This window comes from Tropicimonas aquimaris (assembly GCF_042676185.1).
Taxonomy (GTDB): domain Bacteria; phylum Pseudomonadota; class Alphaproteobacteria; order Rhodobacterales; family Rhodobacteraceae; genus Tropicimonas; species Tropicimonas aquimaris.
In genome coordinates this window covers 111,750-223,355 of sequence record NZ_JBHTJT010000038.1, presented here as the reverse complement: position 1 = coordinate 223,355, position 111,606 = coordinate 111,750, and the positions used below count along the sequence as shown (strand labels likewise).

The following is a 111,606-nucleotide window of genomic DNA, read 5'->3' as shown; positions in this document are numbered from 1 at the left end:
GTAGGCGCGTTCGACCCGGTGGCAGACCTCCAGCGGGCCGAGCAGGCCGGCGTTGATGTAGAGTGCGAGGACCGAGTGATAGAGGAAGCGCTCGCCTTCGAGCATGGCGTCCTGGTAGTCGCCGAAACAGGGCAGGGCTTCCTCGGCGAAATGGTCCAGCGCGTCGAGCGCCTGCGCGCGGGTGACGGCGAACCAGAACGGTTTCAGGCGGCCGAAATTATCGCCGAAACGCCGCTCGACGAGGTCGAGCACCGCCTCGGTCGTCTCGTCGGGCCGATGTTCGAGTGGGCGCGGCATGAAGAGGTCGTCCCGGGCGGGCTTGCGGTTCTCGGAGTCGAAATTCCACCGGCCGCCCTCCGGCTTGTCGCCATGCATCAGAAGCCCGGTCTTGCGCCGCATCTCGCGGTAGAAATACTCCATCCGGAGCTGCTTGCGGCCGTCGGCCCAGTCCCGGAATTCGGCATGGCTTGCAATGAAGCGGCTGTCCTCGAGCATACGCATCGGGGTTCCTTCGCGCTCGGCCCATTCCTCCAGCTCGGTCTTGAGCCGGTATTCGCCCGGCTCGGTCAGCAGCAGCGCGCGCCCCGGCAGATCCTCGAGCGCCCGCTCAACCTCCCCGGAGAGCGACTGGCTGTTGCCGGTGTCCTCCAGATCGACATAGCGGACCCGCCAGCCCTCGTTGCGCAGTTCCTTGGCGAAGTGGCGCATGGCCGCGAAGAGAAAGGCGATCTTCTTTGGGTGGTGCGGGACATAGCTCGCCTCCGAGGCGACCTCTGCCATCAGCACCGTGTCGCGATCCGGATCGCCCGCGCAAAGCGAGGGCAGGTCGGGCGAAAGCTGGTCGCCGAGGACGAGGATCAGGTTTGCGTCGGAGGCGGTTTGGGTCTCTTCGGTCATGCGCGTGAGATAGGGCGGTTGCGCGGTCCGGCCATCCCGGAGGCCAGGGGCCAATCTGGGCGCGACGTTGGGACATCTCGGTGCGTCGCCTTGCGATGTGCCAGTGTGGAGGCAAGCTGCCGAATATATGTGACGCGGCCCATTGAAATGTCGGTGCATCGGAGGCCGTCGTGACCGAGTTCCTACGTTCCCGCTCGAACCGCAGGGTCCGAGAGAAGGCTCCACGCTTGATCGGGCTTTCCATCCTGCCTCTGCTTCTCGGCCTCCTGTTCTTCGAAGCGTCGCTAACACCATCGCTGATCCCGCGCTCATGGCAACTCCAGGGCGTGCTGGCCGGTCTCGTGACCGCGCTCGGCTACCTGATCGGGCAACTGCTGCTCTCGGCCTGGCGGGCGCTGGAACTGCCGCTTCTGTCCGGCCGGGCGGCGCGGATCGCGCATTGGGTGCTCGCCGTTCCGGTTCTGGGATTTCTGGTCTGGACGCTTCTGCATGCCGCTGAATGGCAAGACTCCATTCGCCAGCGCTTCGGCATGGAGCCGTTGGAGGATTTCAGCACGCCGGGTATCGTCGTCGTCGCCTGCATCGTCTTTTTCGTGTGCTTTGCCATCGGCTGGGCGGTGCAGAAGATGTTCGACACGATCCGGCACCGGCTCTACCGAATCCTGCCGATGCGGCTGGCCAATGTGATGGGGCTGGCGCTGGCGGTGGCAATCGTCTTTGTCGTCACCCGTGACGGGGTGGTTCAATGGGCCTTCGATGCGGCCGACGCCTCCTATGCCACGGCGCAGAATCTCTTTGCCGACGCGCCGCCGCAGCCTGCGGATCCGCGCCTGCCGGGCAGCGCGGAGTCGCTCGTCGATTGGGGCGCAATGGGCCAGCCGGGGCGGAACTTCGTCCTCAACGGGCCGGGTGCGGCCGCCATCGCGGCTTTCAACGGCGGTTCGGCGATGGAGCCGATCCGGGTTTATGTTGGCCGTGCGCAGGCCGAGGAACCGCAGGCCCGGGCGGAGCTGGCGCTGGAGGAGATGAAGCGTCTCGGGGCTTTCGACCGCAAGGTCCTGATCGTGGCCAGTCCGACCGGCACCGGCTGGCTCGACCCGGGCGGTCACGAGCCGCTGGAGTTCATGCATGGTGGCGACATCGCCACTGTCGCCGTCCAGTATTCCTACCTGCAATCGCCGCTTGCGCTGATCTTCGAGACGCAATCGGGGCTCGAACAGGCCAGTGCAACGATGCGCGTGGTCTATGACCACTGGAAGTCCCTGCCGCCGGAGGGGCGGCCGCGGCTCTACATGCACGGGATCAGCCTCGGCGCCTGGTCGTCTATGTATTCCTTCAACATCTTCCGGATGCTGGACGACCCGATCGACGGCGCGCTCTGGACCGGCCCGCCGTTCCCATCGCAGCACTGGCGGAACGCGGTGGCGGCACGCAATCCCGGCACGCCCTACGTGTTGCCCGAAGTCGGCGAAGGAAGCCTCGTGCGCTTCGCCTCGCAGTTCGGCGGACTGGAACGGACGCCGGGGCCCTGGGGCAGGCTGCGGGTCGTGTTTCTGCAACATGCTTCCGACGCCATCGTCTTTTACGAGCCGGCCTCTGTCTGGCGCGCGCCGCAGTGGATGCGCGAACCGCGCGCGCCGGATGTCTCGCCGGCGATGAGGTTCATTCCAGTTGTCACGCAGTTGCAGCTTGCGCTCGACATGGCGCTTGCGCTGGCCGTGCCCAGCGGCTTCGGCCACAACTATGCGGCCCGCGACTACATCGAGCCCTGGGTCGCCGTGACCGAGCCCGAAGGATGGAGCGCGGAGGACAGCGAGCGGCTCAAGGCCTGGTGCGGCGACGAATACGGCCTCGGCTGCCGCAGGGAGTGATGCAGCGCCCTGGCCTTGCCAGCCGCGGCGGAAGTGCGGATATGCTTTTGCCATGACTGCGCCATCCGATCCCCCACGCCTCCGCCTGCGTATCGTTTTTGGCGAGGACGAGATGATGGGACCGGGCAAGGCGGAACTGCTGGAGCGGATCGACCGCACCGGCTCCATCGCCGCGGCCGGGCGCGAGATGAAAATGAGCTACAAGCGGGCCTGGACGCTGGTCGAGACCATGAACGGCATGTTCCGTGCGTCGGTGGTCGAGAGCGCGCGCGGCGGGCCGGGCGTCGGCGGCGCGGTGCTGACCGACACCGGGCGCGAGGTGCTGCGGCTTTACCGCGAGTTCGAGGCCAAGGCCGCCGCCGCCGGAGGCGCCGAGATCGAGGCGCTGCGGCATCTGACGACGGATATTCCCGGTGGGAAATAACAATTGACCCGCGCGGCGGGCTCTTCGATAGTCGCGAACGGATGCACCTGACCGGAGCCCGCATGATCCTGACACGCCGACGTTTCGGTGCCGCGAGCCTTGCCTTCGGCGCCATCCTGTTCGCAAGCCGCGTCCGGGCGCAGGAGCCGGCGCCGGTGATCGCGGCAGCCTCCGACCTGCGGTTCGCATTGGAGGAGGTTGCCGCCGGGTTCGAGGCCGCTACTGGGCAGGGGCTGCGGCTCTCCTTCGGGGCAACCGGCAACCTGGCGCGACAGATCCGCGAGGGCGCGCCGTTCCAGATGTTCATGGCCGCCGACGAGCAGTTCGTTCTGGATCTGGCCCGCGACGGGCTGACCCGGGACGAGGGGCTGCTCTATGCCGAGGGGCGCGTGGTGATCGCGGTTCCCAAGGGCTCGACGCTGACGGCGGATGGCACGCTGGAGAAATTGCGGGAAGTGCTGACCGAGAACCGTCTGCGCCGTTTCGCCATCGCCAACCCCGACCACGCGCCCTACGGGATGCGCGCGAAGGAGGTGTTGCAGCACGCCGGTCTCTGGGAGCCGCTGCAGTCTTATCTGGTGCTGGGCGAGAACGTCAGCCAGGCGGCGCAATTCGCGCTCTCCGGCAACGCCGAGGGCGGCATCATCGCGCATTCGCTGGCACTTTCTCCGCAACTGGCCGAACAGGGCGATTTCGCGCTGATCTCCGCCGAATGGCACCAGCCGCTGCGTCAGCGCATGGCGCTGCTGCCGGAGGCGGGGCCGGTCGCGGAGGCCTTCTACGCCCATGTCCAGTCGCCGCCCGCGCGCGAGATCCTTGCGCGCTACGGGTTCGAGCTGCCGGAGTAGCGGCGGTGGACTGGACCGCCCTCTGGCTCTCGCTGCGGTTGGCGCTCTGGACCGTGGCACTGCTGCTGCCGGTCTCGATCGCGATGGGGCGGCTGCTGGCCTACCGGCGGTTCGCGGGCCGGGGCGCGGTGGAGGCGCTGGTGATGCTGCCGCTGGTGCTGCCGCCGACGGTGTTCGGATTCTACCTGCTGGTCGCCCTCGGGCGCGGCTCGCCGGTCGGGGCGCTCTGGCAGCAGCTATTCGGAGAGCAACTGGTGTTCAGTTTCACCGGGCTGGTGGTCGCCTCGGCGGTCTTCAACCTTCCCTTCGCGATCCAGCCGGCCCAGCGGGGGTTCGAGGCCATTCCGGTCGAGTTGCGGGAGGCCGCGGCCTGCTCCGGCCTGTCGCCCTGGCAGTCGCTCTGGCGGGTGGAGCTGCCGCTGGCCTGGCCAGGGCTGATGACGGCGATGATGCTGACCTTCGCTCACACGCTTGGTGAATTCGGCATCGTGCTCATGGTCGGCGGCTCGATCCCGGGCGAGACTCGGACCATCGCGATCTCCATCTACGACCGGGTGCAGGCCTTCGACATGGGTGCGGCCGCGACGATGTCGGCGGTCCTCGTGGCGATCTCGCTGGCCACCATCGCGGCGACTTTCGCGCTTTCGGCCCGCGTCGGACGGAGGCTTGGCGGATGATGCTGCGGGTGGAGGTCCGGGCCGAAGCGCCGATCCCGCTCGACCTGGCTTTCGAGGTTGGGCAGGGGGAGCTTCTGGCGCTGGTAGGTCCGTCCGGATCGGGCAAGACGACGACTTTGAGGGCCATTGCCGGGCTCTGGCAACCGGCGGCGGGCCGGGTCACGGTCGGCGGTGCCGTCTGGCTCGATACCGTGCGCGGCCTGAGCCTGCCGCCCCATCGCCGCCGCGCCGGCGTGGTGTTCCAGAGCTACGCGCTCTTCCCGCACATGAGCGCCGCGGGCAACGTCGCCGCGGCCATCGACGACCTGCCGCGAGACGCACGGCGGGCCGAAGCCGAGCGGCTTCTGGGGCTGGTGCATCTCGACGGGCTGGGAGACCGCTTGCCGGCCGAGCTCTCCGGCGGCCAGCAGCAGCGCGTGGCGCTGGCGCGGGCGCTGGCGCGCAAGCCGGAGGTCCTGTTGCTCGACGAGCCCTTCTCTGCGGTGGACCGGGCCACGCGGGAGCGGCTGCACGAGGAGCTTGTCGCGCTGCGCCGGCACCTCGCAATGCCGGTGGTCCTGGTGACCCACGACATCGGGGAGGCGCAACTGCTCGCCGACCGGATGCTGGTGCTCGACCGGGGGCGCAGCATCGCGAACGGATCGACGGCCGAGGTCATGTCTGACCCCGCGGCGCTGCGTCAACTCGGGCTGCGCGAGGTCGCGGCCATGCTCTCGGCGCGTTTCGTCGCGCAGGAGGAGGATGGCACCAGCCGGCTCGACAGCGCCGGCGGGCCGATCTGGCTGCCGCGGATCGAGGCGGAGCCGGGACAGCGGCTGCGGATGCGCATTCTCGCTCACGAGGTGATCCTGTCGCGCAGCCACCCCGAGGGGCTCTCGGCGCAGAACATCCTTGAGGGCAGGGTGGCCGCGGTGACCCCGGGCGATGGGCCCGGTGTCATGGTGCGCGTGGCGATCGGCGAGGACGAACTGCTCGCCCGCGTCACCCGCCGGGCCATCGCCTCGCTGGCGCTCGCGCCCGGCGACACTGTCTTCGCGATCCTGAAGTCGATGTCGGTCGCGCGCGACCACGTCATGGCCGACCGGGTGATGACCGGGCGGGCAGATGGCTGACCCCGTCAAGCAGCCCCGCGTCTGGCGCAGGCTGCCGGCCGGGATCTGGGCGCTCGGGCTGGTGTCGTTGCTGATGGATGTCTCCTCCGAGATGATCCACGCTCTGCTGCCGGTCTACCTCGTGGTTGGGCTCGGCGCGACGGCCCTGACCGTGGGCGTGATCGAGGGCATCGCCGAGGCGACGGCGGCGATCACCAAGGTCTTCTCCGGCGCGTTCTCCGACCGGATCGGCCGGCGCCAGGAACTGGCCGCGCTCGGCTACGGGCTGGCCGCTGTTACCAAGCCGGTGTTTCCGCTGGCCCCCTCCGTCGGCTGGCTTGTCGCCGCGCGCTTCGTCGACCGGGTGGGCAAGGGCATCCGCGGCGCTCCGCGGGACGCGCTGGTGGCGGATCTCGCGCCGCCCGAGCTGCGCGGCGCGGCCTATGGGCTGCGGCAGTCGCTCGACACGGCCGGCGCCTTCATCGGCCCATTGCTGGCGATCGGGCTGATGTGGCTCTTCGCGAACGACTTCACGCGCGTTTTCTGGGTGGCCGTGGTGCCGGCCTTCGCGGCGGTGGCGTTGCTGTTGCTCGTGGTGCGCGAGCCGGCGCGGCCGGAGGGTCTGCGCAAGGTTCGTAACCCGCTGGCGCGGGCGGAGCTTGCCAGCCTCGGGCGGACGTACTGGTGGGTGGTCGCCGTCGCGGCCGTGTTCACGCTGGCGCGGTTCAGCGAAGCCTTCCTGATCCTGCGCGCGCAATCCGGCGGGCTCTCGCTGATGTTCGTGCCGCTGGTGCTGGTGGTGCTGAACGTCGCCTATGCGCTCTCGGCCTATCCCGTGGGGGCGCTGTCGGACGGACGAGACCGGGTGACGCTCCTGATCCTCGGGCTCCAGTTGCTGGTGGCGGCAGACCTGGTGCTCGCCCTCGCGCCGGGGCTCGCGGGGGTGATGGGCGGGGTGGTGCTCTGGGGGCTGCACATGGGTTTCACGCAAGGACTGCTCTCGGCGCTGGTGGCCGACAGCGCCCCGGCGGAATTGCGCGGCACGGCCTTCGGGATGTTCAACCTGGTGACCGGCATGGCACTGCTCGCCGCGAGCGTGATCGCGGGCGGGCTCTGGGATGCCTTTGGCGCCGAGTGGACCTTCCTGGCCGGAGCGGGGCTTGCGCTGCTGGCGCTGGTCGCGTCGCTTCGGCTTCGGGGCAGGGTCGTACCGGCGGCACCGTCGCGCGAGGGCTGAGGCGTCTACGGGCGCGCGGCAGACAGCGCGCCCGAGTCTCGCGTCAGCTCACGACCGGCAAGGTCTTGACCGCGTAGCTCAGCCCCAACGTCCCCAGCTCGGAATCCGCCAGTTCCATCTCGTAGCGCGCCGCCGGCCGGACACCTCCGATCGCCGCCAGGGTGCCACAGACCATCGCCTCGCCATCGGCGAGCGGGGCTTTCTCGAGCAGCGTCGCGAGCGGCAGGATATTGGCGAGCGTACCGTCCTGATAGGCTTTGCGCGCCCCGTCTTCCTCGATCCAGCAGCGGAGCTGCAGCGAGTCCAGCCGGTCGGCCACGTGGTCGAAACGCCAGAGCTTGCCGCAGACCGGCTTGGCGCAGATCTGTTTCGAGTGGGCGACCGAATGCGCCTCCAGTCCCCGGTCGGTATGGTCCGAGGCCAGGCCGATCCAGAGCACGCCGCCGCTGCGGACAAGGAGCGGCTCGACCTCGCCCGAGGTCTCCGCGCCGAGAACCGCGATCTCGGGCGCCTGAGTCGCGAGCGCCGGCGAGACCCGGTAGAACAGTGGCGTGGTCGAAGGGCGCGGCACGCCGATCGCGGCCAGTTCTTCGACATGGTGCTGCACCGCGGCCTGATCGCGCCCGGTCCAGCCCGCGACGGTGAGTTTCGTAAGCTCGACGCCGAGTGTCCCGTCCTCGGTCTCGAATTGCAGCATGGCGCGTTCCTTCCTGGTTGCTTCGTGGCCGCCCTCGGCGTGGCGGAGGCGCGCCCAAAGTGATGCGGGCGCGCCGGATGTGCAATGGCACGCGTGCGGGCCGGTCGAACTTCGCCACAGGTTTCCGGTCGGCAAGGGGCGCGCGGCTTGGCATTCTGCACCCATGGCGAGAATCAACCTGCAGCACCTCGAAACCTTTCTCTCGGTCGTCCGGCTCGGCGGCGTACGCCGCGCGGCGGACGGGCTGAACCTGACCCAGCCTGCGGTCACCGCCCGGATCAAGGCGCTGGAGGAGAGCCTCGGCGCGGAGCTTTTCGAGCGCACGTCGGGCGGCATGCGGCTGACCAAGCGGGGCGAGCTTCTGCAATCCTACGCGGTGCAGTTCGAGCACCTGACCGACATGGTCGAGCGCGACGTGATCCCGCCGGACGGGCTGGACGGTCGGCTGCGGATCGGCGTGGCGGAGACCATCGTGCAATGCTGGCTGCCGGATTTCATCGCCCGGCTCCACGAACGCTATCCGCGGCTCGAGATCGAGGTGAACGTCGACGTCTCGACCAACCTGCGGGCGGCGCTGCTGGACGGGCTGATCGACCTCGCGGTGCTGCTCGGGCCGGTCTCGGAATACACCGTGGACAATATCGCGCTGCCCGGGTTCGATCTGCGCTGGTACGTCTCGGCCGATGCGCCGCACCATGCCGACGTGGCGGACTACCTGCGCGCGCCGGTCCTGACCTATCCGCGCAACAGCCGGCCCTACCGAGAGCTGCGCAAGATGTTGCTGGAGCGGGTGGGGCCGGGGGTCTCGATCTTCCCGTCCTCTTCGCTCTCCGCCTGCTTCCGGCTGGTCGAAGCGAGTCTCGGAGTCGCGGCGTTGCCCAAGGCGCTGGGCGACCCGCATGTGCGGGCCGGAACAGTGCGGGAGTTCGATCCGGGCTGGGTTCCGCCGCCGCTGGTCTTCTCTGCCTCCTATATCGGGGCTCCGAACAGCCACCTGCACGAAACCGCGGCGCAGATTGCACAGGAGGTCGCTGAAGGCTTTGCGGGTGATAACAATACGTGATCGCTGCTTAGAAAATTTTCCGATTTGATTTTATAGAGCCCACTGTTCACGCTAACCTGATAACTGGGGGCCGAGATGACCGACGCATATCAACGGTTGAGGAAGAGCGATCTTGCCACGCTGCGCGGGGAGATCCGTTCGGGCAGCTATGGCTCGCACACTGCCGGGCTCGGGGCCGGGTATCTGCAGACCAACATCGCGATCCTCCCGGAAAGCCACGCGCTCGATTTCATGCGTTTCTGCCAGCGCAACCCCAAGCCATGTCCGCTGGTGGGCGTGTCCGACACCGGCAATCCGATGATGACGACGCTGGGCGCGGACATCGACATCCGCACCGACGTGCCCGCCTACAACATCTATCGCGACGGCAAGCTCGCAGGCAGCGCCACCGACATCTCCGACCTTTGGACGGAGGACATGGTGGCCTTTGCCCTGGGCTGTTCCTTCACCTTCGAGGACGCGCTGATGCAGGCCGGCGTTCCGCTCTGGCACATCGAGAACGACACCACTGTTCCCATGTTCCGCTCCAGCATCGACACCGTCCCCGCCGGACCGTTCTCCGGCAAGATGGTAGTGAGCCTGCGCTTTGTCGAGCCCGGCATGGTGGAGACCGCCGCCGCGATCTCGCGCCGCTTCCCGCTGGCCCATGGCGCGCCGGTTCATGCCGGTGATCCGGCCGCGATCGGCATCGCCGATGTGACGAAGCCCGACTGGGGCGACCCGGTGCCGGTGCCCGAAGGCCAGGTGCCGGTGTTCTGGGCCTGCGGAGTGACCCCGCAGGTGGCGATCGAGGCGGCCCGGGTGCCGCTCTGCATCACCCACAAGCCGGGGCATATGCTCGTCACCGACATACCCGAAGACGCGGAGGTGCCCGTCTGCGCCTCCGCCAACAACAACGACACAAAGAGCCAACAAGGAGAACCCGCATGACACGTATCCTCACCATCCTCGGAATGACGATGGCGCTGGCCGCGCCCGCCGCGGCCGAGACCCTTTCGGTCGTCGGAAGCTGGTCCGGCCTTCCGCTGCACAAGCAATACGAGGCGCCCTTCTGGAGCGAGACGCTGCCCGCTGCCTCCGGCGGCAACCTCGAGGTCGCGCTGACCACCCATGACCAGATGAACCTCGGCGTCGGCGACGTGTTCCGCCTGCTGGGCGACGGCGTCTACGACGTGGCGATGACCGTGGCCGATTATGCAGTCGCCGACGCCCCGGAACTGGAAGGGCTCGACGTGCCGCTGCTCGCGCTGACCGCCGACGAGGCACGCGCCATGGTCGACGCCGCCCGCCCGATGGTCGAGGACATCTACAACACCCGCTTCAACAGCCACGTGCTGGCCATCGCGCCCTATCCGCCGCAGGTCGTGTTCTGCAACGCCGAGGTCTCCAGCCTCGACGACTTGCAGGGGCTCAAGGTTCGCGCCTCCGGCCGGATGACGGCCAAGTTCCTCGAGGCGCTCGGCGCCGAAGGCGTGAACGTCGCCTTCTCCGAAGTGCCCGGCGCGCTGCAAAAGGGCGTGGTGGATTGCGCTGTGACTGGCGCCGGCTCGGGCTACAGCGCCGGCTGGTGGGAGGTCTCCACCCATCTGCTGCCGATCCCGCTCGGCGGCTGGGACAGCGTGGTGACCGCGGTCAACCTCGACAAGTGGAACGGGCTCGACGCCGACACGCAGGCGCTGATCGCCGACACGATCAAGGCCGAGTTCGAGGATCCGGCCTGGGCCAGCGCCCAGAACGCGCTCGTGAGCGACATCGCCTGCCTGACCGGTAACGGCGAATGTGCATCGGGCGATGCCCGCTCCATGACGCTGGTCGAGGTCTCCGAGGCCGATTTCGAGAAGGCCCGCGCCGTGCTGGTGGACGAGGTGCTTCCCGACTGGGCGAGCCGCGCCGGCGACGACTGGGCCGCGCGCTGGAACGACTCCGTGGGCGCGACGGTCGGCGTGACCGTCATGGCCAAGTGATCTGACAGACAGGGGACCCCGATGGCCGAGGCAATACTGGTGCGGCTTCGCACGGCGAACCGCTGGGTGGCACTGCTTGTCGGGGTCCTTCTGCTGGCCTGCGTGGCCTTCGTGCTGACCGACATCGTTCTGCGCCAGCTGGGCTCATCGCTCGGCGGCACCGACGAGATCAGCGGCTACGTCATGGCGATCGCGACCTCATGGGGCATGGGCTACGCCCTGATGGAACTGGGTCATGTCCGCATCGACATCCTGCGCAGCCGCGTCCGGGCACGCGGCCGCGCTCTCTTCGACCTGCTGGCGATGGCCTCCATGGCCGGGGTGATCTCGCTCATCGCGGTCCGTTCCTGGCCGGTGCTGGAGAGGTCCCTGGCAAACAGTTCGCGTGCCAACACGCCGCTGGAAACACCCCTGGCGCTTGTGCAGGCGCCGTGGTTCGCCGGCTGGGTCTGGTTCGCGCTGAGCACCTGGCTCACCTTCCTGGCGGCGGCCTGGCTGGTCTCCCGCGGCGAGTTCGAACGCTCCGAACACGCCATCGGCACCTTTGGCGAAGTGGATGCGCTCAAATGATCGGCTACCTGACCTTCGGCCTCCTGGCGCTCCTGAGCCTGTCGATCCCGGTGGGGATCGTGCTGTTCCTGCTCGGGTTCGGAATCGACACCTTCTTCAGCCCGTTCCCGCTGATGAAGGGCCTGGGAAACCTCGTCTGGTCCACCTCCAACAACGCCACCCTGATCGCCATTCCGTTCTTCGTTCTGCTGGGTGAGATCCTGGTGCGAAGCGGGATCGCCACGCGGACCTATGCCGCGCTCGACCGTTGGGTGAGCTGGCTGCCCGGCGGGCTGGTCCATGCCAATATCGCCACGGCGACGATGTTCTCGGCCACTTCCGGCTCCTCTGTTGCCACCGCTGCGACCGTTGCCACCGTGGCCATGCCGCAGGCCGAAAAGCTGGGCTACGACCCCAAGCTCTTTTCCGGCGCCATCGCCGCCGGCGGTACGCTCGGCATCATGATCCCGCCGTCGATCAACCTGATCGTCTACGGATTCCTGACCCAGACCTCGATCCCGCGGCTCTTCCTCGCAGGCCTCGTGCCTGGGATCGCGCTGGCGTTGTCCTTTGTGGTAATCACCATGATCATCTGCGCGATCCGACCGAGCCTCGGCGGCGAACGCCGGTTCTTCCCGTTTTCAGAAATGCTGCGAGCACTGGCCGAGCTGATCCCGATCATCCTGCTCTTCACGGTCATCATCGGCTCCATCTACAACGGCTGGGCCACACCGACCGAGGCCGCCGCCGTGGGCGTGGCAGGCGCCATCGTCATTGCCGCGATCTTCGGCGGCGTGAGCCTGCAGATGTTCTCCCAGAGCATCCTCGGCACCATCAAGATCACCTCGATGATCATGCTCGTCGTGATCGGCGCCTCCTTCCTGAACTTCACCCTGGCCTCCGCCGGAATCGGCCGCGAGCTTCAGGCCTTCATCGGCGGGCTCGGCCTGTCGCCGCTCATGACCATCCTCGTGATCGTCTGCATCTACATCGTGCTCGGCTTCTTCATCGAGACGCTGTCGCTGATGGTCGTGACGATCCCGATCATCGTGCCGATCGTGGTCGAGATGGGCTACGATCCGATCTGGTTCGGCATCCTGATGATCGTGCTGATCGAGATGGCGCTGATCACCCCGCCGGTGGGGCTGAACCTTTACGTCGTGCAGGGCGCGCGCAAGAGCGGGACGATGAGCGAAGTCATGCTGGGAACGATCCCCTACATCCTCGCCATGCTCGCCATGGCGGCGGCGTTGATCGTGGTGCCGGAGATCGCGCTCTTCCTCCCCAATGCGCTGGAGTGATCCGGCCTTTTGCCTCTCGCGACTGACGGACGGATTATGCAGGACAGGATCGCCAAAGAAGGTGACCCGCGCTTCCCGCGGGTCCGACCCGTCGGGGTCGACGGGTTGCTGGTCAGCTTTGGCGACCGGCTGAGCGAGCCCGCCAACCGCGCGGCGCTTGCCTTTCGCGATGCGCTCGACCGGGAAGGCCCGCCGGGGATCGAGGAAACCTCGACCTCGCTGGTGTCCACCTACCTGCGGTTCGACCTGCTCCACGGCGATCTCGCGCCGTTGCAGCGCGGCGTCGAGGCGCTGCTGGCCTCCGACGACTGGTATGAGCGCCCGTTGCCGCACGGTCGCAGGCTCTGGCGCATCCCGACCGTTTTCGGCACCGCGCTCGCGCCGCAGCTCGATGAGGCCGCCGCGGCGGCCGGGATGACGCCCGAGGCGGCGATCCGGTCGGTCTCCGCAACCCGGGTGCGGGTGCAGACCATCGGCTTCGCGCCCGGCCAGCCCTACCTTGGCGAGCTGGACGAGGCCTGGAATATCCCGCGCCAGACGGCGCTCACCGACAAGGTGCCGATCGGCGCGCTGGCCGTCGCGATCCGGCAGCTCGTTCTGTTCTCGGTGCCGACCCCGACCGGCTGGCGTCACATCGGGCAAACGGCCTTTCGCGCCTTCCGTCCCGAGAGCGACACGCCCTTCGTGCTGCGGCCCGGCGACGAGGTGCTGTTCGACCCGGTCGCGCCCGAGCTGCTGGAGAAGGTCCGCACCGCGGGGCCGGACGGCGGCGCAACGGCGGAGGCATTGCCGTGAGCCGGGCGCTGATCATCCACCGTGGCGGGCCGAACCTGACCGTGCAGGATCTTGGCCGGCCGGGATACCTCGTCTCCGGCGTCTCCCGTGGTGGCGCGGCGGACCGGCTGGCGCTGGCCGAGGGCGCGGTGCTGCTGGGCCAGCCCGAGGGGCTCGCGGCGCTGGAGATGGTGGGGATGGGCGGCGAGTTCGAGGCGACCGAGGACATGCGCATCGCGCTGACCGGCGCGCCGATGCGGGCGCGGCTCGACGGGGTGCGCCTCGCCTGGAACGCGAGCCACCTGCTGCCGCAGGGCGCGAGGCTTGCCATCGGCGGGGCGGAGAGTGGCAGCTATGGCTATCTGCACGTCGGCGGCGGGATCGCGACGCCCGAGCGCCTCGGCTCCCGGTCCGCGCATCTTGCGGCGGGCATCTTTGGCCCGGTGCATTCCGGATGCGAGCTTCCGGTCGGCCCGGATACGCGCGCCCAGGTCGGGTACCGGCTCGACCCGCAGCCTCGGTTCGAAGGCGGGACGGTGCGCCTCGTGCCGAGCCTCCAGACGGAACGCTTCCCCGAGGCGGAACTGAAACGGTTCCAGGCGACGGAATTTCACCGCGACACCCGCGGCAACCGGATGGGCGTGCGGCTGCTCTTCGATGGCCCCGGGTTCCACGACGAGACCGGCCTGAGCGTGCTGTCGGAAGTGATCGTGCCCGGCGACGTGCAGATCACCGGCGACGGCACGCCTTTCGTGCTACTCGCGGAATGCCAGACCACGGGAGGCTATCCCCGGATCGGCACGGTGCTGCCGGCGGACCTGCCGCGCGTGGCGCAGGCCAGCGCCGGCACGTCGCTGCGGTTCGTGTTCGCGACGCGGCAGGAGGCGAGGGCGATCGAGCGGGCCGAGGCCCAACGGAGGGCGGGCCTGCGCGGCGGCCTCAGTCCGTTGATCCGGCAGGTGGAAGACATTCGCGACCTGCTCGCCTTTCAACTCGTAAGCGGCGTGACCGCGGGCGACGACCTGTAAAGGAACGATCCGAGTGCGGACATGGGCGCGGGCTTCGGCTCCTTGCCGATTGGGAACGATACGGCGCTGCTCAACATCGTGACCTCGACCAACATAGCCTGCGGCTTGCACGCCGGCGACTGGGACGTCATGGCCGTTGCGGTGGCAGGCGACGTGGGCGGCGGTGTGCATCCCGTATTCCCCGACCTGCAGGGCTTCTGTCGCCGACGCATGGACATAGCGGGCGAGAATCTCGGCAACCTCGTGCGCCATCAGCTTGGCATGGTCCGGGCGATCGCGCGCGCAGCGGGCGGGCAGGTGCAGCACATCAAGCTGCACGGCGCGCGTTCCGTCAATCCGGAGATCATTGGCATGGTGCTGGCCAGAACAGCGCAGCCATTTTCACGGCGCGCGCCATTCGCTTGATGTGGTGTGTCAGCAGGTGCATGCAAGCCGCTGACACACAATTGGTTTCCTGAGAGCTCAGGCGTGAGTGAACATGTCCTGGTATTGATCCCTCAGCATGTTCTTCTGGACCTTGCCCATTGTGTTTCGCGGCAACTCGTCGATCACGAGCAGCCGGCGGGGATGTTTGAACCGGGCCAGCGCGCCGCGCACGCTCTCCATGATCGTGTCGAGATCCGGCTCCGCCCCTCGTTCCGGAACCACCAGCCCCAAGACCGTTTCGCCGAAATCGGGATGCGGCACGCCGATGACCGCGCTTTCCAGCACGCCCGGCTGCTCGTCCAGCACCAGTTCGATCTCCTTGGGGTAGATGTTGTACCCGCCGGAAATGATCAGGTCCTTGTTGCGTCCGACGATATGGACGTAGCCGTCGGCGTCGACCTTGCCGAGATCGCCGGTGATGAAGAAGCCGTTGGCGCGCAGTTCGGCGGCGGTCTTCTCCGGCATCTGCCAATAGCCCTTGAACACGTTCGGACCCCGCACCTCGATCTGGCCCACCTCGCCGGATGGCAGGGGCTCGCCGCTGGCGGGGTCGGTGATCAGCAGCTCGACCCCGGGCAGCGGGAAGCCGACCGTGCCGGCACGGCGCTCTCCCTCGTAGGGGTTCGAGGTGTTCATGTTGGTCTCGGTCATTCCGTAGCGTTCGAGAATGCGGTGGCCAGTGCGCGCCTCGAACTGGACATGCGTCTCCGCCAGCAGCGGCGCCGAGCCCGAGACGAACAGGCGCATGTGGGCGGCGAGTTCCCGGTTCAGCCGCGGATCGTCCAGCAGCCGGGTGTAGAACGTCGGCACCCCCATCAGCGCGGTCGCCTTCGGCATCATCTCGATGATGCGGTCGCGGTCGAAGCCCGGCAGGAAGATCATGCTGCCCCCGGCCACCAGCGTCACGTTGGTGGCGACAAAGAGCCCATGGGTGTGAAAGATTGGCAGCGCGTGGATCAGCACGTCATCGGAGGTGAAACGCCATTCACGCACGAGGGTGCGGGCGTTCGACAGAAGGTTGTTCTGCGTCAGCATCGCCCCCTTGGAGCGCCCGGTGGTGCCGGAGGTGTAGAGGAAGGCCGCCAGATCCTCGCCGTCGCGCGGCACGGTCTCGAACTCTGCGGGCTGACGGCGCGCGCGGTCCGAAAGGCTGCCATTGCCATCGCCATCGAGCGTCTCCAGCGCTGTCCCGAGCCGTTCCGCAAGGGGGGCAAGCCCCTCGCGGCTCTCCGGATCGCAGACGAGCAGCCGCGCGCCGCTGTCCTCGACGAAATAGGACAGCTCGTCCACCGTGTATGCGGTGTTGAGCGGCAGAAAGACCATCCCGGCCTGGGCGCAGGCGGCATAGAGCGCCAGCGCCTCGGGGGTCTTGCGGACCTGCGCGGCCACCCTGTCACCGGGGGCGAGGCCGATCTCGACCAGCGCGTTGGCGATCCGGGCCGCCATGTCGAGGAAGGCCTGGTAGCTCAGCGTCTCGCCGGCGGGCAGGTGCAGGAAGGGTGCGGATTTGCCGGCATGGGTGCCGAAGAACTCGTCGTAGAGCGGGTTTGCCATTGGGATACCTTTCTCAAGCCCTCGATCGGGACAGCGCGTTGGCGAGGGAGACAACGGCGGGGGCGGCGATGACCTCGTGCGTCGTGGCGTATTTCTCGTGGTTCTGCGCGATCTGCGGCAGTTTGTAGATGTAATTGACCATGGTGCCGCCGGATTGCGTGAGTCCCTTTTCAGAGGTGTCGGCATTGGCGTGAACGTCATGCACGATGGCGCCGTTGCCAAGGTGGAAGCGCGCCACCGGGTCGACGGGCTGGCCGTCTGCCCGTTTGGCGTTGAGCAAGTAATCGGCGGCGATGCTGCGCATCCGGGCCGCATCGGCGCCTTTCCAGTCGCGCCCCTCGCGCTCCAGCCAGGCTGTCAGGCCGGGAATCGGCGAAAGGGTCACGAAGGTCTTGAGCCCGCCCAGTTCGGCGGCAAGGTCGCGCGCGACCTGCTTGATCAGCGAATTGCCGAAGCTGATGCTCGCCAGCCCCGCCTGGCAATTCGAGATCGAGTAGAAAGTCGCCGTGTCGGCGGCCTCGGCGGCCAGCGGCTTGCGATCCTCGGCCAGCAGCGCCTGCACCGAGCCGGGAATGCCCTGGGTGAGGGCCACCTGGACGAAGATCAGCGGATCGTCCGGCATTGCCGGGTGGAAGAAGGCAAAGCAGCGCCGGTCGCTCGGCTCCAGACGGCGGCGCAGGTCGGCCCAGCTGTCGATCGCGTGCACGGCCTCGTAGGCGATGATCTTCTCGAGAATGTTTGCCGGGCTCTTCCAGCTGATCGGGCGCAGCACCAGGAACCCGCGGTTGAACCAGGAGGAGAAGAGATGCCGGAAATCGAGGTCGAGCGCCTCCAGCTCCGGCTCGCCGCGTCCGAGACGCAGCAGGTCTGCGCGCATCCGCACCAGCTCGGCGGTGGCTCCCGGCACCTGGTTCAGCCGCCGGATCAGCTCCTGCCGGCGTGGCTCCGAGGCGGCGATGAAGGCGCGGTAGCTGTCCCGGGAAGGCGCGTGCTCATAGGCGTCGAGCGTGCTGCGAACAGCCTCGGGATCGATATTCATGTCGGTCGCGATGTGACGGAAAAAGCTTCGCTTTTCATCGTCCGACATGGTGCGGAACCGGGCGAGTATCTCGGAGGTGAGCGCGCGGCCGGAGATCTCGCCGGTCGCCCCGACAAGGGCGCGCGCGAGTTGCTCGGGGCTGCGCCCGTCACGTCGGTTCGGCACCAGTTCGCGGTAGCGGCGTTCGAAAACCGTCGAGAGGAGATCGGCGAGAAGTGTCATGTTGAAACTCCCGGAACTGGGGACAAGGAACGTGTGGCCTGGCGTGGCCGGGGTGGGTGCCGGGACATGCGCGTGGCCAGGCTAGCTCAGGGTGACGCGCTGGCCGGACAGCCCGACCGAGAGGGTCAGGTTTCCTTCGTTCACCAGCCAGCGCCGGATGTCGAAGCTGCGGGCCCCTGAGGCGTGCATCGGATCCGCCTCGGCCAGCGCACGCGCCGCCTCCAGCGATTCGGCGCGATAGATGATCAATCCCTCGCCCTGGAGCATATCACCCGTGGGGTCCGAGACCGGTCCGGCCAGCACGAGGTTTCCCGCGGCTTCCTGTCTCGCCTGATAGGCGAGGTGCTCCGGCAGCATCGCGGCGAGCTCTTCGGGCGGCCTCGCGGGGGTCGAGCGGACGATGAACAGTTCAAACGCAAGGGCACCGCGCTCCCGCGCCTGCCGTTTGTAGTCGTTCCATGTAGGCATGATTTCCTCCTTATTTTCCCGTTGATCATAAAATATCGATTTTATTTGACAACGGGAAATATAATCAGCAAAACTTGAGCAAGCAGACAGGAAAGGGAGCGGGGATGCGATTCAGGGTCGGCACGAGCGAGGCAGGCTTCGGCGTTCATCTTGTTGACGGTGACGTGGCGGTTTGTTTGTCGGAGTTGGACGAATCTGTGGGGTCGGATCTGATGGGTCTGATCCGGGGGGATGTGAATGTCGCGTCCCTGTCGGAGGCGATTTCGCGGGCGGACAAGGTTCCTGCGGCGAGCATTGTGCCTGCGATGCCGATCGCGCGGCCCGGCAAGGTGGTGTGCCTTGGCTTGAATTACGTCGATCACATCAAGGAAGGCGGCTACGAGGTGCCGGTCTATCCGGCGCTGTTCCTGCGCTGCCAGACCTCGCTTATGGCGGCAGGCGAACCGATGGTGCGTCCGAGCTGCTCCGAGCGTCTGGATTACGAGGTCGAGCTGATGGTGATCATTGGCAAGGGCGGCAAGCACATCCCGGAAGAAGAGGCGCTGTCGCATGTGTTCGGCTACACGATCTTCAACGACGGTTCGGTGCGGGATTACCAGCGCAAGACGCACCAGTGGACGCCGGGCAAGAACTTCGACTCGACGGGCCCGATCGGGCCGGACGTAGTGACGCCGGACGAGTTGCCCGAGGGGGCGGTGGGCCTGAAGATCGAGAGCCGTGTGGGCGACGAGATCCTGCAGAGCGCGACGACCTCGGACATGCTGTGGTCGGTGGCGCGGACGATCGCGACGGTTTCCGAGTATTCCACGCTGGAGCCGGGCGACATGATCGCAATGGGCACGCCGCCGGGGGTTGGTCATGCCAAGACCCCGCCGCGCTGGCTGCGCCCGGGCGAGACGGTAGAGGCGGAGATCGAGGGCATCGGGATCTGCGCGAGCCCGATCGTGGCCGAGGAGGACATCGCACATACGGAGGCGGCCGAGTGAATGCGCTGACTGGAGAGGCTTTGGCCCGGGCGCGGACCGCGGCGCAGGAGCGGGTGCGTGAGCTGCGCGCCGCCTGCGAGCGGCTGGACGACGCCGCGATAGACCTGATCCTGCGCGACGCCCGTTCGCACTACGCCTGGACCGATCGCCCGGTTCCGCGCGCGCTGCTGGAGGAGGTCTACGAGATCGCCGCCGGCGGGCCGACCAGCATGAATTGCTGCCCGGCGCGGTTCGTCTTCGTGGAGAGCCCCGAGGCCAAGGCGCGGCTGGCGACATCCCTGAAGGCGAAAAACGTGGAGAAGATGATGTCGGCGCCGGTGACGGTGATCATCGCCCATGACCTCGAATTCTGGAAAGAGCTGCCGTTCCTGTTTCCGCACGAGGACCGCCGGCCGCATTTCGAGGGGAAACCGGCGCATTCGGAGACCACGGCGTTCCGCAACGGGACGCTGCAGGCGGCCTATTTCATGATCGCTGCGCGGGCCGTGGGCCTCGACACCGGGGCGATGTCGGGCTTTTCCAACGAGATCGTGGACGAGGCGTTCTTCGCCGGCACCACGCTGAGATCCAACTTTCTGCTCAACCTCGGTTACGCGGACGAGACGGCGCTGTTCCAGAAGCTGCCGCGGTTCCCGTTCGACCGGGTCTGCAGATTCGTCTAAGGGCGCGCGATGGCCATTCGCCAGAAGAGTCAGGTCACGGTGCGGATGCGGGGGACGGCGAGCAGCCATTCCCACGTGGAGGTGGCGGTGCGCGACCTGACGGCCGAGATCGACGAGCCGGTGGAGCGTGGCGGCACCAACCGCGGGTTCTCGCCGACCGAAACGGCCTATGCGGCGCTGATCGGCTGCACCAACACCATCGGCCACAAATGCGCCGAGGCGCTCGGGGTGGATATCGGGCAGCTGGGTTTCGAGATGGAGGTCGACTTCGACCGCCGGGGCGTGTTGCTTCAGCAGGAGGTGGCGGTGCCGTTCACCGCGATCCGGCTGCAGGTGACCGCCGACGGCCCGGCCAGCGCGGAGGAGCTGGACCGGGTGGCTGCGGAGACCGCAAAGTACTGCGCGATCTCCAAACTTTTCGAAGGCGCCGGAACGAAACTGGATATCCGCTGGCGCCGGAACTGACGCTGAACGTGACATCAAGGGAGGACATGATGATCAATATCCGGACCAAGGCCGCAGCCCTCGGGCTTCTTGCGGCAACTGCCCTGACAACCCCGGCGCTGGCCGCCGAGAAGATCACCGCGGTGGTGATCGACGGCTACCCGGCCAAGGCGCTGTGGGTGCAGGAGTTCACCGACTTCTTCATCCCCGAGGTCGACAAGCGCCTGGCGGAGACCGGCAACTACGAAATGGAATGGCAGGAGAGCTACGGCGGCTCCATCGTCAAGCCGGGCGGCGTGCTCGACGGGATCAAGCTGGGCCTGGGCGATATCGGGGTCGTCACCACGATCTTCCACAGCTCCAAGCTGCCCAGCCAGGCGATCTCGGCGGTGACGCCCTTCGTGGCGGCCGATTCCGTGGCGGTGGCTCGGGCGGTGGACGAGATCGCCAAGGAATTCCCGACCATGCAGAAGGAGTTCGAGGCACAGAACCAGGTCTACCTGGCGACCGGCGTGGTGCTGGACTCCTACCAGCTGTTCTCGAAGAACGAGATCGCCTCGCTGAAGGATATCGAGGGCGGCAAGGTCGCAGGGGCGGGCATGAACCTGCGCTACCTCGAAGGTATTCCGGATGCGGCGGGTGTGCGCGGCGGTCTGACCGATTTCTACAACATGGTCCAGACCGGCATGACCGACTTCGCCCTGCTCTGGCCGGAAGCGGCTCAGACCTTCAAGATGGCGGAGGTGGCGCCCTACATGCTGAAGGCCGATCTCGGCGCGGTGAACACCAAGACGATCACCGTCAACAAGGATTACTGGGACGGTCTGCCCGACGAGGCGAAGGGCGTGCTGCAGGAGGTGGCGGTGCTCTATCGCGACCACGTGGCCGGCATCGCGATGGAGCGCGCGGGCGAGAGCATGGACGCCTACGTCGCCGCCGGCGGCACCATCGTCGAGCTGAGCCCCGAGGACCGGGCGGCCTGGGCCGAGGCAATGCCCAACATCGCGGCGGAATGGGCCAAGGAACTCGATGACGCGGGCGAGCCCGGCACCGAGATGCTGAATGCCTATCTCGGCAAGCTCCGCGACGCCGGCTACGCACCGGTCCGTGACTGGACGGCCGGGCCGACCAACTGATACCTGACAGGCCGGAACCACTCACATGACGAACGGGACCTTCAAGACCCTCGCGACCGGCCTGTCCAGACTGGCCAGCGGCATCGCCATCTCGGCGAATGCCGTTGGCACCATTGTGGTGCTGCTGCTGGTGCTGGTGGTCAATTTCGACGTGATCGCGCGCGGCGTCTTCAACAAGCCCTTCCTCGGTGCGGTCGAGGTGGTGCAATTCTCGATGGTGCTGATCGTCTTCCTGCAACTGCCAGACGTCATCCGGGTCAACCGGCTGACCCGCTCCGACGGGTTCCTGACGGTGCTGGGCAGCCGCTATCCGCGCACCCACAACATCATCCGTCAGGCGATCAACGCGGTCTCGGCGGTGTTCATGACGCTGATCGCCATCGCGATCTGGCCGGAATTCACCGAGATGCTGGAGACCCGGGACTATTTCGGCATCCCCGGCGTGTTCACAGCACCCTGGTGGCCGATCAAGCTGGTGATCTTTCTCAGCGCGGTGCTCTGCGCGCTGGTCCTGCTGCTGAAGATCGCGCTCCGCGAGGACAATTTCGAGCTGGTGCACATTCCCGAACATGAAGAAGAGGATCTCTCGTGAGTCCCATGGAGATCGGCCTCGCCTCGGTCGCAGCGATCGTGGTGCTGGTCTATATCGGGGTTTATATCCCCGTCGCGCTCGGCGTGGTGTCGTTCATCTCGATCTGGCTGATGCGGGACAATTTCGACCTGGCGATGAACCTGCTGAAGATCGCCGTGGGCGACAGCGTGATGGAATACACCTTCGCCACGGTGCCGCTGTTCACCTTCATGGGGCTGATCGTCTCGCGAGCCGGGCTGGGGGGCGACATCTACGAGGTGATGAACTCGGGCTTTCGCAAGGTGAAGGGCGGGATCGGCATGGCCACGGTCGGCGCCAACGCGGTCTTCGCAGCCGTCACCGGCTCCTCGATCGCCTCGGCCTCGGTCTTTTCCAAGGTCTCGGTGCCGCAGATGCTCTCGTACGACTACAACCCGCGCTTCGCGGTAGGGGTGGTGGCGGGGTCCTCCGTGCTGGGCATGATCATCCCGCCCTCGGCGATGCTGATCATCTATTCCTTCGTGGCCGAGCAATCGGTGGGCGACATGTTCCAGGCCGGGATCGTGCCGGGGCTGATGCTGGCGGCTGCCTATGTCGGCTGGATCTGGGTGATGGGCCGCTTCGCGCCGGACTATATCGGCGGCCGTCCCTTCGATGAGACCGAGTGGCTGAGCTGGCGCGAGATCGCCGACAAGACGCTGCCGATCACGCTTCTGATCGTGGTCGTGCTGGGCGGGATCTATACCGGCTGGCTGAGTCCGGTGGAGGCCGGCGCCACAGGCTCGGCCCTTGGGCTGATCATCGCCGTGGCCCGGCGCCGGATCACGCTGCACGGCTTCTGGCACGCGTTGCTGGAGACCGGACACATTACCGCGGCGATCCTGTTCCTGATCACCGCCGCCTCGATCTACAGCCGGATGCTGGGGCTGGCCGGTGTGCCCAACGCGCTCGGCGATTACCTGGAGGCGGCACAGTTCAGCTTCTTCTGGGTGATGTTCTTCTATGTCGTGCTGATGATCTTCCTCGGCACGCTGCTGGACACCTCCTCGATCATTCTGATCGTGGTGCCGCTGTTCCTGCCGCTGATCGAACCGATGGGGCTGAGCCTCGTGTGGTTCGGCATCGTCACCGTCGTGGGGGCCGAGATCGGCCTGCTGACACCGCCCCTCGGCATCTCCTGTTTCGTCATCAAGGCCACGCTGAACGACGAACGGATCTCTCTCAAGGACGTTTTCGTCGGGGCATTTCCATTTGCCGTGGTGATGCTGGTCGTCCTGATCCTGCTGATCCGCTTCCCCTCGCTCAGCCTCGCCATCCTGAACTAGAAGGCAGTCCCATGCGCAACGTCACCAAGGACAACATCACCGAGGTCTTCGCCGCCTATTTCGGCGAGGACACCGATCCGCGCACCCGGCAAGTGCTGATCGCGCTGGCGCGCCACATCCACGACTTCGCCCGTGAGGTGAACCTCAGCCACGACGAGTGGCGCAAGGGGCTGGAGTTCCTCGAATGGGCCGGCCGGATCACCACACCGGAGCGCAACGAGTTCGTGCTGCTGTCGGACGTGCTCGGCCTCAGTTCGCTGGTCGACATGATGCACTCGACGCCCGAGGCGACCTCCTCCTCGGTGCTCGGACCGTTCCACGTCTCCAACCCGCCGGCTCTGGAGATCGGCGGCGACATGAAGCGGGACTTCGAGGGCGAGGTGCTGCTGGTCGAGGGAACGGTGCGCGACACCAGCGGCAAGCCGATCCCCCGCGCCATGATCGACATCTGGCAGACCGCGCCCAACGGCATGTATTCGAGCCAGGACCCCGACCAGGACATCCATTCCTTCCACGGGCTCATGACCTGCGACTGGGAGGGCCGCTATGCCTTCACCACCGTGCGGCCAGTCAGCTACACCGTGCCCGACGACGGGCCGGTGGGCGAAATCCTGCGCGCCGCCGGCCGCCACCCCTGGCGGCCCTCGCACCTGCATTACATCGTTTCCGCGCCGGGCCACCGGCAGCTCGTCACCGAGGTCTTCCCCGACGACGATCCCTATCTCGACCAGGACACCGTGTTCGGTGTCCGCGACGACCTTGTCATGACCTATGTCCCGCAGCCCGCCGGCTCCTTCCCCGAGGGCTTCGCGCTCTCCGGCAAGGTCGAGGGCAGCTATTCCCGGGTCGATTTCGACCTGGTCCTTGCCCCTCTGCACGAAGCCTGACAGGGATCGAAGGACACCCGCACGGAAGGACGACACCCATGCGCTCCCGCTCCCTGGCAGGGCTGGCCCTGCCGCTCATACTCGCCGCCGCCTGCGCGTCGGCGCAGCCCGCGGGCGGCGCGGGCGAGCCGCCGATCGGAGAGGCGGTCTCCGACTTACCGATCTTCGACGCCCATGTCCATTACAAGGAGCCGGCCTGGGACGCCTATCCGGTGGAGAGCGTCATAGAGCTGATGGACCGCTCCGGAGTGGCGATGGCGCTGGTCTCCTCGACCCCCGACGAAGGCACGATCATGCTCTGGGAACACGCGCCCAACCGCATCGTGCCGGAGTTGCGCCCCTATCACGGCGACGCCGGCTCCTCCAACTGGACCAAGGCGGAGGGGATGGAGGACTATCTCCGCGCGCGGCTCGAACGCTACCCGCACGAGGGAATCGGCGAGTTTCACATCCACCGGCTCGACACCTCCGACGAAGCGCTCTTCCGCGCGGTGATCGCGATGGCGAAGGCGCGCGACATCCCGCTCCACGTCCATTCCGGCGCCGAGCCCGTGCGCTGGCTCTACAGCCTCGACCCCGAGGTCCGGATTATCTGGGCCCATGCCGGGCTCGGCGAACGGGCCGACGCGGTCTTCGCGCTGATGGCGGATCATCCGACCTTGCTGGCCGACACCTCGCTGCGCGAGCGAGCCATCCTCGGCAGCGGCGACCGGCTGGACCCGCAATGGGAACGCATACTGTTGACCTTCCAGGACAGGCTGATGGTCGGCAGCGACACCTGGGTCAACGGCCAGTGGGACAATTACGAGGCGATCATCGCCTCCAACCGCGCCTGGCTGTCGAAGCTGCCGCGCGAGGTGGCCGAGAAGATCGCCTATCGCAACGCTGAGCGCATCTTCGGCCGCGAGATCTCGATGGAGCAGATCGGCACCCGTTGAGCGCGCGGGCAGGGGGGCTTGCTACCGGGCACAGCCCGTGCAGCGGTCGCGCCGCATCCGCGGCGCGGGCCTGCGGCCCAGGCACAAGAGGTGGAGCTGCGCTCAGTCCCCGGAGGCCTGCTTGCTGAACAGACCGTTCAGGAAGGCCCCGGTCTGACGGTAATGGCTCAGCAGCCGCTCCGCCGCGAGATCGGCGTCCCGGTCTACCGCCGCGTCGAGGATCGCCTGATGCTCGGCCGAGACGTCGCGCTTCTGGTAGTCCAGCGCCTTGCCGGCAAGATACCGGTAGCGGATGTTCAGATCGTAGAGCTGGCTGCAGAATTTCATCAGGATTGGGGAGCGGCAGTTCGACAGCAGCGCCATGTGGAAATCCTTGTGCCGCGCCTCGAAGGCCTCCAGATCGCTCCGCCCCTGGCGGACCATCTTGTGATGCGCGAGCACCAGCGCGTCCTCCCATTGCTCGTCGGCGTGGGCGATGCTCTGGCGCAAGGCCATCTCCTCCAGCTCGCAGCGAAGGGTCAGGATCTCCACGAAGTTCTCGTGGCTCGTTTCCGCCGCCCGAAAACCGCGCTGGTCCAGGCGCTCCACCAGGAGATCCGATGTCAAAAGGCTCAACGCCTCCCGAACCGGAGAGGCGCCCGTGTCCAGAACCGAGCGCAAGCGGTCGATCTTCAGCTTTTGCCCGGGCTGCAACTCGCCGACGACGATCATGCGGCGCAACGCCAGATAGGCGCGATGCGTCGCCGAGGATTCCTGTGATGCCGCCTCGGCGGGCGTTCTTGATGCTCCATTCTCCATGGATAGGATAATATCGTTTTTTTGTGCCGGGGCAAATGCTCGATACGGAAGGATTAAGGGCAGAATGATGGAGCGTTAGATGAAATATCGGCCGGTTCCAGAGAAACCGGCCGACCCGCATCTGTCACAAATTCGACAACTTACCAAATTTTACTATTTTGTCGATGTCGTGGTTCCGCGGATGCGAAGCCGTGACGCCTGTCAGGCGGCTTCCCTTACCTGGTCGAGGATCTCGAGGACCATTGCGGCTGTCCAGGTGAAATGCGCCCCGCCGCAGGGTTCCGCGGTGATCGGGTCGTAATACTCGGCGAAGCCGCTGCGCTCGATCAGGCGCAGGCTGTCCTCCATGATCCGGTCGACGATCTCCGGCTGGCCGGCGCGGGTGAGACCGTCGGCGATCATGTAGTTGACGATCAGCCAGGCCGGCCCGCGCCAGTAGCGGCGCCCGTCGTAATCCGGGGCCGTGGGGTCGTGGCTTGGGATCAGGTATTCGCAGGATTTCCCCAGTTCCTCGATGCGCCGGGCGATGCCGGCGGCGCGGTGCTCGGGGATGGCGGCGAAGGCCGGGATCAGGCCGCCGACGGACGGGCTCAGGATCGGCGCGCCGATCTTGCGGTCGTAGCAGAGATACTGGCCGAGGTCGTCGCTCCAGAGGCTCTCCAGCGCCGCGACGCCGCGCTGCGCCATCGCGCGGGAGGCGGCGGCGATCTCGGGATGATCCAGCCGTTCGGCGAGGTCGGCCAGATCCTCGCAGGAGCGGATCAGGATCGCGTTGAACCCGGGGTCCACCACCTGGAACGGCGAGCCGTCGTGCAGCTTGCTGGTGTCCCAGTCGAGTTCCCGGAAGGTCTGGACCAGCTTGATGTAGCGCTCGTATTGCGCGTGGGTCGGTCGGTGATCGGGGTTGGCATGGGTGATGTCGCGGCGCTGGAACGGCTGCACGCCCTCGGTCGAGACCCGGTCGAGCGCGGCGTCCCAGTCGATGGAATTGTCGCGCCCGGATTCCCAAGGGTGGATGATGGCGACGAGCCCGGTGCCCTGCGGATCGCGGGTGCGATAGAACCATTCATGCCAGGCATGCGCCTTCGGCAGCAGGTCGCGGGCGCGAGACAGGGCGAGGTCCACGTCGCGGGCCTCGTCGACCATGCGGCGGATGGCGAAGCCTGCCACGGGCGGTTGCGTGATGCCGGAGGTCGGCACCGGCCGGCCCGTGCCCCAGACGTCGGGGCCGGGGAAATAGCCCTCGTCGCGCTCGTGGAAGATGATGTGCGGCACCATCCCGTCGTCCCACTGGTGGGCGAAGAGCGTGTCGACCTCGGTCCAGGCGCGGGCCTCGTCGAAATGCTTGAAGCCGAGGGCGCTCAGGGCGCTGTCCCAGTTCCACTGGAACGGGTAGAGGCCGTGGGTTGGAACCGTGTAGCTGCCACGGTCATTGCGGCGGAGCACCTGCTCCGCCTGGTCGATCAGTTTCTGTCTCATGGTGCTTTCTCAGGCGACGGCGAGCGTGGTTTCAGGGTCGAACCAGCGGATCCGATCCGCTTGGGGGGCAAGGGTCAGGCGATCGCCGGGTTTCACGGTCAGGTCGCTGTCGAGCACGGCGCGGAAGGAATGCCCGTCGACCTCGCAGGTGACGAGCAGATGCGCGCCGAGCGGCTCGACGACCTTGGCGGTGGCGGGCAGGCCGGTCTCTGCCGGACCGAGGTCCTCGGGGCGGATCGCGAACTGGAGCTGACTGGCGCCCAGCCTCGGCCCGTCGATCACCTGTCCCGCGACGGTCCACTTGCCATCGCCCGCCGGTGTCGCGGTCAGGAAGTTCATCGGCGGGTTTCCGATGAAGCCCGCGACGAACTCGGCGGCCGGGTTGCGGTAGACCTCGATGGGCGAGGCGGCCTGAATGATCTTGCCCTGGTGCATGACGCTGATGCGGTCTGCGAGGCTCATCGCTTCCACCTGGTCGTGGGTGACGTAGATCGCGGTGGTCTTGCTCTCGGCCAGCACGCCCTTGAGCTCGGCCCGCATCTCGAGCCGCAGCAGCGCGTCGAGGTTTGACAGCGGCTCGTCCATCAGGATCACGTCGGGCTCCATCGCGAGGGCGCGGGCCACGGCGACCCGCTGGCGCTGGCCGCCCGAGAGCTCGCCCGAGTAGCGTTTGAGAAGCTGCTCGATGTGCATGAGCGTGGCTGTGCGTTCGACCCGCTCCTTGACCACATCGTTGGGCAGCTTCTGCATCCGCAGACCGAAACCGATGTTCTCGAAGACAGTCAGGTGCGGAAACACGGCGTAGTTCTGGAACACCATCGCGATGCCGCGATCCTTGGGCGCGAGATGGTCCACCCGCTTGCCGCCGATCCACACCTCTCCGGTGGTGGCGGTCTCGAGGCCCGCGATGATCCGCAGAAGCGTGGTCTTGCCGCAGCCCGAGGCCCCGAGCAGCACCATGAACTCCTGGTCGTGGATCGTGAGGTTGATGTCGGAAAGCGCCTGGTAGGCGCCGAACTTCTTGGCGACGTTCTTGATCTGGATTTCAGCCATATCTCAGGTTCCTTGTCCGGTCGCGTCCCGCTCAGCGGTTCGCGATGCCCCACATGGCGAAGAGGTATTTGCGCACGGCGAAGATGAAGATCAGCGCCGGCACGACGAGGATGAAGCCACCCGCAAACTTCAGGTGCAGCGGCGCCTCGCCGAGCGTCTGCAGCAAGAAGGCGGTGAGCGTGCGGTTCTCGATGGTGAGCACTGCCGCGGCGAAGACCTCGTTCCACGAGATCACGAAGGCGAAGATCGCCGAGGCGGTGATACCAGGCAGGATCAGCGGCAGCACGACCTTGGTGAAGGCCGTGAAGCGCGTGCAGCCGAGCGTCCAGGCGGCTTCTTCCAGCTCCACCGGGATGCCGGAGAACAGCGAGAAGGTGATCAGCACCGCGAAGGGGATCGCCAGCGTGGTATGCACCAGCGCCAGCCCGAAGGCCGTATCGTCGAGCCCGGTGCGGATGAACAGCACCGCCAGCGGCAGCGCCAGAAGCGGCAGCGGAAACGCCCGGGTGAGCAGGATCAGCAGCCGGAACAGCTCCTTGCCCCGGAAGTCGAACCGCGACAGCGCATAGCCCGCCGGCGCGCCGATCGTGATCGAGAGCACCATCGTCATCGCGGCGACGACGACGGAGTTCTTGAGCGCGACCAGCATCCCATCGAACCCGGCAAAGAACTGCAGGCTGCCGAGGTCGAACTCGGGGATGAAGGACTTCGGGAAGCTGTTGACCGTCTCCGGCGAGGAGAGCGTGTTGATCAGCAGCAGGTAGAGCGGGACGATCACCCAGGCGCAGAGCAGCGCGACAGAAGCGGCGTAGACGAACCGGCCGGCCTTGCGCGGCGCGGCAGCCGCTTCGGGAAGCGTATCGGTTGCGGTCATATCGTGGCTCCTTTCGGCACGCGCAGGACACGCAGGATGACGAGGGTGAAGGCGATCGAGATGCCCAGCACGATCAGCGCAAGTGCGGCGGCGGCGCGGCCGTTCTGCAGGTCGAACTGGTAGGCATAGATCTCACCCATGAGGACCGGGAACAGCGTTCCGCCGAGGGCGGCCACCACGGCGAAGACCTCGAAGGCGAGCACCACACGCAGGATCAGCGCAGTCTGCAGCGAGGGCCGCAGCAGCGGCAGGGTGATGCGCAGGAAGCGCTGCCAGGGCGAGGCTCCAAAGACCTCGGCAGCCTCGTAATATTCCTTGGGGATCAGGCCGATGCCGGCCACGATGATGACCAGCATGATGGCCGTTGCCCGCCAGATCTCGGCCAGGGCGATGGCGAGGAAGACCATGCCGGGGTTCTGGTAGGAGAGCAGGTTCACCGGCTGGTCGACGATCCCGAGCCCGGTCATCATCGAGTTCAGGAAGCCCGACTGCTCGAAGATCGCGAGCCAGATGATGCCGGCGGCGAGGTCGGAGATCCCAAGCGGGATGGTCCAGACATAGAGCACTAGGTCGCGGCCCCGCTCCATCCGGCTGACCATGGTCGCCATGAGCAGCGCCAGGGCGAGCTGTACGGGCACCACGGCCGCGGCCAGCAGAAGGGTGTTCTGCAACGAAATCGGGAACTTCCAGTAGCCCACAACGTCGCGGAAATTGTCGAGGGTGAAGCCGACCCCGTTCGTGAAAGCCTGCTGGGCGACGAGCACGAACGGGTAGAGGAAGAACAGGCAGAGAAAGAGAGTGACTGGCAATATCAGCAGATAGGGCAGAATCCGAGGCGACATCGAACTGCTCCTTTTCTGACGCCGCGAGGCGCCGGATGGATTTTTCGGTGGGATCCGGACGGCGCGGGGCCGTCCGGAGAGGAGAAGGGCCGGTGGTTACTCGACCGGGCAGGCGCCGTCGGAGGGCGCATCCGGGGCCCAGCAGGGCGCGCCGGTTTCTTCCATGATCGCCATCAGCTGCTTCTTCTGGTCCTCGAGGACCTGTTCGATCGGCTGGCCGGCCAGCACGATGCGCTCGAAGGTGTCGACGTAGATCCGGCTGAAGTCGCCGCTCTTTTCGCCGAGGCCGGAGGGCAGCATGCCCGGGTTGGCATCGGGCGAGGCGCTCATCTTGGCGACGGCGGCGCCGGCGGCCTTGACCGAGGGCGGCATGTCGTCGGGCAGGTCTGCCTCGACCACCGGGAAGAAGTTGGTGGCCCGCAGCGTCGCGATCTGGGTCTCGGGCTGCATCAGGTATTTGACCAGCTCCTTGGCGGCGTCCATGTCCGGCGCGGTGGACGGAATGGCGATGCCAGCCAGCACCGGCATGAAGCCGCGGCCGGTCGGGCCGGCGGGGGCCGGGAATGCCACGAAATCGTCGGGCCGGTCATTGAAGGCCTGGGCAAGGCGCGAGGTGTGGTCGAACACGATCCAGGCGTCTCCCGACAGCAACTGCTCCTGCATGAAGGAAAAGTTGGTCGAGGCCGGGTTGGTGTGCTCCCAGAGTTCCAGGAACTTCTGCCAGGCCGTCACCGCCTCGGGCGAGGCGAAGGTGCGGACCACGCCGTCGGTGAAGGACGGATAGAGATAGCCCTGGAAGAACCGGTGCTTCAGCCCCTTGGGGCCGGCCGGGAAACCGAATTTGGGCTGGCCGACGCCCTCGTGCACGTTGGCGGCCCATTCGATCAGCTGGTCATAGGTCAGCGCGTCGATATCGGCGCCCTCGGGCAGATACTGCAACGCTTCCTTGTTGGCGGCCATGATGTAGCTGGCCTGCATCCAGGGCAGGAACTGCATGCTGTCGGTGCCGAGCATGGCCAGCGAGTTGTAGGTGTAGCTGGTCGACTTCACGCCGAGATCGTCGAGGTCGACAAGGGTCTCGGGATCGATCGCCGCGAAATTGCCTTCGAGCGCGCCCAGAACGCCGATCGAACCGGAACCGGCCTGGATCTCGGCCTGAAGGCGGGTCAGCCAGGGGCCTTCCTCGTTGGGCTGGTAATCCACGCCGTCGGCGAAACCGGCGAGCACGTTCTCGCGCATTGCCTGCGCTTCCTCGACCGGACGCGCCTGGGTCGACCAGAACAGCACCTCGGCCTGGGCCGCGACGCCGGTGCAGAGAATGGCCAGTCCGGAGACGGCGCCTGCAAGATTGAGTCTCAGGGTCATGTATTCCTCCCGAATTCCATTGTGCGACCGCCGGACCTCCTTCCGGCTGCCGATCTCCTGACGGGGATCTCTTTTCGGCCAGCGCCGTGGCGTCGCCCCGCGAGGTGGGGTGATGCACATGGGCGGGGTCGACTCTCCCCTCGGATGCGCCGACAATGCTACAACGTTATATCTTCGGTCAACGATTTTATTCGTCGCTGCGCCGCAGAATGAATGCTGAAATGAGGCAGGCGATGAGCAGACTTGCCAGAAAGTGGCCTGAGAAGTAAATTTTCCGATGAAACGATATATCTGGGCTGCTGCATCATGGCGAACAAGCCGACCCTCGAAACCGTGGCCAGGGAGGCGGGGGTCTCGATCCCGACCGTGAGCCAGGTGATGCGCGGCACCGGGCGGATCTCGGACAAGACCCGCAAGAAGGTTCTCGAAGCCGCTAAGAAGCTCCACTACGTGCCAGATGCCCGCGCCGCGGCCATGCGCTCCGGCCAGAGCCGGGAGATCGGCTTCGTCATCAACCAGTTCGCCAACCCTTTCAACGCGGAGGTCGTCAGCGGGGCCGTCGATCTGCTGGAAGAGGAGGGGTATCTCGTGTCCATCCTCGACACCCGCGACGATGCCGAGCGTCAGGGCCGGCAACTGGAAGCCTTCATCCGGAACCGCCGTGGCGGGTTGCTCTGGGTGCCGGCGCTGGCGACGCCGGAGCGGACGCTCGATCTGCTCACCGCCCATGCCGTCCCGACCGTGACGTTCCTGCGCCCGGCGAGCCGGGAACTCGACCATGTCGGCATCCGCAACGCCGAGGCCACGGCCATCGCAACGGGCTACCTCGCCGATCTCGGGCACCGTCATATCGCCTACCTAGGGGGCACCGATATGACCTATGTCCGCCAGGAGCGGATCGCAGGCTACAAGCGGACGATGGAAGAACGTGGGCTCGGGCCGGTGATCGTCTGGCCCTCGGCAGACACGAAAAAGGCCGCGCGGGAGGCCATTTCGGAGCTGCTGCGCGCGCATCCCGCAATCACCGCGGTCGTTTGCAACGGCGACATGGTGGCGCTCGGCGCCTGTCTAGGACTGGCGCGCGAAGGGCTGCGGCCCGGGCACGAGGTATCGGTGATCGGTTTCGACGATATCGAGGATGCGGCCGTCGCCACGCCGGCGCTGACGACGATGGCGGTCTCGCCGAAGAAGCTCGGCCGTGTGCTGGCGCGAGTTCTGTTGCAGCGAATCAAGGATCCGACCACGCCACCGACCGTCTCGGAGATCTCGGCTGAACTGATCGTCCGGGACACCGTCGGCGCGCCGGTGGCGAAGCAGCCCGGCGGCTGAAACGGGCTCAGGCCCGGAAAGGATGCGCAGTCGCCCGCGCATCCCGAAGAGTGGGCGTCAGACCTCGGTGAGGATGTCTTCATAGGTCAGGCGGGACTTGGGCAGGGTGCCGTTGTAGTCGCCTTCCGGGTCGGAATAGCCGATGGGCACCACAAAGAGGCTCTGGTAACCCATTCCCTTCAAACCGAATTCCGCGTCGAGCACGTCGGTGTCGACACCCTCCATCGGGGTCGCGTCGATGCCGAGCGCCGCGACGCCGAGCAGAAACTGGCCGAGGTTGATGTAGACCTGACGCGCCATCCATTCGGCACCGTCGTCGAGTTGCTTCTGGTGGATGTCGACGAACATCGAGCGGCCCTTGTGCATCGCGGGCTTGAACTCATCGGGGTTGCCGGAAAACCGGCCGTCGGCCTCTTCCTGGGCCAGGACGCGCAGAAGGTAGTCCTCGTCGGCCTCGATACGGCTCGCGAAAACAACGACATGCGAGGCGTTGCGGATCGCGGGCAGGTTGAACGGGTATTTCTCCGCTGCCGACCGCGCGACCCGCTCCTTGCCCTCGGGCGTGGAGGCGATGACGAAGTGCCATGGCTGCAGGTTCGTAGAGGAGGGGGAGAAGCGCAGCAGTTCGCGCACCTGTTTCATGTCATCGTCGGAGATCCGGCGGTCCGGCGCATAGGCCTTGGCGGTATAGCGCTTGCGGGCGAAATCGGTGATGTGGATGGTCATCTGTCCTGTCTTCCTTGTGTCTTGCATTCCCGTCGGGGTCAGCCGATCCGGGTCACGCCGCTGAAGGTGAATTCGGAGATCGCGCCCTCCGTTGCTGCCATGCTGGCGGCGAGAGACGGCGCAGGTCCTCGGTGTCTTGATGCAGATCGTAGGTGACACAACGTGCCTCGGCGCGGGCGACGGGGATCAGCTTGAACAGGTCCGACTTCACGAACTCGATCTGGTCGGAACTGGCGTGGATCTGTGCGACGATGGTCAGGGTGGGCATCTGCGGCTCCTGATTGGTAGTGGAGCCGACATAACTTCCCTTCCGGCCGGGAAAAACGGGCGCGATCGGTAAAGACAATCCGGAAAACCGGTATAATGCTGCAGGAGCGGCATTTACGCCTATGGCCGAGAAGGGTAACCCGCGCCGCCGCCGTGCGGGCCAATCCCAATCCCGTGAGGTCGTCCCTGCAGACCGCCTGCGGCATTGCCAGGTGGCCGCTGCATCCGTAGGCTTTTATGAATGCTACGAGCCTCAACCATCCGCCCGGCTTACAGCCGCGCCGAACGCATCAGCGACGGTGTTGTCCATGTCGTTGGCATCGGTTTCGCGGTGATCGTGGTGCCGATCCTGATCGGTGCGACGGTCCTGCTGGAACTCGGCCGCTCGGCGATCGTCGGAGTCAGCATTTACGGCGCGGCGCTGATCGTCATGCTGACCTGCTCGGCTCTCTACAACATGATCGACAGCGCGCGCTGGACGGGGCTGCTTAGGCGGCTCGACCATACGGGAATTTACGTCAAGATCGCAGGCACCTACACACCGTTTCTCATGTTGTCCGGGAGCCAGCCGGTGGGGCTTATGGCCGGCCTCTGGGGCACGGCGACCTTCGGCTCTGCGCTCAAGTTTCTCGCGCCGGGGCGGTTTCGCTGGCTCTCGCTGGTGCTCTATCTCGGCATGGGCTGGGCGGCGGTTTTTGCAGGGCGTCCGATGCTGGAGGCGCTCCCGGGCCCGGTCGTGGCCCTGATGGCCGCGGGGGGCATCACTTATACGCTTGGCGTGGTCTTCCACCTGCGCGACCGGATGTTGTTCCACAACACGATCTGGCACGTCTTCGTTCTCACCGGCAGCATCCTTTTCTTCGCTGCGGTCGCCACACAGGTTTTCGCAAAGGCGGCGCTGGCTGCCTCCTGAGTGCGAATGCGGCGCCCGCGGATCCCGCAGGCGCCGGTTGTCGCGTCAGAGTCCGTGCGCCTCGAGGCTGCGCACTTCCTGCGCCTTGAACTGGCCGAAGCGGGGCAGGAACTTGTCCCATTCGACTGTATGCGCGTCGAATTCAGGCCCGTCGATACAGGCATGGCGACGGATTTGCTTGCCGTCCTCGATCACCGGCACCATGCAGGCGCCGCACATGCCGGTCGCATCGACCATGATCGAGTTGAGGCTGACCACCGTCGGCACGCTATAGGGCTGCGTCAGGTCGCTCACCGCGCGCATCATCATCGGTGGGCCGACCGAGATCACCTCGGCGATCTTGCGCCCGTTCGTGATTGAGCCGGCCTTGAGCATCTCCTCCAGAGGCGTGGTGACGAAGCCCTTGATCCCGAAGGTGCCGTCGTTGGACGTGTAGATCACGTCCAGCTTGTCACCGAACCGGGCCTTGAGCTGTCCCATCCGCTCTTCCTCGCCAGTCCAGAACAGGTGCCCGGCGGAGCGGAAACCGATGATCATGGTCACGTTGTTGCCGGCCAGCAGATGCGCCTTGGCGATCGGGTAGATCGCGGGCAGGCCAACGCCGCCGGCGGCAAAGACGACCGTCTCGTCGGGCCCGTAGCGGTGCACGGCGCTCGGCCGCCCCAGCGGGCCGGCGATCCCGGCAAAGGCATCGCCAACCGCCATGCGGTTCATCAGCCGGGTCGAGGTGCCCATCCCCTGGATCACCAGGTCGATGGTGCCCGCCTCGACGTCCCAGTCGGCCAACGTCAGCGGGATCAGCTCGCCGTCCTGGCTCGCCAGCACGCGGACGAACTGCCCGGCCTTCGCTGCCTTGGCGACGACCGGCGCACGCACCGTCATCTCGACGATCCCGTCTGCCAGATCCTCGTGCCGGACGATCCGCTGATCCTCCTGCCCGAGATCGGTGTAATGGGCGGCCTTGCCGACCATCTCCTTGATCTCGTCGGCCGAGAAGGGGATGTCGCCCACGATCTCGCGCGCGGCCGCCTGGCCGTCGCCGGCCGCGAGGATCGCGGTGGAACCGCCGCGCGCCGCGTCGCCGCCGGTGTAGACATCCTTGATCGAGGTCTCCTGGCTGCCGCCTTCGACCTCGATGGTGCCCCACTTGCTGAGTTTCAGGCCGGGCTCGGAGTCGGGGATGATCGGGTTGGACTTGTTTCCGAGCGCCATGATCACGAGGTCGGCGGGCATCTCGATGGTCTCGCCGGTTGGCACCGGGCGGCGACGGCCGGAGGCGTCGGGCTCGCCTAGCTCGTTGACGTCCACCAGGGCGTGGGTCACGAAATGGGTGTGGCTGTCGCCCACGAATTCGCGCGGGCCCCGCAACTCGGCGACCTCGATCCCTTCTTCCAAAGCGTGGTGAAGCTCCTCCACCCGCGCCGGCATCTCGGCCTTGGTGCGCCGATAGACGATGGTGACCTTGCCGCCGAGGCGCTTCGCGGTGCGCGCGGCGTCCATCGCTGTGTTGCCACCGCCGACGATTAGCACGTTCTTGCCCTCGACGTCCGGCAGCGGCGTCTCGAAGGACGGATCGCGCCCGCGCATCAGGTTGACGCGGGTCAGGAACTCGTTGGCCGACATCACGCCGAGCAGGTGTTCGCCCGGCACGTTCATGAAGGTCGGAAGGCCGGCGCCGGAGCCCACGAAGATCTTCCAGAACCCGGCGGCCTTGAGGTCGTCGAGCGTGGCCGACTTGCCGACCACAAAGTTCCTCACGAAGCGCCCACCTAGCGCGTCGATCTTGGCCACCACGTCGTCGATCAGCGAGTTGGGCAGACGGAATTCGGGGATGCCGTAGCGCAGCACGCCGCCCAACTCGTGGAACGCCTCGAAAACGGTGACCGGGAATCCCTCGGCTGCCAGCAGGTAGGCGTTGATCAGGCCCGAAGGACCAGAGCCCACGACGGCGATCGGCGGCTTTGCGGCGACGGCCCAGGGGCTGACGTGGCCCGCGAGCCGCTTCAGCCGGTCCGGGTCCGCCAGTTTTTCATGCTCGGGCAGATACCACTCGATCTGGCCGATCTCGATGGGCCGCTTGGTGTGCTTGCAGACGCCTTGGCATTGATGTTCCTGCGGGCAGACGCGGCCGGTGACGTTGGGCAGCGGGTTGCAGCTCTCGATCAGTTCCAGCGCCTGCCGGATCTTGCCGTTGCCGATCAGGTCCAGCATCTCGGGGATGTGAATCTTGACCGGGCAGCCGCCGAGCGTTTTCGCCTCTTTCTCGCGGATCTTCTCCTTGAGCACGCCCAGTTCGCAGGGCCGGTCCTCGCATTGCTTGTCGCGCAGAGCTTCCAGCCAGACGATCAGGTCCACCTCGCGCAGGCTGTAGCCGAGGCTGCGATATCCGAGGTAGCCTTGGTTGACGAGGTCGAAATCGTGGCTGCGCTCTTCGGGTGCACGCACGTAGGGCGGGATGTAGCTCTCCGCCGGCCAGCCCTCCGAGAGCCCCTTGAACATCGGGTAGCGCCCGGAAAGGTGGGTATCGAGCGCCTTGATGAACCGCCGCTTGTACTTGAGCGGCAGGTCCCAGATGAACCGCTGCAGCAGCGTGCTCATCTGGTCGCCGCGCAGCAGCAGGTTCCAAAGGACGCCGATGAACTTCTCGCCGATTTCCTCCTGGCGGAACTCCCAGGCGATGGCCTGGGTGCCGTCGGCGATGAAGACGTTGCGCAGCGAGCGCGGGTCGGCGGCGAGGTGCTTCTTGAGGACTTCGAGCTGCTGCTGGAACAGCTCGTCGCCCGGTTCGATGATGGGCGCGTTCATCGGATGATCTCCGAGTCGCAATTGGCCGCGACCTTGGCGATCCGTGCCCGAAGCTGGTCGGTCATCTCGACCTTCTCGAGCGCGCCGGGGATGGTGTGCGCCACCTCCTTTGCCTGCCCGTCGACAACGATCTTGATCTTCGCGAAGAGCTCGGGGATCTCCTGGTAGCAGGTCTTGCAGTCCGAGCAGAGCGGCACGTCCTCTTCGTGGATATGCGGGATCTCCGATCCACCAGACGCCGCCGGTGGGGCGGCCGCCGGGGCGGCAGCGCCCGCGACAGGCGCCAGCGCGCCGCCTGCACCAATCGCGGCGGGCGCGCCGGAAGCGGCGGCAAGCTCGCTCATGCCGCGCGCGATGCTGTCCATCGTCTCTTCCTGCGCCGCAACGGCTTGCTCGTAGCGCTGTTGCAGAACGGCGATCTCGGAATGGTGGTCGGCGTCGAGCCGTTCCACGTCGAGCCCGGCAAGGTGCTGCAGGGTCCGCCAGTTGCGGCGCCGCTCCTCGACGAGGTGCACGACCGTCGTGCCCACTTCCAGCCGCACCAGCCGCTTCCGGGCGTCGGTGGCGTAGACGAAGGGCAGCTTGCCCTCGCGCCTGGCGGGTGCGAGGTCGATGAACTCCTCGACCGGCACCGCATCGGCACCTTCCGGCAGCGGGCGGAACTGCTTCTTGAAACGGGTTTCCTCGAAGGCGAAGTTGGCCGGGGTGAGCGGCACGTCCATCAGCTTGAGCGCACCGTCCTCCACGTATTCCAGCGTCGTCATCGCCCAGTCGCGATCCATCGCCGGGTTGCCGTCGAGCGAGAACCGTTCCTCGAGCGAGGCGCCGGCATCGGGGTCGTGGACGAAGACCGGGCTGACCCGGGCCTCGACCGCGAGGCGCGCCCGCTGGCTGGCCGCGGAGTCGGCGATGCCGTGTTCGGCCTGGCAGGGGGCGTAGATGTCGAGCACCGCCGGCGAGGAGCTGTGCTCCAGGTAGGCGATCAGGTTCTTCAGGAAGTGGCCGGGCATCGAGGTCGTGCTCTGCACCACGAAGACGCCGGGGTGGAAGGCGGCGATCAGGCCGAGTTCCTTGCGGTCCTCCTGCTTGCCGGCCAGCGCCGGGCCGAAGCGGCTCAGGTCGCTGTCCTGCCCGGAGAGGCTGGCGGTGGAGGTCTGGCCACCGGTGTTGGAATAGACGCCCGAGTTGAGCACCATCACCTTGACCGGCGTGTTCGATGCCAGCAGCCGCGACAGCGCGCCGAAGCCGATGTCATAGGCCGCGCCATCGCCCGAGATGTTGAGCACCGTGGGCAGGATCGCCCGTTCCTCCGGGCTGAAGTCGCTCCAGCCGAAGTTGCGGAAATAGGCGTCGTCGGTCGCCGGGTCGTAGGCGTCGGCCAGTTCCAGCTTGGCGATGCGCAGCGCCTTGAAATCGACCGCCGCGGTCGCCGTCAGCCCCTCGAAAATCCCCTTGCTGAGCGCGGGCCCGTCCTGGAACAGGCTGTTCACCCAGGGATCGTTGTAGGGGTTGTAGGGGAAGGTCGAGGCATAGACCGAGCTGCAGCCGGTGGCGTTGGCCACCACCATCGCGGCCGGCCCGTTGCCGGTCGGCCCGCCCTCCATCAGGAACAGCCGCTTTTCGAGCACGTCGATCACGGAGCCGATGCGGGCGCTGCGGGCGGCATCCTCTGCCACCTCGTCCAGCTTGGCGCGCAGCGCGTCGATCAGCTGTTCGAGTTCACGTGTATGACCCTTGCGGCGGCGGTCATGCAGCGCGTGACCGGCCGAGACGACCTGCCGGATCGCGGTCACCTCGCCACAACCGCGGCAGGCGCCGTGGCCGCCGGTGGTCGAATAGTAGGTGTCGCGGTCGAGCATGATGCGCTTGATGTCGCCTTCGGGCTCGAAGGCGGAGTCGAAGAAGCGCGACGGCGTGTTCGGCGTCTTGGACAGGAACTCGAACTCGGACTGCAGCTTTTCGAGAAGCGGCTGGTCTTGTTCGGCCTTGGTCAGCGCGCCGGGGCCGCAGACCTCGATGCATTCGAGGCAGCCGGAGCATTTCCACGGGTCCACGACCACGGTGAAAAGCCCGCCGGAGCCGGCGCGTTCCTTCTCCATCGCGTCGAAGAAAGGCCGGGTGCGGGAGACGGGCAGGGCGGAAGCCGCCTGTGCCAGTTTCTCCAGGTTGTTGCGGACGACAGGGCTCTCCACGTCGAACGATTGCACGGCCTCGGCCACCAGAATCCCGAAGGCCTTGGTCTCCTTGCTCTCGGCATAGGCCGCGCGGACGGCGGCGCCGATGCCGGGCAGCAGGCCACGCAGGATCTCGCGCTGGCCGGAGGGTACGTCGATCTCCTTGAGCGCGGTGCCCAGCATGTCGCCGATGTCGATCACCGTGGCCGGGATCGCGGCGTCCGGGCAGACCATGGAGCATTCGAGACAGCCGGTGCAGAGGCTGGCGTCGAACACTGGCACCTCGCGGCGGAACATGCCCTTGTCGCGCGCGGCGGCGGTGCCGGACGGCATGAACATGCCGGTCCCCGGCAGCACCGGCGCCTCGCCGATGGTGCCTTCGCGGAAGGGCCGCGCGACCGTTTCCTCGAAATACGCGTGGTCGAAGAGGCCGGTCGGCGAGGCGTCCTGCTGGATGCGGCACATCGAGGCCGAGATCGCCGGCGCGAAGGCCGGCTCGGCGTCTGCCGACTCGGTCACCGCGGCGAATTCGGGCGCGGTGTAGTCGAGCGCCACCGTCGCCTCCAGCCCGTCTCGTATCACCGCCATGTTGCCATCGACGATGGCCTGGCCCTTGGCGCCGAACTTCTTGGCGATCTGGCTGCGGATCTTGTCCAGCACGGCCTCGCGGTCGGCGCCCTGAGTGATGCGTTCCACGTTGCCGCAGACCGCACCGATGAAAGCGATGCCCATCATGCGCGTCTCGAGCTCGGCCGAGGGGGCGTGCTTGCGGGCGATGGCAAAACCGTCCAGCACGAAGAAACGGATCTTGCGGCGGACAATGTAGGCGCGCATCGCGGCCGGAAGGTCCTTCCAGACCTCAAGCGGCGAGAGGCTCGACTGCAGAATGAAGGTGCCGCCCTCGATCAGCCCGCGCAGCGGGTTGGAGTGCTGGAACACCCGGTGGTCGGGCGAAACCACGACCTCGACATCCTCGAGATCGGCATTGGTGATCTTCACCGGCTCGGGGCTGAGGGTGATGTAGTAGTTGGTCGGTGCGCCGGACTTCTCGGAGCCGTACTTGGGCGCCGCCTTGGAATGCAGCCTGAGCGCATTGGCCAGGATGTCGGTCAGCAGCTTGCCGGTGGCGATGGTGCCGTAGCCGCCGACGGAGTGGAAGCGGATGCGCAGCGCGCCCTCGGGCAGGAGCTGCGGGTTGGGCTTGGTCTCCAGCGCCATCAGCTCGGTTTCGGGATAGGCCGCGCGCAGCCTGTCCTGCAGCTCGGCGAGCTGCGGGCTCGGGTCCTTGGCGAAGAACTGGCTGCCTAGATAGACGAAGGGCGCGTTGGCCTCGTCCATGTTGTCGAAGGCCGCGATCAGGTGGCGCGGCTGCAGGTCGTGCGCGCCGAGCCCGAAGATTGCCGTGGTCAGCCGCGGCAGCTTGCTGAGTGCCGGGATGCCCGGGTAGCGCTCGCCATCGGCATTCTCGACCGCCTTGATCAGCGCCTGGTTTGCGAGGCTCGTCAGCGCGGTGACGTCGGAGCGTTCCAGCACCGTGACCGCCTTCTTGCCGGCAAGGGCCGCCACCAGCTCGGCCTCGGGGAAAGGCTGGAGCATCTTGATAGAGATAACGCCGACCTTGCGGCCCTGGCGGCGCAGGTGGGCGGCGACCGCCTCGGCGTCGTCGGTGACGGAGCCGAGGCCGACGAGGACGGTCTCCGCGTCGTCGCACTCATAGGTCATGACGGGGGCGTAGTCGCGCCCGGTCAGGGCCGAGTATTCCTCCATCGCCTCGCGGACGAAACGCGGCACCTCGCGCACGAAGTGGGTGCGGTGGTCGACCGCGCCGGCCTGGAAGTCCGGCTGGTTCTGCACGCCGCCGGTAAGGCCGGGGTTGTGCACGTCCACCTGGGCCGGGACCCGCTGCCGGGTGCCCTTGGCATGAGCGTTGACCCATTGCCGCCGCCACTGGGCGTGCAGTTCCTGCGGCAGTCGGTCGAGCGTCTGGGCGACCATCTCGCCGGAGCCATCGCCCTCCACGGCGTCGGCATTGGCGTCGAGAAAGTCGATAAGCGCTGCGTAGTCGGCCTGCTCCATGTCGCTGCTGTGGCGGCCGAGGTAACGCTTGAGGTGGAAGACGCGGCCCTTGGCGCCATAGAGCATTTCCTGTGCCACGGTCGGGCAGGGGATACGGTCGGTCGGATCGCCGAGGAACCGCTCCAGCAGCGCGTCCTCGGGCATCATCACCTCGCTCATCATGTGGCTGGTGACAAAACCGTCCATCGCGTTGGCGACAGGGATCATCGACATCGCGCTGACCTTGTAGGAGATCGCGGCGAGGTCGGCGGCCTCCTGCGGGTTGGAGCCGAACAGGATCGTGTAGCCGGAGGGCAGCAGCGCATAAACGTCGTCATGGCCGGCCATCACGTTGAGCGAATGGCGCGAGACCGAGCGCGCGGCGACCTGGAGCACGAACCCGCCGACCTTCTTGCCGACGGTCACGTAATGCGACTCGATCCCGTAGAGGATGCCCTGGCTCGAGGAGGCGTTGGAGATGTACTGCCCGCCGGTAAGCGCCGCGCCGAGCGCGCCCGATTGCGCCGAATGCTCGCCTTCGGGCTCGAAGAAGAACGGGTGCCGCCCCCAGATGTTCATCCCGCCACCGGCGCGGAACGCCTCGTAAAGCTCGGCTATCTCAGTCGAAGGGGTGATCGGATATCCGATCACCCCTCCACAAACCTGGCCCATTACCTGGGCGATTGCGCCGTTGCCATGAATGACTGTCGATACGCCCGGAAACTCCGGCGGGGTCTGTGCGGTGTCTTTCATTTCTTCCACCAAATGTGAGCTGGTGGTCATGTAATCGATTTCATGGCCACCAATAATGCAGCTAAAGCGCACATGTGGCATGTCGCCACGAAGGCGGGGCGCAGTGTCGCACCATCGATCCTACGGGCCGAGACCCTTGTCAGCAAGGAATTTGGAGGTGGATGGTTTCGGGTCTGCCACTGTTGGCGCGACCCGATTGTCGTGGTAGGCCCGGCAGGACTTGAACCCGCAACCAAAGCGTTATGAGCGCTCTGCTCTAACCAATTGAGCTACAGGCCCACGCGACGACTGCCTAGCATGTTGGAAATCCGGGTCAAGCCATATGATGCGTCCGGCACGGGCGGCATGGACTCGGACGGCCGCGCTTGCTAACCCGCGCCAGGATTGGCCAATCGGGAAAGGGCATGCCGGTGAGTGCAGGCAAGAACGGACTGACCTATGCTGCGGCGGGCGTCGATATCGACGCTGGCAACGCGCTTGTCGAGCGGATCAAGCCGGCGGCGAAGTCGACCGACCGAGCGGGTGTGATGGCCGGGCTGGGCGGCTTCGGCGGGCTCTTCGACCTGCGGGCGGCCGGCTATGACGATCCTGTCCTCGTGGCGGCCACCGATGGCGTCGGCACCAAGCTGCGGATCGCGATCGACACTGGCGTCGTCGAAGGAGTCGGTATCGACCTCGTGGCGATGTGCGTCAACGATCTGGTCTGCCAGGGCGCCGAGCCGCTGTTCTTCCTCGACTACTTCGCCTGCGGGGCGCTCGACGTGGAGCGCGCGGCGCAGGTCGTCGAGGGAATCGCCGATGGCTGCCGCCAGGCCGGCTGCGCGCTGATCGGCGGCGAGACGGCCGAGATGCCGGGCATGTACGAGGCGAAGGATTTCGACCTCGCGGGCTTCGCGGTGGGCGCAATGGAACGCGGCGCGGCGCTGCCGGCGGATGTGGGCGAGGGCGACGTGCTGCTCGGCCTGGCCTCGGACGGCGTGCATTCCAACGGCTATTCGCTGGTGCGCAAGGTGGTCGAGCTGCAGGGGCTCGGCTGGAACGATCAGGCGCCCTTCGCCGAGGGCCCGCTCGGCGCGGCTCTTTTGGCGCCGACCCGGATCTACGTCAAGTCTGCGCTCGCCGCGATCCGCGCTGGCGGTGTGCACGGTCTGGCCCACATCACCGGCGGCGGGCTGACCGAGAACCTGCCGCGGGTGCTGCCCGAGGGGCTGGGCGCCGAGATCGACCTTGGTGCCTGGAAGCTGCCGCCGGTCTTTGCCTGGCTGAGCCAGGCGGGCGGGCTGGCAACGCCGGAACTGCTCAAGACCTTCAACGCCGGCATCGGGATGGTCGTGGTCGTCGAGGCGGAGCGCGCCGAGGCGCTTGCGTCGCTGCTGGAGGGGCAGGGCGAGCGGGTCCACCGGCTCGGCAGCGTCGTCTCGGGCGAGGGTGTGAGCTACCGCGGGACGCTGGCGTGAAGCGTGTCGCCATCCTGATCTCGGGCGGCGGCTCCAACATGCTGGCGCTGCTCGACAGCATGGCGGAGGCCGGCCACCCGGCCACGCCCTGCCTCGTGGCGTCGAACGACCCCGAGGCGCCGGGTTTGGCGCGCGCGGCGGCGCGCGGCGTCGCCACGGGCGCGGTCGATCACCGCCCCTTCGGCAAGGACCGCGCTGCTTTCGAGGCGGAACTGCAGGCGCTGATCGCAGCCCACGACGCGGACATGATCTGCCTTGCGGGCTTCATGCGGGTGCTGACCGCCGGTTTCGTCACCCCGTGGTCGGGCCGGATGATCAACATCCACCCCTCGCTGCTGCCGAAATACCGCGGCCTGCACACCCATGCCCGCGTGCTGGAAGCCGGCGATGCCGAGCATGGCTGCACGGTGCACGAGGTCACGCCCGAGCTCGACGACGGCCCGATCCTCGGTCAGGCGAGGGTGCCGGTGAAGCCCGGCGACACGCCCGAGATCCTCGCCGCTCGGGTGCTCGAGATGGAACACAAGCTCTATCCGACGGTTCTGCGGCGTTTCGCAGCGGGAGACCGGCGGCCTGTCTGGCTGCCCTGAGGGCGCTTTTCTTCCGCGGTTATAGCGGCTAAGAGGGCTTGAGCGGATCAAGAAGCGCCTTTCCGGGCCCGAAACAACAAGTACCGTCTGAATGCGAACACTCACTACGACCGAAGAGCTTGCTGCCTTTTGCGAGGCGGCTCGGAGCGGGCCATACGTTACCCTGGACACCGAGTTCCTGCGGGAGCGCACCTATTATTCCAAACTCTGCCTTGTGCAGATGGCCTTGCCGAACGATGGCGAGGCGGTGCTGGTCGATCCGATCGCCGGGGGCGACGCGCTGTCGCTCGAACCGCTCTACGACCTCTTCCGTGACACCTCGGTGGTAAAGGTGTTCCACGCCGCGCGGCAGGATCTCGAGATCTTCTTCCACGAGGGCAACGTCTTTCCCGAGCCGCTGTTCGACACCCAGGTCGCCGCGATGGTCTGCGGGTTCGGCGAGCAGGTGGGCTACGAGACGCTCGTCCGCCGCATCGCGCGGGCCAGCGTCGACAAGTCGTCACGCTTCACCGACTGGTCTCGCCGTCCGCTGTCGGAAGCGCAACAATCCTATGCCCTGGCCGACGTCACGCACCTGCGGGTGATCTACGAACATCTCGCCCGCGATCTGGAGCGCTCCGGCCGCCAGCGTTGGGTCGAGGAGGAACTTGCGGTCCTGACCGATCCGGCGACCTACCTGATTGAACCCCGCGAAGCCTGGAAGCGGCTCAAGACACGCACGAATTCCGGCCGTTTCCTCGCCATCGCGCGCGAGCTGGCCGCCTTTCGGGAATCCTATGCGCAGCAACGCAACATTCCCCGCAACCGGGTCTTCAAGGACGACGCCCTGTTGGAACTTGCCTCGACCAAGCCGCGGACGCCCGAGGATCTCGGCCGCTCGCGGCTGCTGACCCGCGAGGGACGCAAGGGCCCGATTGCCGACGGCATTCTGGCCGCCATCGCCGCCGGGTTGGAGACGCCGCAGGCCGATCAGCCGGTGGCGGACACCAGCCGCGAGAAGCTGCAGGTCAACCCGGCCCTGGCCGACCTGCTGCGGGTTCTGCTGAAGGCGAAATCCGAAGAGACGGGCGTGGCGCAGAAGCTGATCGCCACTGCTTCAGAGCTGGATGCGATTGCTGCCGGACAGCGCGACGGCGCGGCTCTCAAGGGCTGGCGTCACGAGGTGTTCGGCGCCGATGCGCTGCGGCTCTGCAATGGCGCCATCGCCCTGGCCGCCCGTGGCCAGGCGGTTGCGATCATCGACGTCTGATATCCTGGTCCGAGGCACCCTCTGCATCCCCGGTGGGGCAGAGGCTGTCGGTCTTTCTCAGCGGCTGGAACTACGTGCGTTGGCCTGCCCGACGACAGTGATCTGCCGCACATTGCGCAGCGTCTGATCGGTGAGGAACAGCGCGGTCGTTACCTCCCGCGAGCGCGCAGCGCCAACAGGCTTTGGCGTCGGCGGCGCCACGATCCGGAATTCGAGCCGGATTTCTCCGTCCTTGGAGGCGACGGCGCCGGTCACCGTCTCGTAGGCGGAGACCAGATCGGCCTTCCAATAGCCTTGTGTGGGCGGCAGGCCGGTTGCGGTCACGATTGCGCCGCCCGGGGTCTGCTCGACCGACATCGACACCACCTGCTCAACCAGCGGACGAAGATCTGCGTTCTGGTCGTAGCCGTCCTCGGGCTCAAGCGTTGGCGCCGACCGGCTGCCTCCGAACCAGCCCCAGTTCCCCGGATTCAGGCGGGATTGGCAACCGGTAAGGACCAGCGCGGCGATTACGCCGGCAACAATCTGCGCTTTCATGATCGGTCCTCGCCGTGCCTGCTCATCTGGCATTCCGATTACCGAAAAGCGAGAGAGATGAAAAGCCTGCGTCGCGGTGTCCCCGCCACTGGACCCTGCGGCGCTGTCAGCCTAGGTTCTGGCGCGAGACAAAGGAGCACGCCATGGCCCGCGACGCCTTCGAGGACATCGTCGAGACGTTCGAATTCCTGGATGACTGGGAAGACCGGTATCGCCATGTGATAGACATGGGCAAGGCGATGGACCCGCTGGAGGACAGTTTCAGGGTGCCGGCCACCAAGGTCGAGGGCTGCGCCAGCCAGGTCTGGCTGGTGCCGGAGATCGAAGGCGAGGGGCCGGGCGCGGTGTTCCGGTTCCGCGGCGACAGCGATGCGATGATCGTGCGCGGCCTGATCGCGATCCTCGTCAGCCTCTATTCCGGCCTCAGCGTGGCCGAGGTGACGAAGGTGGACGCGCCGGCCGAGCTCAAGCGCCTCGGGCTGGACGAGCACCTGTCCTCGCAACGCTCCAACGGTCTGCGCGCGATGATCGAGCGCATCCGCCTGTTGGCGGAAAAGGCCGCGGCCTGACTTGCTGCCGCGTTACTCCTGCCGCGCCAGTTCGCAGTCGTAGCTGGTGCCGTCCGGGTCTGGCTCCCGATACGTAGCGGCTTCGCCCTTGATCCAGATCTCCCGCCCGAAACTCCCGGCATAACGTGCGCCCGAGCCGGTGCGCTCCAACGTCCCGGTGTCGATGGAATCGCTGCGCTCAAAGCGCAGGCTGGGCAGTTCGGTGTCGAAAAACATGGTGACGACCTCGTTGGCCGGGTTGCCGCCGCAGGTCCAGAAGGCGGTGGAACGGGGCGGCTCCAGCATCCATTGCGTCACCAGCTCGGCTTCGCGCCGCAGGTATGAGGCCTCGACGCAGGCCCGCACATCCCCGTCCGATGCCTTCCAGCACTCGTCGCGTCCGCCGATCCAGCCGCGCTGGTAGGCCTTGAGATCCGCCTCCGCTTCAGCCGCCCCGGCACCGAGCCCGCGCGCCGCCTCCAGCGCCGCCGCGTAGCGCTCCGCCACCCGGCGGTCGAGCGCGGCCAGCGCGGAATCGCTGCAGACCAGTTCCTCCGCGGAGGTCTCGGCCTTGCTGCAATCGAAGGACGGCCCTTCCTGCGCCAGCGTGCCCGAGGCGGCAAGGGCGAGGAGGGGGATGGATGTCGCAAGGCTTCGGTGCATGGGATGGGTCTCCATGTGGCATGGTTTCGTGCTCTGACCTAGCACGGCGGACAGCTTGCTCAAACAGGGAGTGGCGCTTCTAAAGGGTCGCGCCGGACACCGCGCCGATGGCGGTTTCGAGATCGCCATAGCCGGTGAACCGACGCTCATAGGCAAGACCCAGCCGCGCGGCGCAGTCCTGTGCCTTGGCGGTCAGGCCTGGGTCCTCCGTCTGGGCCTGATGGACCAGCCGGGTGTAATGGGCGAAGTAGGTGTCGCGCAGTTCCGGGTAGCGGTCGAGGCCAAGCGGGCGCCAAACGAAGGCGTCGAACTGACGGACGAGGAAATCGGTCAGGTAGAAGGTCGTCATCTCGTCTGCGGACGTCTCCGCGAAGCGCGCGTTGCCCTCGTAGAAGCTGTAGCAATGCGGCCCGGCGATCATCTCCACCCCGTGCCGGTCGCAGACGTCCTGCAGCAGCCCGCCGGTGCCGCAATCGGCATAGGCGACGAAGATCGTGCCGTAGTCGTTCCGGTGCTTGCGGATCGCCTGCTCCACGGCGGGCGCGATCCGTTCCGGATGGTTGTGCAGGATCGCCGGCAGGCAGGTCAGCTCGAGATGGTCCCACCCATTGGCGTCCTTGAGCGCAAGGATCTCGCGGGCGATGGCGCCGCAGCCGATCACGAGCAGCCGCGCACCGCCGGCCGGATTGCCGGCTGCCATGCCCTCGTGCGTCAGGGTGGTGTCGTCAGGCGTGCTCATCGGAGGCTGTCGTCCCGCCGCTGCCGGAGCCAGAGCGCCAGGCGCAGCGCCAGAGCGACGATGACTGCGATCCCGAGCATGGTGGGTGCCTGGCCCGCGCCCGCAAAGAGCAGGGCGACCGTCAGGGCGGCGGCCAGCAGGACAAGCGCGATCAGGGTAAAGAAGTGTCTCGGGGGCATGGTCGTCTCCTTGCTCCCGAGATAAGAGCCCGTGGGCCGATTTTCAGCCCGCGGCCATCTGATTGTGCTTGCGCGCGATGAAATCCTTGGCCGTTTCCACCGCAACAGCGGCATCGCGGCAATAGGCATCGGCGCCGATGGCGCGGCCGAATTCCTCGTTCAGCGGCGCGCCGCCCACCAGCACTATGTAATCGTCGCGAATGCCCTGCGCCACCATCGCGTCGATCACCACCTTCATGTAGGGCATCGTCGTGGTCAGCAGCGCCGACATGCCGACAATGTCGGCCTCTTCGCGCGCGGCGGCCTCGAGATAGGCCTCCACCGGGTTGTTGATCCCGAGGTCCACCACCTCGAAGCCGGCGCCCTCCATCATCATCGAGACGAGGTTCTTGCCGATGTCGTGGATGTCGCCCTTGACCGTTCCAATCACCATCTTGCCCATCCGCGGCGCCCCGGTCTCAACCAGCAGTGGCTTGAGGATCGCCATGCCGGCTTTCATCGCGTTGGCCGCCAGCAGCACCTCGGGCACGAACAGGATGCCGTCCCGGAAATCGTTGCCGACGATTGTCATGCCGGAGACCAGTGCCTTTGTGAGCACGTCATAAGGCGACCAGCCGCGTTCCAGAAGGATGTTGACGCCTTCCTCGATCTCTTCCCGCAGGCCGTCGTAGAGGTCGTCGTGCATCTGAAGCACGAGATCCTCGGTTTCCAGCTCGGACAGGATGATCTCGTCGTCTTCCTCGTCGGACATGTCGGCACTCCAGGCAGGGGCGGCGGGAAGGCCGCGGGGGCTGATCCCTAGAATTCTACGCAACTTGGCCCTCGCACGCGACCGATTGCGACATGCGCACTGTCGCTACCGACCTGAGCACAGGTAAGCAGGGTGGCCCCCTTGTCTGATGTTCACTTTATGTTCTAGATTTGCCTCATGCCCGCCGATGACGCCGCAAATCTCCCGCAACGCCGCCTTGCCGGCCGCGCCGCCCGCTCGAACCGCCCCGGCCGGTTCGAACGCCACGGACGCGACCGGGTAGAGGATGGCTGGATCGGGGATCTTGAGGCGCTGCCGCCGCTGCGCACGGAAGTCGCGGTAGAGCACCCGAAATCGGTGCTGAGCCGGAACAGCTCGCCCGACATCGGCTTCGACCGCTCGGTCAATCCCTATCGCGGTTGCGAACACGGCTGCATCTATTGCTTCGCCCGGCCGACCCACGCCTTTCTCGGCCTGTCCCCCGGCCTCGATTTCGAATCCCGGCTCATCGCCAAGCCCGCCGCGCCGGAGATCCTGCGGCGGCAGATATCGCGCCCGCGCTACCGACCCGCGCCGATCGCCTTCGGAACCAACACGGACCCCTATCAGCCGATCGAGCGGGAGCGTCGCATCACGCGGGGCTGCCTGGAGGTGCTGAGCGCCTTTCGCCATCCTGTGACGGTGACGACCAAGGGCACGCTGGTCGAGCGCGATGCCGATCTGCTAGGCGAGATGGGGCAGGCGGGGTTGGCGCGGGTGGCTCTGTCGATCACCACGCTCGATCCCACGCTCGCCCGGTCAATGGAGCCGAGGGTGCCGTCCCCCGCGCACAGGCTCCGCACCATCGAGGCGCTGGTGCGCGCGGGCTGCCCGGTGTCCGTCTCGGTGTCGCCGATCGTCCCGGGGCTCACCGATCACGAGATCGAGGCGATCCTGGCCGCGGCGCGGGATGCGGGCGCAAGCCATGCCAGCATGATCCTGCTACGCCTGCCGCTGGAGGTGTCGGAGCTGTTCCGCGAGTGGCTGGCGGAGGCGCGCCCCGATCGGGCAGCGCGGGTCATGGCGCGGGTGCGCGAGACCCACGGGGGTGAGGATTACCGGTCGGACTGGGGCACGCGGATGACCGGACAGGGAACCTATGCCGCTCTGCTACAGCAGCGGTTCCGTCTGGCCGCCCGGCGCCTCGGTCTGGAAGGGCCGGCCCCCGACTTGCGGACAGACCTGTTCCATGTCCCGCCGCAGCCGGGCGACCAGCTCAACCTGTTCTGAAATTGGCGACCAGCGGCGATCAGCTCCGGCGGCGGCGCCGGGTCCGGGGCTCGACGGTCTCGCCGGTTCCGTCGCTGGCCGAGGAAAACCCACCGAGCTCGGCCGCGATCTGCTCCAGCGTCGGGCGCGGGCCGGGCGGCGTGTTTTCCAGCGCCGCGCGCATCGCCTTCAGGTGCTCCGGCGTCGTGCCACAGCAACCGCCGATGATCCTTGCCCCGGCATCGCGGGCCAGCACCGCATAGCGGGCCATCAGCTCCGGCGTGCCGTCGTAGTGGATGTGCCCGTCGACGTATTTCGGGATGCCGGCGTTGCCCTTGGCAACCACCGGGATCTCCGGCGCCATGGCGGTAAAGCCCAGCACCGTGCGCATCAGGTCCGACGCACCCACCCCGCAGTTCGCGCCGAAGGCGAGCGGTGGATGGTCCAGCCGGCCCACCAGGGTCACCATGTCGGCCGAAGTCACACCCATCATGGTCCGGCCGGCCGTGTCGAAACTCATCGTGCCGACCCATGGCATGCCCGCGAGCTTCGCGGCTTCCGCTGCGGCGCGGTATTCCTCCGGCGCCGAGATCGTCTCCACCCAGAGCACGTCGGCGCCGCCCTCCTTCAGCCCCTCGGCCTGTTCGTGGAACATCTGCACGGCGCGGTCGTGGGTCAGCGGCCCCATCGGCGCCATGATCTCGCCGGTTGGCCCCATGGACCCCGCCACCACCACCGTCCGCCCTGCGGCATCGGCCACGTCGCGGCCAAGCTCGGCGCCCAGACGGTTGAGTTCCCGGACCCGGCCTTGCGCCTCGTGCAGCTTGAGCCGCGCGGCGGTGCCGCCGAAGGTGTTTGTCAGGAAAATATCGCTGCCGGCTTCGACCGCGCCGCGATAGAGCGTGCGGATCCGGTCCGGATGATCGGCGTTCCAAAGCTCCGGCGCATCGCCCGACTGAAGGCCCATGTTGAACAGCGTCGTGCCGGTGGCGCCGTCGGCCATCAGCCAGTCGCGGGAAGCAAGCAGTCGGGAAAGGGCGTCAGTCATGGCGGAAGGTCCGTTCGCTTAGCGGCCGCCCGTGGCGACCCGGTGTCGCGCTCTTCTCACGATCCGGCCCGTGAGGCAAATCCGATTGCCGAAGACCGCTGCCGCCCGAGCACGCCCCGACGGGAGCGTGCCGGCATTCGCGGGATTCGAGGCACTCAGAGCATGGACTTGAGTTGGCCGGCACGCGCTTTTTCGCGCCCCGCAGCCAGAAATTCGGCCATCCGCTCGCGAATTCTGTTCTCCGGTCGCAGATCGCCGAGATCCTGCTTCAGTTTTGCGACCACATCTTCATGCCCGGCTGTCTGCAGGTCGACGGCAATGATGTCCTTGGCATAGCGCACCGCCTCCTCGGCGCTCATGCCCATCAACGCAGCGGCCCAGAAACCTATCTGCTTGTTGCGATACGCCTGGGCCAGAAACTCCAGCTCGGCATCATGCACGAACTTCGCCTCGTAGGCATGTTCCCGTTCGTCGAATGTGGTCATGGTGATTTGGCCTCCCGTCCGAAATCTTCTTTCGATTCCAATGTATGTAAAGGATGCGATCTTGCCTAGTGCGACCCGCCGCCCTAGGCGCCGCGGCCGAACAATTCCGCCAGCCGCGCGGCCGCGGAATGCTTGACCGACAGCGGGCGGTTGCCTGCCGCAATCATCTGCCGGGCTTCCTCCAGAGCGGCGTCGACATCGCCTGCCACCAGCCTGGCGGTCAGCGCATTCAGCCAGCCGATCTGCTGTTCCGGCGGCAGCGCGGCCTCGACCGCCTCGACGAGAAGCTGGGTGACCTCTTCCTCCCAGGTCGGGGCCTGGTTTGGCCTGGCCTGGGCGGGTTCGGGCTGTGGGGGCGGTGGCGCGGGGCGAGGCGGCGCGGCTTCCGGGGGCTCCGGAGCGTGGACCGGGCCTCCCGTCATCAGCGCCTTGCGCTTCGCGGCCAGGACGGCCTCGGCCGAGGACAGCGGCAACCCGCCGGGGGCGTCCGACAGCTCCAGCGTCAGGGCTCCCGCCTCCGGCTCGTCGAACAGGCTCTCCGGATCGATACCGAGCGCCTCGAGAATCGCCGCCTGACGCACCGGAGTCATAACTTCGGAAGCCGGCGTTCCCGGAGGTGGCAGGCTGTCGGTCTCCAGGGGATGCGGCATCCCGGAATCCGTGCCGATCCAGTCGGCCTCGGGCGCCGTGCCGTCGTCGCTGCGCGATACGGCCTGACGGGTGGTCCGACCGTCCTGATAGACGTGAAAGGCGAAATGGGCGCCGGGGTGGCGGCCGCCGGAATAGCGGAAGTAGAAAACCTCGTCGCCGCGCATCGCATCGCTCAGTGCGAGACACATCGGAGAGATCTCCCCGTCGGCCTCTCGGAACTCGATCAGGGTCAGTCCTCCGGCGCCGATCGGCGCGGTCAGGCGCACCGGACTCCGGGCGGAGCCGAATCCCATGTCGGTCAGCATCAGTCGCGTCAGTGGCCCCGGGCCCAGCGTGCCATCCGGCTGTATCATCAGGGGCTTGCCGCGTGGCTTGCGCTCGGGGCGCGAGGTTTGGCCGCGCCTGCGGCCGAGCAGCTTCGAGAGGAACCCAACCCGGGACCCCGCCGCGGCGGCCCGGTCTCCCGTCTCGCCGGCGCGGATGTGGCCGAGCGCGGCTGCAATCTCCGCCGGGGACCGAGCGGATACGGCAAAGTCGATGAGGGCGAAATCCTCGGTCATGGTCACCTGTCTCCCTGCGGCCTTGCGGCCGAGAACCCGCGTCGCTGGCGATCCCTGCGCCTCCGCAGGGTCATGCACGACGTCCTGTGGTGTCAACCGGCCAACGGCCCTGCGTCAAGTGCCTAAAGAGGCGGATGCTTGCGGCAAGGTCAGGCTTGACGTATAGGGCATTTCGAAACCGGCTCCGGGAAGTTCCCAGAGGGGCCGTTGAAAGGATTCCATGGCACGCCGCAAGAAGATTTATGAAGGGAAGGCCAAGATTCTCTACGAAGGACCGGAGCCGGGAACGCTGGTTCAGTACTTCAAGGATGACGCCACTGCCTTCAACGCCGAAAAGAAGGACGTGATCGAGGGCAAGGGGGTTCTGAACAATCGCCTGTCCGAGTATTTCATGACCGGCCTGAACAACATCGGGGTGCCCACGCACTTCATCAAGCGCATCAACATGCGCGAGCAACTCGTTCGTGCGGTTGAGATTATCCCGCTCGAAGTCGTGGTTCGCAACGTCGCCGCCGGATCGATTTCGAAGCGCCTTGGCATCGACGAGGGCACGCCGCTGCCGCGCCCGATCGTCGAGTTCTATTACAAGGACGACGCGCTCGGCGACCCGATGGTCACCGAGGAGCACATCATTGCCTTCGGCTGGGCCGCGCAGCAGGACCTCGACGATATCGTGGCGCTGGCGCTGCGTGTGAACGATTTCCTCTCCGGAATCATGATGGGCGTCGGCATCAAGCTGATCGACTTCAAGATCGAGATCGGGCGGATCTGGGACGGCGATTACATGCGTCTGGTGGTCGCCGACGAGATCAGCCCGGACAGCTGCCGGCTGTGGGACGTCCAGACGGGCCAGAAACTCGACAAGGACGTGTTCCGCCGCGATCTGGGCAACCTTGCGGACGCCTACACCGAGGTCGCCCGTCGTCTTGGCGTGCTGCCGCAGAACGGTGCGCCTCTTGGGAAGCCGACCCTGATCAACTGAAAGCCGACGCTGGTCAGATGATCGGGCGGTTCCGCGCCGCATTCACGGCCGGGTTCCGAAAAGGGGCCCGGCCGTTCGCATGAAGGGGGGGCTGACAGATCGCATTTGGCGAGGATGCTTGACACCGTCCGGCCCGCGCGCGAAGGGAGCGGGAACAGTTGAAAAGGGGAAGCCGATGCGCGCGAAAGTGACCGTCATGCTCAAGAACGGGGTTCTGGATCCGCAGGGCGAGGCCGTGAAATCGGCGCTCGGAGCGCTTGGTTTCGCGGGTGTGGATGCCGTGCGTCAGGGCAAGGTGATCGAGCTGGATCTGGCCGAGACCGATGCCGCCGCGGCCGAGGCGACCGTCCGCGACATGTGCGAGAAGCTCCTCGCCAACACGGTGATTGAGAGCTACGGCGTCGAAATCCTCTGACCGCCAGGCTCGGCGGGCTTCGAGTTCTGTTGCCGGGACAATGCTTGTCTTTTCGTAAGAATGTTCCCTCTGGGCTGGGCCGTAGCGGGTGCCTGTGGCGGGCGCCCCATCCGGATTCCAAAATCTTCTCCCTCTTGAAAATTTCCTGTTCCCATGCCGCGGAATACCGCTAACGTTTTGGCACGCGATGAAGCACGGCGGCACGACCGTGCAGCTGGCAATGAGGAGCCGAGCAGGACGATGAATTCCGGACAACTTTCGACAGCAATAGTCTCGCTGGCGCTCCTTGCGCTGGCGTCTGGCGGGGCGGCCGAAGCGGCTGTCGTCAATCCCGGCGGGTTCACGCCCGATGCCGTGGAGGATTTCGAAGGAACGGCTGGTGGAAGAGCTGTCCTGAATACGATTTTCGGCGGCGACGTCGCTGTAACGCCGAGCTCTGATGAACTGTGGTCCGTCGATGCCGGGAGTTGGACGGATTTCCGCGGCTTCTCCGCGATCGTTCCGAATTCCGGCACCAAGTTCGGCACCATCGCCGGCTTCGGCGGGTTCGAGCTCGATTTCACCGGGATCGGCGGGATCCTCGGGTTTGGCGGCTGGGCGTCCGCTGCCGGTTCGGGCAACGACGTTCTCGAGTTCTTCGACCTGAGCGGCAACTCGATCGGCACGTTCACCGAGACCGGGGGCTTCGGCCCGGGAAACGGGACGATGGTGCAGTTCAGCTTCCTGTCGAGCGTCACAATCGGCTCGATCCTGCTCAGCGGACCTGAAACCGCCTTCGACGACCTGAGCTACCTCGTGGCCTCCCAAGTGCCGCTGCCGGGCTCGCTGTCCTTGCTGGGCGGCGCGCTGCTCGGGGCGGGCTGGATGGCGCGCAGGCGCCGCGCGGCCTGAACAGACCCGGGATCGATCCGGCAAGAGCCCGCGCGGCAGGTCCGCCCGGGCTTGACGCCTGCGAAGGGTGCTTTATTGCCCTGATCGCGGGCAGCGCACACCGGCATCCGGGCGCGTCCCCGCGTCGAGCAGGACAGGAGATCCCCATGCGCGCAGCCGTCGTCACCTTCCCCGGTTCCAACTGCGACCGCGATCTCGCGGTGGCGTTCGAAGCGGCTGGCTTCGAGGTTCATCGCGTCTGGCACAAGGATACCGCTCTGCCCGAGCGGCTGGACGTGATCGGCCTTCCCGGTGGTTTCTCCTTTGGCGACTACCTGCGCTGCGGCGCGATTGCCGCCAACGCACCGATCTGCCGGGAGGTGAAAGCCTTCGCCGAGAAGGGTGGGCATGTGCTTGGAATCTGCAACGGCTTCCAGATCCTGCTGGAAACCGGCCTGCTGCCCGGCGCACTGATGCGAAACGCCAGCCTGCATTTCGTCTGCAAGCCCGTGGGGCTGCGAGTGGAAATGGCAGACTCCGCCTATACCTCGAAGTACACCGCCGGTGCCGAGATCACGATCCCGATCGCGCATCACGACGGCAACTACCAGGCCGATGCCGAGACGCTGGCGCGGCTCGACGGCGAAGGGCAGGTGGCCTTCCGCTATCTCGACAACCCCAACGGATCCGCTGCCGACATCGCGGGCGTGCTCTCGCCCAACCGTCGGGTGCTCGGCATGATGCCGCATCCGGAGCGCGCGGTGGACCCGCTGCACGGTGGTACCGACGGGGCTGCGCTCTTCGCCGGGCTGAGCGAGGCGCTGGTCGCCGCCTGACGGCAATGAGACCGGCCATTCGTATTTCCCCGGCGGCGCTGCCCCTGCGTCACGCGCCTCTTGGGTTTGTCCGCGTTTTCGCTTAACTTTCAACCATGTCAGAAACCCAGTCTCCGCCGGACAATGCCGAGCTCCCGGACCCGTGGCGCCTGCGCGTCGTGGCCCTGGTGATCGTTCTGCTGGCCGGGGTGACGCTCTATGGGACGAACATCTGGCTCACCGACCGTTTCACCGAGACCACGCGCAATCGGGCCGAGCTTCGGCTGGCGCTCTACTCGGGGAACGTGATCAGCGAGTTGCAGCGGAACTCGGTGGTGCCGCTGCTGCTCGCGCAGGATCCTGCGCTGATCAACGCGCTGAACTCCGGTGATTTTTCCCAGAGCTCGCAGCGCCTGATCTCCTTCCGCGATGAAATCGGCGCCGCCTCTCTGCTGCTGCTGGATCGGGACGGGCGGGCGGTGGCCGCGACCGACCGCAACAAGATCGGCAGCCAGCACCGGCAGGAGACCTTCTTTGTCGAGGCGCTGCGTGCCAATGATACGATCTTTTCGGTGTTCAACCATGAAAGCGGGGCCAAGCGCTTCACCTATGCGCGCAAGATCACCTCGGAACGCCAGGTGATCGGCGTCATCGCGGTCGAGGTCGATCTTCACAAGTTCGAGACCAGCTGGGCCGGGATCGCAGACGCGGTTCTTGTGACCGACAGCGAGGGAACCATCATCCTGGCCACCGAGCCGCGCTGGCGTGGGCGCACCATCGAGGAGGCGCTGGCCCAGACCTCTCCGCCCTCGGCGATCGCGCGCGCCCTGCACGCCACCACCGACTGGTCGCTGACCATGCCAGATGCCTACATCCTCGGCGAGGCCGTGCTGCGCTCCGACGGGCGCATCCCGTTCCAGGGCTGGCGGATCAGCAGCTTCACCACCTACAGCTCGATCCGCGAGCGGGTGAATGGCGTGCTGGCGCTCGAGATCATGGGCTTCGCGCTGCTGCTCGCGGCCGCGTTCTACTTCATGAGCCGCAAGGCGCAGTCCCGCTCGATCCTGTTTCAGCGGGAATCCGCCGAGCTGCGGCAGCTGAACCAGCGGCTGCAGCGCGAGATCGCGGATCGGGAGCGGGCGGAGAAAAGCCTCGAAGTTGCCGAGCAGACGCTTGCGCAAAGTTCCAAGCTCGCAGCACTCGGCGAGATGTCGGCGGCAGTGAGCCACGAGCTGAACCAGCCGCTCGCCGCGATGAAGACCTATCTCGCCGGGGCTCGGCTGCTGCTGCAGCGCCGGCGGCCGGAGGAGGCGCTAAGCTCGTTCCAGCGGATCGACGACCTGATCGGCCGGATGGGCGCGATCACGCGGCAGCTCAAATCCTATGCCCGCAAGGGCGCAGAGGCCTTCGAGCCGCTCGACGTGCGCGAGGCGGTGTCCTCGGCGCTGACCATGATGGAGCCGCAGCTCAAGACCCGGCACGTGGCGATCATCCGCACGATGCCGGCCGAGCCGGTGATGGTGCTGGCCGACCGTTTGCGGCTGGAGCAGGTCTTCATCAACCTGTTCCGAAACGCCCTCGACGCCACCAAGCAATCGCCCGAGCCCACGATCGAGTTGACGCTCTGGGCGGGCGAGACGGCGACGCTGAGCGTGCGCGACAACGGGCATGGAATTGCCGACCTCGATTCCCTGTTCGAGCCATTTTACACCACGAAGCAGCCGGGCGACGGCGTAGGCCTCGGGCTTGCTATTTCCTCGGGGATCGTGAACGACTTCGGCGGTCGCCTGACGGCGCGCAATGCACCGGGCGGCGGCGCAGTCTTCGAAGTGCGGTTGCCGATTTACCGCAGGACGCCAAGCGGCGTGCGCGCTGCAGAATGAGTGAGAGTGACTTTCTCCGGGAGGTGAGTCGATGGCCAAGGCAATGAAGATCGCGATTGTCGATGACGAGCAGGACATGCGGCAGTCGATCAGCCAGTGGCTGGCGCTGAGCGGGTTCGACACAGAGAGCTTCGCCACGGCAGAGGACGCGCTGAAGCGGATCGGGCCGGATTATCCCGGCGTGGTCGTCTCCGACGTACGCATGCCGGGGATGGACGGAATCGCCTTCCTGAAGCGGCTGATGAGCCAGGACAGTGCGATGCCGGTGATCATCATCACCGGTCACGGCGACGTGCCGATGGCGGTGGAGGCGATGCAGCTCGGCGCCTTCGATTTCCTCGAGAAGCCCTTCAACCCCGACAAGATGACCGAGCTCGCTAAGCGCGCGACACAGAAGCGCCGGCTGGCGCTCGACGCACGGGCGCTGCGGCGCGACCTGTCGGGCGGCACCCAGATCATGGACAAGCTGATCGGCGCCAGCCCGGCGATGGAGCGGCTGCGCGAGGATATTCTCGATCTCGGCCAGGCCGACGGCCACGTGCTGATCGACGGCGAGACCGGCACCGGCAAGACGCTGGCTGCCCATGCGCTGCATGCCGTCGGCTCCCGGGCTTCCAAGCCCTTTGTCCTGCTGCAATGCGGCGCATTCCCGGACGAAGTCGCGGGGCGCGAACTGTTCGAGGGCGAGCCGGATGCCGGTGTCCTGCCACTTGTAGAGCAGGCCCGTGGTGGCACGCTCTGCCTCGAGGATATCGAGGCGCTCAGTCCCGCCGTGCAGGCCCGGCTGCTGACCTTCATCAACGACCAGGGCACGCCAGCCGAGACCCGCATCGTCGCGGTGTCGAACCTTCAGGAGCAGGGCAAGACCTGCGAGGACATGCTGCGGCCCGACCTGTTCTACCGGCTGGCCGCGATGCGGATCACGCTGCCGCCGCTGCGCCAGCGTGGCGAGGACATCCTGCAGCTCTTCACCCGGTTCACCGAGCAATTTGCCGAGGAATACGGCTGCGACGCGCCGCAGGTTGGCGCGCAGGAAGCGGCACAGCTTCTCCAGGCGCCGTGGCCCGGCAACGTGCGCCAGCTCATCAACGTGGCCGAGCGGGCGGTGCTGCAGTCGCGGCGCGGCTCGGGCACCATCGCCTCGCTGCTGATGGCCGAGAGCGAGACGGTGGAGCCGGTGATGACAACCGAAGGCAAGCCGCTCAAGGAATACGTGGAAGCCTTCGAGCGGATGCTGATCGACAACACGATGCGCCGCCACAAGGGCTCGATCGTGGCGGTGATGGACGAGCTCTGCCTGCCGCGCCGGACGCTCAACGAGAAGATGGCGAAGTACGGGTTGCAGAGGTCCGACTACCTGTGAGCCGACCGAGGCCGGGTGCGGGCGCCGCGCTGCTCTTCGACATGGACGGGCTGCTGCTCGACACCGAACGCCCGGTCTTCGAGGTTTTCGTGGAGGAGGCGCGCGCCCTTGGTCTGGAAGACGCGGAGTCCTTCGGCCTGTCGATGGTGGGCCTGAGTTCGTCGATCTGCCAGAGGCTTCTGCGCGACTACCTGCCCGCGGAGATCGGGCTGGAGCGCTTCCGGGAAAGCTGGGATGCCGGCGTCCGCGCGCGGCTTGCCGGGGGGATTCCGCTCAAGCCGGGCGTCGCGGAGGTGCTGGAGCGATTGACCGGGGCAGGTTGGTCGATGGTGGTCGTCACCTCCACCCGGACCGTCACGGCCCGCAGCCACCTGGGCGAGGCGGGGCTGCTCGACCATTTCCTCGATGTGGTCGGCGGCGACGCGGTGCCGGCCAACAAGCCGGACCCGGCACCGTATCTGATCGGCGCGGAACGGGCGGGCGCGCACAGCCGCGACTGCCTTGCCTTTGAGGACAGCGACGCCGGTGTTGCCTCGGCGCTCGCGGCCGGCTGCGAGGTGCACCAGATCCCCGACATCCGTCCGCCCGACCGCCCGGTTCCACAGCGCGGGCAGGCGGTGCACCGGACCCTGTCCGACGCCGTCGCCGCCGCCGGCCTGCTCGTGTAGCCCCGGTCCCGCGAAAATGCTGCGAATGCACTGTCCGGCGGTCGCTCCGACCGTCGCCCGCGCACTTTGCGATTGTATTCATCCACAATCTGTCGATAAGGTCTGTATACCGGTCTCTCCGAGCGCATTTGTCGCGTCTCGCGGACCTAGAAATTTCACTGTACCCGAAATTTGCCAGCCATCTGCTGGCAGTCGGGGACAGGGTAAACCGGTCATAACAGGCCATATGCTCGCGGCGCAGCCCGGGCGAAATCCTGAATTGATGCCGCGCGCTCGACCGCGACGACATCGGAGACAAGAACCGCGATGGAACGCGCGAGGCGACACAACAGAGCAGGCAGGACGCGTCAAGCGGCCCGTGCCGCTGTTGCAATGCCCGCCTTTCCCGCCTCAAACATACGCCCCGATCCCCTTCCCGCGCCTGACCGGACGTGGACGCCACCGGGGTGCGAAAGTCATACATGGCAAAGAAGATGCTCATCGACGCCACCCACGCGGAAGAGACCCGCGTTGTTGTGGTCGACGGAAACAAGGTTGACGAGTTCGATTTCGAATCCGTCAACAAGCGCCAGCTCGCTGGCAATATCTACCTCGCAAAAGTCACCCGCGTAGAGCCCTCGCTCCAGGCGGCCTTTGTCGATTACGGCGGAAACCGCCACGGCTTCCTGGCCTTCTCGGAGATCCACCCGGATTACTACCAGATCCCGGTTGCGGACCGGCAGGCCCTGCTGGCCGAGGAACGCGCCTATGCGGAGGCCGAGGAAGAAGAAGAAGCCGAGGAGAGCAAGAAGAGCAGCCGCTCGCGCTCCCGCCGGCGGTCCTCGCGCTCCCGCGACAAGGACAAGGAAAAGTCGACCGAGGCCACAACCGAGACGCGTCCCAGCGTCGAGGGAATGGACGTCGTCGAGTTCGACGATGCCGAGAACGAGGCCGAGGATTCCGATCCGCTTCAGCTGATCGAGGACGAGGCGCCGCGGCCGAAGCAGACGCGGAAGAAAGCCAAAGCCGAGGCGTCGAAGCCCGAGGCCGACGAAGCTGAACAGGCGGAAGCCGACGAGGCGACGGAAGTTGCCGAGGACGCCGCTCAGGCCGAGAGCGCGGAGGCTGGCGCCACGGCGGAAACTGAATCTGCGCCCGCAGAGGAAGCGGTCGTTACGGCGGAAGCCGAGACAGAGGCCGAGTCTGAGGTCGCCGAGAACGAGGTCGCTTCGGCCGAGGACGCCGAGTCGGACGAGCCCGAAACGCCGCGCAGCGGCACCATCGCCGCCAGGATCGAGGACGACGAGGATGACGTCGTGACTTCGGGCGAGGTCGATGCCGACGGCGAAGCCGCCGTCGAGCCGGAAACCGCCGAAGCCGAGGAGGCACCGGCAGCCGAAGACGAAGGCACCGAGACCGCCGAATCGCCGGCCGAGCCTGAAGTGTTGGCGGAAGAGGAAGCCCCTGAGGCGGCGGAAGCCCCCGCCGAGCCGGAAGCAGCAGCCGAGGCCGATGCGCCTGCCGCCGATGCCGAGCCGGAAGAGGCCGCTGTGGAGAACGCCGAAGCCGACGAGCAGGCTGAGGACGAAGACGAGGACGACGAGGCCCAGGAGGGCCCCGATCCGAAGGCCGAGATCGAATCCGTCGCCGAAGAGGACGTCCAGGAAGAGATCCGCCGTCCGCGCAAGCCGCGGATGCGCCGCTACAAGATCCAGGAAGTCATCAAGGTCCGGCAGATCATGCTGGTGCAGGTGGTCAAGGAAGAGCGCGGCAACAAGGGCGCCGCGCTGACGACCTATCTCAGCCTTGCCGGCCGATACTGCGTGCTGATGCCCAACACCGCCCGTGGCGGTGGCATCTCCCGCAAGATCACCAACGCGGCGGACCGCAAGAAGCTCAAGGAGATCGCCGGCGAGATCGAGGTGCCCGAAGGCGCCGGCCTGATCATCCGCACGGCGGGGGCCAAGCGCACCAAGGCGGAGATCAAGCGCGACTACGAATATCTCAAGCGGCTCTGGGAGCAGATCCGCGAACTCACCCTCAAGTCGATCGCGCCCGCACCGATCTACGAGGAAGGCAACCTGATCAAGCGCTCGATCCGCGACCTCTACAATCGTGACATCGACGAGGTTTTCGTCGAGGGAGAACACGGCTACCGCGTGGCCAAGGACTTCATGAAGATGATCATGCCGTCCCACGCCAAGAACGTGAAGCAGTACACCGACACCATGCCGCTCTTTGCCCGCTACCAGGTGGAGAGCTACCTCGCGGCGATGTTCAATCCGACGGTCCAGCTCAAGTCCGGCGGTTATATCGTCATTGGCGTCACCGAGGCGCTGGTGGCGATCGACGTCAACTCCGGCCGGGCCACCAAGGAAGGCTCGATCGAGGAGACGGCGCTCAAGACCAACCTGGAAGCCGCCGAGGAGGTGGCCCGCCAACTCCGCTTGCGCGACTTGGCCGGTCTGATCGTGATCGACTTCATCGACATGGAAGAGCGCAAGAACAACGCCGCCGTCGAGAAGCGCTTCAAGGACAAGCTCAAGACCGACCGCGCGCGGATCCAGGTCGGCCGCATCTCGGGCTTCGGCCTGCTGGAGATGTCCCGCCAGCGCCTGCGCCCCGGCATGCTGGAAGCGACCACGCAGCCGTGCCCGCATTGCCACGGCACCGGCCTGCTGCGCTCGTCCGACAGCATCGGTCTGCAGATACTGCGTCAGCTGGAAGAGGAAGGCGGCCGTCGCCGGTCGCGCGAGGTGCTGGTCAAGGTGCCGCCCTCGATCTGCAACTTCCTGATCAACCAGAAGCGCGAGCACATCGCCCATATCGAGACCCAGTACGGCATGGCGGTGCGGATCGAATCCGATCCCGCGCTGATACCGCCGGATTTCTCCATCGAGAAGTTCAAGACCGCGACTCGCTGGGTGCCGGAAGTCTCCGCGCCCGTGATCTCGATCGACACCTCCGACATGCCGGAGATCGACGAGGACGCCGAGGACGCGGTCGAGATCCAGGAGGAGGACACCCCGGAGGCTCCGGAGGCGACGTCCGAGGACGGAGGCACCAAGAAGAAGCGCCGCCGTCGTCGTCGCCGCAAGGGGGCCCCTTCGGGCCAGGAAAATGGCGACGGTCAGGGGTCCGAAGCCGAGAACGCGCAGCAGGAAGCCGGGTCTGCGGATACCGGCGAAGAGAGCTCCGAGAACGAGACTCAATCCTCCGAAGCCTCTACCGAGGATGGAGATGAGCAGCAGAAGTCATCCCGTCCGCGCCGCCGCCGTCGGTCGCGCTCGCGGTCCAAGTCGTCCGACGAAACGACCGAGGCCACGACGGACGAGGCTGGCACCGAAGCCATGGCTTCGGAAGAGATCTCAGCTCCGATCAAGCAAACGGAAGCCGGGGGAATTGAAACGGCTGATCCTGTCGCGGAGGAAGCCGCCGAAGCGCCCGCCGCCTTCGAAGAGGCGCAGGCCGAACCCGAATCCGCGCCGGAGCCTGCGCTGGTTGAGGAAGGCCAGCCGGAGCCCGTGGCGGAGATCGCCGAGGAAACGTCTGCCGAGTCTCCGGAACCGGCGCCCGAGCCCGTCGCGCAGGCCGAAGTGACCGAGGCCGCTCCTGCCGAGCCGGAGCCCGAGATGGCCGAGGCGCTCGTCGAGGAAACCCCGCAAGCGGTGGAGGAGGATGCATCCAAGCCCAAGCGTCGCGGCTGGTGGTCTGTCGGTCGCTGAGCGGAAGGGAAATGGACAAGGAACGGGTGGCCCTCATTGGCCGCCCGTTCCCGTTTCGGCCTCAGCCCTTCTTCTTCAGGGTGAAAACCTGGTGATCGCCGGCATCGGCATGTTCCAGCAGCAGATGCCCGGATTCCGCGCAGAAATGCGGCATGTCGATCAGCGCTGCCGGATCATCGGTCAGCACCCGCAAGCATTCGCCTGCAGCCAGCGCGCCAAGCGCTTTGCGGGCGCGCAGCACCGGAAGCGGGCAGAGCAGCCCGCGTGCGTCAAGTGTCGTCAGCTCATCCATAGCCGAGGATGTATGCCGCCCGCAACGCGTCGTCCACAGCCCAGCAGCGCCGCAACCACGGCAATGTGACGCGACGCCCCCGTGACGCGCTCGAAGCCGCTTGATAGGTGGGAAAAAAAGGAGCTCCAATGCCCGGACTGGACATCATCGACGCCGGCCTGATGCCGGCCATGGCCATCGCCCTCGTCGCGGGGCTGATCAGCTTCCTCAGCCCCTGCGTGCTGCCCATCGTGCCGCCATACCTGGCCTACATGGGCGGAGTGTCGATGACCGACATGTCTTCCGGAGGTTCCGGTCGCGGCCGGGTGATCCTAACGGCGCTGTTCTTCGTGCTCGGGCTGTCGACCGTCTTTCTCTTTCTGGGCTTCACCGCTTCGGCCTTTGGCGCGTTCTTCCTGCAGAACCAGGGCGTATTCAACGCGCTCGCAGGGCTTCTTGTTATGGTTTTCGGGATGCATTTCCTTGGCGTCTTCCGCATTCCCTTTCTCGAGCGGGAGGCGCGGCTGGACGCCGGCGACCGCGGCGGCACGGCCTTTGGCGCCTATGTGCTCGGGCTCGCCTTCGCCTTCGGCTGGACCCCCTGCATCGGCCCGCAACTCGGCGCGATCCTGTCGCTGGCCGCGTCCGAGGCCGACATGGCGCGCGGCACACTGCTGCTGGCCGTCTACGCTATCGGTCTCGGTGTGCCTTTCCTGCTGGTCGCCGCCTTCTTTCCCAGCCTCGGCGGCGTGATGGCCTGGATGAAGCGCCACATGGATCGCATCGAACGGATCATGGGCCTGCTGCTCTGGACGATCGGCCTGCTGATGCTCACCGGCGGCTTCTCGCAATTCTCCTACTGGCTGCTCGAAACCTTCCCCAGCCTCGCCCTACTGGGCTGACCGCCCTCTCTTCTTGGCAGAAGTACCCCGGGGTCTGGGGCGGAGCCCCAGCCACCGCCGTTGGTCCGGCACTTCTCAAATGAAAACGCCCCGGCCGGTAGACCCGGCCGGGGCGTTCGTCCTTGCGGTGCTTCGCGCGCCTCTTACGAGGCCTTCGCGAGGTTGCGCAGCACGTAGTGCAGCACGCCGCCGTTCTCGATATATTCGATCTCGACCGCGGTATCGATCCGGCACTTCAGCGTGATCTCGAGGACTTCGCCATTGGCGCGGGTGATGGTGCAGGGCACCTCCTGCAGCGGCTTGATCGTGTCGAGGCCGGAGATCGAGACCGTCTCGTCGCCGGTGAGGCCCAGAGACTTGCGGGTGTCGCCGCCGGTGAACTCGAACGGAATCACGCCCATGCCGACGAGGTTGGAGCGGTGGATGCGCTCGAAGCTCTCCGCGATGACCGCCTTGACGCCCAGCAGCGCGGTGCCCTTGGCCGCCCAGTCACGGGAAGAGCCGGCGCCGTACTGCTCGCCACCAAAGATCACCAGCGGGGTTCCGGCTTCCTGGTAGGCCATCGAGGCGTCGTAGATCGAGGTCTGCGCGCCGTCCGGGCCCTTGGTATAGCCGCCCTCGACGCCGTCCAGCATCTCGTTCTTGATGCGGATGTTGGCAAAGGTACCGCGCATCATCACTTCGTGGTTGCCGCGACGCGACCCGTAGGAGTTGAACTCCCGCACCGGAACCTGCCGGTCGATCAGGTACTTACCGGCCGGCGTCGTATCCTTGAAGGATCCGGCGGGCGAGATGTGGTCGGTTGTGATCATGTCGCCGAGCAGCGCCAGAACCTTGGCGCCCTCGATGTTGCTGATCACGCCCGGCTCCATGCCCATGCCCTGGAAATAGGGCGGGTTCTGGATGTAGGTCGAGGTCGATGGCCAGTCGTAGGTCTCCGCGTCGGTGATCTCCACGCCCTGCCACTTCTCGTCGCCCTTGAACACATCGGCATACTTCTTGAGGAAGGCTTCGCGGGTGACGGTCTGGTGCACCAGGTCGGTGATCTCCTTGTTGGTTGGCCAGATGTCCTTGAGATAGACGTCGTTGCCGTCCTTGTCCTGGCCCAGAGGCTCGGAGGTGATGTCAATGTTCATGTCACCGGCCAGCGCATAGGCCACCACGAGCGGCGGCGACGCGAGGTAGTTGGCGCGGACATCGGGGCTGATCCGGCCCTCGAAGTTCCGGTTGCCCGAGAGCACCGAGGTGGCGATCAGATCGTTCTCGTTGATCGCCTTGGAGATCTCCGGCTGCAGCGGGCCGGAGTTGCCGATGCAGGTGGTGCAGCCGTAACCCACGAGGTTGAAGCCGATGGCGTCGAGGTCCTCCTGCAGGCCGGCGGCCTCCAGGTACTCGGTCACCACCTGGGAGCCGGGCGCTAGCGAGGTCTTGACCCAGGGCTTGCGGTTGAGCCCGAGCGCGCGCGCCTTGCGCGCCACCAGGCCGGCCCCGATCAGCACGTAGGGGTTCGACGTGTTGGTGCAGGAGGTGATCGAGGCGATCACCACGGAGCCGTCGCGCAGCTCGTAGGACTCGCCCTCGACCGTCGCGGTCTTGTGCAGGTTCACCGGCTTGGTCGCCGCCGGGCCCTCGGCCGCCATGTCCTTGGCGCCGTTGGAGATGTCGATGCCGCGGTATTCGGCCACGACCTTTTCGAAGGCGGAAGAGGCGGTGGTCAGCGGCAGGTAATCCTGCGGGCGCTTCGGACCGGAGATCGCCGGAACGATGGTGCCCATGTCGAGCTCCAGCGTGTCGGTGTAGACCGGCGCATAATCCGCGCCGCGCCAGAAGCCGTTCTCCTTGGCATAGGCCTCGACCAGCGCGATGCGGTCCTCGTCCCGGCCGGTCTGGCGCAGGTAACGGAGCGTCTCGTTGTCGATCGGGAAGAAGCCGCAGGTCGCGCCGTATTCCGGGGCCATGTTGGCGATCGTCGCACGGTCGGCCAGCGGCAGGTTGTCGAGGCCGGGACCATAGAATTCCACGAACTTTCCGACCACGCCCTTCTTGCGGAGCATCTCGACGACCTTCAGCACGAGGTCGGTGCCGGTGGTGCCTTCGACCATCTCACCGGTCAGCTTGAAGCCCACGACCTCGGGGATCAGCATGGAGATCGGCTGGCCGAGCATCGCGGCCTCGGCTTCGATGCCGCCCACGCCCCAGCCGAGGACGGCCATGCCATTGACCATGGTGGTGTGGCTGTCGGTGCCGACGAGCGTGTCGGGGTAGGCGACTTCCTTGCCGTCCTGGTCGGTGTCGGTCCAGACGGTCTGGGCCAGGTATTCCAGGTTCACCTGGTGGCAGATGCCGGTTCCCGGCGGCACCACGCGGAAGTTGTTGAACGCGTTCTGGCCCCATTTGAGGAAGGTATAGCGCTCCATGTTCCGCTCGTACTCGCGGTCCACGTTCATCTGGAAGGCGCGCGGGTTGCCGAACTCGTCGATCATCACCGAGTGGTCGATCACGAGGTCGACCGGGTTCAGCGGGTTGATCTGCTGGGCGTCGCCGCCGAGGCCCTTTATGCCGTCACGCATGGCTGCGAGGTCGACCACGGCGGGAACGCCGGTGAAGTCCTGCATCAGCACGCGGGCCGGGCGATAGGCGATCTCGCGTGGGTTCTTGCCACCCAATTCGCCCCATTCGGCGAAGGCCTTGATGTCGTCGACGGAGACGGTGAAACCGGCGTCCTCGAAGCGGAGCATGTTCTCCAGAACCACCTTCAGCGCGGCGGGCAACTTGGAGAAATCGCCAAGCCCGGCAGCCTGCGCGGCGGGGATGGAGTAATAGGAATAGGTCTTGCCACCGACGGTCAGATCCTTGCGGGTCTTGGCGGTGTCCGTTCCGACTTTGATAGGCATGAGATGGCCTCCCTTTCGTGTCCAGGGGTTCGCTGACCGTGCATGTGCCTGAGGAATCCTGCGCAATCAAGCGAAGATCGGGGGGTGCGGCAATTTTTTGTATACCATTGCACACCAAGCCGGAGATCCGAGGTCCTGTACGGCTTCGGACAGGCCCTCCTGCGGCCATTTCGGCCCCTGCCGGAGACGCATGGGGATTGCCCGCGCGCTCCGCATGGGAGACAACACGGGCCGTAGAGACCCGGCAGCCGCGCGCGGCGGGGCACCGGGGAGGGGAGGCATTGCCATGACAGACAGCAGCAACACCGGCGGCGAGTTGGACAGCATCGAATCGACGCTCAGGGAGTTGACCACGCAATTGCGCAAGGTCGATGCCAAGGTCGACCGGCTGCTCGGCCTTTACGATGCCCTGGGCAGCATCGCCGCGGGCGTGCCGCCGCGCATGGTCTCGGCCCTGCACGCAATGACGCCGGCCGAGCATGTGGCGCTGCAGATGGTGCTCGACAACCGCTCGAACCACGAGATCGCCGTCTGCCTCGAAGTCGATGAGGCCGAGGTCAAGGACTGGGTCGACTCGATGCTGCGCAAGCTCGAGGTCGGCCAGAGGCGCGACCTGCGCCAGCTTATGACCCCGGTGCTGGCCAAGATCCCGGCCGCGGAATACGAGAAGGCGAGCGGCGGCATCCCCAAGGACTGGAACGACAAATACGGCGTCGGCGGCATTCCCGACCCGTTCCGCCGCATTTACCGGCCGGAGTGACCTCAGGCACACGAAGCTCTGACGCAGTTCCCACAGAGTCTTGATTGGTTGTTGCAAGTGGCCGGGGGTATGACATTTTCCTGTAGGGGAAATGAAAGACTCCGTATGAAACTCTTTGCTCTGGCCGCTGGTCTGGCGGCGGGCCTTCCGATTGTCTGCCTGTCCGGGCCTGCACGAGCCGACGAAAACCGTGTGGTGATCGAGCTGTTCACCTCGCAGGGGTGCTCCTCGTGTCCGCCGGCGGATGAATTGCTGGAGCGTCTGGCCGAGAGGGACGATGTGCTGCCGCTTGCGTTGCATGTCGACTACTGGGACTACATCGGCTGGGCCGACAGTTTCGCGCGCCCGGAGCACACGCGGCGGCAGAAGGCCTATGCGAAGATCGCGGGCAGCCGGTCGATTTATACCCCTCAGATGATCATCGGCGGTGTCGAACAGATCGTCGGCACGCGGCCGATGGAAGTGGCCGATGCCGTCATGCGCCACGTTCAGCAGGAGCCGGCGATCGACCTCGACGTGGAGCGCGACGGGGATACTGTGCGGATCATGTCCGATACCCCTGTAACCGCCAAGGGCCCGCTTCTGGTTCAGCTCGTGCGGTACATGCCCCATCAGGTGGTCGAGATCGGCCGCGGCGAGAACGCTGGCCGCACCCTGACCTACACCAACATCGTCACCGAATGGTCGATCCTGGCGGAATGGACCGGCTCCGAGCCACTGGACCTGAGCGCCGAGGTGCCGGGCCCGGATGCCGTGGCGGTGATCGTCCAGAAGGCCGGAAACGGGCGAATCCTCGCGGCGGCCGATCTGCGCTGAGCTCAGTCGGATTTGCGCCGTGGCAGGGCGGCCGGGTGAAGTCCGGGCACCATCCCCTTTCCGCGGTTCCATTTTCTCTTCCAGCGGCGGTGGATCCAGAACCATTGCCCGGGATCCTGCTCGATTCGCGCTTCGAGGGAACGGTTGAAGGCTTCCGTCATGGTCCGGGCGTCGGACGGCGGGATTTTGGGCTCTATCTCGACGCGGAAGCTCAGCCCGTCGGGGTTGCGAATTCCGTAGAACGGGATCAGCGCGGCATCGAGTTTCAGGGCGAGCTCCGCCGCGGAAAGTCCGGTCATCGCCGGCTTGCCAAGGAAATTCATCTCCTCGCCGCTGCCGACATAGAGATCGTTCAGGATCATCGCCGCACCGCCGCCCTTGAGGTGACGCAGCATCCGGGCCATGCCCTGACGGCCTTGCGGGAACAGCGGCCCGCTGCCGAGCCCTTCGACCGAGTCGACGTAATGGCGGTTCATGTAGGGGTTGGCCATCGGTCGGTAGAGGCCGCCGAGCGGCAGTCCGCTCGCGATCAGGCTCAAGCGCGCGGCTTCGTAGTTCCCGTAGTGCCCAGTCAGCAAGACGATGGGGCGACCGTCCTGACGCGCCTGGCGCAACGCGTCGGCCCCCGGACCGGTGGGCACGACCTTGGACATGCGCTCTGCCAGTTCGGCCATGGAGTAATGCTCGATCAGCGCCCGGCCGAAATTGTCGCCAGCCTGCGCGGCGATTTCGCGCCGACGGTCCAGGTCCATGTCCGGCCAGACATAGTCGAGATTTTCCAGCATTCGGCGGTAAAACGGGGTGAAACGCCCGGCGGCGCGGCGCGCGAAGGCGCCGAAGACGGGCACCCGCCTTTCGTAAGGCAGGCGTCGTGCAGTCCAGACGGCCGCACGCAGTGCACGGTCCTGCAGCCACTCGCCAGTGGTGCCGGTGTCCGGCGCATCGGTGGTTGAACTTGTCTGCATCACGGCCCTCGCGCCGCGAACAGATAGGCGGACGGGGCGGGCTTCACAAGAGAGGCCGGCTGCTTGCCGCCCACTGGCGGGGGCTGTGTGCCCCCCGGAGCCACGGAACCGGTGCGAGCGCGCACGTTGCCTCCGCCCGCGACAGGGCGGGCCGTCTGCACAGAGCGCCGGCCTGGCCTCCAGGAATCTCGGCAGAGGGTTTTGGCCGTACGGGTTTGTTTCGCCGTGGGGCGGAGCTTTCCAGGTGTCCGGCAGACGCAGCCTACTGATGAGGATCTTTCATTACCCGCAGGGGACGCCCGGCGCCTGACCAGGGTGGATCACGCGCGGCGCCTGCCGAACTGGGGGCGAAGCCGGAGCCGCGACAAACGCGGTGGATCAGCCGTCCTCCGCCACCAGTAGCAACTCGCCGGCCTCCACCATACGACGAATTTCGCCGACCAGGGTGTTCATCGCTTCCTCTCCGTCCTCGGCGCGGACTGTTCCCGCTTCGGCAATCTCCTCCCGGATGGCGTCGGCCATCCGCTTAGACATGTTCTCGAGCAGGAAGTCGCGGGCTTTTGCCATTTCCTCGGTGGTCGCGGCATGGGCCAATGCTACGACAAGAACCGGCTGTTCGATGGAGCGTACGATCCGGGGAATGTCGCGAGGTGTGATCCGGGCGGGGACGTTGGCGAAGGTGAAGATCGCCTTGCGAACCTCGGCAGCGAAGGCAGCATCGGTCTCGTCCAGCCCTTCGAGCACCTCGTCGCGGGTGGCGGCGCGGCTGTAATTCAGGATCGCGCCCACACGTTGCACCGGTCCGGCTTCGAAGGCGCTGATCGGCTCCGCGTCGAGTTGCGCGGCGAGCGACAGGCCGATGCGGCGGACGGTGGCGGGCTGGACCTTGCCAGTGCGGGAGATCGCGTAGGAGAGCGCCCGGGCCCGGTCCCCAGGCAATTGCCCGAGCAATTGCGCCGCCTGACTGACCTCCAGCTTCGAGAGCAGCACGGCGCCGACCTCGGTGCTTTCTTCCTCCAGAACCTTTACGAGACGTTCCTGCGCGAGGCCAGCAATGCGTTCCCACGGATCGCCGCGAGCGGCGACACCGGCCTCCCGCCGGAGGCGCGCGGCGGTCGCGGCGCTGATATGCCCGTCGAGCAGGCCGAGTGCGCCCTCGATCCCCCCGGGAAAGGTCAGGCCGATGGACTCCATCTCGGCCACGAATTCGGAGACGACGCCGGCCAGCGTGTCCCGGTCGATCGACCGAAGCTCGCCGAACTGGGTTGTGAGATCCGCCTGAATCTCCTCCGGCAGGTCCCCGAGCGGTGGCGGGGCCCCTTCCGACAGCAGCAGCCGGACGATCACCGCGGCCTTTTGCCTGCGGGAGAGCCGCATCCGCGGTGCGGGAGGGGGCGCCATCGCGGCAGGGCGCGCCTCAGCGGGCAGTTTCGCCGGGGCCTTGGCGCCGATGGCCGGGAGCATCGCCGGGATCGGGGCGGGAATCGGGGGAGGGACGGTACCCAAAGAGAGAAGGCTCCTGAACGCTGACGGTTCGGAGCCTAGGCACATCCGCTTAAGGCGCGGTTACCGGCGGATCACCCGGAGACGCGCCGCCTCCGGGAAAGCCGGCATCGATGGGTCAGCTTGTCGTCTGCTTGACGCAGCTTCCGGTCGTCGAGTCGAGCACCGAGCCTTCGGGGCAGGTCGTGGCGCTTTTATTGCTATGGTCCCAGCTGCATTCGGCCACTGCCACGGCGGGCAGGGCGGCAAGGGCGAGGGCGGCCAGTGTCGTCTTCAGTCGCATGGTGTGTCTCCTGTTCGTGCGTGACGTTAGGGTAGCACGAATGTTCGTTTCGGCAAATCCGCCGTGTGAGCGACCGGAGCTGCGGTGTTGGCATCGAGCAGGGCCTGCAATTCCGGTTTGCAGGAACCGCAGTTGCTGCCCGCTTGCAGGGCAGTCCCGATCTGCTCGACGCTGCGCAGCCCCTGATCGCGGATCGCCGCGAGAATCGTGTTCACGCCGACGTCGAAACAGGCGCAGACGGTGGCGCCAGGGTCCGGACGTTCGGCGCCCGGCCGGCCCGAGAGGATCTCGGCTGTCGCGATCTGTCCGAGTTCACCGGCGAGGAAACTGCGTGAGACGCCCACCGGGCCGGAATCGGCGAAGAGCGCGGCGACAAGGCGGCCGTTCTGCAGGAAGGCGATGCGCGCCGCGCCGCGCGCCGGGTCGATCATGCTGACGGCTTCGATCCCGGGTGACTTCAATCCGAACAGGCGACGCGCCTCGGACTCCCAGCTTTCGGGTAGGCTCCGTGCGGCAAGCTCCGTGCGCCAGCCGCCACGGATGCGGGCCTGGGCCCAATAGGCGGTCTCGGGGATGATACGGGTGAGAGAGACGGCAAATCCGTGCCAGGCGGGCGCCATCGGGCGGATCGCGACAACGCTGGCCTTGCTCTCGGGCTGGCCGGACACCGGGTCGGTCTGGGGCGCGACCAACGCGTCGATCCTGCCCGAGGGTGCGGTCTCCCCGGTCCAATGCATCGGGGCGAAGACCTCGCCCGGGCGCACGCGGTCGGTGATCAGGACCCTGAGCAGCGCCGTGCCATGCCGGCTGGTGACCACTGCCACGGAGGCCGGCGCGAGGCCCAGGCGGGCGGCGTCCTCGGGGTGGACCTCAAGGAATGGCTCCCCGATATGCTGGCTCAGGCGCGGCGACTTCCCGGTTCGGGTCATCGTGTGCCAATGGTCCCGCACCCGCCCGGTGTTGAGCACGAAGGGGAACTCGGCATCCGGCCGCGATTGCGGCGGACGGTGGCTGACCGGCAGCATTCGCGCTCGCCGGTCGCCGGTGAAGAAGCCGCCCTCGGCAAAGAAGCGTTCCCCACTGCGGTTGGCGGTGCAGGGCCAGTGGAAAGGCTCCAGCCGCTCGTATTCGGCATCGGTCAGGCTCGCTTTGGCCGAGATGTCGAAGTCCCGACCCAGTTGACCGGCAATCCCCGAGAGGGCTGCGTACTCGCGAAAAATCTCGGCCGGGCTGGCGTAGTCGAAGGCCTGCGCCCAGCCCATGCGGACGGCGACATCCGACAGAATCCGCCAGTCGTGCCGGGCCTGCCCGGGGGCCGGCAGAAGCCCGCGCTGGCGGCTGATGCACCGCTCGGAATTGGTGACGGTGCCGTCCTTCTCGGCCCAGCCGGTGGCGGGCAGGAGCACGTGGGCAAGCCGGGCCGTGTCCGTCTGGCCGGTGATGTCGGAGACCACGGTGAACGCGCAGCCGGCGATGGCGTCCCGGACGGCGTCGGCATCGGGCATCGAGACGGCCGGGTTGGTGCAGATGATCCAGAGCGCCTTGATCCGGCCGTCGGCCACGGCGCGGAACATGTCCACCGCCTTCAGGCCGGGCGCTTCGGGCATCGCCGGGGCGCCCCAGAAGGCCCGCACGGCGGCGCGATGCTCGGGGTTCTCGATGTCCAGGTGGCAGGCGAGCATGTTGGCCAGACCGCCAACCTCGCGCCCGCCCATCGCGTTGGGCTGGCCGGTGACCGAGAACGGCCCCATGCCGGGCCGGCCGATGCGGCCCGTCGCCAGGTGGCAGTTGAGGATGGCGTTGACCTTGTCGGTGCCGGCGGAGGACTGGTTCACACCCTGAGAATAGATCGTCACCACCCTCTCGGTGCCGGACCAGAGGGCGAGGAACTCGGCGATCTCCTCTGGCGACAGGCCGCTGAGCGCGGGGTCGGTATCGCGGGCGGCCTCCAGCGCGGCTTTGAACCCACCGACATGGGCCGCGACGTAGCTGTCGTTGACGGCCCCCGTGTCGGCGAGATGGGCGAGCAGGGCGTTCCACAGCGCCACGTCGCCGGCGGGGGCGATGGCGAGGTGCAGATCCGCGATGTCGGAGGTCGCGGTGCGGCGCGGGTCGATGTTGACGATCCGCAGCGCGGGGTTCGCCTTGCGCGCGGCTGCGATGCGCTGGAACAGGACCGGGTGGCACCAGGCGAGGTTCGAGCCCACGAGGACAATCAGCTCGGCCTCTTCGAGATCCTCATAGAGCCCGGGCACGGTGTCGGTGCCGAAGGCGCGGCGGTGGCCGGCCACGGAAGAGGCCATGCAGAGCCGCGAGTTGGTGTCGATATTGGCCGAGCCGATGAACCCCTTCATCAGCTTGTTGGCGACGTAGTAATCCTCGGTCAGCAGTTGGCCGGAGACGTAGAAGGCGACGCTGTCCGGGCCGTGCTGGTCGATTGCCTCGCGGAACCGGTCGGCGACGAGATCGAGCGCCTCGTTCCAGCCCGCCTCGCGGCCGTCAATGCGCGGTGCGAGCAGGCGGTTCTCGAGATCGGTGGTCTCGGCCAGCGCAGACCCCTTGGAGCAGAGCCGGCCGCGGTTGGCCGGATGGTCGCTGTCGCCCGCGACCGTGAGGCCGCCATCACCGGTCGGAGTGGCCCGGATCCCGCAGCCCACCCCGCAATAGGGGCAGGTGGTGCGCACGGCGGTGCGTGCGACCGCTGGGTCCGTCCGGGAGGGGGCGGCCGAGCCGTCCATCAGGCGGCGCTCCGCTCGGCGAGGCGGGTGGCGTCGAGCAGGATGCGCCCGGCCTCGACCCGTGCGGGAAAGGTCGGCACCTGGCCCTGGTCGGCGCCCTGGGCGAGTCCGGTCTCGAGGCTGAAGACCCAGTTGTGCAGCGGGCAGGTCACGCTCTGGCCGTGCACGATGCCTTCGGAGAGCGGGCCGCCCTTGTGCGGGCAGCGGTCTTCCAGCGCGAAGACCTCGTCGCTGCCGGTGCGGAAGACCGCCACGCAGCCGAGCGCCGTGCGCACCACGCGGGCGCCGCGGGCAGGGATGTCTTCGAGGGCGCCGATGTCGATCCAGTTGGTCATGGGGCGATTCCTTGGTGGAGGGCGGGGAGGGGGCGCGGCCCCCGTCGCGGCAGGCCGCGACTCCCCGTGGATAGTGTCGAACAGATGATGGTCACTCGGCGGCCTGCAGGCTCAGGTCGGCGATCGGCTGGTAGCTTTCCGCGCGCTCCCTGGCGTGCTCGGCCCAGGGGTCCTTCTGGTAGATCGTCTGGGAGAGCTCGAAGCGCTCGATCAGGGCCTTGCGGTTCTCCAGGTTGTCGATCACGCGTTCCCGGACCCAGTCCAGCCCGACCTTGGCGATCCACTTGTAGGGCCGGTCGAGGTATTTCGCGTGCTCGCGGTAGAGCTGGTAGAAGGCGACCGTGATGTCGATGGCCTCCTGCTCGGTGGGGACCTGTGCCAGTGCATCGGTCTGGCGCACGTCCATTCCGGCCGCGCCGCCGACGCCGATCTGGTAGCCGCTGTCGACGCAGACCACGCCCAGGTCCTTGCAGGTGGCCTCGGCGCAGTTGCGCGGGCAGCCGGAGACGGCGAGCTTGAACTTGTGCGGCGACCAGGCGCCCCAGAGCTTCTTTTCCAGCTTGATGCCAAGGCCGGAGCTGTCCTGCGTGCCGAAGCGGCAGTGGTCCTTGCCGACACAGGTCTTCACCGTGCGCAGGCCCTTGGAATAGGCGTGACCGGAGACCATTCCGGCCTTGTTCAGGTCAGCCCAGATCGCGGGCAGGTCCTCGCCGCGGACACCCAGCAGGTCGATCCGCTGACCGCCGGTGACGTGGATGGTCGGCACGTTGTACTTGTCCGCCGCATCCGCGATGGCGCGGAGCTCGTCGCTGGTCGTCATGCCGCCGAACATGCGCGGGACGACGGAGAAGGTGCCGTCCTTCTGGATGTTGGCGTGCTTGCGCTCGTTGATGAAGCGCGACTGCGGGTCGTCCTGGTACTCCAGCGGCCAGTCGGCGAGCAGGTAGTAGTTGATCGCCGGACGACAGGTATGGCAGCCGTCCTTCGTCTTCCAGCCGAGCTCCTGCCAGACGGCGGCCTGGCTCTTGAGTTCCTGGCTCTTGATCAGGCGGCGAACGTCCTCGTGGCTGTGCTCGGTGCAGCCGCAGATCGACTGCGCGGCCGGGATGACGAATTCGTCGCCGAGGGTCACGCCCAGCACCTGCTCGACGAGCCCGGTGCAGGTGCCGCAGGAACCGCTGGCCTTGGTGGTGGAGCGCACGGCGGCAAGGTCGGTTGCGCCGTTCGTGATGGCGGCGACGATGTCGCCCTTGGAGACGCCGTTGCAGCCGCAGATTTCCGCGTCATCCGGCAAGGCTGCAACGGCCGCCATAGGGTCCAGGGGGGTGCCCCCCTGGAAGGCAGGCCCGAAAATGAGAGTCTCGCGCATCTCCGAGACGTCCTCGGCGTCCTTGATGAGGCCGAAAAACCAGCTGCTGTCGGCGGTGTCGCCGTACATGACCGCGCCGATCAGGCGGTTGTCCTTCAACACCAGGCGCTTGTAGACGCCACGGGCCGGGTCGCGGAAGACGATGTCCTCGCGGTCCTCTCCGGCGGCGAAATCGCCCGCCGAAAACAGGTCGCAGCCGGTGACCTTGAGCTTGGTGGACACCTCCTTGTTGACGAACTGCGCAGGGTCGCCTGCGAGTGTCTTCGCCACCACCTTGGCCTGATCGTAGAGAGGTGCCACGAGGCCGAAGAGCGCGCCGTCATGCTCCACGCATTCGCCGATGGCCAGCACGTCGGGGTCGGAGGTGATCATCTGGTCGTCCACGTGGATGCCGCGCCCAACGGCCAGCCCGGCCTCCTTCGCCAGCCCGGTGTTCGGGCGGATGCCTACGGCCATCACCAGCAGGTCGCAGGGCAGTTCGGTGCCGTCGTCGAGCAGCAGCGCGCGGACGCGACCGTCCTGCCCAAGTATCTCCCTGGAATTGGCAGAGCAGCGAACCTCGATGCCGCGGTCGACCAGCGCCTTGCGGAGCAGGTAGCCGGCGGCCTCGTCGAGCTGGCGCTCCATCAGGTGGCCCATAAGGTGCACCACCGTCACCTGCATGCCGCGCATCCGCAGGCCCGCGGCGGCCTCAAGCCCCAGCAGGCCGCCGCCGATCACCACGGCGCGGGCGCCGGGCGTGCCGGCGGCGTCGATCATGGCGTTGGTGTCCTCGAGGTCGCGATAGGCGATCACCCCGTCGAGATCATGGCCGGGCAGCGGGATGATGAAGGGGGCAGAGCCGGTGGCCACGAGCAGCTTGTCGTAGGCCACCGGCACGCCATCCTCCCCGGAGACGGTCTTGGCGGCAGTGTCGATCGCGGTGACCTTCTCGCCGAAGCGGCAGGTGACGCCGTGATCTGCGTACCAGGCATCGTCATGAGTGACGATTTCCTCGTAGGTCTTCTCGCCCGAGAGCACCGGCGAGAGCATGATGCGGTTGTAGTTGCCGCGCGGTTCGGCGTTGAAGAGCGTGACCTTCCACGCGTCCGGTTCGGCCTCGAAGAGGTGCTCCAGGGCTCGTCCGGAGGCCATGCCGGCCCCGATCACGACGAGGTGTTTCTGCGACTGGCTCATGCTGCGGCTCCTTCGCCATAGGCGGCATCGATCATCACGCCGGAGAGGATCGCGTAGGCCTCTTCCCAGGCCTCGCGGGTTTCTAGGGTGAATGCGTCTCCGAGCCCGGCTTCCAGGGTCTGGAGCAGGGCAGCGCCTACCGGCTCGTAATGGGCCGCGGAAACGCCGTAGGCGACGTGATCCACGGCGAGTTTCTGCGCCGCGGGCACGATGGTCTCGAGATGGTTCAGCCCGTTCACGACCGTACCGAGCATCGCCATCAGCTTGGCGCCCTGTTCGGTCATGTCGCCATTGAAGAGTGGCTTCACCTCGGGGGCGATCTCGAACAGGCGGTCATAGAAGATGCGTGCGGCGTCGTCCCGGATCGGCAGGACCTGCGCGAAGCTGTCTCGGATGAGGGAAATCTGGGTGTCGTTCATGGCGCGGCTCCCGGATGGTTTCAGTTGTACCAGGCGACGATGTGGGACAGCTCGCCGCGTTGGTGGATCGGCAGGGCGACCATGCTGTCGTAGCCTGCGGGCAGGCCGGCGGAGCTGCCGGCGACGAGCGGAACGCCGTTGCCGAGCACCTGGCCGATGCGGCCCTGCCAGGCGGTGGCGCGGCGGGGCGCGTCCTCGTTCCAGAGCTTTCCCTCGCGGGCGCAGATGCCGTCGATCAGGACGGCCTCGTTGGCCCGTCCGACCCTCGCTGCGCGGGCGTCCCAGATCTCGAACCGCCGCGCGATCGGCGTGCCGCGGGCGGACAGGAGGGTCAGCACGAAGGTCGCGCCGCCCGGCACCGGAACGGGAAGGCCGAGGCCCGTGGTCAACCCGGCCTTGCCGGCGCTCTCCGAGCGGATGAACTTGTAGCCCGAGCCGAGGTCGCGCATCAGGATCGGCGTCTCCGACGACCAGACTGCCCCCGGCAGCCCCCGGCCGCGCGGGAAATGGGTGTGCTTGGAGACCCATTCGAAATGCTTCGCCGCGCCGTAGTAGCCATCGTCGAGCATCAGGGCCTCGTCCTTCGCCCGCCAGACCTCGATCGCGCCGGTGCGAACCTCGTCATCGGCGCAGAGCGTGACGAGCACCGCCTTGAGCGTGTCGCCGGCAAACACCGGGATCGCGACGGCGCTGGTCAGGCCGGCCGCCAGCGCGGCCTCGGTGCGCTGGAAGTAGGAGCCTTCGAAGCCCTTGAGCACCACCGGCCGCGCCTCGGCCCAGGCCTTGCCGGGCAGGCCCTCGCCCTTGCCGAAACTGACCGGTTCGGAGGCCTGGGCGAAGCTCTCGAGCCCGCCGTAATTGCCCGCGCCGAGCACAAGCCGGTCGCCTTCCGGCACCCAGACTTCCGTCACCTCGATGAAGGTGCGCGTGGGCGTGTCGACCACGAGATCCATCACGCGGCTTCCTTCTTGGTGGGCGTCGCCGGGGCCGGCGCCGGAGCGGGTTCCGCCTTGGCGGTCTTGCCATGCTTGCCGTGCTCGTACTCCTCGAGGAAGTTCAGCACCTGCTCGCGGTAGAGGTAGTAGTCTGGGTGCTCCAGCAGCGCCTTGCGGGTGCGCGGGCGGGGCAGGTCCACGTCGACAATCTTGCCGATGGTCGCCTGCGGGCCGTTGGTCATCATCACCACGCGATCGGCCAGCAGGATCGCCTCGTCGACGTCATGGGTGACGCAGATCGCGGTGACCTTGGTGCGGGACCAGACCTCCATGAGCACCTCCTGCAATTCCCAGCGGGTGAGGCTGTCGAGCATCCCGAAGGGCTCGTCGAGCAGCAGCAGCTTGGGGCTGAGGGCGAAGGCGCGAGCGATGCCGACGCGCTGCTTCATGCCGTTGGAAAGCGCCTGGGCGGGCTTGTCCATGCTGTCGGCGAGGCCCACGCGCTCCAGGTAGTAATCCACGATGTCTTGGCGCTCGGCCCGCGAGGCGCGGGGATAGACCCGGTCCACGCCCACGGCGCAGTTCTCCCGCGCGGTCAGCCAGGGAAAGAGCGAGGGCGACTGGAACACCACCGCGCGCTCCGGGTCGGCGTCCACGACGGCACGGCCGTCGAGGTTGATGACCCCCTTGGAGACCTCGTTCAGCCCGGCCGCCATGGTCAGAACCGTGGACTTGCCGCAACCCGAATGCCCGATCAGCGAGATGAACTCACCCTTGTCGAGCTTCAGGTTGAAATCCTCCACCACCGTCAGTGGTCCTTTGGGCGTGGGATAGATCTTGTGGAGCTGCGAGAACTCCAGGTACTTGTCGATCCGGCTCGACCCGGCGGCCTCGGCCTGCGCCTTGGGCAGCGGCTCGTTGTGGATCGCGGTCACGTTCGGCAGCAGCTTGAGCCCCTCGGCCCGGGCCTCGATGCCGACGTCCATCAGGTAGGTGGTGATCGCGCCGCGCAGCTGCTTGAACCCCTCGTGGTGGTTCATCTCGCCGCGTTCGCGCGGGCGGGGGATGTCGACGCGGAATTCCTGGCCGAGCGTCCCGTCGGGGTTGAGCGCGATGATCCGGTCGGCGAGCACGATGGCCTCGTCGACGTCGTTGGTGATCAGCACGCAGGTCTTGCGGTCGGCTTCCCAGATGTGCTCGATCTCGTCGGCCAGGTTGGCGCGGGTCAGCGCGTCGAGCGCCGAGAGCGGCTCGTCGAGCAGCAGGACCTCCGGCGACATGGCGAGCGCGCGGGCCACGTTCACCCGCTGGCGCATGCCCCCCGACAACTCGGCGGGCCGACGCGTGGTGGCATGGGAGAGGCCGACCATCTTCACGTACTTGTCGACCAGCGCCTCCTTCTCGGCCCGGGGCATCCTGGGGAAGACCGTGTCCACCGCCAGGCGCACGTTGCCGGTCACCGTCAGCCAGGGCATCAGCGAGTAGTTCTGAAAGATCACGCCACGCTCGCGGCCCGGGCCGGTGATCGGCGCGCCCTTGAAGGTGACCGCGCCGCTGGTGGGCTGCTCGAGGCCCGCCATCAGGTTGATCAGCGTCGTCTTGCCGGTGCCGGAGAAGCCGAGAAGGACGAGGAACTCGCCATCCTCCACCTCGAGATCGATGTTCTTCAGAACATCCGTCTTCGCGGTGCCTTCGCCGAAGGACTTGGAGACGTTGTCGAACTTGAGAATGCTCATCTGGATCACCGGTTGTTGGAGAAGGTGAAGAGCGACTGGAGCGCGAACATCAGGCGATCGAGCAGGAAGCCGATGATGCCGATGGTGAAAACCGCGAACATGATCTTGGCGAGCGACTGGCTAGAGCCGTTTTGAAACTCATCCCAGACGAACTTGCCGAGGCCCGGGTTCTGCGCGAGCATCTCGGCCGCGATCAGCACCATCCAGCCGACCCCGAGCGACAGGCGCAGGCCGGTGAAGATCAGCGGCAGGGCGGAGGGCAGCACGAGCTTGGTGATCTTGGTCCAGGTGTTCATCTTGAGCACCTTGGAGACGTTGATCAGGTCCTTGTCGATCGAGGCCACGCCAAGGGCGGTGTTGATCAGCGTGGGCCAGAGCGAGCAGAGCGTCACGGTGATCGCCGAGATCAGGAAGGACTTGGTGAAGAGCCCGTCATTTGTGGTGTAGGTGGCCGAGACGATCATGGTGACGATCGGCAGCCAGGCCAGCGGCGAGACCGGCTTGAAGATCTGGATGATCGGATTCAGTGCGGCGTCGCCCACCCGTGAGAGACCGGCAAGGATGCCGAGGGGCACCGCAACCACCGTGGCCAGCAGGAAGCCGAAGAAGACGGTCTGGATCGAGGTCCAGATCTGGTCGTAGTAGGTCGGCTTGCCGGTATAGTCGCGCCACTTGACCTTGTCGGACTTGCCGCTGGCTTCCAGCTTGGCGTTGCGCTCTTCCTGGCGCTGGTAGAAATCGGCTTCCTTCTGGTTCTCGCGCTGCGCATCGGCATGCAGGTTCTCGACCTGCTCCCAGACCTGGGCCGGGCCGGGCACGGCGCCGAGCGAGGTCTGGACCTTCGGCGCGAGGTTGGCCCAGACGGCGAGGAAGCAGCAGATGGCGAGCACCGGCACGCCGAGCAGCAGCCAGACTTCCTTGAGCTGCGCCTTCGGGTTGTCGCCGGCGGCGGCCTTGAGGAGCGGTGTCATGAAGGACAGGCCGAGGACCTTGAACCAGGAATCGGCCTTGTTGATGCGGGTGAAGAGCCTGGCCTTGCGGGCTTCCCTTGCCTCGGCGGCGCTCAGGCTGTCGGGGTCGATGGCGGTCATGTCGAGCGGTCCTCAGGATGATTTGGGGGTCGGGATGGCGGGGCCGGCGCTCGCTCTTCGAGCATCGCCCCGCCCGCCATCCCGAGATTGGTGGGCCGTGGTGCGTGGCGGCAGGTTGGCGTCAGCCCTGCACCTCGTTGCCCACGACCTTCTGCTCGCCCTTCAGACCGATCGGCAGGCTCTCGAGGTAGGCGTTAGGCTGGCGGCCGTCGTAGGGGATCCCGTCAATGATGTCCTCGGCCGGGGTCGGGGCCTTGTAGCCATCGGTGTCGAAGTCGAACATGTCGCGGGTGGCAAGGCCGTCATCGATCAGCGATTCCGCGGCGGCCAAGTAGATCTCGGGCTTGTAGACCGACTTGGCGACCTCGTCGTACCAGCTATCCGGCTTGGCCTCGGCGATCTGGCCCCAGCGGCGCATCTGGGTCAGGTACCAGATGGCGTCGGAGTAGTAGGGGTAGGTCGCGTTGTAGCGGAAGAACACGTTGAAATCGGGGACCTCGCGCTTGTCGCCCTTCTCGTACTCGAACGTGCCGGTCATGGAGTTGGCGATCACGTCATAGTCGGCGCCGACATATTCGGAGCGCGACAGGATCTCCACCGCTTCTGGACGGTTGGCGTTGTCGTTCTCGTCGAGCCACATGGCGGCGCGGATCAGCGCCTTGGTGATGGCGATGGTGGTGTTCGGGTTCTCTTCCTGGAAGGCGGCCGAGAGGCCGAAGACCTTTTCCGGGTTGTTCTTCCAGAGCTCGTAATCGGTGATGACAGGCACGCCGATGCCCTTGAACACCGCCTGCTGGTTCCAGGGCTCGCCCACGCAGTAGCCATAGATCGTGCCGGCTTCCATCGTGGCGGGCATCTGCGGCGGGGGCGTCACGGAGAGCAGCACTTCAGCGTCGATCTGCCCGGTCACGTCCTCGGGGGAGTAGTAACCCGGCTTGATGCCGCCGGCGGCGAGCCAGTAGCGCAGCTCGTAGTTATGGGTGGAGACCGGGAAGACCATGCCCATATTGAAGGGCTTGCCCTGGTCGGCGAACTGGTCGACGACCGGTTTCAGGGCGGAGGCCGGGATCGGGTGGACCGGCTTGCCGTCGGCGTCGTGTTCAACGTGTTCCTTCATCATGGCCCAGATCTCGTTGGAGACGGTGATGCCGTTGCCGTTAAGGTCCATCGAGAAGGGGGTGATGATGTGGGCTTCTGTGCCGAATCCGATGGTCGCGGCAAGCGGCTGTCCGGCGAGCATGTGGGCGCCGTCGAGCTGGCCTCCGATCACGCCGTCAAGCAGCACCTTCCAGTTGGCTTGGGCTTCGAGGGTGACGAAAAGGCCTTCATCCTCGAAATAGCCTTTCTCGTAGGCCACGGCGAGCGGCGCCATGTCGGTCAACTTGATGAAGCCGAAGGTTAGCTCGTCCTTCTCCACATCCAGCATCTCGGCCAGGGCAGGCGTTGTAAGGGCGGTGGTGGCGGCAAGGGCCAGGCTCAGGATACGTGTCATTGCGTCTGCGTCCTCGTCTGTCGGTGGCGCGTTTCTGGGAGAGTAAGGGCGCCGGAAATCAAAAAAGCCGCGTGATCCGAATCCGCACCAATGCAGGCACGAAACGATTCAAGCGGCTTTGCTCGGATGACCCACGTCGTCGGGGTGCGGTGTCTGGGAACGCCCTTGTTCCGTTGACGCTCTCAGTAATGCTGCGATTGCGAGGTCGGTCAACGTGCAGATGCAGAAAAGCGGCCGCCGCGCGCGGTCGACCCGTGTCGGGGCCGCGTTCTGCACGCATTTTGGGCGCTAGTCGGCAGATGGGTCAAAAACGCGACCGTCGAAGAATCCATCGGGCGGCAGAATCAGCGTGCCGGTCTGCGAGGCGACTTCGGTCGGCACATGGAGGGCGCCTTCCAGTTTTTCGGAGGCACCGGGCAGGTCGGCAGAGGTGCCCGCCAGCGCGGCGCGGTAGAGATCGGTGCGAAACACCTGCCGGGCGGCACGGTCGGCGGCGGCGCGGTCAAGACCGGTCCGCGCCGCGAGACGGCCGGCGATCCAGCTCGCCTGACTGCGCCAAGGAAAGCCGCCGGCGCCGGCGTGAAACAGCAGAAAGCCGTCGGTGCGGCGGATCTCGCCGCGGGGAGAGATCGTCTGCACGCCCGTGAGCGACCGCTCCAGAAGCTCGGCGTTCAGGTTGAGGTATTCCGGCCGGGCAAGCAGCTCCGAGGCGGTGACGTGGTTGTCCCGGTCCGCCAGCCAGCGCCCGGCGCGCCACATGGCGCGGATCAGCCGGGCGGCGAGGTCGGGGTTGGCTTCGGCCCAGTCGTGGCGCACGGCCAGCACCTTCTCGGGGGCGAATCGCCAGATGCTGGTGGTGGGCAGCAGGAGTTCGGCAACGCCGTCATCGACGGCCGCGGCGCCCCAGGGCGCGCCGACGCAAAAGGCATCGATATCACCAGCGGCCAGCGCCTCGGCCATCAAGGGCGGCGGCACGGTATGAACATCGAGCGCCTGCGGCGCTTCCAGGCCGAGCGCACCGAGCCAGTAATAAAGCAACTCGGCATGCATCGAGAATGGGAAGGGCACGCCGATCCGCAGCCGCTCGCCGGCTGCTGCGATCAGGGCGCGCCCGGCGCTCTCGGCATCGGCGAAGTCGAACGGATGGCCCGCGGCCCGCATCCGCTCCGCCAGCGCGAGGGAGACACCGACGACATTGCCATTGGCCGAGAGAACGCAGAGCGCGTCGAGGCGGGTGGGCATGCCGCCGAGCCCGAGCGCCATCGCAACCGGCACCGGGGCCAGCATGTGCGCGCCCTCGATCTGTCCGAGCGCTACGAGGTCGCGCAGGGTAGACCAGGACGGGGAGGGGCGCAGGTCGAGCGACAGCCCTTCCTGTTCGGCAAAGCCGATCTCGCGGGCGACGATCAGCGGGGCGGCATCCACGAGCGGGATGTAGCCAAGGGTCAGCCGCACCACGCTCACGACAAAAGCCCCGCCGCCGTCACCAGCGCCTCGGCCACCTCGGCGACCTTCTTGCCCTGGTCCATCGCGGTCTTTCGCAGAAGCGCATAGGCGGCGTCCTCGTCGAGGCCGCGCGCCTTCATCAGCAGGCCTTTGGCGCGGTCGATGATCTTGCGCTCCTCCAGGGCCCGCTTGGTTGCCGCCAGTTCGGCGCGCATCCGCTGGAACATGTGAAAACGGGTGATCGCGGCGTCGAGCACGGGCTTGATCCGCCCCGGCGACATGCCGTCGACGACATAGGCCGAGACGCCGGCCTCGATCGCGGCGCGGGTCAGGCTGTCGTCGGAGCGGTCGACGAACATCGCCACCGGCCGCTCCATCGGCGAAGAGGCGAGCGTCAGCTCTTCCAGCATGTCGCGCGAGGGGCTGCTCACGTCGACCAGAACCACATCCGGGTTGCGCTCGGAGATCCGCCGGGCGAGGCCGGTCTGCTCCGAGATCACGATGATCTCGTGATTGCCCGCCGCGCGGAGCGAATCCACGATGAGCAGGGCCCGTTCACGGTCCTTTTCGACGACAACTATGGATAGGCGATCGGACATTTGGGTCTCACGGGCTGCCCGGGATCTTTCGGGGATCAGCCTGAGCAGGGCAACTGCGGCCTTCCGGCAGACGCCCTGCGATTTGCATCATGCTCGATTTTTGGGCGCTTTGTGCGCCGCTGCGCCGTCTACTTGCGCGCGTCGCGGCACCAGGAGAGTAACGTGTCGCCGTCGCAGGCGACTTCCTCGGCAAGTCCGCCCGCAAAGTCGAGAAAGGCCGGCAGGTTGGCTGCGGTTGTGCCGACCACGGCGGGGACGTCCTGCATGAGCGCCGTGGCGATCAGGTCGCGAAATCCGCGGCCGTCGCCCTCGTGCTTGCCGAACTTGTTGGCGATGAAGACATCCGCCCCCTCGGCCAGCCGCTCCGCAGCCCGTTGCACCGACAGCTCGAGGCTCCCGGTGTCGAGGCGGCAGCCCGAAGCCCCGGGGCCAAGTGTTTGCGAGATGCAGACACGCGGGCCGTCGGGTAGGATCAGCAGATCCATGGCGCATTTGCTGCCGGTGTCGGCGTCCCGGTTGATCTGCACCGCGCCCACGGGGCGCATACCTTCGGCCTGAAGCGCCGAGGCCAGCCAGTTCAGAGTGGCGTTCATCCGGCCGGGAACGTCGGACATGGTGTAGGCGAGTTTCATCGTGCATCCCGCGTGGTTCAGAACGATTGCCTAGCACGAGTGGCGGGTCTGCGCGAGATGTCGCTGCGTCACGCCGGGATCTGCCGGCTTGCCTGTGGAAGGGCGGCCGGGGAAACTCCGGGTCAGGGGGCGCGGGAGGAGACGACATGGCGAGGATTGTGCTGGTGCACGGAGCCTGGGGGCAGGCGGCCGGCTGGTCGGATGTTGTGGAGGCCCTGAGGCGGCTCGGTCACCTCGTGGAAGCGGTGGATCTGCCGGGCCATGGGTCGGATCCGGCGCCGCTTGGCAGGGTGACGCTCGACGATTGCGGGCGCGCGGTCGCGGCCGTGCTTGCAGAAGGGGAGCCGGCTGTACTGGTCGGCCATTCCATGGGCGGCATGGTGATTTCGGCCGCCGCGGAGCGGGCGCCTGAAGCGATCCGTCAGTTGGTCTACCTCGCCGCCTTCCTGCCGCGCGATGGCGACTCGCTCACTGCGCTCAAGCGGCGCGAGCCGGAGACGATCGGGCCGGCAATCCGGCGCGGACCCGAGTCGGGAACCACGGTGCTGGACCCGGATGTCGCCGCCGAAATCCTGTTTCAGGACGCGAACCCGGCGCAGCGCGAGCGGGGGCTGGCGCTGCTGGGTGCAGAGTCGAACGCTGTTCAGACCGATCCGGTCTCGCTCACGGCGCGGCGTTTCGGATCGGTTCCGCGAAGCTATGTCGTCTGCACCGAAGATCGGACCGTAACATCATGGTTGCAATGGAGAATGGCCTCAGAAAGTCCATGCCGGGCGTTGCGGGAGCTCGACTGCGGACATTTTCCGCAGCTCACGCGAGCCGAGGAACTGGCGGGTATCCTCTCGGAGCTTGCAGAAGATCAGCCATATCTGGAGAAAGGCGCGGCAATATATTGATCAGGAAAACATTTCTTCCACCAGAAGCCGCGCTGCTCGCTCGACAGGCGCGCTCAACCCTTCGCCGGGGTCGAACCGCTGCCCCTCGATCCCGATCAGCAGCAGTCGTGGCGGCAGGCAGCCGAGAGCGCGGGCGGTTTCGACGGCTTCTCCGACTCCGATCCGGTGGGTGGAGTGGCGGAATATTTCCACTGGAACCGGGGCTTTGGTGGCATCTATTCGCGTGATGGTTCCGGCCGCGCGGCCGCTCTGGGTCGCGTCGAAAACGACGATGTCGGAATGAGTGTCAAAGGGCTCTATCAATGCCATGCCGTCGCCCGCGTGAACCAGAGTGTTCGCCCCGAGGGCAGCCAATGCTTCCGCGATCCGAGGCCCGACACCGTCGTCGTGCCGCATGGGATTTCCGACACCGATATAGAAGCGCTTGACGCGACTAGCCACGGTCCACCTTCAGTTTCAGGAAATGGGTGGCGCAGGAGATGCAGGGATCGTAATTCCGGATCGTCTGTTCGCAGCGATGCCGGAGCGCGTCGTCGTCGAGGTCGACATTGGCCTGAGCCACGCGCACAAGGTCGGCTTCGATCTGCGGCTGGTTTTGAGAGGTTGGCGGCACGATGGTCGCTTCAAGGATGATGCCGTCCCCGTCCGTGCGGTATCGGTGGTGGCAGATTCCCCGCGGTGCCTCGGTGCAGCCCTCGCCGACGCCGGCCACGGGACACATATCCATCGCCGCCGGATCGGGAGGGACATAGCCACGGGCCATCCGCAGCGCTTCTTCGCAGGCATATTGGGTCTCTACCATACGCACAAGGATAGAGCGGAACGGGTTTCTTTCAATTGTCCCGAGCCCGCAAAGCGCTGCCGTTTCCTTCGCAGTCTCAGAGAGTTGAACGTAGTTGTTCGCATAGCGGGCGAGCGGGCCGACCAGGTAGCGACGGCCGTCTCTCATGCGTCCATGCAGGGCGGTGGAATGCGCCACCTGGTCCTCGCAGAAATGGTCGTGGAAGGCGTCGACCGGGATGTCGAGGCCCTCGGAACTGCCTATGCGTCCTTCGAGGATCGGGTAGGTTTCCGGGTGGATCAGCGAAACAAAAAGGTAATCGCCGGTGTCTGCCGGAAAGTCGAAGCGGGCGAACTCCAGCGCCAGCGATCGGGCGGCGCCGACGCCCCATTCCAGTTCCGGGATCAGGGAGGCGATGGCCGCGGACTCCGGGGCCCGGAAGAAACCGCCAAGTCGTGTGTTGACCGGATGCACTGCACGGCCGCCAATCACCTCCATCAGCCGGCTGCCGAGCGCCTTGAGCCGCAGGGCCGTACGCACGGTGTCCGGCGCGACTTGGGCGATCTCGATGGCGTCGTTGAGGCCGAGGAAATCCGGCGCGTGCAGCATGGCGGCGTGCAGGACGTGGCTCTGGATCCACTCGCCGCAATAGATCATACGCCGCAGGGCGTGGATCTCCGGGCTGACGGTCACGCCCCATCCGGACTCCATGGCCTGGCAGGCACTCATCACATAGGCAACCGGGCAGATGCCGCAGATGCGCGCGGTGATGTCCGGGGCTTCGCTGGCCGCGCGGCCGCGCAGCAGCGCCTCGAAATAGCGTGGCGGCTCGAAGATGCGGAAAGCACAATGCGTGACGGTTCCGTCCCGGATCGTCAGGTCCAGCGTGCCTTCGCCCTCGACCCGGGTCAGCGCGTCGAGCGTGATCGTGCGTTCACTCATGGCGCGCGGCCTCTTCGGCGTTCGCCGGCGCGGCGGCGGCGAAGGAACGGTAGAGCGCGGTCAACTCGGCGCGCTTCAGGCCAAGCTCGGCGAGACGCTCTGAAAGGACAGCCGGCACCGCGCCCACGAGCGGTCCGAAACAGCCGTAGCAGCCGCGCCCGACCGCCGGGCAGAGCGCGCCGCAGCCCGCCGTGGTGACCGGCCCGATGCAGGGCGTGCCGTGGGCGACCAGCACGCAGGGATGGCCCGCGCGCTTGCACTCGAAACAGACAGGCTCCTCCGGCAGCCGCGGCTTTCGCCCCGACAGCAGTGCGGTGATCACCTCCAGAAGTTGGGCGCTCGAAATCGGACATCCATGGAGTTCGAGGTCCACCGCCACATGGTCGGAGATCGGTGTCGAGGTCGGCAGCACGTCGATGATCTCGGGGCGCGGATAGACCATTTCGGCAAAGGCGCCGGCATCTGCCATATTGCGCAGCGCCTGGATGCCGCCGGCGGTGGCGCAGGCGCCAATGGCGACCAGCAGGCGGGAGTTCTCGCGGATGTGGCGGATACGGGCGATGTCCTCGGCCGTAGTTATCGACCCTTCGACCAGCGACAGGTCCCAGGGCCCCTGCCGCATTGTGGAGCTGGCTTCCGCGAAATGGGCGATCTCGACCGCCTCGGCCAGTTCCAGCAGCAGATCGCCGCTTTCCAGCAGGGCAAGCTGGCAGCCGTCGCAACTGGCGAATTTCCAGACGGCGAGACGGAGGGGCGCGGTCATGGTCAGAGCTCCTTGATCGCAAGGCGCCGGTCTACGCGATCATACGGCAGAACCGGCCCGTCGCGGCAGACGAAATCGGGGCCCCACTGGCACCGCCCACAGCGGCCGATGGCGCATTTCATATTGCGCTCCATCGACAGCCAGATCCGGTCCCTCGGCACACCGGCGATGGCAAGATCCCGGGCCGTGAAGCGCATCATGATCTCCGGCCCGCAGACGAAGGCCGACACGCTCTCCGGGTCGTGCGGGCCGAGCGCGGCGCCCAGAAGCGTTGTTACCACGCCGACCCGTCCGGTCCAGCCGGCGTTCGCGTGATCGACGATGCGGAGCACGTCCATGCCGGGCTGGCGGGCCCAGCCGTCGACCTCGTCGCGGTAGAGCATCTGTTCCGGCCCGCGCGCACCGCATACCAGCGTCAGCGAGGCATAGCGTGTCTTCTCCCGCAGCGTCTGCAGGATCGCCGGCCGCAGGGGCGCAAGCCCGAGCCCGCCCGCGACGAAGAGCAGATGCCGCCCCGATTGCCGCCTGAGCGGCCAATGCGCGCCGAACGGCCCGCGCAGCCCCAGCATCCCGCCTGGATGTATCCGCGCCAGCGCCCGGCTGACCGCGCCGACCTCGCGGATCGTGTGGACCATCCAGCCGTGTTCGTGCGGATCGCCCGAGATCGAGATCGCCGCCTCTCCGATCCCGAAGGCGTAGAGCATGTTGAACTGCCCAGGCCGGTACAGCGGCATCGCATCCTCCACCGGCACGAGCGCCAGCGAGGCGACCCCGGGTTGCTCGTCGAACCGCTCGACCACGCGGAACCGCATCGGCAGCATCGGGTCGGGGAGGGGCAGGGTCATGGCCTCACCTGGGTCTTTCCGAATAGACGTCGAGGATCTGCAGTCGCTGGCTCCGGAACCTTTGCACGAGGTGCGGCAGCCAGTTCTGGAACAGGCGATATCCCATCTCGGGATGTGCATTGCACAGCGCCCGCACGCCGGCCGCATCCAGCCCGACCGCGCGGACGTCGGTCTGGGCGATCGCGTCCGACATCCGTCGGAACGGCGGCACCAGCCAGGCCCATCCCAGCATGTCGCCCGGATGCAGCGTCTCGATGATCACCGGAGGGCCGCCCGGAAGCGCGTTCTGTACCGCCACGTCACCCTCCAGCAGCAGGAAAACGGTGTCGGCCGGATCTTCCTCGTTGAAGATCGTGGTGCCGGCGGGATAGCGCTCCTCCCGGGCCCAGGTTGCCAGCCGTGCTCGTTCGGCGGCGGTGAACTGGTGGAAGTCCGGGTGATCGGCGAGAAGGGCTTCGATCTCTATGCGGGTCATGGGGGCGGGCTCAACCTCCTTTGGATGCGGGTTTTGGGGACGCTGGCTGCGCGATGGCCTCGGCAGCGGCGGTGAGGTCGATGCCGACCGGGCACCAGGCGATGCAGCGACCGCATCCGACGCAGCCCGAGGTGCCGAACTGATCGTACCACGTCGCGAGCTTGTGGGTCAGCCAATGGCGGTACCGCGACCGGACCGAGGTCCGGACGGGCCCCTCGTGCAGGAAGCTGAAGGCGGTGGCGAAGCAGCTGTCCCATACCTGCCAACGTTCGGCGTGTTTGCCCGACAGGTCGGTGGTGTCCTCGACATCGGTGCAGAAGCAGGTTGGGCAGACCAGCGTGCAGTTTCCACAGGCAAGGCACCGAGCGGCAAGCCGGTCCCATTCCGGATGGTCCGGGGCCTGCGCGATGTTCTGGGCCGCTGAGGGCGGTAGGCTGCGGCGCTGCATCCGGGCGGTTTTTTGAGAGATCGCACGGGCTTCCTCGATATCCTTCTCGCGCGCTTCTCTCGACGGCAGGCGCTCCAGGATGCCGACGCCACGTTGGGAGCCGGCCTCGACGAGAAGGCCGGTCTCGAGTTCGGTCAGTGCCAGGTCGAAACCGTGCTCTGCCCGTGGCCCGGTGCCCATCCCAGCACAGAAACAGGTCTCCACGGCCCGTGCGCATTGCACCACGACGCTCAGCATATGCCGCCGCCTGCGCATGTACTCGGTATCGGCCGCCCCCTCGGGGCCGAGCACCGCATCGAGCCGCTCGATGGCGGCCAGATCGCAGGGGCGGAGACCCATAAAGGCAACGTTCTCGGGATCGGGGAGTGGCGTTTCAAGGTCGAACGCGTCCCGCACCCGGGTCGCTTGCCATAGCTGCCGGCGCGGCGGGTACAGCCAGCGTTTCCAGCCGGATGCGGGCAGGGTGTAGTCAAACCAGCGTTCCGGCCGGCCCTCCTCGATCCGCACGTTTCCAGGCGAGGCCTGGTCGACCCGGCCGCGCGGCAGGTCGTTGGCCGACCGGATCGGTGCGAGCACGAGAGAACCGTTCCGTTCCACAGGCGCGATCACCTGCCAGCTTTCGTCCCTCAACGCGGCCACAAGAGGGGCCGGGGAGTCGATGATCGCGTAGGACCGCAATGCCATGCGCACCTCCCTTTGCGGGGCGGCCGCTCCGGGGCGCGGAGCCTCAACCGGCCAATGCCGGCTGCGCGAGCGACCTCTCCCGTCGTGGATGGTAACGCCGCGGACCGGGCGGACGTCATGATTCAGGTCAAACCCCCGAAGGACGCCGGAAAGATTGGTCCGTTCCGGCCGCACTTAAGCGATTTTTCATCGCTTGCCGCCAAGAGTGTCGCCAACGCCCCTGGCCGGCGGCTGGTTTTTGCCGGCCGCGAAGGCTCGGCGCGCGGGGCAAAACCAGTTTGGGGATTATCCAATGCGTATACTGGACAACGTGCGGCTGTCGGTGAAACTGCCCTTGATCGTGGCCTTGCTTTCCGCTGTCGCGATCTCGCTGACAGCAGCGCTCGGATGGCTCGACATGCGGCGGCAGTCCGTGGAACAGTCCCGCTTTGCGCTCGAACTGGCGACCCATGCCCGCGCGGCGGAGATCGAGGCGTTCTTTGCCGATACCATTCTCGACGTCAGAATGCAGGCGGGCCTGCCAACCACCGCTCAGGCCGCGATGGGGCTCGGCCTCGGCTTTCACTACATCGACGACGCGGATCCGGTTGCCACGGTCCGCAGGCTCTATCTGGAAGAGAATCCCTATCCCTCCGGCGCGCGCGAGCGGCTGATCGATGCCGGAGACGGATCGGAGTATTCCCGAAAGCACGCGGCCTTCCACGACCAGTTTCTGAAATACGTGACGCTGCACGGGCTGCGGGATTCCTACCTGATCGATCCTGAGGGATTCGTCGTCTATTCGGTGCGCAAGGCGGACGAATTCGGAATGAACGTGGTAACGAGCCCGGCGGCGGCTGGTCTTGGCGAGGTATTCGACGCGGCGATGGCGGCCGATCCCGGACAGGTGGTTCTCTCCGATTTCCGGTATTTCGAACCGGCCGGGGACGCACCTGTGGGCTTCACGGCGGCGAAGGTTGTCGGTCCGCAAGACACTTTGCTCGGGGTCCTGGTCACCCAGGTCTCGCTTGAGCCGGTCAACGCGATCATGCAATCCGATCTCGGACTGCCCGAACGCACGGAAACTTATCTGGTCGGTCCGGACGGCGTGCTGCGAAGCGACTCTCGGCTTGTCGCTTCCGCGATGGCCCTCCGGACTTCCGCGGAAGGGCCCGCTGTCGCCGAGGCTCTGGCCGGCAAGACCGACGTGGTCGAGCAGAGCACCTTCTCCGGCGAACCGAGCCTTGCCGCCTTTCGTCCGGTGGAAGTCTCCGGAACGCTATGGGCCATCGTCGCGGAGGAACCGATCGACGTGTTGTTTCAGTCTTCCCGGGCCTATCTCGGGAACGTCGCGATGAAGACGGCCGGCCTCCTTGCCCTGATCTCCCTCATCGGATGGCTGCTCTCGCACGGGATCTCCCGTCCCCTGCGCCGTGTCGAGGCCGTGATGGGTCAGGTTCGCGACGGGCAACTTGAGTGCGCGGTTCCCGATGTCGCCCGAAAGGACGAAGTCGGTGCGATCACCCGCTCGCTGGAGGACTTCCGCAAGGCCCTGCTGGTTGCGCGCGACGTCTCCCTCGATGCCCAGGCCAAAAGCGCCGCGCTGACTGCCTCGTCCGCGCCGGTGATGATGCTCGGGCGCGATTATCGCATCGGATTTGTCAACGAAGCCCTCGTTCGGATGATGGAAGAGCATGCAGAACCCATGCGCGAGACCTATCCGGAATTCGATCCCTTAAACCTTGTCGGACAGACGATTGAGGTCTTTCATCCGGATCCCGACCGTCTGCGCGGCATCCTCGACGATCCAGAGGCCCTGCCGTGCACGATCAACATGCGGGTCAGCGACGTCCGATTCTCCCTGGTCATCAACGCGATCCGCGGTGATGACGGCGGCTACATTGGAAATGTCGTGGAATGGCAGGACGTGACGGAGAGCCAGCTTCAGCAGGCAATCCTTGACACGATCGAAGAGCACATGGTCACGGCGCAGATCGACCCGGACGGACGGATCCTGAGAGTGAACGGAAATTTTTCCGATGGCGTCGGCGTCCAGGAACCTTCGCTGATCGGCAAGAACGGCTTGAGCCTCATTCGGTCCGAGCACGACTCGGACGTTTCTGGCGATGCCGTTCTGGAGCGGTTGGGGCGCGGTGAACCGGTCGCAGGCAGGTTCCGTCTGATCTCCGGCGAAGGCGCCACGCGATGGATCGAAGGCGGGTTCAACCCTGTGCTCGATATGGACGGCGCTCCGATGCGCCATCTGTTCATGGGCACGGACACCACCGGGTCCGCGGAGGAAATCGCCCGTGCCGAAGCGGTCCGCTCCAGGATGGAGGCCGCCCAGGCCCGCGTTGTGGAAGAGCTGAAGGTGGGGCTGGACGAACTGGCCGATGGCAACCTGACAGTCGAGATCGAAGACCCCTTCGATCCGGAGTACGACCGGCTGCGGCGCGACTTCAATGCCTCGGTCTCCCGGCTGCGCGAAGCGATGTCCCGGGTCGTGACGAATGCTGGCGCGATCCGCAGCGAGGCGGACGAGATCAACGCGGCGGCGGAGGATCTGTCGCGTCGAACCGAGCGCCAGGCGGCCACACTGGAAGAGACGGCCGCCGCGCTCGACGAACTGACGACCAGCGTCCGCGGCGCCGCGGATGGGGCGGCGCTCGCGGATAAGGTGGTCGAGGACGCGCGCGCCGACGCCGAACGCAGCGGCAGCATCGTCGAGCAGGCCGTCGACGCGATGGGCGAGATCGCCACCTCGTCTCAGCAGATATCGAAGATCGTTGGCGTCATCGACGACATCGCCTTCCAGACCAACCTGCTGGCGCTGAATGCCGGCGTCGAGGCGGCTCGCGCGGGAGAAGCGGGCCGTGGCTTCGCCGTCGTTGCCTCGGAAGTGCGCGCGCTTGCGCAGCGCTCGTCAGAGGCCGCGCGCGAGATCAACGATCTCATCACGTCAAGCGGCGACACGGTCGAGCGCGGCGTGGAACTTGTCGGTCAGACCGGCACGGCCCTGAAGCGTATCGTCGAGAGCGTAAAGGGCATCTCAGGCCATGTCTCTGAAATTGCCGTATCCGCGCGGGAGCAATCGACGGGGCTTCTGGAAATCAATGCCGCGGTCAACCAACTCGACCAGGTGACGCAGCAGAACGCGGCGATGTTCGAGCAGACGACCGCCACCAGCAACGCTCTGACCCGCGAAGCGGAGGCGCTGGCGGAGACGATGATGGGCTTTCGAACCGGCATCGAACTGCACGTTCAGGCCAAGGCTTTGCATTCGAATTCCATGGTTCCGGAGGCCGCGACCAGGGTGCCGCCGCCGGCGCGGCTCGCAATCGCGAGCGGATCGACCATGCGCGCGGCTCGGGTCGACCCCGATGACGACTGGGAGGAATTCTGAGTATTCGGCTGCGAATGCAAGTGGTGCAGGACATAGGAAACGGGTCCGGGATGACTTTGAAACGCGTCGTGATTGTCGACGATTCCCCGTCGATGCGCAGTCTGATCAGGCAATGCCTTCTCAGGGATGGTCGGTTCGAGATCGCCGGCGAAGCGTCCGACCCATATGACGCCCGCGAAATCATTCGTCTGACAAGCCCCGATGTCCTGACCCTTGACGTGGAAATGCCGAGGATGGACGGCCTGACCTTCCTGGAACGGCTGATGCGCCTGCGCCCGATGCCGGTCGTGATGCTATCGACCGAGACCCACCGCGGCAGTTCTGCAGCCATCGACGCGCTGGAACTTGGTGCGGTCGACTGCATCGGAAAGCCGCGCGCCGATCGCCCGGATACGCTTGCCGATCTGGCGGAGCGCGTGTTCGTGGCCTCCGAAGCTCGACTTCCCGGGGCCTCCAGGCCCGAGTTGCGGCCATCCGGGAATTTCCGGTGGAATGGCAGGATCGTTCTGATCGGGGCGTCGACTGGTGGCGTCGACGCGCTGGAGCGGGTGTTGCTGTCGATGCCACGCAATGCTCCGCCGATTCTCATAGCCCAGCACATGCCGGGGCCGTTTCTGGCGAGCTTTGCGGAAAGGCTCGCGCGGCGAGTCGCCCCCAACGTGGCTTTGGCCCGTGGCGGTGAGCAGGTTCTTCAAGGGCAGGTTCGCATTGCTCCGGGCGGGGAGCATCACCTTGGGCTGCGCGCGTCCGGGAAGGATGTGTGGTGCGATCTGGTTGCCGACGGCAAGGTCAACGGTCACCGGCCGTCGGTAGACTACCTGTTCAACTCTGCGACATCCTTCGCGCCCCTTGTGGTGCCTGTCCTGTTGACTGGCATGGGGCGGGACGGCGCGGAGTGCATGCTGAAGCTGAGCAAGGCCGGGGCCAGCAGCATTGCGCAGGATCGAGATTCTTGTGTCGTCTACGGAATGCCGCGGGTCGCAGCCGACCTCGGCGCGGCCCGACGTATCCTTCCGCTCGGCCGGATTGCCGAGGCCATACTGGAGGAAACCTCCGCCCCCGAAGCGGGGCGGACGCGATGAGTACCTCATGCGACACACATCATATCGGCCAGGGCGAGATGGTTGTCTCATCGAGCCCCGACGCCATGCTGACTGCCGTGCTCGGCTCCTGCGTGGCTGCATGCCTCTGGGATCCAGCCCCCGGCATAGGGGGGATGAACCACATCCTGCTTCCGGAAGGGGCAGAAAGCGACATGCGGCGTACGCTTTATGGAACAAACGCCATGGAACTGCTGATCAACAGCCTGTTGCAGGGGGGAGCCGATCGCTCGCGGCTTCGCGGAAAGCTCTTCGGTGGAGCGCGGATGATGCAAGGGCTCGGCGATATAGGCGCGAAGAACGGCCGGTTCGCGGTCGAGTTCTGCAAGCGCGAGGGGATCGAGGTCGTGGCCATGAGCCTCGGTGGCACCGGCGCCCGCAGAGTGCAATTCTGGCCCTCCAGTGGCAAGGCGCGCCAACGTGTTCTTTCTGATGCCTGGGTGCCGGAAACCCCGCCTCGTCGGGACATTCTGCGCAGTTCCGACGTCGAGCTTTTCTGAGAAGCTGACCAAGGGGCCAATTCCGGTGGCCGCGAAACCGAAGGGCTGTTGGCGCTGCTCAGGCGGGCGAACAGTCCGACGTTTGGCGTTCTGTCGAAGGCGCGTTGATCTCTGCGTCGAGCGACAGGGAACCGGCCCCGTGCCATGCAACCCAGACCACCGACTTGCAGCCGGGACGGAGGATGCGCCCGCTCGGGAGCGGACTTGCACCCCGGGAAAGATCCGTGGCGGTCGATATGCGTGAGCTCGGTCGCAAGGCATTGCGGCGCCGCAGGAATTTCCCGCCAGGCCGCGCATTTCGCTGTCCGTCCCGATCATTCGAGGGTAGGTCTGGTCGCGTTCGAGACCAACCGGGAGCCGCCCGCATGACCCACTCCACCCTGATTGCCATCGGCAAGTTTCGCGAGACCGACATCGACGCCATGCGTGCGGATTACGATCTCCATCTCATCGACGATGCGCGCAAGATCGCCGATCTGCCAGCGCAGGCTAGAGCGGCACGGGCAGTGGCTTATTCCAGCCATTCTCCGATTACGGGTAAAGACATGGACCTGCTGCCAGGGCTGGAGATCATCGCGCATTTCGGGGCCGGTTACGACTCGATCGACGTGCCGGCGGCGAGCGCGCGCGGGGTCAAGGTGACCAACACGCCGGACGTGCTCAATGACGACGTGGCCGACCTGGCGGTTGCGATGTTCATCATGCAGGCCCGCGAGATGAATGGCGCCGATGGCTGGGTGCGGTCCGGGCAATGGGCGGAACGCGGGGCGATGCCGCTGGCCCGCAGCGCGAGCGCGCGCACGGTCGGGATCTGCGGCCTCGGGCGGATCGGTCGCGAGATCGCGGATCGGCTCGCCGCGATGAAATGCGAGATCCATTACCATTCACGTTCGCCCAAGGACGTGCCCGAGGGCTGGACCTATCACGCCGATCCCGTGGCGCTGGCCAGCGCGGTCGACGCCTGTTTCGTCGCGCTCGTCGGCGGGGCGGAGACGGAAGGTTACGTCAGCGCGGCGGTGATCGAGGCGCTCGGGCCGACCGGCGTGTTGGTCAACATCTCCCGTGGGTCGACGGTGGACGAGGCGGCGATGCTTGACGCGCTGGAAAACGGCCGGCTTGGCGGTGCGGCGCTGGACGTGTTCCTCGACGAGCCCCACATCGACCCGCGGTTCCGGGCGCTAAAAAACGTGCTGCTGGCCCCGCATATCGGCTCGGCCACGGTGCAGACCCGCAACGCGATGGGCCAGCTTCAGCGCGACAACCTGGCGGCCTTCTTCGCCGGCAAACCCTTGTTGACGGCCGTTAACTGATCATATCAGACGCCGAGGTACCGTTCGCAGAGGTCGGTTGTGAGGTCGGCCATTGCGCCATCGAAAACCTTGCGTCCCTTTTCCAGAACGATGGCGCGTCTGGCGAGGCCGCGTAGCTCTGCGAGGCTCTTGTCGACCACCAGCGTCGTCAGCCCGCTGCCGCCCGCGACCACCTCGATGGCGGCCCAGATTTCCTGCCGTATCAGCGGTGCGAGGCCTTCGGTGGCCTCGTCGAGCAGCAGGAGTCGCGGGTTGGTCATCAGCGCCCGGCCGATCGCCAGCATCTGCTGTTCGCCGCCGGAGAGCGATCCGGCGCGCTGGCCCAGGCGCTCGCCGAGTCGCGGGAAGAGCTCGGTGATGCGGGCGAGGTCCCAATGGCCGGGGCGAGCGGCGACGACGAGGTTTTCCTCCACCGTCAGCGGCGCGAAGCAGCGCCGTCCTTCGGGCACCAGCCCAAGGCCGAGCCGTGCGGCTTCGTGGGCGTCGAGCCGGGTGATGTCGTGCCCGTCGAGGTGGATCGCGCCGTGGGTCAGCTGTTGCAGGCGGCAGATGCTGCGGATCGTGGTCGTCTTGCCCATGCCGTTGCGGCCCATCAACGCCGCGATCTCGCCTTCGGCGAGGTCGAAAGACAGGTCGAACAGCACCTCGGCCGGCCCGTAGGCGGCAAAGATATCCCGCAGGCTGAGGAACGGAGCGCTCATGGTGCGGCCTCGCCGAGATAGGCGCGGCGGACCTCCCGGTCGGCGCGGATCTCGTCGACCGTGCCGGTGGCAATGAGGCGACCGCCGGCCATCACGCTGATCCGGTCCGCCAGAGCAAAGACGGCGTCCATGTCGTGCTCCACCAGCAGGATCGGGGCCTCGTGGCGCAGGGTGTCCAGGAGGTCGGTCATCTCGCCGCTGCCTTCCAGCCCGAGGCCGGCCATCGGCTCGTCGAGCAGGAAGACCCGGGGCGCCTGTGCCAGCGCCATCGCGATTTCCAGCCGCCGTCGCTCGCCATGGGAGAGGTCGGCCGCGCGATCCCGTTCGCGCCCGGCGAGTCCGGCGCGCGCGATGTGGCCACCGGCGGGCTCGGTCAGGCGCGTATCGTTCAGTACCCGGCGGAACAGGCCGAAAGCGCCGCGCTCGCGCCCGACCAGTGCCAGCAGCACGTTCTGCAGGACGGTGAATTCGCTGGCGACGGACGACACCTGGAAGCTCCGCGCCAGCCCAAGGCGAGCCCTTCCGGCGACGTGGAGAGTCGTGACGTCGTGACCGTCGAACAGGACCTGACCGGAATCGGGGCGAAGATCGCCGGACAATTGTTTGATGAGCGTGGATTTTCCCGCGCCGTTCGGTCCGATCAGGGCGTGGATCTCGCGGCTCCGCAGATCCAGCGAGACGGCATCGGAGGCCACCAGCGCACCGAAGCTCTTGCAGAGGCCGCGTGCCTCGAGGATTGGGTCAGTCATGGGTCTGATCCTTCGCAAGCGCCCCGATCAGTCCGCCGCGGGCGAACAGCACCACGCCAAGCAGGATCAGGCCGAACCAGAACTGCCAGAACTCGCTGAGCCCGCCGAGCCAGTGCTCCAGCAGGAAGAACAGCCCCGCGCCGGCGACCGGCCCACAGAGCCTCCCCACGCCGCCGAGGATGATCAGAACGATCAGCTCGCCGGAGGTCTGCCAGCCCAGCATCGCCGGGCTCACGAATCGGTTGAGGTCGGCATAGAGCGCGCCGGCAAGCCCTGTGATCGCGCCCGAGAGGATGAAGGCCAGGAGGCGGACCTCGAACGGCCGGATGCCGAGCGCCTGCACCCGTTCCGGGTTCTGCCGCGCGCCTTCGAGCGCCAATCCGAAGCGCGCGCGGTGGAGGCGGTGGAACAGCCAGAGGGCGACGAGCAGCAGGGCGTAGCAGAGCCCGAAGAAACTGATCGGGTCCATGGTGTTCAGGCCGGGAAAGTCTCCGCGAAGGTAGAAGGGCAGCCCGTCTTCGCCGCCATAGGTCGGCCAGGAGACGGCGAAGTAGTAGAGCATCTGGGCAAAGGCCAGCGTGATCATGATGAAGAAGATGCCGGAGGTGCGGAGCGACAGCGCCCCGATGGCGGCGGCGACGAGCGCGGCCACAAGCACCGCGAGGGGCCAGAGCACCAGCATCTGTGTGGTGCCCGCCACCTCCACCGGCCAGGTGAGAAACGGCTCGTAGTTCCTTGCATGACTTGCAAGAATTCCGACGACGTAGCCGCCGACGCCGAAAAAGGCCGCGTGGCCGAAGGAGACCAGCCCGCCAAGCCCGAGCGCCAGGTTCAGCCCGACGGCAGCCAGCGCGAAGATCGCGATCTTGGTGGCGAGCGTGATGGTGAAGGGGGCACCCTGGATCTGCGCCAGCACCGGCACGGCGAGAAGCGCCGCGAGCAGCGCGAGGTTGAGGTAGCGTTCGCGGATCATGCGCGCACCGCACCAAAGAGGCCGCTCGGCCGGAACACGAGCACGCCCGCCATCAGCAGGTAGATCAGCAGCGAGGCCAGCGCCGAGCCGACCGCGTTGGCCTCCGATGGAGGCAGGAAGGCGGCGAAGACGACCGGCAGCAGGCTGCGGCCCAGCGTATCGGTCAGCCCGACCAGCAGCGCGCCGATCAGCGCGCCCTTGATCGAGCCGATGCCTCCGATCACGATCACCACGAAGGCAAGGATCAGGACCGGTTCGCCCATGCCCACCTGCACCGATTGCAGCGTCCCGACGATGGCCCCGGCGAGTCCCGCCAGCGCCGTGCCGAGAGCGAAGACGATGGTGTAGAGCCGGTCGATATCGACGCCGAGCGCCGCGATCATCTCCCGGTCAGCCTCGCCGGCGCGGATGCGGATGCCCAGCCGGGTATGCCCGACCAGCCAGAACAACCCCGCCGCCAGAGCAATCCCGGCACCAATCACCGCGAGGCGATAGACCGGGTAATCGATGCCGCCGGGCAGCGCGACGGCGCCGGACAGGAGCGGCGGCACGTCGAGGTAGAGCGGGAAGGAGCCGAAGAGGTAGCGGGTGCCTTCGGAGAACACCAGGATCAGCGCGAAGGTCGCGAGCACCTGGTCGAGATGGTCCCGGTCATAAAGCCTCCGGATCACCAGCATCTCGACCAGGATACCGGCGACCGCCGCCGCCGCGAGCGCGGCCACAAGGCCGAGGAAGAACGATCCCGTGGCCATCGCCACGCCCGCGCAGGCAAAGGCCCCGATCATGTAGAAGGAACCGTGCGCGAGGTTGATCAGCCCCATGACCCCGAAGACGAGCGTCAGCCCGGCCGACATCAGGAACAGCATCATGCCGAACTGAAGCCCGTTCAGGACCTGTTCGAGAAGCAGGGAGAGGCTCATGCGGTCGCGGGCTCCGGCGTCACGTCGGGCGGCAGCGGCAGGCCGCGCGCAGGGGCGCGCGACCGGCTTTCATTCAGACTGTCGTGCAACAACGGAATCCCGGGGTCACATGCTGCATTCAGCGGCGTAGGCGTCGACGTGGTCGACCAGCACCGGCTCCAGGATCCGGTTGGTCAGCACGTCACCTTCCTTGACGACTTCGCGGACGTAGATGTCCTGAATCGGGTGCTGGTTGGCGCCGAAGGAGAACTTGCCACGGACGGAGGCGAAATCGGCCTCCTTGAGCGCCGCGCGGAAGGCGTCTGCATCCGTTACATCGGCCTTTTCGGCAGCGGAAACGAGCAGCATGGCGGTATCATAGCCCTGCGCGGCGTAGAGCGAGGGCAGGCGGCCGTATTCGGCGAGGAATCCGTCGACGAAGGCCTTGTTGGCTTCGTTGTCGATGTCCTTGTTCCACTGGGAGGTGTTCTTGACGCCGAGCGCCGCATCGCCCACGGCGCCGAGAATGCCCTGATCGAAGCTGAAGGCGGGGCCGATCAACGGCAGCTCCACGCCCGAGCCCGCGTATTGCTTGACGAAGGAGATCCCCATCCCACCGGGCAGGAAGAAGAAGATTCCGTCGGCCTCCGAGGCGCGGATCTGAGCGATCTCGCCGGCGTAGTCGGTCTGGCCGAGCTGGGTATAGATCTCGCCCACCACTTCGCCTTCGTAGAAGCGCTTGAAGCCGTTGAGCGAATCCTTTCCGGCCGGGTAGTTCGGGGCGAGGATGAACGCCTTGGTGATGCCCGCTTTGGTAGCATAGGCGCCGGCGGCCTCGTGCAGATTGTCGTTCTGGTAGGAGACCGAGAAGTAGTTCGGGTGACATCCCTTGCCGGCCAGCGCAGAGGGCGCGGCGTTGGTCGAGAGGTAGATCTTGCCCTGTGCGGTCGCCGCCGGCACCACGGCCATGGCGAGGTTTGACCAGACGATCCCGGTCAGCACATCGACGTTCTCGGACTGGATCATCTTGTCGGCCAGTTGCACCGCCACGTCGGGCTTCTGCTGGTCGTCCTCGATCACCACCTCGATGTTGTCGGCGCCGGCCTGTTTCAGAGCGAGCAGGAAGCCGTCGCGGGTGTCGATGCCGAGGCCCGCGCCGCCGCCGGACAGCGTGGTGATCATGCCGACCTTCACGTCGCCGGCAAAGCCAGTGCCGGCCGCGAGGATCGCCGCGCAAGTGGTCAATGCGCCGAGAATTTTCATCTGTTGTCTCCCGTTGGTGTTGGTCCGGTCGTTTCTGCCGGAGGTTTCGTGCAGAATGCCCGGATCGCGGGAAGGGTCAACAAAGCGCCGCGAGATTTTCACCGAAACCCGGCGCCGAGCACGAAAAAACCGGCGTGACGGGGCACGCCGGTTCAGGGAGCGGTCTTTTCGCGAGCTCAGGTGATTGCAAGCACGCGGGTTTTCGGGAAGCGCGAGGTGATGGCCTCGCCGAAATCAGCAAGCGCGGTGTTGGGCACCAGCGCCACGATGGCACCGCCCCAGCCGCCGCCGGTCTGCCGCGCGCCAAGCGCGCCCATTTCCAGCGCGCCGGAGGCGATGGCATCGGTTTCCGGCACGGTGATCTCGAAATCGTCGCGTTGCGAGGCGTGGCTGTCGATCATGAGCTGCGCGAAGCGGGCCGCATCGCCCGTCCTGAGCGCCGTGACGCCGTCCAGCACCCGCTGGTTGTCGGTCACGATGTGGCGGGCGCGTCGGCCGAGCAGCGGCTCGATCGCCGCGATCCGCTCGAGGTCTCCGATGCCGAGGTCGCTCAGGAGGTCAACGCCGAGCGCCTTGCAGGCGGCGTTGCACTCGGCCACCCGGGTCGCGTAGCCGTCCGCGGTGAGCTGATGGCTCACGCCCGACTCCACGATGACGAAGCTGTGGTCGGGCAGGGCTGGCACGGTTTCGTGGTCGAGGGTGCGCGTGTCGAGGAAGAGCGCGGTGCCTGGCTCGCCCACGGACGAGGCGAACTGGTCCATGATCCCGCAGGGCATCCCGACATAGCCGTTCTCCACCGCCCGGGCGCGGACCGCGAGATCGACCGCTGACATCCGCTTGGCGTAAAGCGCCGTCACGGCCCGCAGCGTGCCAACCTCGAGCGCCGCCGAGCTGGAGAGCCCGGCGCCCATGGGAAGGGTGGTAATCAGCGCAATCTGCACGCCGGTTTCCGCGACCTCGGGCTCGGCCACCGCCTTGAGGCTGCCCAGCACATAGTCGGACCACTTGCCGACGGCGTCCTCGTCGATGTTACGGGTTTCCGCATCGTGGAAGGTGTCCGAATAGGCCCTGACCACGCCCGGCTCCGGCCCGCGGCCGATCGCAACCCCGACGCCGAGCCCGCGCAGGGCCATCGGCAGGACGAATCCGCCATTGTAGTCGGTATGTTCGCCGAGAAGGTTCACCCGCCCCGGCGCGGAGGTCGCCACTTCGGGCTGTTTCTTGAAATACTGCTCGTAGGCCGCGGTCACACGTTCCGCGAGGGCCTTGTCTGTCACGGTGTCGCTCACGCAGCGCCCCCTTGATCAGTATTGAGACGGTCCTTGTAATGCAGATCCGGTAGCGCCCGCAGGCGCTCGGCGGCGCTTTCCGCGGTCAGGTCGCGTTGCGCTTCGGCCAGCATCTCGTAGCCCACCATGAACTTGCGCACCGTCGCCGAGCGCAGGAGCGGCGGGTAGAAATGGGCGTGGAGTTGCCAGTGATCGTAGCGGCCCTCGCGCGTCGGCGCGCCGTGCCAGCCCATCGTGTAGGGGAACTCGGTCTCGAAGAGGTTGTCGTAGCGGGTGCAGAGCCGCTTGAGCAGGTCGGCGAGCGCGTCTCGCTCGGTGCCGTCGAGGTCGGGAAGCCGAAGCACATGCCGCCTGGGCAGAACCAGCGTTTCGAAAGGCCAGACCGCCCACCAGGGCACGACGGCGATCCAGTGCTCGTTCTCGACGATCACGCGCTCCTGCTTCGCCGCCTCGGCGGCGGCGTATTCAACGAGCAGGACCTGACCGGTCTCGGACAGGTGCCGGGCCTGCATTCCATCCTCGGTCGCGACCTCGTTGGGCAGGAAGTCGGAGGCCCAGATCTGGCCATGCGGATGCGGCTGCGAGCAGCCCATCACGGCCCCCTTGTTCTCGAAGACGGCGACCCAGTCCCATTTGGCGCCAAGCTCCTCGACCTGGCCCGCCCAGGCGTCGACGACCTCGCGGATCGCGGGCACCGGAAGCTCGGGCAGCGTCAGGTCATGGCGCTCCGAGAAGCACATGACGCGGGCGGTGCCGCGCACGTTGTCTGCGCGGAACAGCGGATCGCCAGTGGTGCCGCCCTCGGGGCTGTCGGTCAGCAGGGCCGGGAAGTCGTTGTCGAAGACATAGGGCCCCTTGTAGTCGGGATTGACCGCGCCGCTGTTGCGGGTGTTACCGGCACACAGGTAGCATCCGGGATCGTGTTTCGGCTTCTCGTCGCCGGCCGTCGCCTCCTGCTGGCCTTGCCAGGGTCGTTGCGTGCGATGCGGCGAGACAAGCACCCACTCGCCCTTGAGCGGGTTGAACCTGCGATGCGGAGCATTGGTCGAGACCGAACCTCTGTCCATGACTGTCGTCCTGTATTCGTGGCACCTGCGGCGTGCCAGTGGGGAAGTCTGTGCGGAATCGCGGGGGGCAATGAAACCGGCCCGTCCTCCACACGGCGCATGTCGTGCGACCGCTTGCGATCCCTGCGCGCCCACGCTGATCCTTCAGCCCGGTCTCGGGCGGTATGAAGGGGCGCGTCTTCCCTGGCGCAGGGGTCTTCGATCAGTCACTTGCGCGGGTAGCACAGGCCATTTGACCGCGCAAGGCGGATGGCCGGGGCGATCGGCGAAAGAGGCACACATTCGGAAAAATCCAGATGTCGCTCTGCGGTTTGATCCGCATCAATGCAGGCCCGCGGGAGGGGGCTAGGGTCGGCCGCGTTGGCGAGCCCGGGCAATGGGGTCCGACAACGCCACACATCGGGAGGAGGATGCCGATGTCTGAGGAGGACAGGGTGCCGGGCGCGTCTGCAGCGGCCGTTTCCACGCCGGGTGGCAAGGCGGATCGGGGCGGCGGCTTTCCGGTGGTCGATCGCCAGGATTTCTCGGAGACGACATTCCTCCTCGAGGTCAGTCATCCCCAGATGGCCCGCGCGGCGCGTCCGGGACAGTTCGTCATCGTCATGCTGGACAATCACGGCGAACGGATTCCCCTGACAATCGCCGATTTCGACCGGGAGGGGGGCACCATCACGCTGGTGGTTCAGGCGGTCGGCAAGTCGAGCCGCGAGATGCAGGCCCGGATGGTGCCGGGGGCGCGGCTCTTCGGACTTGTCGGGCCGATGGGCATTCCCAGCGAGATTTCGGATGCGCGCAAGGTGATCTGCGTCGGCGGCGGGCTCGGCGTGGCGCCGATCTATCCGCAGGCGCGCGCCTTCAAGGAGGCCGGCGCCTACGTGATCGGCGTGGTCGGCTTCCGCAGCCGCGAGCTGATCTTCTGGGAGCAGAAGTTCCGCGATGTCTGCGACGAGTTCGTGATCTGCACCGACGACGGCTCGGCCGGGATCAAGGGGCTGGTCACGCAAGGCATCGAGCAGGCGATTGCCGCGCATGGCGACATCGACGAGGTGGTGGCCATCGGCCCGCCGATCATGATGCGCGCCTGTGCCGAAACGACCCGTCCGCATGGCATCAAGACCATGGTGAGCCTGAACCCGATCATGGTCGACGGGACCGGCATGTGCGGCGGCTGCCGGGTGCGGGTAGGCGGACGGATCCGGTTCGCCTGTGTCGACGGGCCGGATTTCGACGGCCACGAGGTGGATTTCGACGACCTGATGGCGCGGCTTGCGCGCTACCGGCCGCAGGAGCGGGAGGCGCTGGACCGCTATGACGACAGCTGCCGCCGGCTGGCAATGGCGCCTGCGGGCGCACCAAGCGAGAAGGCGTGACAATGGCGCGAAAGACGATCCGGAGCATTCCGCAGGAGCGTGCCTTCATGCCCGTACAGGACCCGGCGGCCCGGGCGCGGAATTTCGAGGAAGTGGCGCTCGGTTTCGACCGGGAGAACGCGCTTCTGGAATGCGAGCGCTGCCTGATGTGCCCGCAACCGGCCTGCGTCGAGGGCTGCCCGGTCAACATCGACATCCCCGGCTTCATCGCGAAGATGATCGGCAAGGATTTCGAGGGCGCCTGGAACCACCTGACCGACTCGACGCTGTTGCCCGCGGTCTGCGGCCGCGTCTGTCCGCAGGAGGAGCAATGCGAGGGCGTCTGCCCGGTGGGCGATCGGCTGGAACCGGTGGCGATCGGGCGGCTGGAGCGCTGGCTGGGCGACCAGGCGATCGCCAACGGCTGGCGAAAGACCAGCCACATCGAGCCGGTGCCGTTCCGCGTCGGCATCGTCGGATCCGGCCCGGCGAGCATGGCCTGCGCCGCCGATCTCGCCAAGGCTGGCTGCAAGGTAACGATCTACGAGGCGCTGCACGCGCCGGGCGGAGTGTTGCGCTACGGCATTCCGGAGTTCCGCCTGCCCAACAGCGTGGTCGATGCCGAGATTGCCAACCTTGAGGCGCTCGGGGTCGAGATCCAGTGCAACACGCTGGTGGGGCGGCTCTTCACCGTGGAGCAGATGCTGGGCGAGATGGACTTTGACGCGGTCTTCATCGGCGCCGGCGCCGGCACGCCGCGCTTCATGGACATCCCCGGCGAGAACCTCAACGGCGTGCTCTCGGCGAATGAACTGCTGACGCGCTGCAACCTGATGCATGCCGGCGATTTCCCGAGCTACGACACGCCGCTCGGGCTGGGCAAGCGGGTGGCGGTGATCGGGGCCGGCAACACGGCGATGGACGCGATGCGGGTCTCCCTGCGGCTGGGCGCGGAGCAGGTGCATTGCGTCTACCGCCGCACCGAGGTCGAGTGCCCTGCGCGCAAGGAAGAGCTGCACCATGCACAGGAGGAGGGCATCCAGTTCCACTGGCTGACCACGCCCGTCGAGCTTCTGGGCGACGCCGAGAACAACGTGCGCACGATCCGCTGCCAGCGGATGGAGCTGGGCGAGCCCGACGAGTCCGGGCGGCGCCGGCCGGTGCCGGTGGAGGGCAGCGAGTTCGATTTCGAAGCCGACACCGTGGTCTACGCCATCGGCACCTCGCCCAACCCGATCCTCGGTCAGACCTCAAAGCTCAGGCTCAACAAGTGGGGCTATATCGACACCGATGCGACCCTCGCCACCTCGCTGGCCGGCGTCTATGCCGGCGGCGACATCGTGACCGGGGCGGCGACGGTGATCCTGGCCATGGGGGCAGGGCGCAAGGCGGCAGCGAGCATCCGGTCCTACCTGGGGATCCGCGACAGCGCGGTCGTCTATGCGCCAGACCGCGTCGGGTTCGACAACAGCCTGTTCGGCATCGAACTGGCAGAGAAAAACTTTACCCATGTTCAACTGGTGTAACGAGGCGGAGCAACGGTAATGACTTTGAATGGCAAGAACCACGAGGCCGATACCGCCACGCTTTCCCGGCAGGACGCGCCGGGGCAGGTCGGGGCCGGCATTGGCCGGCCGGCCGAGGTGCTACAGGAGCATATCGTCGAGATCGTCAGCGATTCCGGCGAAGGTGCGCAACGCTGCGGCCAGTCTTTGGCGGCCATCGCTGCGCGGTCCGGGATGGGCATCTGGACGGTCGAGATCATCCCCGCCGAGATCCAGCCACCGCACCGCTCGGTCGCGGGCGCCAGCGGCAACCGGGTCCGCATGGCCGCTCATCGCGTTACCAACGTGGGCGACGAGGCGGATCTGGTCGTTGCCTTCAACGAGCAGGTTCTGCTGAGCCGGCTGCACGCGGGCGAGGTGAAGCCGGGCGCGACGGTCATCCTCGAGAACATGTGGACGCACGATCCGAATCCCGAGATCGCCCGCGCCTATGCCAAGGTGCGCGACGAGGTGCGGGCGGCAGGCTATCGGCTCTTCGAGGTGCCGATGGAGGCGGAGTGCCAGAAATACGTGCCCGACCCGCGGCGCGGCAAGAACATGTTCGTGCTGGGGATGCTCTGCGCGATCTACAGCCTCGATGCCGAACTGGCCCGGGCGCAGGTGCGCTTCGTCTTCGCCAAGAAGGACCAGAAGATCGTCGACGCCAATATCGAGCTGCTCGACGCGGGCCGCGCCTGGGCCGAGGCCAATCTCGACCTGCGCTACCAGATCCCAGCGCCGCCGGTAACCGAGCCGCAGGTGGTGATGAACGGCAACGCGGCGCTTGCGCTCGGCGTGGTGGCCTCCGGGATGGAGGTCTGCGCGATGTACCCGATCACGCCCGCGACCTCGGCCTCGCACTACCTGTCGAGTGTCTTCGAGAAGGTCGGCTGCGTCGTGCACCAGGCCGAGGACGAGATTGCCGCCGCGACCTTCGCCATCGGCGCCTCCTATACCGGGAAATGCGCGGTGACGATCACCTCTGGCCCCGGCCTGTCGCTCAAGCAGGAGGCCCTCGGGCTGGCAGTGATGGCCGAGATCCCGCTTGTGGTGATCAACGTGCAGCGCGGCGGTCCGTCGACCGGCCTGCCGACCAAGGTGGAGCAGGGCGACATGATGGCCGCGATCTTCGGCGGGCACGGAGATGCGCCGAAGGTCGTGATGGCGGCCTCCTCCATCGAGGATTGCTTCTATTCCGTCATCACCGCGCGCAAGATCGCGGAGACCTTCAACATGGTGGTGGTGATCCTGTCGGATGCGGCGCTGGCGACAGCGCAGCAGCCATACCCGCGGCCGCAATTCAACGCCGACTGGCTTGCCCCACCGGTGAACCAGAGCGCCGTGCCGGAGGATGCGCGCCCCTACGACTGGGACGAGCGCACCGGCATCGCAACGCGCTTCATTCCCGGCCAGCCAAACGGGATGCACTGCCTGACCGGGCTGGCGCATGACCGCGACAGCCATGTGGCCTACGACCCCGAGATCAACGAGGAAGGGCTGCTGAACCGTTCGCGCAAGCTCGCCGCCCTGCAGACCACCCTGCGGCTTGCGCCCGTCTTCGGTGACGAGAAGGGCGAGTTGCTGCTGATCGGCTGGGGCAGCACCCGCGGCGCCATCGAGGAGGCGGTGAAACGGCTTCGGGCCGACGGGCACAGGGTGTCCTCGCTGCACCTGAAGTTCCTGCAGCCCATGGCCTCCGGCATCGATGATGTGATGCGCCGGTTCGACAAGGTGATGACCATCGAGAACAACTGGAACGACCCGAAGGACGATCCGCTGATCAACGGAGACAACCGCCGCTTTTCGCACCTCGCGATGCTCCTGCGGTCCCGCTGGCTGGTGGATGTCGATTGCTGGGGCAAGGCGCGGGGTCAGCCGCTGAAGCCAGCCGCGATCGTCGACGCCGCGCTGGCGACACTGGGCAAGGCATAGGGGGTAACGATGACAGCTTCGATGAGTCAGTGCCTGATGCAGATGGTCCAGACGGACTATGCCATCTCCGATTACCAGAGCGAGATCGCGCCGCGCTGGTGCTCCGGCTGCGGCGACACCGCGATCCTGACCGCCATGCAGCGGCTCTGCCGCGACGAGCAATTGCCGCCGGAGAAGACCGTCAGCGTCTCCGGGATCGGCTGTGCCTCGCGCCTGCCGCACTACATGAACGCTTACGGGTTCCACGGCATCCACGGCCGCGCCCTGCCGATTGCCGAGGGGATCAAGATCCGCCGGCCCGACCTGCACGTCTTCGTCACCATGGGCGACGGCGATTGCTGCTCGATCGGGGCGGCGCACTGGCTGCATGCGATCCGCTACAACATGAACATGACCGTGCTGCTGCACGACAACAACGTCTACGGCCTGACCAAGAAACAGGCCTCGCCGACCTCGCCGCACGGCATGAAGAGCAACACCACGCCCTTCGGCGCCACGCTCAATCCGCTCAACCCGCTGACGGTGACGCTGGGCGTGTCGAACGTCTCCTTCGTGGCGCAGGCGGTAGACTGGATCCCGGATCTGCTCTACCAGATCCTGCGGCAGGCCTATCACCACAAGGGGCTCTCGTTCATCCGCATCCTGCAGCGCTGCCCCAACTTCATGGAGCACCGGTTCGACGACTGGGTGCGCGATCCGTCGAAGATGCGCATCCTGACCCACGGCGACGGGCTGCGGCTCGCCCCGGATCTCAGCCGGGTCTACAAGAACCAGGAAACGCACGATCCGCTGAACATGGAGCGCGCGCTGGCGCTGGCCGCGCTGGAGGGCGAGCTTCCAGTCGGCATTCTCTACCGCAACCCGAACGTGCCCTGCTACGACGAGTTGCGCGCCGGCGAACGGCCGAACACGCCGGCGCTGGTCGAGACGGTGCTCAACGAGGAATTCGACAAGGTCGGGATCTGGCCCGACGGCGCGGCCGCGCAGGTCGGGGAGTAAGTCTCATGCAACAAGCCCAGTTCGCCAACAGCTTTCCATCCATCAAGGATGTGGCCCCCGCGTCCATGACCGAGCTGCGCCCGGCGCTTTTCGCCCGCTATGGCGCGCTTTCCGAACTGCGTCACGACTACCCGCTGGTGCTGGTGGACGAGGGGCAGGGCGCCACTCTGCTGCGTCCGTTGAGCCGGATCATCGACGACATCCTCAAGGCCGCCGCCGCCCCCGGTGCCGGCGGCGAGGCGATGCGCCAGCAGGTTCTGAAGCTCGAAGCCCGGATCCGCCGCACCGTGAACGCTGGGCGGTCAGGGCGGCTCTCGGCGCTCTGGCGCACGGCCGCCGCCGAGATGGTGAAGGAGAGTGGCGAGGCGCCCTTCGGGCCGCTCGACAGCAACCTCGACGCCGCCCGCCGGCATCTGGACCTCGACGGCGACGTGAT

102 protein-coding genes and 1 tRNA gene (2 of these 103 running past the window's edge) are annotated in these 111,606 nt (G+C 66.7%); 50 read left to right on the top strand and 53 right to left on the bottom strand.

What is annotated here, in order from left to right; genetic code table 11:
* Nucleotides 1-897: the 5' portion of a cryptochrome/photolyase family protein gene (locus tag ACFQ2S_RS17465; protein ID WP_386076415.1), read on the bottom strand. 651 nt of this gene lie to the left of the window's left edge; only the first 897 of its 1,548 coding nucleotides appear in the window; it begins with the start codon at nt 895-897; its stop codon lies beyond the left edge, outside the window.
* A gap of 227 nt (nt 898-1,124) precedes the next feature.
* Here ACFQ2S_RS17465 and ACFQ2S_RS17460 point away from each other — a divergent pair, with 227 nt between their 5' ends.
* From ACFQ2S_RS17460 to ACFQ2S_RS17435, 6 genes are all read left to right on the top strand, one after another.
* Entirely contained in the window at nt 1,125-2,768 is a 1,644-nt protein-coding gene (locus tag ACFQ2S_RS17460) for an alpha/beta hydrolase (RefSeq protein ID WP_386076414.1), read from the top strand.
* 52 nt (nt 2,769-2,820) lie between these two features.
* Complete coding sequence (locus tag ACFQ2S_RS17455; protein ID WP_089234128.1) at nt 2,821-3,192, top strand: winged helix-turn-helix domain-containing protein; 372 nt, start codon at nt 2,821-2,823, stop codon at nt 3,190-3,192.
* Between the two features lie 62 nt (nt 3,193-3,254).
* Entirely contained in the window at nt 3,255-4,040 is a 786-nt protein-coding gene (gene modA / locus ACFQ2S_RS17450) for a molybdate ABC transporter substrate-binding protein (protein ID WP_386076411.1), read from the top strand.
* Between the two features lie 5 nt (nt 4,041-4,045).
* Complete coding sequence (modB, locus tag ACFQ2S_RS17445; RefSeq protein WP_386076409.1) at nt 4,046-4,717, top strand: molybdate ABC transporter permease subunit; 672 nt, start codon at nt 4,046-4,048, stop codon at nt 4,715-4,717.
* A complete protein-coding gene (modC, locus tag ACFQ2S_RS17440) occupies nt 4,714-5,829 on the top strand; it encodes a molybdenum ABC transporter ATP-binding protein (RefSeq protein WP_386076406.1) in 1,116 nt (371 codons plus the stop codon). Before modB ends, modC begins: the two co-directional genes overlap by 4 nt.
* A complete protein-coding gene (locus ACFQ2S_RS17435) occupies nt 5,822-7,045 on the top strand; it encodes an MFS transporter (protein WP_386076404.1) in 1,224 nt (407 codons plus the stop codon). Before modC ends, ACFQ2S_RS17435 begins: the two co-directional genes overlap by 8 nt.
* 43 nt (nt 7,046-7,088) lie before the next feature.
* On the opposite strand, the gene ACFQ2S_RS17430 is transcribed toward ACFQ2S_RS17435, so the two are convergent.
* Complete coding sequence (locus tag ACFQ2S_RS17430) at nt 7,089-7,742, bottom strand: DUF2848 domain-containing protein (RefSeq protein ID WP_386076402.1); 654 nt, start codon at nt 7,740-7,742, stop codon at nt 7,089-7,091.
* 163 nt (nt 7,743-7,905) lie between these two features.
* Here ACFQ2S_RS17430 and ACFQ2S_RS17425 point away from each other — a divergent pair, with 163 nt between their 5' ends.
* From ACFQ2S_RS17425 to ACFQ2S_RS17390, 8 genes are all read left to right on the top strand, one after another.
* The gene (locus tag ACFQ2S_RS17425) at nt 7,906-8,805 is read left to right on the top strand and encodes a LysR family transcriptional regulator (RefSeq protein ID WP_386076400.1); all 900 of its coding nucleotides are present in this window, start codon (nt 7,906-7,908) and stop codon (nt 8,803-8,805) included.
* Nucleotides 8,806-8,880: 75 nt separating this feature from the next.
* Nucleotides 8,881-9,735 carry a putative hydro-lyase gene (locus ACFQ2S_RS17420; protein ID WP_386076398.1) on the top strand — a complete coding sequence of 285 codons (855 nt, stop codon included), beginning with the start codon at nt 8,881-8,883 and terminating at the stop codon, nt 9,733-9,735.
* Nucleotides 9,732-10,769, top strand: a complete 1,038-nt coding sequence (locus ACFQ2S_RS17415; RefSeq protein ID WP_386076396.1) for a TRAP transporter substrate-binding protein — start codon at nt 9,732-9,734, stop codon at nt 10,767-10,769. Before ACFQ2S_RS17420 ends, ACFQ2S_RS17415 begins: the two co-directional genes overlap by 4 nt.
* Nucleotides 10,770-10,790: 21 nt before the next feature.
* A complete protein-coding gene (locus ACFQ2S_RS17410; RefSeq protein WP_089234119.1) occupies nt 10,791-11,339 on the top strand; it encodes a TRAP transporter small permease subunit in 549 nt (182 codons plus the stop codon).
* Entirely contained in the window at nt 11,336-12,619 is a 1,284-nt protein-coding gene (locus ACFQ2S_RS17405; protein ID WP_386076394.1) for a TRAP transporter large permease, read from the top strand. Before ACFQ2S_RS17410 ends, ACFQ2S_RS17405 begins: the two co-directional genes overlap by 4 nt.
* A 36-nt stretch (nt 12,620-12,655) precedes the next feature.
* Nucleotides 12,656-13,414, top strand: coding sequence for a 5-oxoprolinase subunit B family protein (locus ACFQ2S_RS17400; RefSeq protein ID WP_386076393.1), 759 nt, complete (start codon nt 12,656-12,658; stop codon nt 13,412-13,414).
* Complete coding sequence (locus ACFQ2S_RS17395; protein WP_386076391.1) at nt 13,411-14,421, top strand: 5-oxoprolinase subunit C family protein; 1,011 nt, start codon at nt 13,411-13,413, stop codon at nt 14,419-14,421. The genes ACFQ2S_RS17400 and ACFQ2S_RS17395 overlap by 4 nt, the downstream gene beginning before the upstream one ends.
* Before the next feature lie 21 nt (nt 14,422-14,442).
* Nucleotides 14,443-14,826: a LamB/YcsF family protein gene (locus ACFQ2S_RS17390; protein ID WP_386076390.1), complete on the top strand. Its 384-nt coding sequence runs from the start codon at nt 14,443-14,445 to the stop codon at nt 14,824-14,826.
* 57 nt (nt 14,827-14,883) lie between these two features.
* Here ACFQ2S_RS17390 and ACFQ2S_RS17385 read toward each other — a convergent pair whose 3' ends face one another.
* From ACFQ2S_RS17385 to ACFQ2S_RS17375, 3 genes are all read right to left on the bottom strand, one after another.
* On the bottom strand, nt 14,884-16,401 hold the full coding sequence (locus tag ACFQ2S_RS17385) for a malonate--CoA ligase (protein WP_386076388.1): 1,518 nt from the start codon (nt 16,399-16,401) through the stop codon (nt 14,884-14,886).
* A gap of 13 nt (nt 16,402-16,414) precedes the next feature.
* Nucleotides 16,415-17,662, bottom strand: a complete 1,248-nt coding sequence (locus tag ACFQ2S_RS17380) for a malonyl-CoA decarboxylase (protein ID WP_386076387.1) — start codon at nt 17,660-17,662, stop codon at nt 16,415-16,417.
* Nucleotides 17,663-17,743: 81 nt separating this feature from the next.
* Nucleotides 17,744-18,130, bottom strand: coding sequence for a YciI family protein (locus ACFQ2S_RS17375; protein ID WP_386076385.1), 387 nt, complete (start codon nt 18,128-18,130; stop codon nt 17,744-17,746).
* A 197-nt stretch (nt 18,131-18,327) separates the two neighbouring features.
* Between ACFQ2S_RS17375 and ACFQ2S_RS17370 the strand changes: the two genes are divergently transcribed.
* From ACFQ2S_RS17370 to ACFQ2S_RS17335, 8 genes are read left to right on the top strand one after another with little or no spacing between them, the layout of a single operon-like run.
* A complete protein-coding gene (locus tag ACFQ2S_RS17370; protein ID WP_386076383.1) occupies nt 18,328-19,116 on the top strand; it encodes a fumarylacetoacetate hydrolase family protein in 789 nt (262 codons plus the stop codon).
* Nucleotides 19,113-19,778 (top strand): malonic semialdehyde reductase, encoded by a 666-nt coding sequence (locus ACFQ2S_RS17365; RefSeq protein ID WP_386076382.1) that lies wholly within the window; start codon nt 19,113-19,115, stop codon nt 19,776-19,778. The genes ACFQ2S_RS17370 and ACFQ2S_RS17365 overlap by 4 nt, the downstream gene beginning before the upstream one ends.
* Before the next feature lie 9 nt (nt 19,779-19,787).
* Nucleotides 19,788-20,243 carry an OsmC family protein gene (locus ACFQ2S_RS17360; protein ID WP_386076380.1) on the top strand — a complete coding sequence of 152 codons (456 nt, stop codon included), beginning with the start codon at nt 19,788-19,790 and terminating at the stop codon, nt 20,241-20,243.
* 29 nt (nt 20,244-20,272) lie between these two features.
* Nucleotides 20,273-21,358, top strand: a complete 1,086-nt coding sequence (locus tag ACFQ2S_RS17355) for a C4-dicarboxylate TRAP transporter substrate-binding protein (protein ID WP_386076379.1) — start codon at nt 20,273-20,275, stop codon at nt 21,356-21,358.
* Between the two features lie 25 nt (nt 21,359-21,383).
* A complete protein-coding gene (locus ACFQ2S_RS17350; RefSeq protein WP_386076377.1) occupies nt 21,384-21,950 on the top strand; it encodes a TRAP transporter small permease subunit in 567 nt (188 codons plus the stop codon).
* A 5-nt stretch (nt 21,951-21,955) separates the two neighbouring features.
* Nucleotides 21,956-23,254, top strand: coding sequence for a TRAP transporter large permease (locus tag ACFQ2S_RS17345; RefSeq protein WP_386076491.1), 1,299 nt, complete (start codon nt 21,956-21,958; stop codon nt 23,252-23,254).
* Nucleotides 23,255-23,265: 11 nt separating this feature from the next.
* Nucleotides 23,266-24,141, top strand: coding sequence for a dioxygenase family protein (locus tag ACFQ2S_RS17340; RefSeq protein WP_386076375.1), 876 nt, complete (start codon nt 23,266-23,268; stop codon nt 24,139-24,141).
* A 38-nt stretch (nt 24,142-24,179) separates the two neighbouring features.
* The gene (locus tag ACFQ2S_RS17335; protein WP_386076373.1) at nt 24,180-25,079 is read left to right on the top strand and encodes an amidohydrolase family protein; all 900 of its coding nucleotides are present in this window, start codon (nt 24,180-24,182) and stop codon (nt 25,077-25,079) included.
* Nucleotides 25,080-25,181: 102 nt separating this feature from the next.
* Here ACFQ2S_RS17335 and ACFQ2S_RS17330 read toward each other — a convergent pair whose 3' ends face one another.
* From ACFQ2S_RS17330 to ACFQ2S_RS17305, 6 genes are all read right to left on the bottom strand, one after another.
* Nucleotides 25,182-25,877 carry a GntR family transcriptional regulator gene (locus ACFQ2S_RS17330; protein ID WP_386076370.1) on the bottom strand — a complete coding sequence of 232 codons (696 nt, stop codon included), beginning with the start codon at nt 25,875-25,877 and terminating at the stop codon, nt 25,182-25,184.
* Between the two features lie 201 nt (nt 25,878-26,078).
* Nucleotides 26,079-27,356, bottom strand: coding sequence for an amylo-alpha-1,6-glucosidase (locus ACFQ2S_RS17325; protein ID WP_386076369.1), 1,278 nt, complete (start codon nt 27,354-27,356; stop codon nt 26,079-26,081).
* Nucleotides 27,357-27,365: 9 nt separating this feature from the next.
* Entirely contained in the window at nt 27,366-28,409 is a 1,044-nt protein-coding gene (locus ACFQ2S_RS17320) for an ABC transporter ATP-binding protein (RefSeq protein ID WP_386076367.1), read from the bottom strand.
* 31 nt (nt 28,410-28,440) lie between these two features.
* Nucleotides 28,441-29,283, bottom strand: a complete 843-nt coding sequence (locus ACFQ2S_RS17315) for a carbohydrate ABC transporter permease (protein ID WP_386076366.1) — start codon at nt 29,281-29,283, stop codon at nt 28,441-28,443.
* Complete coding sequence (locus ACFQ2S_RS17310) at nt 29,280-30,125, bottom strand: carbohydrate ABC transporter permease (protein ID WP_386076364.1); 846 nt, start codon at nt 30,123-30,125, stop codon at nt 29,280-29,282. The genes ACFQ2S_RS17315 and ACFQ2S_RS17310 overlap by 4 nt, the downstream gene beginning before the upstream one ends.
* 96 nt (nt 30,126-30,221) lie before the next feature.
* Nucleotides 30,222-31,490, bottom strand: a complete 1,269-nt coding sequence (locus ACFQ2S_RS17305) for an ABC transporter substrate-binding protein (protein ID WP_386076362.1) — start codon at nt 31,488-31,490, stop codon at nt 30,222-30,224.
* Nucleotides 31,491-31,796: 306 nt separating this feature from the next.
* Between ACFQ2S_RS17305 and ACFQ2S_RS17300 the strand changes: the two genes are divergently transcribed.
* Nucleotides 31,797-32,819, top strand: coding sequence for a LacI family DNA-binding transcriptional regulator (locus ACFQ2S_RS17300; protein WP_386076360.1), 1,023 nt, complete (start codon nt 31,797-31,799; stop codon nt 32,817-32,819).
* 57 nt (nt 32,820-32,876) lie between these two features.
* On the opposite strand, the gene nfsB is transcribed toward ACFQ2S_RS17300, so the two are convergent.
* Together nfsB and ACFQ2S_RS17290 are read right to left on the bottom strand one after the other, a co-directional pair.
* Nucleotides 32,877-33,545: an oxygen-insensitive NAD(P)H nitroreductase gene (gene nfsB, locus ACFQ2S_RS17295; protein WP_386076358.1), complete on the bottom strand. Its 669-nt coding sequence runs from the start codon at nt 33,543-33,545 to the stop codon at nt 32,877-32,879.
* A gap of 52 nt (nt 33,546-33,597) precedes the next feature.
* Nucleotides 33,598-33,813, bottom strand: coding sequence for a putative quinol monooxygenase (locus ACFQ2S_RS17290; protein ID WP_386076356.1), 216 nt, complete (start codon nt 33,811-33,813; stop codon nt 33,598-33,600).
* A 240-nt stretch (nt 33,814-34,053) separates the two neighbouring features.
* On the opposite strand from ACFQ2S_RS17290, the gene trhA reads away from it, so the two are divergent.
* Nucleotides 34,054-34,725, top strand: a complete 672-nt coding sequence (trhA, locus tag ACFQ2S_RS17285; RefSeq protein WP_386076354.1) for a PAQR family membrane homeostasis protein TrhA — start codon at nt 34,054-34,056, stop codon at nt 34,723-34,725.
* Nucleotides 34,726-34,770: 45 nt separating this feature from the next.
* On the opposite strand, the gene ACFQ2S_RS17280 is transcribed toward trhA, so the two are convergent.
* The 3 genes from ACFQ2S_RS17280 to ACFQ2S_RS17270 form a co-directional block, all read right to left on the bottom strand.
* Nucleotides 34,771-37,530, bottom strand: coding sequence for a sulfide/dihydroorotate dehydrogenase-like FAD/NAD-binding protein (locus ACFQ2S_RS17280; RefSeq protein WP_386076352.1), 2,760 nt, complete (start codon nt 37,528-37,530; stop codon nt 34,771-34,773).
* Nucleotides 37,527-42,512 (bottom strand): 2-oxoacid:acceptor oxidoreductase family protein, encoded by a 4,986-nt coding sequence (locus ACFQ2S_RS17275; protein ID WP_386076350.1) that lies wholly within the window; start codon nt 42,510-42,512, stop codon nt 37,527-37,529. Before ACFQ2S_RS17275 ends, ACFQ2S_RS17280 begins: the two co-directional genes overlap by 4 nt.
* A 202-nt stretch (nt 42,513-42,714) precedes the next feature.
* Nucleotides 42,715-42,791: transfer RNA gene (locus ACFQ2S_RS17270), tRNA-Ile, on the bottom strand.
* Between the two features lie 131 nt (nt 42,792-42,922).
* Between ACFQ2S_RS17270 and purM the strand changes: the two genes are divergently transcribed.
* The 3 genes from purM (at nt 42,923) to rnd (ending at nt 45,808) form a co-directional block, all read left to right on the top strand.
* Nucleotides 42,923-43,969 (top strand): phosphoribosylformylglycinamidine cyclo-ligase, encoded by a 1,047-nt coding sequence (gene purM, locus ACFQ2S_RS17265; protein ID WP_386076489.1) that lies wholly within the window; start codon nt 42,923-42,925, stop codon nt 43,967-43,969.
* A complete protein-coding gene (gene purN, locus ACFQ2S_RS17260) occupies nt 43,966-44,559 on the top strand; it encodes a phosphoribosylglycinamide formyltransferase (protein WP_386076348.1) in 594 nt (197 codons plus the stop codon). The genes purM and purN overlap by 4 nt, the downstream gene beginning before the upstream one ends.
* A gap of 91 nt (nt 44,560-44,650) precedes the next feature.
* Nucleotides 44,651-45,808: a ribonuclease D gene (gene rnd, locus ACFQ2S_RS17255; RefSeq protein ID WP_386076346.1), complete on the top strand. Its 1,158-nt coding sequence runs from the start codon at nt 44,651-44,653 to the stop codon at nt 45,806-45,808.
* Between the two features lie 57 nt (nt 45,809-45,865).
* Here rnd and ACFQ2S_RS17250 read toward each other — a convergent pair whose 3' ends face one another.
* Entirely contained in the window at nt 45,866-46,345 is a 480-nt protein-coding gene (locus ACFQ2S_RS17250; RefSeq protein ID WP_386076345.1) for a hypothetical protein, read from the bottom strand.
* Nucleotides 46,346-46,488: 143 nt separating this feature from the next.
* Here ACFQ2S_RS17250 and ACFQ2S_RS17245 point away from each other — a divergent pair, with 143 nt between their 5' ends.
* Entirely contained in the window at nt 46,489-46,914 is a 426-nt protein-coding gene (locus ACFQ2S_RS17245; protein WP_386076344.1) for a SufE family protein, read from the top strand.
* Between the two features lie 12 nt (nt 46,915-46,926).
* Here ACFQ2S_RS17245 and ACFQ2S_RS17240 read toward each other — a convergent pair whose 3' ends face one another.
* From ACFQ2S_RS17240 to ACFQ2S_RS17225, 4 genes are all read right to left on the bottom strand, one after another.
* Nucleotides 46,927-47,556, bottom strand: a complete 630-nt coding sequence (locus ACFQ2S_RS17240; RefSeq protein WP_386076343.1) for a lysozyme inhibitor LprI family protein — start codon at nt 47,554-47,556, stop codon at nt 46,927-46,929.
* 79 nt (nt 47,557-47,635) lie between these two features.
* Complete coding sequence (locus ACFQ2S_RS17235) at nt 47,636-48,295, bottom strand: DUF1638 domain-containing protein (protein WP_386076342.1); 660 nt, start codon at nt 48,293-48,295, stop codon at nt 47,636-47,638.
* Entirely contained in the window at nt 48,292-48,474 is a 183-nt protein-coding gene (locus ACFQ2S_RS17230; protein WP_386076340.1) for a hypothetical protein, read from the bottom strand. Before ACFQ2S_RS17230 ends, ACFQ2S_RS17235 begins: the two co-directional genes overlap by 4 nt.
* A 43-nt stretch (nt 48,475-48,517) precedes the next feature.
* Nucleotides 48,518-49,225, bottom strand: a complete 708-nt coding sequence (locus ACFQ2S_RS17225; protein ID WP_386076338.1) for a corrinoid protein — start codon at nt 49,223-49,225, stop codon at nt 48,518-48,520.
* A gap of 177 nt (nt 49,226-49,402) precedes the next feature.
* On the opposite strand from ACFQ2S_RS17225, the gene ACFQ2S_RS17220 reads away from it, so the two are divergent.
* Nucleotides 49,403-50,494 (top strand): PA0069 family radical SAM protein, encoded by a 1,092-nt coding sequence (locus ACFQ2S_RS17220; RefSeq protein ID WP_386076336.1) that lies wholly within the window; start codon nt 49,403-49,405, stop codon nt 50,492-50,494.
* Nucleotides 50,495-50,513: 19 nt separating this feature from the next.
* Here the strand turns inward: ACFQ2S_RS17220 and bmt are convergent, their stop codons facing one another.
* From bmt to ACFQ2S_RS17205, 3 genes are all read right to left on the bottom strand, one after another.
* Nucleotides 50,514-51,521: a betaine--homocysteine S-methyltransferase gene (gene bmt, locus ACFQ2S_RS17215; protein ID WP_386076335.1), complete on the bottom strand. Its 1,008-nt coding sequence runs from the start codon at nt 51,519-51,521 to the stop codon at nt 50,514-50,516.
* 155 nt (nt 51,522-51,676) lie between these two features.
* Nucleotides 51,677-52,006, bottom strand: coding sequence for a DUF1476 domain-containing protein (locus ACFQ2S_RS17210; RefSeq protein WP_386076333.1), 330 nt, complete (start codon nt 52,004-52,006; stop codon nt 51,677-51,679).
* Between the two features lie 83 nt (nt 52,007-52,089).
* Complete coding sequence (locus ACFQ2S_RS17205) at nt 52,090-53,217, bottom strand: hypothetical protein (RefSeq protein WP_386076331.1); 1,128 nt, start codon at nt 53,215-53,217, stop codon at nt 52,090-52,092.
* Nucleotides 53,218-53,437: 220 nt separating this feature from the next.
* Between ACFQ2S_RS17205 and purC the strand changes: the two genes are divergently transcribed.
* The 8 genes from purC to ACFQ2S_RS17165 all read left to right on the top strand — a co-directional run bounded on the left by purC (nt 53,438) and on the right by ACFQ2S_RS17165 (nt 63,917).
* Nucleotides 53,438-54,199, top strand: coding sequence for a phosphoribosylaminoimidazolesuccinocarboxamide synthase (gene purC, locus ACFQ2S_RS17200; protein ID WP_089234082.1), 762 nt, complete (start codon nt 53,438-53,440; stop codon nt 54,197-54,199).
* A gap of 175 nt (nt 54,200-54,374) precedes the next feature.
* Nucleotides 54,375-54,614, top strand: a complete 240-nt coding sequence (gene purS / locus ACFQ2S_RS17195; protein ID WP_386076330.1) for a phosphoribosylformylglycinamidine synthase subunit PurS — start codon at nt 54,375-54,377, stop codon at nt 54,612-54,614.
* A gap of 240 nt (nt 54,615-54,854) precedes the next feature.
* Complete coding sequence (locus ACFQ2S_RS17190) at nt 54,855-55,505, top strand: hypothetical protein (protein ID WP_386076328.1); 651 nt, start codon at nt 54,855-54,857, stop codon at nt 55,503-55,505.
* Nucleotides 55,506-55,651: 146 nt separating this feature from the next.
* Nucleotides 55,652-56,320, top strand: a complete 669-nt coding sequence (purQ, locus tag ACFQ2S_RS17185) for a phosphoribosylformylglycinamidine synthase subunit PurQ (protein ID WP_386076326.1) — start codon at nt 55,652-55,654, stop codon at nt 56,318-56,320.
* A 95-nt stretch (nt 56,321-56,415) separates the two neighbouring features.
* A complete protein-coding gene (locus ACFQ2S_RS17180) occupies nt 56,416-58,182 on the top strand; it encodes a sensor histidine kinase (protein ID WP_386076324.1) in 1,767 nt (588 codons plus the stop codon).
* A gap of 31 nt (nt 58,183-58,213) precedes the next feature.
* The gene (locus ACFQ2S_RS17175; RefSeq protein ID WP_386076323.1) at nt 58,214-59,545 is read left to right on the top strand and encodes a sigma-54-dependent transcriptional regulator; all 1,332 of its coding nucleotides are present in this window, start codon (nt 58,214-58,216) and stop codon (nt 59,543-59,545) included.
* Complete coding sequence (locus ACFQ2S_RS17170) at nt 59,542-60,213, top strand: HAD family hydrolase (protein WP_386076321.1); 672 nt, start codon at nt 59,542-59,544, stop codon at nt 60,211-60,213. The genes ACFQ2S_RS17175 and ACFQ2S_RS17170 overlap by 4 nt, the downstream gene beginning before the upstream one ends.
* Before the next feature lie 461 nt (nt 60,214-60,674).
* Nucleotides 60,675-63,917: an Rne/Rng family ribonuclease gene (locus ACFQ2S_RS17165; RefSeq protein WP_386076319.1), complete on the top strand. Its 3,243-nt coding sequence runs from the start codon at nt 60,675-60,677 to the stop codon at nt 63,915-63,917.
* 61 nt (nt 63,918-63,978) lie between these two features.
* Here ACFQ2S_RS17165 and ACFQ2S_RS17160 read toward each other — a convergent pair whose 3' ends face one another.
* Nucleotides 63,979-64,209, bottom strand: a complete 231-nt coding sequence (locus ACFQ2S_RS17160) for a sulfurtransferase TusA family protein (RefSeq protein ID WP_386076318.1) — start codon at nt 64,207-64,209, stop codon at nt 63,979-63,981.
* 128 nt (nt 64,210-64,337) lie between these two features.
* On the opposite strand from ACFQ2S_RS17160, the gene ACFQ2S_RS17155 reads away from it, so the two are divergent.
* The gene (locus tag ACFQ2S_RS17155; protein WP_386076316.1) at nt 64,338-65,090 is read left to right on the top strand and encodes a cytochrome c biogenesis CcdA family protein; all 753 of its coding nucleotides are present in this window, start codon (nt 64,338-64,340) and stop codon (nt 65,088-65,090) included.
* A 143-nt stretch (nt 65,091-65,233) separates the two neighbouring features.
* Here ACFQ2S_RS17155 and acnA read toward each other — a convergent pair whose 3' ends face one another.
* Nucleotides 65,234-67,984 (bottom strand): aconitate hydratase AcnA, encoded by a 2,751-nt coding sequence (gene acnA, locus ACFQ2S_RS17150; protein ID WP_386076314.1) that lies wholly within the window; start codon nt 67,982-67,984, stop codon nt 65,234-65,236.
* A 286-nt stretch (nt 67,985-68,270) separates the two neighbouring features.
* Here acnA and ACFQ2S_RS17145 point away from each other — a divergent pair, with 286 nt between their 5' ends.
* Together ACFQ2S_RS17145 and ACFQ2S_RS17140 are read left to right on the top strand one after the other, a co-directional pair.
* Entirely contained in the window at nt 68,271-68,744 is a 474-nt protein-coding gene (locus ACFQ2S_RS17145) for a LuxR C-terminal-related transcriptional regulator (RefSeq protein WP_386076313.1), read from the top strand.
* Nucleotides 68,745-68,849: 105 nt separating this feature from the next.
* Complete coding sequence (locus tag ACFQ2S_RS17140; protein ID WP_386076312.1) at nt 68,850-69,560, top strand: DUF1223 domain-containing protein; 711 nt, start codon at nt 68,850-68,852, stop codon at nt 69,558-69,560.
* Between the two features lie 2 nt (nt 69,561-69,562).
* Here the strand turns inward: ACFQ2S_RS17140 and ACFQ2S_RS17135 are convergent, their stop codons facing one another.
* From ACFQ2S_RS17135 to ACFQ2S_RS17070, 14 genes are all read right to left on the bottom strand, one after another.
* Nucleotides 69,563-70,525 carry a lysophospholipid acyltransferase family protein gene (locus ACFQ2S_RS17135; RefSeq protein WP_386076311.1) on the bottom strand — a complete coding sequence of 321 codons (963 nt, stop codon included), beginning with the start codon at nt 70,523-70,525 and terminating at the stop codon, nt 69,563-69,565.
* Nucleotides 70,526-70,903: 378 nt separating this feature from the next.
* Nucleotides 70,904-71,989 (bottom strand): flagellar motor switch protein FliG, encoded by a 1,086-nt coding sequence (locus ACFQ2S_RS17130; protein ID WP_386076310.1) that lies wholly within the window; start codon nt 71,987-71,989, stop codon nt 70,904-70,906.
* A gap of 157 nt (nt 71,990-72,146) precedes the next feature.
* Entirely contained in the window at nt 72,147-72,311 is a 165-nt protein-coding gene (locus ACFQ2S_RS17125) for a hypothetical protein (protein ID WP_176442902.1), read from the bottom strand.
* A gap of 26 nt (nt 72,312-72,337) precedes the next feature.
* Nucleotides 72,338-75,049, bottom strand: coding sequence for a molybdopterin-dependent oxidoreductase (locus ACFQ2S_RS17120; RefSeq protein WP_386076307.1), 2,712 nt, complete (start codon nt 75,047-75,049; stop codon nt 72,338-72,340).
* Nucleotides 75,049-75,384, bottom strand: coding sequence for a nitrite reductase small subunit NirD (gene nirD / locus ACFQ2S_RS17115; RefSeq protein ID WP_089234068.1), 336 nt, complete (start codon nt 75,382-75,384; stop codon nt 75,049-75,051). The genes ACFQ2S_RS17120 and nirD overlap by 1 nt, the downstream gene beginning before the upstream one ends.
* Nucleotides 75,385-75,475: 91 nt before the next feature.
* The gene (gene nirB, locus ACFQ2S_RS17110; RefSeq protein ID WP_386076305.1) at nt 75,476-77,929 is read right to left on the bottom strand and encodes a nitrite reductase large subunit NirB; all 2,454 of its coding nucleotides are present in this window, start codon (nt 77,927-77,929) and stop codon (nt 75,476-75,478) included.
* Nucleotides 77,926-78,348, bottom strand: a complete 423-nt coding sequence (locus tag ACFQ2S_RS17105; RefSeq protein ID WP_386076303.1) for a globin family protein — start codon at nt 78,346-78,348, stop codon at nt 77,926-77,928. The genes nirB and ACFQ2S_RS17105 overlap by 4 nt, the downstream gene beginning before the upstream one ends.
* A gap of 20 nt (nt 78,349-78,368) precedes the next feature.
* Complete coding sequence (locus tag ACFQ2S_RS17100; RefSeq protein ID WP_386076301.1) at nt 78,369-79,301, bottom strand: GAF domain-containing protein; 933 nt, start codon at nt 79,299-79,301, stop codon at nt 78,369-78,371.
* A complete protein-coding gene (locus ACFQ2S_RS17095) occupies nt 79,301-81,019 on the bottom strand; it encodes an ABC transporter ATP-binding protein (protein WP_386076299.1) in 1,719 nt (572 codons plus the stop codon). The genes ACFQ2S_RS17100 and ACFQ2S_RS17095 overlap by 1 nt, the downstream gene beginning before the upstream one ends.
* A gap of 5 nt (nt 81,020-81,024) precedes the next feature.
* On the bottom strand, nt 81,025-82,110 hold the full coding sequence (locus ACFQ2S_RS17090; RefSeq protein ID WP_386076298.1) for an ABC transporter permease: 1,086 nt from the start codon (nt 82,108-82,110) through the stop codon (nt 81,025-81,027).
* A gap of 121 nt (nt 82,111-82,231) precedes the next feature.
* On the bottom strand, nt 82,232-83,602 hold the full coding sequence (locus ACFQ2S_RS17085) for a CmpA/NrtA family ABC transporter substrate-binding protein (protein WP_386076296.1): 1,371 nt from the start codon (nt 83,600-83,602) through the stop codon (nt 82,232-82,234).
* A 288-nt stretch (nt 83,603-83,890) separates the two neighbouring features.
* Nucleotides 83,891-85,066, bottom strand: a complete 1,176-nt coding sequence (locus tag ACFQ2S_RS17080) for a CmpA/NrtA family ABC transporter substrate-binding protein (protein ID WP_386076293.1) — start codon at nt 85,064-85,066, stop codon at nt 83,891-83,893.
* Nucleotides 85,063-85,647, bottom strand: coding sequence for an ANTAR domain-containing response regulator (locus ACFQ2S_RS17075; RefSeq protein ID WP_386076292.1), 585 nt, complete (start codon nt 85,645-85,647; stop codon nt 85,063-85,065). The genes ACFQ2S_RS17080 and ACFQ2S_RS17075 overlap by 4 nt, the downstream gene beginning before the upstream one ends.
* 128 nt (nt 85,648-85,775) lie before the next feature.
* Nucleotides 85,776-86,279 (bottom strand): DUF2478 domain-containing protein, encoded by a 504-nt coding sequence (locus tag ACFQ2S_RS17070; protein ID WP_386076290.1) that lies wholly within the window; start codon nt 86,277-86,279, stop codon nt 85,776-85,778.
* Nucleotides 86,280-86,425: 146 nt separating this feature from the next.
* Between ACFQ2S_RS17070 and ACFQ2S_RS17065 the strand changes: the two genes are divergently transcribed.
* Nucleotides 86,426-87,175, top strand: a complete 750-nt coding sequence (locus ACFQ2S_RS17065; RefSeq protein WP_386076289.1) for an alpha/beta fold hydrolase — start codon at nt 86,426-86,428, stop codon at nt 87,173-87,175.
* Here ACFQ2S_RS17065 and ACFQ2S_RS17060 read toward each other — a convergent pair whose 3' ends face one another.
* The 6 genes from ACFQ2S_RS17060 to ACFQ2S_RS17035 are packed head-to-tail and all read right to left on the bottom strand — an operon-like array spanning nt 87,176 to nt 92,113.
* A complete protein-coding gene (locus tag ACFQ2S_RS17060) occupies nt 87,176-87,616 on the bottom strand; it encodes a hydrogenase maturation protease (protein ID WP_386076287.1) in 441 nt (146 codons plus the stop codon).
* Nucleotides 87,609-88,898 (bottom strand): Ni/Fe hydrogenase subunit alpha, encoded by a 1,290-nt coding sequence (locus ACFQ2S_RS17055; protein WP_386076286.1) that lies wholly within the window; start codon nt 88,896-88,898, stop codon nt 87,609-87,611. The genes ACFQ2S_RS17060 and ACFQ2S_RS17055 overlap by 8 nt, the downstream gene beginning before the upstream one ends.
* Nucleotides 88,891-89,661, bottom strand: coding sequence for an NADH-quinone oxidoreductase subunit B family protein (locus tag ACFQ2S_RS17050; RefSeq protein ID WP_386076285.1), 771 nt, complete (start codon nt 89,659-89,661; stop codon nt 88,891-88,893). The genes ACFQ2S_RS17055 and ACFQ2S_RS17050 overlap by 8 nt, the downstream gene beginning before the upstream one ends.
* A gap of 2 nt (nt 89,662-89,663) precedes the next feature.
* Complete coding sequence (locus tag ACFQ2S_RS17045) at nt 89,664-90,506, bottom strand: FAD/NAD(P)-binding protein (RefSeq protein WP_386076283.1); 843 nt, start codon at nt 90,504-90,506, stop codon at nt 89,664-89,666.
* Nucleotides 90,507-90,510: 4 nt separating this feature from the next.
* Nucleotides 90,511-90,981, bottom strand: coding sequence for a cyclic nucleotide-binding domain-containing protein (locus ACFQ2S_RS17040; protein WP_386076281.1), 471 nt, complete (start codon nt 90,979-90,981; stop codon nt 90,511-90,513).
* A gap of 10 nt (nt 90,982-90,991) precedes the next feature.
* Nucleotides 90,992-92,113, bottom strand: a complete 1,122-nt coding sequence (locus ACFQ2S_RS17035) for a 4Fe-4S dicluster domain-containing protein (RefSeq protein WP_386076280.1) — start codon at nt 92,111-92,113, stop codon at nt 90,992-90,994.
* Between the two features lie 292 nt (nt 92,114-92,405).
* Between ACFQ2S_RS17035 and ACFQ2S_RS17030 the strand changes: the two genes are divergently transcribed.
* The 4 genes from ACFQ2S_RS17030 to ACFQ2S_RS17015 all read left to right on the top strand — a co-directional run bounded on the left by ACFQ2S_RS17030 (nt 92,406) and on the right by ACFQ2S_RS17015 (nt 98,405).
* Nucleotides 92,406-95,495 (top strand): methyl-accepting chemotaxis protein, encoded by a 3,090-nt coding sequence (locus tag ACFQ2S_RS17030; RefSeq protein ID WP_386076279.1) that lies wholly within the window; start codon nt 92,406-92,408, stop codon nt 95,493-95,495.
* A 50-nt stretch (nt 95,496-95,545) separates the two neighbouring features.
* The gene (locus ACFQ2S_RS17025) at nt 95,546-96,577 is read left to right on the top strand and encodes a protein-glutamate methylesterase/protein-glutamine glutaminase (protein WP_386076277.1); all 1,032 of its coding nucleotides are present in this window, start codon (nt 95,546-95,548) and stop codon (nt 96,575-96,577) included.
* Nucleotides 96,574-97,095 carry a chemotaxis protein CheD gene (locus ACFQ2S_RS17020; RefSeq protein WP_386076275.1) on the top strand — a complete coding sequence of 174 codons (522 nt, stop codon included), beginning with the start codon at nt 96,574-96,576 and terminating at the stop codon, nt 97,093-97,095. Before ACFQ2S_RS17025 ends, ACFQ2S_RS17020 begins: the two co-directional genes overlap by 4 nt.
* Before the next feature lie 365 nt (nt 97,096-97,460).
* Nucleotides 97,461-98,405 (top strand): 2-hydroxyacid dehydrogenase, encoded by a 945-nt coding sequence (locus tag ACFQ2S_RS17015; RefSeq protein WP_386076273.1) that lies wholly within the window; start codon nt 97,461-97,463, stop codon nt 98,403-98,405.
* A 5-nt stretch (nt 98,406-98,410) separates the two neighbouring features.
* Here ACFQ2S_RS17015 and ACFQ2S_RS17010 read toward each other — a convergent pair whose 3' ends face one another.
* The 7 genes from ACFQ2S_RS17010 to ACFQ2S_RS16980 form a co-directional block, all read right to left on the bottom strand.
* Nucleotides 98,411-99,106 carry an ABC transporter ATP-binding protein gene (locus tag ACFQ2S_RS17010; RefSeq protein ID WP_386076272.1) on the bottom strand — a complete coding sequence of 232 codons (696 nt, stop codon included), beginning with the start codon at nt 99,104-99,106 and terminating at the stop codon, nt 98,411-98,413.
* Nucleotides 99,103-99,855 (bottom strand): ABC transporter ATP-binding protein, encoded by a 753-nt coding sequence (locus tag ACFQ2S_RS17005; protein ID WP_386076270.1) that lies wholly within the window; start codon nt 99,853-99,855, stop codon nt 99,103-99,105. The genes ACFQ2S_RS17010 and ACFQ2S_RS17005 overlap by 4 nt, the downstream gene beginning before the upstream one ends.
* Nucleotides 99,848-100,828, bottom strand: a complete 981-nt coding sequence (locus ACFQ2S_RS17000; protein ID WP_386076268.1) for a branched-chain amino acid ABC transporter permease — start codon at nt 100,826-100,828, stop codon at nt 99,848-99,850. Before ACFQ2S_RS17000 ends, ACFQ2S_RS17005 begins: the two co-directional genes overlap by 8 nt.
* Nucleotides 100,825-101,748: a branched-chain amino acid ABC transporter permease gene (locus ACFQ2S_RS16995; protein ID WP_386076266.1), complete on the bottom strand. Its 924-nt coding sequence runs from the start codon at nt 101,746-101,748 to the stop codon at nt 100,825-100,827. The genes ACFQ2S_RS17000 and ACFQ2S_RS16995 overlap by 4 nt, the downstream gene beginning before the upstream one ends.
* Nucleotides 101,749-101,853: 105 nt before the next feature.
* A complete protein-coding gene (locus ACFQ2S_RS16990) occupies nt 101,854-102,990 on the bottom strand; it encodes an ABC transporter substrate-binding protein (protein ID WP_386076264.1) in 1,137 nt (378 codons plus the stop codon).
* Nucleotides 102,991-103,166: 176 nt separating this feature from the next.
* On the bottom strand, nt 103,167-104,279 hold the full coding sequence (gene galK / locus ACFQ2S_RS16985; RefSeq protein ID WP_386076262.1) for a galactokinase: 1,113 nt from the start codon (nt 104,277-104,279) through the stop codon (nt 103,167-103,169).
* Nucleotides 104,276-105,346: a UDP-glucose--hexose-1-phosphate uridylyltransferase gene (locus tag ACFQ2S_RS16980; RefSeq protein ID WP_386076260.1), complete on the bottom strand. Its 1,071-nt coding sequence runs from the start codon at nt 105,344-105,346 to the stop codon at nt 104,276-104,278. Before ACFQ2S_RS16980 ends, galK begins: the two co-directional genes overlap by 4 nt.
* A 416-nt stretch (nt 105,347-105,762) precedes the next feature.
* Here ACFQ2S_RS16980 and ACFQ2S_RS16975 point away from each other — a divergent pair, with 416 nt between their 5' ends.
* The 5 genes in view from ACFQ2S_RS16975 to ACFQ2S_RS16955 are tightly spaced (at most 47 nt apart) and all read left to right on the top strand, a layout consistent with a single transcriptional unit that may run on beyond the window.
* A complete protein-coding gene (locus ACFQ2S_RS16975; protein ID WP_386076258.1) occupies nt 105,763-106,716 on the top strand; it encodes a sulfide/dihydroorotate dehydrogenase-like FAD/NAD-binding protein in 954 nt (317 codons plus the stop codon).
* 47 nt (nt 106,717-106,763) lie between these two features.
* Complete coding sequence (gene gltA, locus ACFQ2S_RS16970; protein WP_386076257.1) at nt 106,764-108,221, top strand: NADPH-dependent glutamate synthase; 1,458 nt, start codon at nt 106,764-106,766, stop codon at nt 108,219-108,221.
* 18 nt (nt 108,222-108,239) lie between these two features.
* Nucleotides 108,240-110,171, top strand: coding sequence for a 2-oxoacid:acceptor oxidoreductase subunit alpha (locus ACFQ2S_RS16965; protein WP_386076255.1), 1,932 nt, complete (start codon nt 108,240-108,242; stop codon nt 110,169-110,171).
* Between the two features lie 9 nt (nt 110,172-110,180).
* Nucleotides 110,181-111,170, top strand: coding sequence for a thiamine pyrophosphate-dependent enzyme (locus tag ACFQ2S_RS16960; RefSeq protein WP_386076253.1), 990 nt, complete (start codon nt 110,181-110,183; stop codon nt 111,168-111,170).
* Between the two features lie 5 nt (nt 111,171-111,175).
* Nucleotides 111,176-111,606 carry the 5' portion of a ferredoxin gene (locus ACFQ2S_RS16955; RefSeq protein WP_386076251.1) on the top strand. The gene runs 1,768 nt beyond the window's last position, so only the first 431 of its 2,199 coding nucleotides appear in the window; its start codon is at nt 111,176-111,178; its stop codon lies off the right edge, out of view.

Excerpts from the sequence above, each read along its gene's own strand:
- ACFQ2S_RS17435 (WP_386076404.1), top strand. The coding sequence starts at position 5,822 with ATGGCTGACCCCGTCAAGCAGCCCCGCGTCTGGCGCAGGCTGCCGGCC.
- ACFQ2S_RS17280 (WP_386076352.1), bottom strand. The coding sequence starts at position 37,530 with ATGAACGCGCCCATCATCGAACCGGGCGACGAGCTGTTCCAGCAGCAG.
- ACFQ2S_RS17180 (WP_386076324.1), top strand. The coding sequence starts at position 56,416 with ATGTCAGAAACCCAGTCTCCGCCGGACAATGCCGAGCTCCCGGACCCG.
- nirB (WP_386076305.1), bottom strand. The coding sequence starts at position 77,929 with ATGAGCCAGTCGCAGAAACACCTCGTCGTGATCGGGGCCGGCATGGCC.
- ACFQ2S_RS17360 (WP_386076380.1), top strand. The coding sequence starts at position 19,788 with ATGGCCATTCGCCAGAAGAGTCAGGTCACGGTGCGGATGCGGGGGACG.
- ACFQ2S_RS16980 (WP_386076260.1), bottom strand. The coding sequence starts at position 105,346 with ATGGACAGAGGTTCGGTCTCGACCAATGCTCCGCATCGCAGGTTCAAC.
- ACFQ2S_RS17385 (WP_386076388.1), bottom strand. The coding sequence starts at position 16,401 with ATGGCAAACCCGCTCTACGACGAGTTCTTCGGCACCCATGCCGGCAAA.
- ACFQ2S_RS17140 (WP_386076312.1), top strand. The coding sequence starts at position 68,850 with ATGAAACTCTTTGCTCTGGCCGCTGGTCTGGCGGCGGGCCTTCCGATT.
- ACFQ2S_RS17375 (WP_386076385.1), bottom strand. The coding sequence starts at position 18,130 with ATGCCTACATGGAACGACTACAAACGGCAGGCGCGGGAGCGCGGTGCC.
- ACFQ2S_RS17160 (WP_386076318.1), bottom strand. The coding sequence starts at position 64,209 with ATGGATGAGCTGACGACACTTGACGCACGCGGGCTGCTCTGCCCGCTT.
- ACFQ2S_RS17310 (WP_386076364.1), bottom strand. The coding sequence starts at position 30,125 with ATGTCGCCTCGGATTCTGCCCTATCTGCTGATATTGCCAGTCACTCTC.
- ACFQ2S_RS17380 (WP_386076387.1), bottom strand. The coding sequence starts at position 17,662 with ATGACACTTCTCGCCGATCTCCTCTCGACGGTTTTCGAACGCCGCTAC.
- ACFQ2S_RS17030 (WP_386076279.1), top strand. The coding sequence starts at position 92,406 with ATGCGTATACTGGACAACGTGCGGCTGTCGGTGAAACTGCCCTTGATC.
- ACFQ2S_RS17355 (WP_386076379.1), top strand. The coding sequence starts at position 20,273 with ATGATCAATATCCGGACCAAGGCCGCAGCCCTCGGGCTTCTTGCGGCA.
- nfsB (WP_386076358.1), bottom strand. The coding sequence starts at position 33,545 with ATGACCATCCACATCACCGATTTCGCCCGCAAGCGCTATACCGCCAAG.
- ACFQ2S_RS17390 (WP_386076390.1), top strand. The coding sequence starts at position 14,443 with ATGGGCGCGGGCTTCGGCTCCTTGCCGATTGGGAACGATACGGCGCTG.
- ACFQ2S_RS16995 (WP_386076266.1), bottom strand. The coding sequence starts at position 101,748 with ATGAGCCTCTCCCTGCTTCTCGAACAGGTCCTGAACGGGCTTCAGTTC.
- ACFQ2S_RS17085 (WP_386076296.1), bottom strand. The coding sequence starts at position 83,602 with ATGACACGTATCCTGAGCCTGGCCCTTGCCGCCACCACCGCCCTTACA.
- ACFQ2S_RS17040 (WP_386076281.1), bottom strand. The coding sequence starts at position 90,981 with ATGACCCGCATAGAGATCGAAGCCCTTCTCGCCGATCACCCGGACTTC.
- purC (WP_089234082.1), top strand. The coding sequence starts at position 53,438 with ATGGCACGCCGCAAGAAGATTTATGAAGGGAAGGCCAAGATTCTCTAC.
- ACFQ2S_RS17220 (WP_386076336.1), top strand. The coding sequence starts at position 49,403 with ATGCCCGCCGATGACGCCGCAAATCTCCCGCAACGCCGCCTTGCCGGC.
- ACFQ2S_RS17155 (WP_386076316.1), top strand. The coding sequence starts at position 64,338 with ATGCCCGGACTGGACATCATCGACGCCGGCCTGATGCCGGCCATGGCC.
- trhA (WP_386076354.1), top strand. The coding sequence starts at position 34,054 with ATGCTACGAGCCTCAACCATCCGCCCGGCTTACAGCCGCGCCGAACGC.
- ACFQ2S_RS17045 (WP_386076283.1), bottom strand. The coding sequence starts at position 90,506 with ATGACCCTGCCCCTCCCCGACCCGATGCTGCCGATGCGGTTCCGCGTG.
- nirD (WP_089234068.1), bottom strand. The coding sequence starts at position 75,384 with ATGACCAACTGGATCGACATCGGCGCCCTCGAAGACATCCCTGCCCGC.
- ACFQ2S_RS17335 (WP_386076373.1), top strand. The coding sequence starts at position 24,180 with ATGCGCTCCCGCTCCCTGGCAGGGCTGGCCCTGCCGCTCATACTCGCC.
- ACFQ2S_RS17405 (WP_386076394.1), top strand. The coding sequence starts at position 11,336 with ATGATCGGCTACCTGACCTTCGGCCTCCTGGCGCTCCTGAGCCTGTCG.
- ACFQ2S_RS17145 (WP_386076313.1), top strand. The coding sequence starts at position 68,271 with ATGACAGACAGCAGCAACACCGGCGGCGAGTTGGACAGCATCGAATCG.
- ACFQ2S_RS17190 (WP_386076328.1), top strand. The coding sequence starts at position 54,855 with ATGAATTCCGGACAACTTTCGACAGCAATAGTCTCGCTGGCGCTCCTT.
- ACFQ2S_RS17240 (WP_386076343.1), bottom strand. The coding sequence starts at position 47,556 with ATGCACCGAAGCCTTGCGACATCCATCCCCCTCCTCGCCCTTGCCGCC.
- ACFQ2S_RS17090 (WP_386076298.1), bottom strand. The coding sequence starts at position 82,110 with ATGACCGCCATCGACCCCGACAGCCTGAGCGCCGCCGAGGCAAGGGAA.
- ACFQ2S_RS17230 (WP_386076340.1), bottom strand. The coding sequence starts at position 48,474 with ATGCCCCCGAGACACTTCTTTACCCTGATCGCGCTTGTCCTGCTGGCC.
- ACFQ2S_RS17350 (WP_386076377.1), top strand. The coding sequence starts at position 21,384 with ATGACGAACGGGACCTTCAAGACCCTCGCGACCGGCCTGTCCAGACTG.
- acnA (WP_386076314.1), bottom strand. The coding sequence starts at position 67,984 with ATGCCTATCAAAGTCGGAACGGACACCGCCAAGACCCGCAAGGATCTG.
- ACFQ2S_RS17345 (WP_386076491.1), top strand. The coding sequence starts at position 21,956 with ATGGAGATCGGCCTCGCCTCGGTCGCAGCGATCGTGGTGCTGGTCTAT.
- ACFQ2S_RS17410 (WP_089234119.1), top strand. The coding sequence starts at position 10,791 with ATGGCCGAGGCAATACTGGTGCGGCTTCGCACGGCGAACCGCTGGGTG.
- ACFQ2S_RS17325 (WP_386076369.1), bottom strand. The coding sequence starts at position 27,356 with ATGAGACAGAAACTGATCGACCAGGCGGAGCAGGTGCTCCGCCGCAAT.
- ACFQ2S_RS17175 (WP_386076323.1), top strand. The coding sequence starts at position 58,214 with ATGGCCAAGGCAATGAAGATCGCGATTGTCGATGACGAGCAGGACATG.
- ACFQ2S_RS17275 (WP_386076350.1), bottom strand. The coding sequence starts at position 42,512 with ATGAAAGACACCGCACAGACCCCGCCGGAGTTTCCGGGCGTATCGACA.
- ACFQ2S_RS17315 (WP_386076366.1), bottom strand. The coding sequence starts at position 29,283 with ATGACCGCAACCGATACGCTTCCCGAAGCGGCTGCCGCGCCGCGCAAG.
- ACFQ2S_RS17330 (WP_386076370.1), bottom strand. The coding sequence starts at position 25,877 with ATGGAGAATGGAGCATCAAGAACGCCCGCCGAGGCGGCATCACAGGAA.
- modA (WP_386076411.1), top strand. The coding sequence starts at position 3,255 with ATGATCCTGACACGCCGACGTTTCGGTGCCGCGAGCCTTGCCTTCGGC.
- ACFQ2S_RS17005 (WP_386076270.1), bottom strand. The coding sequence starts at position 99,855 with ATGACTGACCCAATCCTCGAGGCACGCGGCCTCTGCAAGAGCTTCGGT.
- ACFQ2S_RS17135 (WP_386076311.1), bottom strand. The coding sequence starts at position 70,525 with ATGCAGACAAGTTCAACCACCGATGCGCCGGACACCGGCACCACTGGC.
- modC (WP_386076406.1), top strand. The coding sequence starts at position 4,714 with ATGATGCTGCGGGTGGAGGTCCGGGCCGAAGCGCCGATCCCGCTCGAC.
- gltA (WP_386076257.1), top strand. The coding sequence starts at position 106,764 with ATGCCCGTACAGGACCCGGCGGCCCGGGCGCGGAATTTCGAGGAAGTG.
- ACFQ2S_RS17300 (WP_386076360.1), top strand. The coding sequence starts at position 31,797 with ATGGCGAACAAGCCGACCCTCGAAACCGTGGCCAGGGAGGCGGGGGTC.
- ACFQ2S_RS17210 (WP_386076333.1), bottom strand. The coding sequence starts at position 52,006 with ATGACCACATTCGACGAACGGGAACATGCCTACGAGGCGAAGTTCGTG.
- ACFQ2S_RS17105 (WP_386076303.1), bottom strand. The coding sequence starts at position 78,348 with ATGAACGACACCCAGATTTCCCTCATCCGAGACAGCTTCGCGCAGGTC.
- ACFQ2S_RS17455 (WP_089234128.1), top strand. The coding sequence starts at position 2,821 with ATGACTGCGCCATCCGATCCCCCACGCCTCCGCCTGCGTATCGTTTTT.
- ACFQ2S_RS17070 (WP_386076290.1), bottom strand. The coding sequence starts at position 86,279 with ATGAAACTCGCCTACACCATGTCCGACGTTCCCGGCCGGATGAACGCC.
- ACFQ2S_RS17430 (WP_386076402.1), bottom strand. The coding sequence starts at position 7,742 with ATGCTGCAATTCGAGACCGAGGACGGGACACTCGGCGTCGAGCTTACG.
- ACFQ2S_RS17205 (WP_386076331.1), bottom strand. The coding sequence starts at position 53,217 with ATGACCGAGGATTTCGCCCTCATCGACTTTGCCGTATCCGCTCGGTCC.
- ACFQ2S_RS17225 (WP_386076338.1), bottom strand. The coding sequence starts at position 49,225 with ATGTCCGACGAGGAAGACGACGAGATCATCCTGTCCGAGCTGGAAACC.
- ACFQ2S_RS17250 (WP_386076345.1), bottom strand. The coding sequence starts at position 46,345 with ATGAAAGCGCAGATTGTTGCCGGCGTAATCGCCGCGCTGGTCCTTACC.
- ACFQ2S_RS16965 (WP_386076255.1), top strand. The coding sequence starts at position 108,240 with ATGACTTTGAATGGCAAGAACCACGAGGCCGATACCGCCACGCTTTCC.
- ACFQ2S_RS17025 (WP_386076277.1), top strand. The coding sequence starts at position 95,546 with ATGACTTTGAAACGCGTCGTGATTGTCGACGATTCCCCGTCGATGCGC.
- ACFQ2S_RS17290 (WP_386076356.1), bottom strand. The coding sequence starts at position 33,813 with ATGCCCACCCTGACCATCGTCGCACAGATCCACGCCAGTTCCGACCAG.
- ACFQ2S_RS17245 (WP_386076344.1), top strand. The coding sequence starts at position 46,489 with ATGGCCCGCGACGCCTTCGAGGACATCGTCGAGACGTTCGAATTCCTG.
- ACFQ2S_RS17100 (WP_386076301.1), bottom strand. The coding sequence starts at position 79,301 with ATGGATCTCGTGGTCGACACGCCCACGCGCACCTTCATCGAGGTGACG.
- ACFQ2S_RS17095 (WP_386076299.1), bottom strand. The coding sequence starts at position 81,019 with ATGAGCATTCTCAAGTTCGACAACGTCTCCAAGTCCTTCGGCGAAGGC.
- ACFQ2S_RS17235 (WP_386076342.1), bottom strand. The coding sequence starts at position 48,295 with ATGAGCACGCCTGACGACACCACCCTGACGCACGAGGGCATGGCAGCC.
- ACFQ2S_RS17055 (WP_386076286.1), bottom strand. The coding sequence starts at position 88,898 with ATGAGTGAACGCACGATCACGCTCGACGCGCTGACCCGGGTCGAGGGC.
- ACFQ2S_RS17420 (WP_386076398.1), top strand. The coding sequence starts at position 8,881 with ATGACCGACGCATATCAACGGTTGAGGAAGAGCGATCTTGCCACGCTG.
- purS (WP_386076330.1), top strand. The coding sequence starts at position 54,375 with ATGCGCGCGAAAGTGACCGTCATGCTCAAGAACGGGGTTCTGGATCCG.
- ACFQ2S_RS17015 (WP_386076273.1), top strand. The coding sequence starts at position 97,461 with ATGACCCACTCCACCCTGATTGCCATCGGCAAGTTTCGCGAGACCGAC.
- ACFQ2S_RS17075 (WP_386076292.1), bottom strand. The coding sequence starts at position 85,647 with ATGTCCGATCGCCTATCCATAGTTGTCGTCGAAAAGGACCGTGAACGG.
- ACFQ2S_RS17050 (WP_386076285.1), bottom strand. The coding sequence starts at position 89,661 with ATGACCGCGCCCCTCCGTCTCGCCGTCTGGAAATTCGCCAGTTGCGAC.
- ACFQ2S_RS17035 (WP_386076280.1), bottom strand. The coding sequence starts at position 92,113 with ATGGCATTGCGGTCCTACGCGATCATCGACTCCCCGGCCCCTCTTGTG.
- ACFQ2S_RS16960 (WP_386076253.1), top strand. The coding sequence starts at position 110,181 with ATGACAGCTTCGATGAGTCAGTGCCTGATGCAGATGGTCCAGACGGAC.
- bmt (WP_386076335.1), bottom strand. The coding sequence starts at position 51,521 with ATGACTGACGCCCTTTCCCGACTGCTTGCTTCCCGCGACTGGCTGATG.
- ACFQ2S_RS17130 (WP_386076310.1), bottom strand. The coding sequence starts at position 71,989 with ATGCTCCCGGCCATCGGCGCCAAGGCCCCGGCGAAACTGCCCGCTGAG.
- ACFQ2S_RS17010 (WP_386076272.1), bottom strand. The coding sequence starts at position 99,106 with ATGAGCGCTCCGTTCCTCAGCCTGCGGGATATCTTTGCCGCCTACGGG.
- ACFQ2S_RS17165 (WP_386076319.1), top strand. The coding sequence starts at position 60,675 with ATGGCAAAGAAGATGCTCATCGACGCCACCCACGCGGAAGAGACCCGC.
- ACFQ2S_RS17120 (WP_386076307.1), bottom strand. The coding sequence starts at position 75,049 with ATGGACGGCTCGGCCGCCCCCTCCCGGACGGACCCAGCGGTCGCACGC.
- ACFQ2S_RS17415 (WP_386076396.1), top strand. The coding sequence starts at position 9,732 with ATGACACGTATCCTCACCATCCTCGGAATGACGATGGCGCTGGCCGCG.
- ACFQ2S_RS17425 (WP_386076400.1), top strand. The coding sequence starts at position 7,906 with ATGGCGAGAATCAACCTGCAGCACCTCGAAACCTTTCTCTCGGTCGTC.
- ACFQ2S_RS17320 (WP_386076367.1), bottom strand. The coding sequence starts at position 28,409 with ATGGCTGAAATCCAGATCAAGAACGTCGCCAAGAAGTTCGGCGCCTAC.
- ACFQ2S_RS17400 (WP_386076393.1), top strand. The coding sequence starts at position 12,656 with ATGCAGGACAGGATCGCCAAAGAAGGTGACCCGCGCTTCCCGCGGGTC.
- ACFQ2S_RS17125 (WP_176442902.1), bottom strand. The coding sequence starts at position 72,311 with ATGCGACTGAAGACGACACTGGCCGCCCTCGCCCTTGCCGCCCTGCCC.
- ACFQ2S_RS17020 (WP_386076275.1), top strand. The coding sequence starts at position 96,574 with ATGAGTACCTCATGCGACACACATCATATCGGCCAGGGCGAGATGGTT.
- ACFQ2S_RS17065 (WP_386076289.1), top strand. The coding sequence starts at position 86,426 with ATGGCGAGGATTGTGCTGGTGCACGGAGCCTGGGGGCAGGCGGCCGGC.
- rnd (WP_386076346.1), top strand. The coding sequence starts at position 44,651 with ATGCGAACACTCACTACGACCGAAGAGCTTGCTGCCTTTTGCGAGGCG.
- ACFQ2S_RS16975 (WP_386076258.1), top strand. The coding sequence starts at position 105,763 with ATGTCTGAGGAGGACAGGGTGCCGGGCGCGTCTGCAGCGGCCGTTTCC.
- ACFQ2S_RS17000 (WP_386076268.1), bottom strand. The coding sequence starts at position 100,828 with ATGATCCGCGAACGCTACCTCAACCTCGCGCTGCTCGCGGCGCTTCTC.
- ACFQ2S_RS17305 (WP_386076362.1), bottom strand. The coding sequence starts at position 31,490 with ATGACCCTGAGACTCAATCTTGCAGGCGCCGTCTCCGGACTGGCCATT.
- ACFQ2S_RS16990 (WP_386076264.1), bottom strand. The coding sequence starts at position 102,990 with ATGAAAATTCTCGGCGCATTGACCACTTGCGCGGCGATCCTCGCGGCC.
- purQ (WP_386076326.1), top strand. The coding sequence starts at position 55,652 with ATGCGCGCAGCCGTCGTCACCTTCCCCGGTTCCAACTGCGACCGCGAT.
- ACFQ2S_RS17340 (WP_386076375.1), top strand. The coding sequence starts at position 23,266 with ATGCGCAACGTCACCAAGGACAACATCACCGAGGTCTTCGCCGCCTAT.